This window comes from Rhodococcus sovatensis (assembly GCF_037327425.1).
Classification (GTDB): Bacteria; Actinomycetota; Actinomycetes; order Mycobacteriales; family Mycobacteriaceae; genus Rhodococcoides; species Rhodococcoides sovatense.
In genome coordinates this window covers 459544-574886 of sequence record NZ_CP147846.1, presented here as the reverse complement: position 1 = coordinate 574886, position 115343 = coordinate 459544, and the positions used below count along the sequence as shown (strand labels likewise).

The following is a 115343-nucleotide window of genomic DNA, read 5'->3' as shown; positions in this document are numbered from 1 at the left end:
GGCGCTGATCGTCCTCGTTCGCCTCTCGGTGTTGACGGGGTGGATCGTCGCCGCGTTCTTCGTCGCGGTATTTCCCGGCAACATCGCTCAATTTCTGACTCACACAGACGCATTCGGACTGGACACCGATGTGAGCCGGGGCATCCGACTCCTATTCCAGCCGCTGTTGATCGCATGGGCACTGTGGTGCACGGACGCCTGGCGAACGTGGCGCTCCCGATCGAGCGCGGTGTAGCGTTTCCCTCATGACGTCGTGGCAGGAAACCGAGTCCGTCGATCTGATGCTCGACGACCTCGAGACCTGGGCCATCGTCGGCCTGTCCGGCAATCCGGATCGAACGGCGTACGAGATCGCAGCCCTGTTGCAGAAACGCGGCAAGCGCATCGTTCCTATTCACCCGAGTGCGCCGACCGTGCTCGGGGAACAGGGCTACGCGACCCTTGCCGACGTTCCGTTCCCCATAGATGTCGTCGATGTGTTCCGAAAATCGGACTCGGCCGGGCAGTTCGCTGACGAGGCAGTTGCCGTCGGCGCGAAGGCGGTCTGGTTCCAGTTGGGTGTGATCGACGAGGCAGCGTTCGAGCGAACTATCGCCGCAGGCGTACCCATGGTGATGGACACCTGCCCGGCCATCGAGTGGCGTCGACGCTAGTTCTGTCGGACCCGCTTGCCACGCGCCTCGACAGTGCGGTCAGTATGGAGTGAACAGAACTCATTACTTGGACCAAGCAACGAGGTAGTGCCATGAGCGACGCAGCCCCGATCGGCGATGGAATCTTCCAGATTCCGGTTCCCATCACCGACAACCCGCTGGGTCACACGCTCGTCTACGCCATGGAGTCCCCCGGCGGACTCGTTCTCGTCGATGCCGGATGGGACGACGAGAACGCGTGGAACGGCCTGACCACTGGATTGGAAGCGATCGGACATTCGATTTCCGACGTCGAGGGCGTGGTTCTGACGCACTTCCATCCTGACCACGTCGGGCTGTGTGGTCGTGTTCGCGAAGCGTCCGGAGCATGGATCGCCATGCATGAGGCCGATTACGCCCAGTTCGAGGGAATGACCGCGCCGAGAGACGAGCAGTGGCTCGAATGGCAGCAGGTGAACATGAGGGCCGCAGGGGCGCCCGAGGACGACATCGAGGCCTTGAATCATGTCGACCTCCGCGCACCCACAGGTCCCGACTCCGCGCCCGACCGAGTTCTCGTCGACGGCGAGAGCGTCGCGCTGACCGGCCGCGCACTGCGCGTGGTGTACACACCGGGACATACCCCAGGACATGTGTGCTTCCATCTGCCCGACTCGGACATCATGTTCACCGGAGACCACGTCCTGCAGAAGACGACACCACACGTCGGCAACTTCGTCTATCCCCTGGAAGAACGTGATGCGCTGGCGGAGTTCATGGACTCGCTACGTCGCGTGCAGTCCATGAACGTCACGCGTGGGCTCGGCGCCCACGGACTCCCGATCGACGACGTGGCCGGCCGCGCCGGAGAGCTCGTCGAACATCACGGCGAACGGCTCGATCATCTGTACGACGCCTTCGGTGAGGACCAGATCACCGTCTGGCAGGTTGCAGCGCGGATGAAGTGGTACAAGCCGTGGGCAGCGATTTCTCCGATGGGGAAGACGATGGCACTGTCCGAGGCGGCTGCGCACCTCCGGCATCTAGAGCGTGTCTCCCAAATTTGAGAGGTGCTGTCAGCGATGATATTTCGATGACGCGCGTGGGAGTGATCAGTGACGAGTTCTGGGAGATCGTCGAGCCAGTGATACCCACCGACGTGGGAAAACGTGGGCGGCGGTTCGCCGAGCACCGGCGAATTCTGGAGGGCATCGCATACCGATTCCGTACCGGGTGTCCGTGGCGAGATCTGCCGGAGGACTTCGGTCCGTGGCAGACGGTGTGGAAACGCCACCACCGATGGTCCTTCGATGGCACCTACGACGAGATGCTTGCCGCGGTGGCCGAGGTGTTCGGTCTCGACCCGGAAGAACTCGACGGCGATATCGGGGCGGTGCTCTCGATCGACTCGACCAGCGTCCGGGCGCATCAGCATGCGGCCGGTGCGCGAGCCGACACTCTCACAGGGGGCCTTGTCGAATTACAAGAAATCCGTCGACGAACCCGCTGACCACGCGTTGGGTCGATCTCGCGGAGGATTCACCACGAAGATCCATGCACTGACCGACCTGACGTGCTCGCCGGTGACGATGCTGCTGACCGGTGGGCAAGCCGGGGACAATCCACAGTTGGTGCCGTTGCTCGATGCCCACCGAGCTGCCGGTGGGGACCAGGACTACCGATTGCTCGCCGACAAGGCGTACACCCATCCCAGTACCCGCACCGAACTGCGTCGCCGCAAGATCAAACACACCATTCCCGAGCGCAGCGACCAGAAGCAGCGACGGGCCGACAAGGGGTCCGCCGGTGGTCGTCCACCGGGTTTCGATCCGACGATGTACAAGCACCGCAACACCGTCGAGCGTGGCTTCGGGCGGCTCAAACAGTGGCGTGGTGTGGCCACTCGATATGACAAGTACGCCATGACATTCCTCGGGGGCGTTGTCCTGTGCGCGGCAGTTCTGCACTCCCGCAACCACAACCACCGCCCGGCGATGAAAACGAAAACGGACCCAATTTAAGAGACACGCTCTAGGCACGGCGGCGTCCGGACCGGCGACCCTGTTCAGGACATGCGGAGAATCAAAGGATGGGTGCATGGCCAACACGGACAATGCGCTCAGCAAGGACAGTCCCACCACAAAGCAGACGATCGTCGGCGTCGATGGCTCGGTACCCTCGGAGGTCGCGGTCAGATGGGCTGCTGCCGACGCTGCCCTGCACGGAACACCACTGACGCTCCTCTACGCAGGAGTGGTGTCCGGCGGAACACTATCGAGCACACCACGTCTCAGCGGAGGCGCATCGAGTGCACACGCCCGATCCGCCATGGCGACCGCGCAGACCGTCGCCCAGTCCGTGGCCGGGGACTCCCTGTCTGTCCAGACTGTTCTAGTGTCGAATCCGCCCGCCGAGGCGCTCATCGATGGCGGATCGAATGCTCGGCTTATCGTGCTCGGTACACGCGGCCTGGGAGGAATTGCGCGCGCGGTTCTCGGCTCGGTCAGTAGTGCGGTAGCGGCGAGGGCCGTGTGTCCGGTTGCGATCGTTCCAGAGCATTTCGACACCACCCAGGTCGGTACCGATTCCGCACCCGTAGTCGTCGGGCTCGACCATTCGCCGCACGATGATTCGGTTCTCGCTGTCGCTTTCGAACAGGCGTCACGTCGCCATGTGGGCCTGCGCATGGTCCACGCCTTCACGGCCCTGAATCCAGGCACGTCTTTCGGCGACTTCGTGCAGTGGGGGCCTCATTTGGATCCTGCCGGCGCTGCAAGACTCTGGTTGAACCACGTAGCCGCAGCGTGGCGGAAAGAGTATCCGGCGGTATCGGTTTCAACGTCTGCAATCGAGGACTATCCATCGCGAACTCTTCTCGAAATGGCTGCCGATGCTCAGTTGATCGTCGTCGGGTCACGCAGCCGCGGTGCAATTTCGCCGCTGTTCATGGGGTCGACCAGTCGCGCAATCCTTCATCGTGCCGAAATCCCGACGATCATCGTTCCGGCGAACGATGATCACCTCCGGTGAATGGACAGTACATTCGATATCGGTCGTCGCGGAGTCTGTTTGGGGCCCCCGCCGGCCGGTGGGGTGCCGATCCGTACCAGGATTTGCGGAACACCACTGTCGGGTGCCAGTGATTCGACCAGCGCCCGGCTGCCGGACTGTTCTGTCAAGTGAGTCAAGGGGCACGTCGCGAGTCCCCGTGCTGCGGATTCGAGCAGTAGCGGCGACAGGGCTCGACCCGCCCTCAACCAGTCGACACGGTGATCGCCCACGGTACTGAGCAGAACCACGCTGGATTCGTCGATCGTATCGACCGACCGTTCGTGAAGTCCGACTCCCCGCGGTTCCGGAAATTGGCGCCCCAGCTGAACGTTCGACGACTCGGACCGATCTGCCAACGCACTGGACGGTATTCCTCCCGATGCAACCACATGTCCCGCCCACCAGCGGATCTCGGCCTGGTAGGTTGCGTCGTACTTTCGGATTCCTGCACTCAGTCTGGATGCTGTGGCCAGGGTTTCACGTGCATCAAGTGAAAGGACCGTGAGCGTGACGCCATGACTGTCCGCAGCTCGTTGCATGTTCGGCGTCAGGACACTGCCATCTGTAACCGACCCGAATGGCCGGCGATCGGACCGCCTGCGGTTGATCGCGGTCAAGAGGTCGAACTCGTGTGACTGCGGATGCGCACCGTGGACGAAGCGAACACGCGCGAGGTGATCGGGAGTGCCGGGGTAGGGCAGTTCTCCCACCTCGGTGGACCATCGAAATGTCGCCGCCGCTGTGCTGAGATGATCCAGGGCGGCCCCGCAACTGATCACCATCTGGCGCCCCAAGGGATCGATAGAGTCCAGCAGACGCGTTCGGTCCGTGTACAAGTTCAGATAGCCGTCCGAGTACACCCACTTCCAGGGCTGACTGTTGTGAACCGACGGCGCTCGGCACGCAAGCTCTACAAGCATCTCCACTACCGCCGACTCTGGCTGAACGTTCATTGTCACTCCTCGACGTTTCCACTGCGAAAGCAATGCTGACGCCAGTGTTGTCGCCGACCTCCGTCGACGACAGGGCCCTACGTCCTATAAAACACGAGCACTTCGGCAACGGTGTCCAGGCGGAAAACGACCGTATGCTGACAGCACGAGCGTTATGAAGGAGTCGCGGTGATCACTGTATTTCTGGTCGACGACCACGAGATCGTCCGTCGAGGTCTGATCGATCTCATCGAGTCCGACCCCGAACTGTCCGTAGTCGGAGAGGCAGGCACGGTCAGCAATGCGCTCGCTCGCATACCTGCATTGCGCCCCGATGTCGCGGTCCTGGACGTGCAACTACCTGATGGAAACGGCGTCGAACTGTGCCGTGAGTTGATGTCGCGCATGCCGGAGCTGCGTTGCCTGATACTGACCTCGTTCACCGAAGACCAAGCAATGCTCGACGCCATTCTCGCCGGCGCGATGGGCTATATCGTCAAGGACATCAAGGGTATGGACTTGACTCAAGCGATCAAAGACGTCGGGCTGGGCCGATCCCTGCTCGACAATCGCGCGGCCGCGGCGCTCATGCGGAAGCTGCGGTCCGACGACGACAAGGCCGTCACCGGACCGCTCGCATCGCTGACCGAGCAAGAGCGCAAGCTCCTTGCGCTTCTCGGAGAAGGGTTGACCAACCGGCAGATCGCCGAGCGCATGTTCCTCGCCGAGAAGACGGTGAAGAACTATGTTTCTCGTCTGTTGGCGAAACTCGGCATGGAGCGTCGAACGCAAGCCGCTGTCTACGCTTCCAAACTGGAAGGATGATCGGGTTCCGTCGCACCCTCCCAATACACCGCGCATACTGTCGGTGTGGTCGGAAATCAATTTGATAGCGGCAAGACCTTCACCGGCGAGTTGAGCGGCACACTATCCCAACTGCGCCTCCGAGAGCTGTTGTCGGAGGTCCAGGAGCGGCTTGGCAAAATCGTAGATGCGCGCGAGCAAATCGACGGTCTACTTCACTCCATGTTGGTGATCTCCGAGGGGTTGGACCTCGAGGAAACTCTGCGGTCTATCGTCGTCTCCGCCGTCGAACTCGTCGACGCTCGCTACGGCGCTTTGGGTGTACGCGGACACAACCAAGAACTGAGTTCGTTCATATTTCACGGGATCGATGACACAACCGCCGATGAAATCGGGCCACTACCTACCGGGGGTGGTGTGCTGGGGCTGTTGATCGACGAACCGCGAGCGATCCGTCTCGACAAGCTCTCCGATCATCCGTCATCGATCGGGTTTCCACCTGGACACCCGCCGATGCATTCCTTCCTCGGTGTTCCAGTTCGTGTTCGCGACGCGGTATTCGGAAATCTGTATCTCACCGAGAAGAACAACGGTGAGTCGTTCACCGAGGAAGACGAGGCGGTGATGCAAGCGCTCGCATCCGCTGCCGGTGTCGCAATCGAGAACGCTCGCCTCTACAGCCGGGCGCGTACGCAACAATCCTGGCTGGAGGCCACCCGCGACATCGCAACCGACCTGTTGAGCGGAACCGACACCGAGCAGGTTCTTAATAAAGTCGCCGAGAAGGCCTTACGACTTACTTCTGCCGATCTCGCGTTCATCGCCACCCCGTGCGACGCCGACGCTCGGGCAGAAGACGTCACGGAACTGGTCGTGAAGGTTGTATCCGGGGAACCTGTCGACAGTCCGCGCACTGTGATGGGTAACGTTCTGCCGGTATTCGGATCGACGTCGGGAACCTCGTTTCGGAGCCGGACACCGATCAGGGCCGAGCATCTCGAATTCAATGCCACCGAAGGTTCGGAACTCGAGTACGGCCCTGCGCTCATCTCTCCACTCCGCGCTTCGGATCGAGTCACGGGAGTTCTGGTCGTTCTCCGCCGGATCGACGGCGAGCCCTTCGACGACACCCAACTCGAACTCGTGTCATCGTTCGCCGACCAGGCCGCCGTGACCATGCAAATGGCCCATTCCGCACGCAGACTTCGCGAATTGGATGTGCTTGCCGATCGTGACAGGATTGCACGAGATCTGCACGACCGAGTCATCCAACGAATCTTCGCGGCAGGGCTGTCTCTGCAAAGCACACTTCAGCGCGCAACGGCTCCGGAAATCAAGACGCGGCTCGCAACCACGATCGACGACCTTCAGGACACTGTCCAGGATATCCGCAGCGCAATATTCGACCTGCACTCTCGCGATACCACCACCGACAGTCTACGACGGAGGATCGACAACATCGTCGACGAGATGACCCAGAACTCCGGATTGCGAACGACGTTGCGGGTCACCGGTCCCCTGTCCGTGGTGGATCCGCCACTCGCCGAGCACGCACTGGCGGTGGTGCGCGAAGGAATCAGCAACTGCGTGCGCCACGCTCACGCCACCACCGTCACCCTCGCAATCACCATCGTGGACGATCTCACAGTCGTGATTTCCGACGACGGTGTCGGAATACCCGCCGAAATATCGGCCAGCGGACTCGAGAACTTACGATCGAGAGCTCGAGAGTGTGGCAGGTCCCCGATAGTCGGGCCACCGTGTTCTAGAGCCACGGTGTGATTGATTTCAGTCGATCTCGCAACCCTCGACCGGTTGGTGGTTGTGGGTGCATTGGGCAGCGTACTCGGACGGCGTGAGGTAGCCGAGTGATGAGTGCCGGTGTCGATGGTTGTGGTCGTCTTTGAAGTCCTCGATCACCACCCTCGCTTCGAGAAGGCTCGTCCAGTGATTGCGGTTCAGGCACTCCTTCCGTAGTCGGTTGTTGAACGATTCGATGTGTCCGTTGTTCCACGGCGTCCCCGGCGGGATGTAGGAGATACCGACACGGTCGCGACAGAACTGTTGCAGCACATGCGAAATGAACTCCGGACCGTTGTCCATTCTCAGGACCATCGGCGGTCCGTCCCACAGCGCGAACGTCTTGTCGAGCTCGTCGGTCAGTCGTTGCGCGGTGATCGAGCGCTCCACGATGTTCAACAGGGACTGCCGGGTGTGTTCGTCGATCATCGACGCGATCTTGATCGCTTTCCCATCCACCGTGGAGTCGAACTGAAAATCCATAGCCCACACCACTTTCGGCGCATCGGCTTCGATCTGCGGGCAGGAGCTGATGCCGGCGCGTTTGCGGGGATGATAGATCCGAACCTGCAGACCCTCCTCCTTCCAGAGCCGGTGCACCTTCTTCTTGTTCACCGACATGCCCTGGTCGTGCCTCAGATGCGCCCAGGCGCGACGGAAGCCGTGCAGTGGATGCGAGCCTGCGTATGTCCGCAGCGACGCCCTCAGGGCCGCGTCGGGATCCGCGGGTGTGTCGGCGATCGGTGTTCGTGCGTAGGTGGAGCGGGCAAGCCCAACAGCTTTGCACGCCAGACGTTTCGACAGACTCATGGTGTTGACGAGCATGTCGACGGCGCGGCGCTTGGCGGCTGGGCTCAGAATTTTCCCTTCGCTACCTCCCGCAGTGCGTCCTTCTCCAGCTCGGCCTCGGCGAGCAGGCGTTTGAGCTTGCCGTTCTGCTCGCGCAGCTCCTTGAGTTCCTTCGCGGCATCGGTGTCCATCCCGCCGTACTGACGCCGCCAGTTGTACAACGTCGCCGCCGACACCTCGAGCTCCGCCGCGATCTCCTCTTGCGTCTTGCCTGCAGCGGTCAGCTCATCGGCACGGCGCAGTTTGCGCACGATGTCCTCGGCAGAGTTGCGCTTCCGTCCAGCCATGTTCTCCATCGTCCTATCCGCCCACTTCAGGGGCAACAAGACTCTAAAACGAGATGGCCCCGTTCACCGGGGACACGCCAAGTGTGGCGGACACATGACTATCGAATCCGCCACCGAAGCGGGGGGAACTGTTCTGACGTGGTCTGCACCTCTTACCTGACGGGCATCGACTAGCTTTCGACGGCGGTCACCGGCAACTCATTCCTGAACTGAGTATCTGGAGGCGTGCATATGAATTCGACGTCGACGAGCAGCTTGCGTCCGGCCCAGATCGTGACCAGCCCGATCGACCAGAAGGCCAGCTGTAGCCAACTGAACTCACGTAAAAGGACGGACTGGAGAGAAACACACGATATCGACAGAACACCGGCGAGAAGAACGCTGGATCCTGCTTTTCGATTCGGATGCAATACCCGGTAGGCCGCAACCGACATCGCAGTACCCACCACCATCGCTAGCACGAAGGCTGCCAGGACAGGTATGCCGAGGCCCGCGGATCGACCGAGGCCGGCAAGACCCACGGCCAAGCCGATCGAGCTTGCATATGCCCAAATGGCGGCTGCCGCGCAGAACGAGCCGAGCCACGGACGTCTACACGTCGGGGAGTCTGTCGGGCGTGTTGCGTGGCCGCTCTTCACAGTGCTCGACTCCCATCTCGGTTCCGAGGAACAGAACTCCCCCGTCCATTTACAAGGTCATCGAGACCGGTTCGTGGACCACCTGTTCCAAGTCCTTCGAGCAGCACTCGAGCAGTCGATGCGCGAGATCCGACAACGCTCGCGCGGTGGCAAGCTCGTCGCCGATCTCGGGGACGTTCGGGTCCACGGGACTCTTTCGAGCATGCCCCACACCCGTCAAACAAGTGTCATCCCGCGTCCGAAGTCGTGCCACCGCGCGGGTCTTGTTGTCGTGCTCATCGATGGTCACCTCGACCGACCAGTGGTGTTGTTCCATTGCCTCGTCCTTTCGTGTGCGAACCTCAACTTCGAACGCAGCATTCCTAGATAGGTCTACCGCAGGTTCTCGTTCCGTCACAGAGCATTTCGACCTCGGCGCCCGGGACCTTTGCGCCACGTCCGTGAGTCGGGGACCTTCGGCTCTACCTCGAATGCCGATACCCGGTGTTGACTCGAGGCAGCTACAGAATTTGACTCTCCATCTCCCGAATCGACGCGAGGTATTCCTATGACGACGTCAACGGCTGACACCGCACCTGATGAAACACCTGGCGTCGGCGGACATATCACGACGATCAGCGTCGGACTCGACCGGAGTCCGCACTCGTGGGGAGCACTCGAGTGGGCCACGGACATCGCACATCGAACCGGTGCAAAGATTCGAATCGTTCACGCTGTTCCGCGGCACCGATTGGAAGACATGCAGTCCGGACATCCTCGATCTCGCGTGATCGGCAAACGGTTGTTGAGATCTGCGATGCGCTCCGTGCACAAGAAGGACTCAGCTCTGACAGTCGACACGGTACTGACAGACGATCCGATCACGTCGTACTTGACCACGCTGACCCGCACCGCTGACCTGGCCGTTATCGGAAGTCGGACGTCCGGGCCGGTCAGAGATACGCTGTTCGGGCACCACGCGACGCGAATCGTCGCGAAGTCGAGTTGTCCGGTCGTGGTCTGGCGTGGGCAGTCGGAAACTCGCAGTGATGCTGGACCCGTCGTGCTGGGTATCGACGATTCCGATTCTTCCTCTCGCGCAATCACGCTCGCCTTCTACCTTGCCGATATTCTCGCAACCCCGTTGACGGCAATGCACACGGACGCGCCCGGCCACGGCAGCGTTGTACGCAGTGGGGCCGCACTCGAAGATGATCGTCTCGATTGGTTGCGCGCACGCACGGCGACGGCCGCACAACAGCACCCGTCAGTCGATGTGCACCTGCATTGCCTCGGTTCGACACCCGAACAAGAGCTCCGGCGGGCATCCGCGACGGCCCAACTCGTTGTGATCGGAAGTCACGGTTGCGGTTTGATCAGGGGAACCCTGTGTAGATCCACGGTGCAACAACTGATCCACTCTGCCGGTGGACCACTTCTCATCGTTCCCTGACGCTGATTGACATCGACACCCACCAGCCTCGAATTCACAAACGCCTCAATGCACAATGCCTCAATGCACAACGAGCACGGGGCACTCGGCGTGGTGGACGAGATTCTGGCTCACCGAACCCAACACCGCCCCGGACAACCGGCCGCGGCCACGACTGCCGACCACCAACACCTGGGCCGTCCCCGACAGCGCACGCAGTTCCCGCGCCGCAGACGCGCCGACCGACAAGGCCTGAACGTCGACGGACGGATAGCGTGAACGGTATTCATCGACCATGGACTGCAGCCACTTTCGTTCTGCTTCGCGCAGATGTTTCCAGTCCACTGACGTCGCGTAGTGCAACTCGTCGGCCTCGCTGACTGCGCCGACATGCACTGCAATCAACTCCACTCCCAGAATGTTCGCGAGGTCGAATGCCGCCGCCAGCGCGCGTTTCGAGGAGTCCGAGCCGTCCACCCCCACCACGACGGGCCTCTGTTCGTTCCGCTCAGTGTCTCTCCGGGCCCGCCACACCAGCGTCGGACAAGTCGCCGACTTCACTACGGTCGTCGTGGAACGACCGAAGATGATGTCGCGTACGGGTCCCGACTCCTCCGCACCGAGGATGAGCATCGACGAGTCGGCCGAAACAGAGGCCGCCATTTCCGATGCGGGCAATTCGACGATCCTGCTGTCGACCTCGATGCCGGGTTCGATGTCGCGCACGGACCGGACTACGTCCTGCAGTCGCTGCTCTGCGTCGTGCCGTAGCCGGGAGGGATAGTCGTTCGTTTCTATCGACGCCGCCATCGCGGCACTCCACTGAGGGTCCGGCAGCGGATAAATCAGCCGCAGGCTCGAGTGGGCGAGACGGGCAAGTCTCGCCGCCCACTCGACCAGGCCTGTATCGGCCGGTGAACAGTCGACGATGACCGCGAAACTTCCGTCGATGGCAAATGGTGCGGGCAAGTGTGTCATCAGGAGTCTTTCGTCAGCATCAGTCGATCTGGAGTGTCGTGCAGGAATTCGAAGATGGCATGTAGCCCGATTCGAAGGCGGTCCGCTCTGTCACTGGATCCTCCGCCACCGGAGTGAGGTCGGTGTGACCTCGACGAGTCTGCACGAAGGGCTGCCATGGAACTGCGGCTCCGGTAGATGGCCGAGAACCGTCGGCGGCACTTCGCCGTTCACTGGACGAGCAACACCGTGGACGACGATGCTCGCGCCTCGGCCGGACCGTGCCCCCACGTCGTCGATCTCGATGACGATCGACGTGTCGACGGCAGTCCGGGCAAGCAGAGACCTACCCCGTACGTAGAAGTACATCCGGTTTTCGTCGAGGACGTAGCGCACATAGTCGATCGTGGGACCGGAGTGATCGACGCCGATCACCCGTGCAATGACAGCATTGCGAAGCAGACGCTCCATCTCGGCCTCCCCAGACGGTTCGTCTTGCTCGGCGCAGTCGACCACGAAGCAGCCCAGATCGCGCCGACGATCAACGGTGGTCACGACGGCTTCTCTTACCATTCAGCCGAGCGTGAATGTCGATGATCCGTACCCACGAAACAGACGTCATGGTCTGTGCTGCGGTCATCGAACCTCCACTGTTCGGGCCCTCGAAAATTGGTGCTCGACCCATTGCACCTCTCCCGAGTTCTCGTGGATAGAGAAGTTCGTCCTCACCGGACCGGGACCAATGACCGTCTGACATCTACGTGGTCGCCGATTCGGCACCGCAAATAAGACCGTCGAGATGATGTAGCCCCGCTACACGGCGGCCCAGGCCGTGCTCGACACTCGTGCCGAGACTCCAGCCGTCGAGACCTACGCCGGCTCTCGCATGACACCGACGTGGCGGACAGTTCCGGACACGCCAGGAAGCTCTTGCGGGGCGGACCAGGTGTTGAGTCCGTCCCTGCTATCGGAGTAGAAGTACTTGCCTTCGGTGTAGGCGTCGTAGTAGATCCGCCAGCCACCATCCGGCAACTCGACAACAGCCGGGCCTTCGCGCAGCGTGCCCCAATCGCCGGGCGGAACGAACGAGTACGGTCCGAGCAGCGTCGGAGCGACCGCATGCTCGATGATTTTCTTGGTCTCGTTCTTGGTGAACGCGTGATAGGTCGCTCCGACCTTGACCACTGTGGTGTCGATTCGGTCGGCGCCGATCCCTGCGAGCGGAACAGGCATGCTCCACCTGGTGAGACCCGGGTCGAGCGCCGTCATCAGGTACGGGACGAATCCACCACCCGTCGACATCGACAGAATGACGTTGACGCTGTTGCCATCCACGAACCACTCGGGCGCCCACGCTTTGGTTGTGAACGGCGAGAGTGTCGGTCCGTCCTGGAACCCGGCCGAACCCGAGAACAGCGGGTTCACAGGGCCCTTCCCATCTCCGGTGCCGGGCATCAAGAAGCAGCAGAACGGAACCGGCAAGGACTCCATCGGCGTCCAATTCACGAGGTCCCTGCTGCGCGCGAAGCCGATCTCTGCCCCGCCGCCGGTTGTATAGGTGATGTAGTAGTCACCGTCTGTGTGCCGGAAGATACTCGGGTCACGCACAAGGCCAGAGGGAGGCTGATACGCCGACAGTTGGACGGCGTCGAAATTCGTTGCGTCCGCGGACTGGTAGACGTCCATGTTGCGATCGCTGTCGTTGCTGAACGCCACCATTGTGTATGTCCACGCCGGATCGGCGCCGCTACTCCCTGGTGCAGCGAACAACAAAGTCGCGACAGCGAGTATCACCATCGAGATCGAGGAAAGGCGGGACCGGTTCGTCAGCGTCACCGGAGCAGTATCCAGGAACCAGACGCACCACGCACAACTTTGTTCACAAGTCCGACGCAAATCGTTACCGACTACAGGTCGACATACGTCGCCGGAACCCGCATGGATGGTCTGGGCTACTTGTAGAACCCGTCTCGCAAACTGATTCCATGCTCGACCCAGACCTTGAGTGCCACGAGCATTCCAGTCCACCCTTGACAGTTCCCGAAGGCGTTGGTCGCCCCTGCAGGAGTAGCCGTCCATGACGACTCCGTGATCGTCACCAAAGTGCGAGCTCCATCGTCGATGGATTCGAATTCGAACGTCGTCGTGGTCATCCCGTCCTCGGACGCTGCTGCTTCGCCGTCCCAACGGATGACAAGACGATTCGGCGGCTGAGCGTCGACGACGTGCACCGGGAAAGCTCCTGGGAAATCGTCGAAATCCCAGGTCACCTCGCTGCCCGTTTCGAGCCGACCGCGTGCACCACCTGTAGTGAAGTACTCGGAGAGCTGCTGCGGATCGGCGACGGCTTCGTAGACATCGGCAATGGGTCGTGCGATTCGACCCGACACGGTGAACGAGAGTTCCTTCAATTCGTCATTCATGTTGTATTTTTACAACATGAATGAGGGTGAGCGCAATAGTGACGACGATGACGACCGGGTCTTCAAGGCTCTTGCGTCACCGATTCGGCGGCGCATGCTCGACCTACTCAGGGAGGCTCCGCGAACGACCGGCGAACTGTGCGCACAGCTTTCGGAGATCGATAGAACCACGGTGTTGCAGCACCTGCGGGTGCTCGAAGGCGCAGAGCTCGTGACGGGGCGGAAAGTCGGTCGCGAACGTCACCTGTCCCTCGCACCGCTACCCATCAAGCGCATCTCGGACCGGTGGATCGGGCAGTACGCGCGAGCTGCAGTCGACATGCTCGATCGGCTGGACAGCGGGGAGTAAGCGGCTACCATCCGAACACTCGGCCACCACCGCTTGAAAGGTCCATCCATACGCTCCAAACGGATGGATGGACCTTTCAAGCGGTCTGGGGCGAGCGGTAATCACACGATTCGGGCGAGGCGCCGACGACGGAGAATCGGTAGTTTTGATCGCTACCCACCGATTGCCGAAAGAGGACCCATGGCGCAGCTGACCGGCGTGAAAGTAGCGAACACCGCTCGCGGACCGATCGAGTACGCAATCCGTGGCACGGGCACGCCGGTACTGGTGCTACACGGATCGCCCGGAGGAATCGATGCGGCCGAAGCGATGTCTCGCTTCTTACCGACCGATCGATTCCAGGCCATCTTGCTCTCGCGCCCCGGGTATCTCGGCACCGAACTCGGCGACCGCCTCACCCCTGACGACCAGGCTGATCTATACGCTGCTTTGCTGGACGAACTCGGCATCGACAAGGTCGGCGTCCTGGCGTGGTCGGGGGGAGGTCCGTCGGCATACAGGTTCGTTGCAGTGCATCCGGACAGAGCGAGCGCGTTGGTTGCCATCGCGTGCCTGAGTGAGCAGTGGGTGAATCCGACGCCCGACTTGTCGTCGCGGCTCTTCCAAACCACCCGAATCGGAGACTGGCTGATGAAGAAGCTCGTCGCGCATCAGCCGTTGCAGGTGATCCAGGGTGCAGTGTCCGATGAAAGCTCGCTGAGCGGCGACGAATTCGACGAGCACGTGAAGTACATCGACTCCGACGAGACGAAGAAGCAATTCGTGCTCGATATGGCGCTGACCGCCTCGCAGGCCGGTAGTCGCAAGGCGGGATGGGACAACGACCTGGTCCAGTTCGCCAAGAGCGCCGACCCGGGTTGGGACGCGATCAGCATCCCAACCCTGCTGGTGCAGGGCAGCGCCGATTCGGACGTACTTCCGGAGAACAGCGCAAAAGCGCACTCGGGCATCGCCGGTTCCGAGCTGCTCACGTTGGATCGGGGTACACATTTCGCGTTCTACACCCATCCGGAGTCCGATCGAGCACAGGCGAAGGCGATCGAATACCTAGGGCGTGTCGACTGATAGAGGCATGTTCTGGTTGTCCTTCATCGTCGACACTCGAGTAGCCGAAATATCAAAGGATGGTGCCGATGTCGTGAGCAATGATGTTGTCCATCGCGCGTTCGGCGACTGCGGCGATGGTCATCGATGGGTTGCATGCCGCAGCGTTGCCGGGCATCAACGCTCCATCGAGCACGTACAGCCCACGTTGGCCATGTACACGACCGTCGAGATCGCAGACCGGCCCCATGTTCGCACCGCCCAGCGGATGCCAAGTGGAGGGAACAGCGCATTCGTATCGGTGAGAACGCTTCCCGGTCCGGCGATCCGTCGAACCGTCGGATCGATCGAACCGTTTTGAATGACCGAATCGCCATCTACCGGCCATCGCAGCATGGCCTCCTCGCGCGCGGAATCGTAGCGAAAGTGCCCGCGTCCGTTGCTGACTCCGTAGCCCACGAGCATGGTGCTGCGTGCATCGAACGACACGGGAGGTAGCGACGCTTGGATGACTGTGTGCGCGGAACGCGGGTCGTCCCAGTTCAGGCTGCCGAACACGACAGGACCACCTTGCGGCGCACCGAACTCTTGCTCGAAACTCGTCCACACGTAGATGCGGTCGGCGTTGGTTCCCCAGCCTTGCCCCACATCCTCGGGTAGATCGGGAATAGTCCCGTTGGCGGCTGCGCGCACCAGCATTTTGGTGGTGTTCAAACTCCCTGCTGCCATGATGAGTGCGTTCGCGGTCAGTATCTTGTTCTCCAGAATCGTTCCGTCGGAATCGATTCTGTCGACCGATACGACCCAGCGACCGTCGGCGGCACGTTCGATATCGGTGACGTTGTGCTGGGCCGCCACCGTCACCAGGCCCGTCGCCTCTGCGGCCGCAATGTAAGTGACGTCGACGGAATACTTGCCGCCGTTGTTGACCCCCATGGCACCGTCGCCGTTGGTGTACGACGGTTTCATCACACCTCGGGTCTCGTCCAAGGCGAAGTTCCAGTCGATCGGCATCGGAATCTTCGATACCGGTAGTCCCGCACGCCGTACGTTGTCCGCGAACACCCGTGCGGCGCGATACGTGGGCGTGTCGACCAAGGCGTCGGGCGCTTGCTGCAGCTGCAGCATTCGAGCGACCCGCGGGTAGTGAACCCGATTCATCGTCGTCCAGTCGAGCCCGGACGGAAAGTGCTCCTCGAACACCGACCGAGTCGGTTGAAGGGACATTCCTTGATACACCAGGGACCCGCCACCCACACCTGCCGCGCACAGCGCAGTCATGTTCTCGCCCGCAACAGCCTCGATCAATCCGACGTACGGCTCGAACGGAACAGGCCGACCGAAAAGGTTGGGGCTCGATGAATGCCACAGGAGTCGTTTATCGGGTGCTGTTGCGCGCGGAAATGTCTCGGAATTCGGCCCTGTCGGCCAGCGCTTCCCGCGCTCCAGAACTAGAACAGGAACGCCGGCCTCAGCACAACGCAACGCTGCGACGCCTCCGCCGAACCCCGACCCGATGACAATCACACGATGGTCCTCGCGGGTAAGCGGGATCGGTGCACGGCGTCCGCCCGGTTGCGCATTCGCAACACCTGCGACGGAGACCGTCACACCAGCAGCAGCGGCTGCGGATAGAAAAGTTCGGCGGTTGATAGTTGACACGTTCCCCCCACGTTTCCAAGCCTGGCAAGCACGGAGACGTGAATCACTCCCCCAGGGGCAAAACTAGACACTAGCCAGAACAAGTGTCAACTTATGGCATCCAAGGTCACGAACCGAACGGTAGAACAGGCACCAACCAGCGGCCGAGATATCGGCGGAGATCTTCGTCTGCGTGGATCGACGGGTCATCGAACAGCACGACCGACAGGGCCGCCCGTACGACGATGTCGGTAACGTCGTCGAGTTCCGTCGCAGTCACGTTCGGATCACGCTCGACAAGCGCATCCAGGAAGCGCCGCACGACGGGCCTGGCGCGTCCCATCATTCCCGGATCGAACAGAGGGTTCCCCTCCCGCAAGTACAGCAACGATTGCAGAACCGGGTCCCCATGAAGCACGTCGCGACCGGCGACTATCAATTCGACGACGAACTCGGACGACGTTTCTGCCTTGCCTGCGCGCGTTTCGATACCGCCGACCAAGTCGACGAGTACACCCGTCATCGCTTCGGAAACAAGGTCTTCGCGTGTTCGAAATATTGTGTAGACGGTCTGTCTGGAGACGCCCGCCGCACGTGCTGCCGCCGCAATCGTGACGGCTTCGAAGCCCGACTCGGCGATCAGCCCCAGCGTGGCATCGATGATCTTCCGTCGCGAGCGCATGGTCGATTGTCCCCCACGGGCGGTGGACGCTGAAATGTGGATTCCGCTAGGTTGCCCACACACCCGATGCGCGCATCGCATCCTCGGCCGGGTGCGGTACGCGCATCGAACTGCACGTTACTGGACCGACTTCTGCTTTCCACCGGTGACGAAACCATCGGACCGGAACGCCTCGAGCCGGACGACGGGTTCTGCCGCTTCACCTTTCTGGTCGTGGACGACGCGGTATTCCGCGCTCAGCTGTCGCAGGCTGGCGATGGAGAGTTGCTTCACGTGTTCGGCGGTCTCGGGGTCGGGCTGCTGCTGAGGCCGAAGTTCCACGACGAGGGTGAGCGTCTGGCGTTGCTCCCCGTCGACCTCGCATCGGGCTATGAACCGCCCGGTGAGCCGCGTGGCCAGTGAGATGTGTTCGACAGCCGGCCGGAAGTAGTCCGGGTAGATGTTGACCGCGTTGTAGATCGCGGCGACATCCGTGCGCCCATGGACCAGCAGGTACGACCCGTTCGGATCGATTCCATCTGCGAGCGCTGCATATCCGGCGTGCGTGAGTAGCTCACGGATATCGTTGCCGGTGAGGGTTTCTCCGCGATCGTTGACGCGGTAGCGCACCAGCGGCAGCACTCCCCCGACGGTGAAAAGGAGGTAACCGTCGGAGTCGACTTCGATGTAGGTGAACTCCGGCTCGTACTTCACGAACGCAGGTTGCTGCACGAGTTCCCCTGCAGCATAGTCGCTCCCGAACATCGCTGTGTTGAGCGCCTTGTCACCCGCGGCGCTCGCACGGACGGCGATCGTGGCTGCTGTTTCGTATCCCACGAATCCGACGTCGGTTGCCCCGTACACCACCCGAACGCGGTCGCCCTTCGGATCGTCGAGCATGCCGTGGACGAGCGAACGCCATGCTTCGCTGACTGGTTCGCCGCCGACGATGACTACCACGTTGTGTCGCCGGAGAAGGTCGCCGTAGGTGTCGAGGAGGTCCCGCGCGATCGGCGGATAGGCGAAGATGACGATTTGTTCGTAGCCGTCACCTGCCTCGGAAATCACGTCGGCGATGGCCTCGGGATCCATGCCCGGCGTCGCGATCGACAGGCGATGACCACGCCTGCGAAGCTCGAGCAGCATGGCGTACATGAACGCACCGCCGACGTAGGGCCCTAGAGGAAACGTCACGAGTGCGAGGGTCGATCGGTGTTCGGTATCGGCGCACTCTCGCAGAACATCTCCGAACATCGCTGCGCCGTGGTCCGTACTGCGCTGACCGCGCGACCAGAACGTCGGCTTGCCAGAAGAACCGGCACTGCTCGCGATCGTTTCGACATCTTCCGGACGTCCGGACTGCAGATCCGACAGGATGTTGATCCGCCGATAGGTGTCCTTCGACGTGGGCGGTAGTTGAGCCAGGTCGGTCATCGTAGCGATCGAATCGATCTCGATGCCATGTTCACGGAGCAGACGGCGGTACGCGGGCACCTCGAGGGCGATGGCCCGAACGAGTTGCAACGCTGCGTGTACGGGTGCGTGTGGATCGGCCGTGTTCATGCCGGAACCACCTTTCGATCGTGCCCGCCGCCGTGTAGGCGGTGGACGGGACTCACGGATGGGGACCCGTTCATCCGATCGCGGACCGCCGATGTTCGATTGTTCGAGAAACTCAGAACACTCGGTGAACACCGCCGAACGCGTTCCGACCTACCGGGGGGGTGCATCAGTCCCGGGCATGCCGGGCATCGTCTTCTTCCTGAAGCGCAGCGGCGTACGCCTCCTGCCGTGCAGTGAGATCGAAGGGCTTCTCGCCGATAGCCCCTGCCTGGGCATCGATCGCAGCACACAGATCCGGTCCGGGTGGCTCCCAGCTCGACCCGGACTTCAGGCGATAGAAACCGGAACGGGAGATTCCGAACAGCGTTTGTCCGAGGTAGGCATCGTTCTTACTGTCGGCACGCCGCCGGATCGCGTGATAGGCGGCATCGGTGACTCGTTCGAAGTCTCGACGACGGTCCTCCAGATCTTGTCGCGCGCGAATTCGGCGTAGGTCGTTCTCGGTGACGGGAGGTAACCCGGTAGTTGCGGGAGGCACTCCAGGTCCCGGCCCGGTCGGTGCCGGCTGCGGTGCGCTGTCCAGATGGGTGAGTATCTCGTGGAAGGTGCCGGTGCCGATGACGCGAGGAATGACGTTGAGTTGGTGTCCGAATTCTCGTGCGCGGTCGGCGAACAATGCCGAATCGAGCAATCCGCGGATCAGTTGCGCCGACGTCTGCGGCGGTGCGATGCGGACGAGGTGTGCCAGCTTCTCGTAGTGCCGGTCGTCGGCGCGGCGAAGTATCGCAGTGACTGCGCCTTTGAGTTTGTTGGACGCTTTGACACGGAGATTCTTGTCGAGCGGTGCGAGCGATCCGCACGTAACACCGAGGTGGTCTATCGCGTCGTCGATCTGCCCGGTCTCAGCTTCGATGCGTAGGAATCGAGCAAGGTGCCGAACGCCGGCGACGTCGGTCTCGTAGGTCCCGGTAAGTCGCGGCGCGAATGTCAGCACGTGGACTGTCGGCCACTGGTCGGTGAACGACGTCGGTTCGTGCGCAATGGTTTCGAGGAGGGCGTTCCTGGCTGCCTCGACGATCACCGGTTGTGATCGTCGGTCCGGGTGGGGCGCGATCGCCGGCCCGGGGGCGATGCTCGTCGTGACGAACCGTGAAAACAATGTGATCGCCGATGCGGTCGATCCCCCTTGGCGTGCGCTGATGCCAATGGTGGTCAGCAGGTTCGCTCGACCTTCCGGATTGCTCGACTGATCGAACCATGAGATGAGTTGTTCGATGGTGGGTTTGATGATGTCGCGTTGCATGAGCAAGCGGAGCATGTCGGCGCCTGCTTGCTGGCCGCTGTCCTTGCCTGTGATCAGGTGTTCGGTCCAGCGCGACAGCAGAGAGGAATGCGCCCGCAGACACGTGTGGTTGCCGGCGTGAAGGAGAAGATCTTTGACCGTGCCGGGGCGGCCCACACGGTGGGCGATTGTCAACGCTGCAGGGACGAGCCGATCCGGTTGTTCGTGGGCCCGATCGAGGGCGTGGTCCAGAAAGATGTTCGCGGCCTGGCGGTCGAGTTTCACACCGACATCGATACGAGAGAGGGCGTCGGCTGCACTGGCTGCGGTGGGTTCCTCCCAGACGATCGCGGCCGGAGCGAGTGCGACCAGATAGTTGCCGGTGGTGAACAAGCGGTCATCGTGGCCGTAGGTGCGGATCGAGGCGGAGAGGACATCGCGAACGACGTCCACGGGAATGACCGGATCCATCAAAACCTGTCGCGTGACGGCCGCCCACAACCCGGCGCCTGGAGTGAAGTTCTGATGCTCTGCGGGCAGGTTGCCGTCGAGTCGCGCCGACATAAGGGCGATCAGCGAGGTTCGGGCTGGGGAATGCCGGACGAGGATTTCGGACAGGCAGCCCCGAGCGAGTTGTCGCGGTGCCGCGCCCCCGGACAATGAGAACAATCTGGCGAGCGTCGCGTCGATAGCCCGCCGGTGGGAATCTTGAAGGCGACGAAGAACAAGGCCGACTGCGATCAAGCGCGCGCCGACGATCGGATCGCGATCTCCGCCCTCGTGTTCGAGCCGCGTACACAGCTCGTCCACCCAGGCGAGCCAGGCCCGTTCCCAATCCGGCGTGAGGTGTCCGCGATAGACGTCAGCAGCGACGACGGCTGCGAGAGCATCCCGGACGACTTCTGCGTCGCTGTCTCCGGATCGGTTCTGCACGACCACGATCATGTCTTCGAGAAGACCGATGAACTCTTTGTCTCGCAACGAGTCCCATGAATCGGCAACCATGTACAGATAGCGTGCGACGGTGTGCTTGCCCCGACGTGTCGACTTCTTCTCGGCTTGCTTCGAAGGGTCGGTGAGTCCGTCGATCACCGCGATGACTGCGTCGCGGACGAGATCCGGCGCTACCGGGGCCAGACTCCGAAGAAGGGCGCGGGGTTCACTACTCGAACGAAGGTAGGACTGCTGCGTCCCGGCGAGTTCGGCGTACATTGCGGTGCGGCGGACCAAGGAAGCGATCGCGTCCGAACCGCGTCCCACAAGGTATGCGGCCGTGGTGGCGATGGCGGTGCGCAGCTCGGCCCGCTGAACCCACAGTTGATCCAGATGCTCGGCGACCAGCGCAGTGTGACTGTGGACACGAGGCAAGGTCCGCAGGAACCGGCGGAGCTGATCGTCGGTGACGGCTACGACGACGTCGGCGGTGAGTTCGAGAACGTCGGGGTGATGCGCCCAGACGGTCATGGAGATCGAGATCAGGTGCGGGTGTCCCGTGTCGATGAGGGCCCGACAACACGTGTGCACGGCGGGTCGTGCGATCAGGTCCGCCCAGAGAATGATCAGGGTTTGTTCGACCACAGCGCCGAGAAACAGATCATCAGGCGTCTCGCCCAGTCGCGAGATCAACCGGGGCAGTTCGCTGTCGGCGCCCCGAGCGGCGAGCCCCTTGGCGGCAGCGAACTCGAAGAATGTTTGATGGAGAAACCGAACGCGATCGTCGGTGACGATGAGGACACCGCGCCGAGCCAAGGTCCGAACGTGTCTGTGCAGTTCGGCCTCGTCGAGCGGGTGCGCATTCGATACCGCGGCCTGAGCCGCGCGCCGAACGAGCACGTCGACGGGTGGTTCGGGAGTTCCCAGAGCCAGCATGGCGATAGCCAGGAAACCTGCAGTCCCGGACAGATCATCGGCGGCGTCAGGGGGAACGTCCGGTCCGGAGCGTTGATCGGTGACGATCCGACTCGACCAGAACAAGTTGTACAGGCCGGTGACGTCGAGTTCGAGGTGCGGGAACTGCGGTGCGGCCAAGGAGAACAGGAGTCGCAGCAACAACGGGCTGGTGCACACGTCGTCGACGAGAGTGCCGCGGGCACGCGCGGACTGGATCGCCGCGACCGGATGCGCAGGAACCACCGAGCCGTCGGTAGAGAACTCGGCGATCAAAGCCTCGATCGCAGTGGGAAGTTCGGAATCCGAGGAATACGGGCCGAGGGTGCCCCTGAAACCCAGGTTCGATGGAAGGCTCTGTCCCTCCAATGGTCTCGTGGTCAGAACTACCGGAACTCCCCTCCTTGCGAGCGTCTTGACCAGGTCGATTATGTCGTAGCGCGCAGACGGACTGTGCAGCAGCAGATCTGCGGTGTCGAGGAGCAGTATTGCGCCGGCTCGAGCAGTGACTGCCGACATGATGTCCTCGGTCGAGGTGATGCGCGTGCCGTCATCGGCGCGCTGTAGCCATGTTGCCGAGACGAGCAGCGGATACCGATCGTGCTGTCGGAGTGCTCGGTGCAGCGACCACAACAGGGTCGACTTTCCGTGCCCGGCTTCACCGACGACGATCTGTGGCTCGGATCCGTCGCGGAGGGTACGGTGCAGCAGGGCTTCTTCGATATCGCGGCGCACGTACCAGTCCTCGGTGCCACTGCCGTCGACCCCGCGGACGCCGATATCGAGCCCGCGGACGCCGATATCGTCGAGTAGATGCTGCGACAGACGATTCAATCGATCCCAGTGCACAGAACCAGCAGCGGGGTCGGTCATCCAACCGCACCGCGGATGTGGCTGCGGTATCGCTGCAGCGTCATTGTTCCCGCGTCGCGACACCGGGCATCAACACACGCAGTACCCCGTCGACGACATCGACAGCTGTCTCGGTCGGCCGCGTCAAGCACCGGAAGAGCACATTGTTGGTGAGCAAGGCGGCAACCTCGGCCACCGGCGCCTCGTCGCCGAAGACCCCGGTTTCGCGTCCACGTTCGAGAATCGGGACGACCGCAGACGGTAGATACAAATTCTCCAGGACAGTGGTGACCGTGCTCGGTTGCTGGAACTGTTCGAAACTCAGGGCCAACAGCATTCCCGAGCTCATTGCCCTGTTCTCGATCACGAATTCCCCCAGCGCAATCAGTGTGCGCTGCAACGCGATAGCAGACTCTACCCCCAGACGTTCATCGGCTCGGCGCAAACGGAGAACCCGATCGAACTCCGGCTTCAACGCTGCAACGATGATGTCGACTTTGCTCGGAAACAGACGGCGGAGATCATCGACTCGGATGCGCGCCGCCGCGGCGATGTCGGCCAGGGTGACCAGGAAGTACCCGTTGTCGACGAACAACGACTGCGTCGCTGCGATGACGTCAGCCTCCAGATCGCGACTGAGAGTGTCAGGGACCGCGTTCGGTTCGACCGGTTCGGGTGCAGCGGCGTTCCGGTCCGAGTGCAGTGGGTCGATCGCCCACCGCAGGATCGATTCTGTCGCGGCAGCGACATCTCTGGCAGAGACCGAACCTGGGGTCAGCATTTCACGAAGTGCCAGTCCGTCGAGAAGAGCGCTGAGAACCGTGGACAGGGCGGTGAGCGACAGGGGTTGCCGCACCGACCCTCCCTGGGACTGGATCATCTGACCCACCACGGTCCGAAAGTCTGCGTCGAGGCGTTCGAATTCCGGAGTGACTGCTTTGCGGGCCCCGTCGTGGTCAGCGGCAAGCAATACTGCGACGAGGCGACGCCTCATCAACCCGGAAGTCAAATCTTCGAACAAACTAGACAGTGGACTGGCCGCGTCTCGCGATCCGGTCTGTGGGTAGGCGGCTGCATCGAGTCCCGTGTCGACGGTGAGGTTGTCCAGCAGGTCTGCGACGAACGCTTCCTTGCCACCCGAACCGCCCCCGCGGGAATTACCGGGGTAGGCGTTGTGGAAGGTCTGGTGCGACAGACCGGCATCGTCGACGACCGCAGAGATGGACAGGGATCGCGCGAGATCGGTCATATCGACTTCGCCGAGAAGCCGTAAACCAGCCCGAAGGAACTGCTCGCGGGGGGTCGGCTTGAAGTTCAACGACAACCGCCTCTATGGGACTTGAACGAACCGAATTGGACGCCGAACTATACCAACCGAACAGGTCTTCCGGCATACTGTAGTTCAAACTAAAGGTCACTGTTGGACATACTCGATTTTCGATCTCTACCTCGAAATTGTTTGTGTTGCAGTGCCTTCGCCGCCGTGTTCAAATTGCGCAAGTTCAACAAACCGCGAATCAGGCTGTGCACAACGGTCACGGACGGCAGTTCTGGGTCGACACGCCTGCCGGAGCGGCGGTTGCGACAACGCCGCACTGGAACGCGTGTATATCTCGAGGAGACACAGATGGTGCTGACCACTCATCGACCCCACGTACAGTCGAGAGTCTTGCCGCCCGCCAGTGCACCCACCCCGCGGCCCCCGGCCGGCCCCCGGCCACGTTCCGCTGTCGCGCCAGCGCGTACTCCAGGAACACCGACAGGAGCAGCGCCCGTGGGTATTCCTGCCCCGACCTACGCCAAGCCCGGATTGACCGAGCGTGAAATCACCGTCCTCGAGGTGTGGTTGGACTGTGACTCCAAGACCGACGTCGCGGCCCGTCTCCATATTGCGCTGGGAACGGTCAACACTCACCTGACGCGGATCCGCGGCAAATACACCCGCGTCGGCCGGCCGGCGCCAACCAAAGCGGCCCTCGTGGCCCGGGCCCTGCAGGACGGCATCGTCACCCTCGACGACCTCTGACCGTGGCTGGCTGCAAGATTTAGGAACGGTGGTCGTACCCCGCCATCCACCCGCACGCGGGCAACGGGTTCATCACCGCGAGAAACGCCACGAGAGGCGCGGTCCACGAAGTTGTCGCACCGTGGAGTGCAGGCACGTTCACCCAACAGCGGTGAGCTGTCGTTCCAGCCAGTCCGCGGTCAGCTGATCCCTGTCGACGGGGTTTCCGTTGGCGATGATGGCGCGGACCTGTCTGATGTCCTTGGGAAATCCGATCCCGATGGCTCCCACGAGCATGTCGCCGCGCACTGCACATGCAGTGAACCGCCGATCCTCGATGGAACCGCGGACCAGGACGTAGTCGTCGTCCGCAGTGGTCCACCCTGCGAACTGCAGGTTGACCCCATGCTGATTGGACCAACCCCACGGCACATCGAGATCGCCGACCTCCGCGCCGAGAATCGAGCGTGCAGCCCTCGTCGCCTGGTCGACAGCGCCGTTCCAGTGCTCGCTTCGGTAGGTGCCGCCGAGTAGGCGATTGGGAACCTCGGCGACGTCACCGGCTGCATAGACGTTCGGCGCCGACGTCCTCATGTTCGCGTCCACCAAGACCCCGGAACGGGTGGCGAGACCGAATTCAACGGCTAGCTCGGTATTGGGCACCGACCCGACCGCCAACAGAACCGTTCCCGCAGACCAGGCACGACCGTCCTGTGCCGTGACAAGGGCGGTGCCGTCGTCTCGCCTCTCGATTTGGGAAACGGCAACATCGGTATGAATGGTGATTCCGTTGTCAGCGTGCATATCGACGTACATGCGCGAGATCGATTCAGGGGCAATCCTATTCAGTGGCGCTTTCGCGGCTTCCAGAACAGTGACCTCGGCGCCGAGGGTGCGAGCGGTCGCGGCGGCTTCACACCCGATCAGCCCGCCGCCGATCACCAGCAGCGAACCGGTGCGCGCGAAGTCCTCGCGCAGCGGTTCCACGTCCGCGGCCGTGCGGAGAGTGAAGACCGAACCGGAGCCGAGATCGTCGAGTTGCCGCGCGCGGGAACCTGTCGCGAGAAGCAAGGCGTCGTAGGAGATCGGATCGCCGTCGTCGACGATGACCGAGTCTTCGGAGATCGACAGTGCGGTGACACCGTGGTAAACGTCCACACCGACGACAGGCTCCCCAAGCAGTACTTGCTCCACCGACTTGGTCCCTGCCAAGAGCTCCTTGGACACTGCCGGTCGGCGATAGGTTGCCGATCGGTCGCTACCGATCATCGAAATGGATCCGGCGAATCCCTCGGCCCGCAGAACTTTGGCCGCTGTGTACCCGGCCGCACCATCGCCGACGATCACAATGGAGCGTGGCATCGAAGCACGCAGGTCGCGCTCGCGCCACGGCTCGACCAACGCCTGCATCTTGGATTCGACATCCGATGTCGTCATCACCACTCCCTCCGCATGTCAAATCACTACGAGGTGGACAATACACAGGATTTGTAAGAAATATAGACAAAATGCGTGATTTGTAATGCAACAAGGTCTCGGGACGGGGATGGACCGACGCTGACGGAGTACCGCGCGGGTGTGTAGAGGAAGATCGCCGGTGGGTGCGAGTGGCCGACCAGGCTCATTCTGTTCCCGGCGTCGGGCAGGAAGTGTCGTGTTCGGGCATGGCCCCGTCGACGAGGTAGTCGGTGATGACCTGATATGCACAGGGGTTGACGCCGAGGGTGTAGACACCGTGTCTGCTGCCGTCGACGGTCAGCAGGCGCGCTCGCTCTCCGAATTTGTCGTTCAGCAATTCACCTCCGCGCAGCGGGGTGACTGGGTCACGCTGGTGCTGTGCGATGAGAATGTTTGTCGGGCCGTCGTCGTCGATCTCTACCGACGCTGCTGCTTGAACGATCTCCAACCCTGGGCAGCCGTGTCGTACGAGGCCGGATTGTAGAGCGTGACGAACGTTGACAATCGGAACGCGCGCCCGTCGACGCCGTCGACCGGTGTGTCGTCGAGGCTCTCAGCGAGGGTGAAGTAGCTTTCGCGAACCTGTTGCTCGGTTTCACCGAGTCCGTATTCCTCGTGGTGCTCGGCGGCCCATCGCGCGAAATCCGGAAATGTCTCTTCCATTCCACGTGCATATCTGCGCAGTCCGTCGCGATCGAGGTGGGTGTCGCCGATGTTGCTGTCGAGCACGATTCGATCGGTGGTATCGGGGAACATCGATGCGTAGGCGGCACCGAGTGCGCTGCCGTAGGAATAACCGAGGAAGCTGGCGGTGTCCTCACCGAGCGCTGCCCGGATGCGATCGAGGTCGCGGGCGATGTTGGCTGTGCTCACCTGGCCCAACCGGCCGTCCTGATCTTGTGCCGCGCACCGTTCGGCGACTTCCTGCGCTGTTTTGACCTGCTCGTCGAATGCCGAGCCGTCGTATGCGTACGGCGGGACTGCGCCGTAGTAATGCAGATCGTCGGTGAAGCCGCAGCTGATGGGCGCCGAATGTCCGACTCCGCGGACATCCATGCCGATCAGGTCGTAGCTGTCGAGGACGGCCTGCGGGATTCCTCGATCGACGAGGAAGTTGGGTTGGTCGAGCCCGGTCCCTCCCGGGCCGCCAGGGTTGAGGAGCAGCACTCCGCGCCGCTGCTCCGGATTCAGTGAGGGGAGTCGGGAGATCGTGATGTCGATCTGGGTCCCGTCGGGGTCGTTGTAGTCCAATGGCACGGGCACGGCCGCGCAGAGTAGTTGGGGTGGGCCGTCTTCGGGCTTCTCCACGCCGTCGGGGCAGGCAGCCCAGAGCAGGTTCGCCGCGACATCCGGTTGCAGTGCAACGGAACCGGTCTGCTGGTTCGTGGACGCCGATGGTGGTGAGCAGCCGGCCAGAATCAGGGCTGTCGCGGCTATCGCGACGGTCGTCGCTGCGGCTTGGCGGTTCATTCGCGTCCGCCGAGGTGTTCGGCGAGGAAGCGTTCGACTTCCTTGTAGAAGGTGATGTTGTTCTCGGGGTTGACGAATCCGTGTCCTTCGTCGTCGAAGACGAGGTAATCGACGTCAACGCCCCGCGATCGGAGTGTGTCGACGACGTTGTCGGATTCGGCTCGGGTGACGCGTGCGTCGTTGGCTCCCTGTGCAATCAGCAAGGGCGCCCTGACTGCGTCGAGCCTGGAGATCGGTGAGCGTGCGAGCATGTCGGCTTCCTGCTCAGGGACGCTAGGGTCGCCGACGTAGCGATACCAGTTGTTGACAAGGCCGGCTCGAACGAATGCGGGTTGTGTTCGCATGAAGTTCGCAAGGTCGGAGATCCCGACGGCGTCGATCGCTGCCGCGAAGACGTCGGGCGTGAAGGTGGCACCGACGAGCGCCGAATACCCACCGTAGGAACCGCCCATGATGGCGACGCGTTCGCGGTCCGCGTATCCCTGTGCGACCGACCAGTCCACGGCGTCGATCAGGTCGTCGTGCATCTTGCCGGCGAACTCGCCTACCGCGGCGTTGGTGTGGGCTTTCCCGTAGCCTGTCGATCCGCGGAAGTTCACCTGCAGCACCGCGTAACCCCGGTTCGCGAGCATCTGGACGATCGAGCTGAAGGTCCACGAGTCTCGGTACCACGGGCCGCCGTGCACCAACAGCACCATCGGCAACCGTTCTGGTTCGACACCCAGCGGCAGCGTCAAATAGGACGGCAGGTCCAGTCCGTCACGTGCGGAGATCGTTACCGGTGTCATCGGCGCCATCGCGCCGGGGTCCAGGTGCGGGAACGGCCGAAACAGCTGCCGGCTCGCTCCGGTGGTGTGGTCGTAGACGTAGGTGACGGACGGGTCGCGGTCGTGCACGAAACTGACGGTCCACCTCTCACCGCTCTTGTCGGAAGTCAGCTCGCCGATGTCACCGTCCGAGAGCTGTTCGAGGTTCTTCACGACCTCGGCGAAGTGCGGGTCCACCGCGTGGATCACCTGCCGTTCACCTAGATACCGAACTCCGAGCAGTTCGCCGGTTGCACTGTCACAGATCAACGGCGACGACGTCTGTGCGACGGCACGCCGCGCGGCGTCGAGCTCGAGCGTCGGGTGGGAGTCGACGAGGGACTCCTCGCCGGTGGCCAGGTCGACGCGCACCAGGTACGTCAGGTCGCGTCCGCGGGTCGATCCCATCCACAGCCCGGTTCCATCCGGCGTGATCTGGGTCGGGTTGATTCCCATCGGATAGTCGGTGCCGGCGAACGACTTGATCAATCTCGCGGGACCCGACTCCCCCAATCGGGAGATATCGAGGTTGCCCTCGGAAGTCAGTGCAAAGACCAACATCTCACCGTCCGCGGCTCGCATCAGGTTCTGACCGTTACCCGGGCTCCGTCCGATCATGGAGAGGTCACGCGTCGTCACGTCCAACTCGTACAAGTCGAACTCGGCGGCGCTTCTCGCGTTCAGCAGTACGGTGTAGACGCCCGGGCGGCCGCTTACGGACTCGAGCCCGATCGCCCGAGCCCCAGGAAACGGTGTCAGATCGACGGCGGTTGATTCGGGGTCGTCGAGGTCGACGCGATAGACGTGATGGTTCTCGTCACCACCCGAGTCCTGCAGATACAGCATCCAACGGGGGTCGTCGGTCCACAGGAAGTCCATGACGCTGCGGGTCTCGTCGGCGGTGACACATCGGGCATCGGTGTCGGTGGAGAGGTCCGGTGCGATGTCCTGCGTCCATACGTTGAGGCGGTTCTTCCACGGCGCGAGGAAGGCGATCTTGGTGCCATCCGGCGAGATCGCGGCGCCGGTTCGGACGGGTGGGCCGAAGAAGTCTTCGATCGAGATCAGTTCGGGTGCAGTCATTGCAGGTCCTTTCAGAGGGTGCAGCGGGTTTCTGCTGGTGGTGATGTCAGGTCTAGGAGGTAGTCGGCGACGATGCCGTTGACACAGGGGTTTGTGCCCCCGAACGCGACGGTGTGCCGTTCGCCATCGACGGTCAACAGCGATCCACCGAGGGTGTTCGCGAGACTGACGCCGCCTTCGTACGGTGTGGACGGGTCACCGGTGATGGAGATGGTCAGAGTGTCGGGCAGACCCTCGATGTCGGTCGCGTACGGGAGATCGAGAGTCGGCTGTGCGGGCCAGAATTCGCAGGGATCTCGAGCGCCGTCGGGTCCGAGGCCCGCGTCGGTGAACGGTGCTATCTCCTGGATCCTGCGCTTGAGCTCGACTTCCTGCTCCGGAGTGTTGCGGTTTTCATCCATGCAATTGATGGCGTACAGCGCCTCGGGGAAGTTCGGATAGGTGCCGTCGGCGTCGCGCCCACCGAAGACATCGAGGATCTTCAGCATCGTGTCGGCCTGTCCGGCCTGAACTTCCGCGATCCCGGCTGTGATGACCGGCCATACCGTCGAGTCGTAGAGGCCCGCGGTCACCGCCCCGTAGGCAGCGTCGAAGTCCAATACTCTGCCGTCCGCGGTGACGATGGGGTCGTCGATGAGGGGTCTGACGATGTCCTGGAAGTTCTCCACAGCTTCGCCAGGGTCGGTCCCGAGCGGGCAGTCGGGCGTCACCGCGCAGGCCGTCGCCATCTCGTCGAACGATCGTTGAAAGCCGGTGAACTGATCGATTCTTCGGTCGAAGGTGCGCTGCCGTGGATCGATGGCCCCGTCGAGAACCATAGCCCGCACGTTCTCTGGGAACATCTCGGCGTACACCGCCCCGAGTCGGGTTCCGTAGCTCTGGCCGAGGTAGCTCAGCTTGTCATCGCCGAGCACTGCGCGAAGCACGTCCAAGTCTCGTGCAGCATCACGGGTTCCGACGTGCGCGAGTACGTCGCGGCCACCCGACCGATCTGCGCATTGTTCGACCAATCGACGAGAACCGTCCTCGGACAACGTTCTCGACCCGGCGACCACCGTCGTGTAGGTGTCTCCTGCTTCGTTCTGCTGGTCTGTGAAGCAATCGATCGCAGGTGTGGACGCACCGACCCCGCGAGGGTCGAACCCGACAAGATCGAATCTTTCGGTGAGCGAACTGTCCGCGAGTGTCGTGGCTCCCGCTGCGGCCATGCTCATTCCCGGGCCACCGGGTCCCCCGGGGTTCATCAGCAGAGAGCCGATCCTGTCCCCTGTGGCCGGCACTTTCAAGAGCGCGATGTGCGCCGTCCGGCCGGAGGGGTCGTCGTAGTTCAGTGGGACCTCCACCCGGGCGCATCGGAACGCCGGGTCGCTCGCGAACGCGTCTTCGTCGGCTGACGTCGTGCCGTACCCCTCGCACGGCTCGAAAGCCACCTCCTGCTTGTAGAAGCTCTGTAGGTCGGGCTGTGGTTCGGGCTGGGTCTGCGGCTGACTGCACCCACCGAGCACCAGGAGCGAAATCGACACCGAGGCGGCGATCGCTACTGGTCTGGACGTGTATCTGGGCATTGTCGATCAACTCCGATCAGTTGGATGTCTTCAGGTTCCGCGAGATTCGACGCATCACGGGCAATCGATTTCAGCTGACGAACTGCTTGTTGGAGCGGCGAAATGCCCACACGGTCACGAGGACAGCGAGCGCGAACATCGGAGTGCCCATCGCGATCTTCGCGAAAGCAAGCCAGCCCGTAGCGTCGGCGTCGTACAGCCAGTCCTGCACGATGTAGCGCGCCGCGAACAACACCGTGAACGCCAGAGTCGCCAGATCATGGGCACGGAGCACCGACGGGTCAGCCCGCCAGTCGTACTTGTTGCGGTGCAGCACGTTCCAGAGCAGCCCAGTAAGGGGTCGTCGCACGAGCAGCGACACGAACACGGCCAACGCGCATACCAGGCTGGTCCAGATACCGATGAGGAAGTAGCCTCCGGCACTACCGGTCCATGCCGCGACACCACCGGCCGCGATGACCCCGACGAGGCCGCCGCTGGCCTGCGCGATCGGCTCACCACGCTTGACTCTGAAAGCGGTGAGCACGAGGGCGACAACGACGGCCACGCCGATGGCAGCGGGCAGTGCAGCGAGCGCGTTGCCGATCACGAACGCGACCACCGGTATCGCGGTGTAGATCATCCCGCTCGTACCGCCCATATTGTTCAGCAGCACCTGCGTAGCGTCGATGTCCTTCGCATCTTCCTGTACCGACGTCGTCATCACGTCCTCCTCGGTTGGTCCTCCGCTGGGTTGCTTTCTCACAACTGCCAGAGTCGTCGAGGTGGACGTCCGAAAACAGTGCATACGAACACCGGTTGCTGTTACACCGTCACCGATCGGCCATGACAAATGTCATTATGCCGCCACAGCTTTCGCTTCAGGCGTCGTCGACCGACCTCAGTAGCATCTCACCGATTCTCCGGTGCACCTCATCCGTATCATCTTCTGTTGCAACAACACTGAGGAAGAGCGAAGCACCGGCCGCCAGTGCGATCAGTGCGCGCGCATCGAGCTCGGCGTCTGCTGGGTCTCGAGATGTCCCTGCCGAGAACAGTTCGGCCGGCGGGCCACTGAAGCTCTGCCACAGTTGACTCCGTAGGCCTTCGTTGCGAATGAACGTGTTGAGCAACCCCGGAACGGCCGCGCGAACCTCGGGCATTGCGAAGATCTCGCGACTTCCCGACGCAACCCATCGCACCCACCCATCCGTATCGGCGCCCTCGAAGGGGCCGAGATCAGGGGTGGCACCGAGAATTGCGTGGAGCACCAGTTCAGCTTTCGAGGACCATCGACGGTCGATCGTGCTGCGGCCTACTCCCGCACGCGCGGCAATCCCGCGCACGCTCAGGTCGTCCCAACCGAGCTCGACCAGTAGCTCTCGAGTGGCACCGAGCACCCTGTCGTCGATGGTGGCGTCTCGGGGTCGACCCGGCTTCGCTGCGTCGGCGTCGTCAGGTTTCGTCGATTCAGTCACTCGGTCCGCCCGCTCCCCCTATTATGAGGCCACTGGCATCGAAATACTCGGCACGGGAGACAGTGCATGGTCGAACACGACACACCCGCGGCACTGTCACGCCGCCGTTTCTTCGGTGCGGCAGCGGTCGTCGCGGTGTCCGCGACGGCGCCGTCCGCGTGGACTCCGGTAGCGGCTGCGCCAGGTGGCGACGCCTCGCTCCAGGTTCCACCCGACTTCCCTCCCGGCATCGATCTCTACCAACAGAGCTACGAGAACTGGTCCAAAGAAATCCATTTCGACAGGGTCTGGACATGCGCACCGCGCGACGAACGACAGGTGGTGAACCTGGCCAACTGGGCTGCGGGGCACGGATACACCCTACGTGCACGCGGCTCGATGCACGGCTGGAGTCCGCTGACCGTCGTACCCGGTCACCCCGTCGACAGAGTGATCCTCGTGGATACCACCAGATATCTGACCGGTGTAAGCGTCGACCTCACTGGAACTCCGGCCACCGTCACCGCGCAGGGCGGCGCAAGCCTGATGGCCATTCTGACCGCCCTGGAAGCTGTCGGACTCGGCTGGGCAAGCATCCCCGCCATCGGCGACATCACCATCGGCGGTGCTCTCGCCATCGACGCACACGGCGCCACCGCCCCGGCCAACGGCCAGCGCCCGTCACCGGGACTGAGCTTCGGCTCTGTGAGCAATCTCGTCACCGCGCTCACTGCCATCGTCTGGGACGAGTCCTCCGGCGAATACACCGCTCGAACCTTCGCGCGCTCCGACCCTGGCATCCTTCCACTTCTCACCCACCTCGGACGAACGTTCATCACCTCCGTGACGCTTCAGGCCGGCGCCGATCGGCATGTGCGATGTCAGAGCATCCTCGATATCGGGTGGCAAGAACTATTCGCGCCCTCAGCTGCCGCGGGCCGGACCTTCGAGAAGTTCCTCGCCGCGTCGGGAAGCGTCGAAGCGACCTGGTTCCCGTTCACCGACTCACCATGGGAAAAGGTGTGGACCGACGAACCGGAGCGCCCTATCGACTCGAGGGGAGGTCACCGGGCCCTACAACTACGCCTTCTCCGACATGCTTCCCGAGCCACTCACGGACGGACTCGGTTCCGTTGCACCGTATCTCGGGGCGTCGACTCCGGCCTTCTCCGCATCGCAGCTGGGTGCCGTCACGGCCGGGCTCGCGCTCACCGGTACCGCCGACATCTGGGGCACGTCGAAGAACGTCCGGTTCTATCTGCGCGCAGACACGCTGCGTGTCACCGCGGGCGGTGGTGTCGTGCTCGCCCGCCGCTCCGACGTTGCCGCGGTCATCAACGACATGACGAACTGGCTCTTCGAACGCCTTCAGCACTACAGCTCGCTTGGCCGGTATCCGGTCAACGGTCCGTTCGAGGTAAGACTGTGCGGTCTGGACGACGTCATCGATGTCGACAGCGCCGGGCCGCCGTCCATATCTGCACTGTCCCCCGCGATCGAGCACCCGGAATGGGACACAGCGATCTGGATGAACGTCGTCTCCATCCCTGGCACACCAGGAATGCACACATTCTTTCGAGAAATGGAACAGTGGATGCACCAACACTATTCAGGGTCACGCTGGACGATACGGCCGGAGTATTCCAAGGGCTGGGCTTTCACGGACGAACGCTCTCATGCCGACGTGCAATTTCTCACCGATACCCTCCCCTCCCGGTACAGCGAGTGGGACACTGCATCCGAAGCACTCGACGCCTACGATCCACACAGGATCTTCCGAAACCCGTTCCTCGACAGAGTGATGCCATGAAGATCTTCGAACCCGCAGCCATCGGCCCGATCACCCTGCGCAATCGCGTCGTCAAGGCGGCAACATTCGAGGGCCGGACACCGAACGCTCTCGTCACCGAGGAGCTGATCGACTTCCACCGAGCCTTCGCCGCTGGCGGAGTCGGCATGACCACCGTTGCCTACTGCGCATCCTCACCCGAGGGCAGAACCGATCGCCACCAGATGTGGATGCGTGAGGAAGCAGTGCTGGGACTGGTCCGTCTGACCGACGGTGTGCACTCCGAAGGTGCCGCAATTTCAGCCCAAATCGGGCATGCGGGGCCCGTCGCGAACTCGAAATCCAACCGTGCCACCGCGCTGGCACCAACGTGGCAGATCAGCCCGTTGAGCCTCCGTTTGACGAGATCTGCCACGAAGTCCGACATCGATCGCATCGTCGCCGATCATGCGAAGGCTGCCCGCATCGCTGTCACAGCAGGGTTCGATGCCGTCGAATTGCATTTCGGCCACAACTATTTCGTCAGTGCATTTCTCAGCCCGGCCCTGAACCGGCGATCCGACCAATTCGGCGGAAGCCTCGACAATCGTGCTCGCGTCGCGCGCGCTGTGGCGTCGGCCGTCCGAGCGGAGGTCGGCGCCGAGATCGCGGTGACGGCGAAGCTCAACATGGACGACGGTGTACCCGGCGGGTTCTGGCTCGACGAGAGCCTAACGGTCGCGCAGTGGCTCGAGGCCGACGGTTCGCTCGATGCACTCGAACTCACCGCGGGCAGTTCGCTGAAGAATCCGATGTACCTTTTCCGTGGGGACGCGCCGCTACGCGATTTCGCAGCGTCGTACCCGCAGCCGCAACGTGCCGGAATTCGTCTGGTCGGCAGCAAGTTTCTGCGCAGCTACCCGTACCGCGAGGCGTATCTCCTCGATCAGGCTCGACAGTTCCGCAGCGTCGTGAAACTTCCTCTCATACTGCTGGGCGGCATCTCTACACGGGCAACGATGGACCTGGCTATGGCCGAGGGCTTCGAATTCGTCGCCATGGCACGCGCACTCCTTCGCGAACCCGATCTGATCAACCGCATGGAGAACGACGAGAGCTCCACGTCCCTATGCATTCACTGCAACCGGTGCATGCCGACGATCTACAGCGGCACACGGTGCGTGCTCGCCCACGAAGGAGACCGAAGATGAATCGGTTGAGTGGACGAGTTGCGCTCGTCAGCGGCGCTGCGCGCGGTATGGGACTGAGCCACTGCCGCGCCATGGTCGCCGAGGGCGCGCAGGTAGTGCTGGGCGACATTCTCGACGACGAAGGACGCGCTGCTGCCGAGTCTCTCGGCGACGCCGCACTGTACGTCCACCTCGATGTGACGTCCCCGGAGAGCTGGGAACAGGCGGTACGGCTGACAAACGAAACATTCGGTCCTCCAACGGTACTCGTCAACAACGCCGGAATAGTCAACGGTAACCTCATCACAGCGTTCGACCCCGAGGAGTGGCGCCGGATCGTGGACATCAACTTGACCGGGACGTTTCTCGGTATCCGTGCGTGCGCCCAGACGATGATCGACGCCGGCGGCGGCTCCATCGTCAACATCTCCTCGGTCGAAGGGTTCAGGGGAAGCCCCGGTCTCCACGGTTACACCGCCACGAAGTTCGCCGTGCGTGGGCTCACCAAATCGGTCGCCCTGGAACTCGCTCCGCACAAGATCCGCGTCAACTCGGTCCACCCCGGATTCGTCAAGACCCCTATGACCGACGGCATCCCCGAGGACTTCCTGCAGATCCCGTTGGGCCGCGGAGCCGACGCGTCCGAGGTCGGTGCGATGGTCGTCTTCCTCGCCAGCAATGAATCCTCGTACTCCACCGGCTCCGAGTTCATCGTCGACGGCGGCCTGATGGCGGGGGTACCGCACCGGACGTTCGATTAGATCGGAACCAGCCTCCGAAACCTGCAGTAGGCTGCAGCGAAACTATCGCGCGCGAGCGCTCGGGAGTGACAGAATTCCCTCTGCTCTACCGAGGTGCGTGTTCAGACGGGCTGATCAACCGAGTCTTCGCAACTCCGTCACGAAAACAAGTAGGGTCGGAAGTACGCAGTCGGCGAAGCGCTGACGGCGACACTGCAGAACCCCACTGACCTGCTCCATCCAACGGTCAAGAAGGTCGAGTTATCCCGTGAGCAGTACCCCTATCCACGACGAATTGCAGAACATCCTGGGCATCGAAACCCGCGGTGTGGATCGCACTGTCGAACCGTTCACCGAAACAGCACCCGAGGCTGCGCCCAGGCACCCCCGTCCTCGGCACCAACGAGCCTGACGACATGGCAACCGCACAGGAGAAGCAGGATTCGGCGTTCGCCGCGTACCGGATGGCCAAGGACCACGAGTACGCGCTCGCCGGTGAGCGGGGACAGTCCGACCCCGATATCCCGTTGGTCGTCGAGGACGAGGACGTCGAGTTTCACAGTGCGATCGAAGCGGAAGTATCGGCGCAGCGAGCTCTGAGCGCTGCGCTCAGGGCAGTCGACGACTGACGTTCACCGGACACCGGCGTCCGGCTGTCAGCTGATCTTCCAATACCTGTCGCGCAGCGACGGAGAATCCTAGCCGCCCAAATAGGAACCCAACCGATGTAGGGTTCCCTAACAAGTGCAGCTGAGCGTATTCGGAGCAGGAGTTCGTCGTGAGAAGAAGCACCGCCCTGGGGGGCATACTCGAACCGGTCCAGAGCCGCATACGTATAGCCATGGCGATGCAGATCATCGCGTCTGCAGCAACGATCGTTCCGTACGTCGCCATCGTCGAACTCGGCAAGATCCTGTTGAGCGGCGACGCCGACACTTTCGGTGTCGTACTGCCGGTGGTGTGGATCGTGGTCGCCGGCCTGGGTGCACGCGCAGCATTCGGCAGTGGCGCTCTGCTGGTCACCCACTACGCCGACGTCTCGATGCAGGCGATTCTGCGACGGAAGATCGTCACCACCCTAGGCACACTCCCGCTGGGCTGGTTCGGCAGGAACACGTCGGGGTCGGTGCGCAAGAAGGCGCAGAACGACATCGCGGACCTACACTATCTCGTCGCACATCAGGCCGTCGAAACCGTAGGCGCCGTCGCGACTCCCGTGTTCGGTATCGGCTACATCTCCTACCTCGACTGGCGCCTCGCACTACTCGCCGTGGCGACCCTACCGATCTACATCGCCGCGTATGCGTCCATGACCAAGGACATGGACGTGAAGATGACCGAGATGAACAAGGGCATCGAAGCCATCAGTTCGACGATCGTCGAGTTCGTCGCAGGCATCTCCGTCGTCAAGGCGTTTGGTCAAGCAGGCAAGGCACACAGCCGATACCGTTCGGCAGCAATTTCTTTCGGCGATGCATACGGAGGCTGGGTCGGGCCGATGCTGCGAACCGACGCCCTGTCCTCCATCTCGCTCAGCGCACCCATAGTGCTTCTGGTCAACCTGCTCGGCGGCGTGTGGTTCGTGTTCGCGGGCTGGGTCACCCCTCTCGACGTCATCGCCGCGGCCCTCATTGCCATGGCGCTCCCGGTTGCGATCATGGCCGTCAGCTTCGGCATGCAGGCCAGACGCGAGGCGAGCGCGGCGGCGGGCCGACTCGTCGAACTATTCGAAACTCCGGCGCTTCTCGAACCCAGCAACCCCAAGAGTCCGGACGGCAGCGATGTTCGCTTCGACAAGGTCAGCTTCTCGTACGACGGCACCACTGAAGTCCTGAGAGACGTCAGTTTTGCGATGCCATCCGGGTCGGTGACGGCGTTGGTCGGCGCCTCCGGGTCAGGCAAATCGACTCTTGCGACGTTGGTCCTCCGCTTCCACGACGTCACGGGTGGCGCCGTGACGATCGGAGGTGTCGACGTTCGCACCATCGCAACAGCAGAGCTGTACCGCTACGTCGGGTTCGTGCTGCAGGACGTGCAACTGCTGAACGAATCCGTTCTCGACAACATTCGGCTCGGCCGGCCCGATGCCGACCTCGCCACCGCGCGCGACGCTGCGAAAGCGGCACAGATCGACGAGCGGATACTCGCTCTGCCGCGCGGCTACGATTCAGTGATCGGCGATGACGCGCTGCTCTCCGGTGGAGAGGCACAAAGGGTTTCGATCGCCCGAGCGATCCTCGCCGACACACCGATCCTCGTACTGGACGAAGCCACCGCCTTCGCGGACCCCGAGTCCGAGGCGGAGATCCAGCGAGCTCTGTCGACACTTGCTCGTGGTCGCACCATCCTCGTCATCGCGCACCGCCTCGAGTCGATTATGGACGCCGACCGAATACTCGTCCTCGACGGAGGCGAGATCGTCGAACAGGGAACGCACGACGATCTGGTCGCCGCGGCCGGACACTATGCACGCATGTGGACCGCCCACCAGAGAGCCGTCATCACAGACGCACGAGAGGCAGCAGCACGTTGATCCGCGACCTCATTCGCATACTCGGACCACAGCACCGCGGACCGGTTCGAGCATTCCTCTTCTGGGCCATTGCGTATGGCGTGCTGCAGGGCATCGCCGTGTCCTTCCTGGTTCCCGTTACGCGAGCGCTGTTCGAGGGCGACTACCCCTCGGCACTTCGATGGCTCGCCGCCATGGCTGTCGCCGCACTGGCGTGCTCGACTGCGCATTACGTGCAGGCGATGAAAGGATTCGGCGTCGCTCTGACCGCACTGCGGACGATGCATCTACGGATCGGCGACCATCTCGTCACGCTGCCCCTCGGCTGGTTCGGGCCCGAAACCGTCGCGTCGACGTCGCAGATGGCGAGCAAGGGAACCCTGTCGGTCGGCGGGGCAGCGGCACACCTACTTACCCCGGTCATCACCGGAATCGCTTCGCCCGCAACGATAGTTGTTGCAGTGCTGTTCTTCGACTGGCGGTTAGGTATCGCACTGCTCCTTGCAGTTCCGGTAATCGCGGCGACGTCGAGATTCGCAGCAGTCATGATCTCGAAAGGCGACGACCTCGCGCATGAGGCAGCACTCGTCGCCACCAACAGAGTACTCGAGTACGCACGGTATCAGCCCGTCCTGCGCGCATTCGGACGCACGAGCGGCACCTACACCCCACTCGACGACGCCATCGAGAACCAGCAGATCGTCGGCCGTAAAGGCATGGCATACAGCGTCTTCGGCATGGTCGTGTCCGGTCTTGCCATCCAACTGTGCTTCTCGGTGCTGATTTCTCTCGGCGCATATCTCGCGGTCGGAGGAAATCTCGACGCCGTGACGCTGATCGCCCTGCTAGGTCTGATCGCTCGGTTCGTTCAGCCGATCAGCGAGGTCGGAGAGTTCGCCGGCGCACTTCGTATGGCCCGAAACGAAATCAGACGGATGAGTGCAGTTCTGGACCTGGCTCCTCTTCCCGACCCCGAGGAACCGGCAGACCTTCTCGAACCCGGCAGGATCGAGTTCGAGGACGTGCACTTCGGCTACACCGACGCACTCGTGCTCGACGGGGTGTCCTTCGACGTCCCTGCACGTTCGATGACAGCCCTCGTCGGCCCCTCGGGGTCCGGCAAGACCACTGTCACCAGGCTCATCGCGCGGTTCTGGGATATCGGCAGCGGTTCGGTGAAGGTCGGTGGAACCGATGTGCGCGAGCACACAACCGAGCAACTCATGGACCAGATCGCGATGGTCTTCCAGGACGTCTACCTGTTCGACGACACCCTCAGGGCCAACATCCTGGTCGGACGCGAGGACGCGAGCGACCGACACCTGGCCGAGGCGTCGCGCTTGGCGGGCGTCGACGAGATCGTCGCGCGGCTTCCCGCTGGTTGGGATACGCGCGTCGGTGAGGGCGGCACTGCATTGTCCGGCGGGGAGCGACAGCGAATCTCCATCGCGAGGGCGCTGATCAAGGGCTCACCGATCGTGCTTCTCGACGAGGCCACGGCCGCGCTCGACCCGGAGAACGAACAGTTCGTCCAGCAGTCGATCGGACACCTGGCCCAGACCAGTACGGTCATCGTCATAGCGCACAAGCTGTCCACTGTGACCGCGGCCGACCAGATCCTCGTCCTCGGATCCGACGGGACTATCGCGGAACGAGGAACTCATGATTCGCTTCTCGAACAGGGCGGCCGCTACCGAGACTTCTGGAACAGCCGCAAGAACGCCGGAGGATGGAAACTCGTCGGCAACCGCTGACATACTGCGGATCCGTCCTGGGTTGGATGGGTTCAGAACCGCTTTTCATCGCACGACGCCGTTCCGCAGTAACCGATTACGGCACTCACCAGGCTATCGATGAATTCTCGATCGCATGGTTGCCGGGAGAGTAGATGACGGAAATGTATCGGGGCTATCAGTAGTTCGATCGCGGCACGGGCATCGACATCGGCAGCTATCTCGGAGCGTTCGGACGCGCGGTCGATGATCACCGCGACAGACTTGAAACGCTCTTGCCAGAACGTGTTACGCGACTCGGCGATCTCGGGTGTGTCTGCGATCGAGGCGAAAACTCGGAGCAGACCCTGCCCGATAGCAGATTTCAGGTACACGTCGAGTGCGGTGGCGAACGCGACCAGGTCGTCACGAAGAGCGCCCGTGTCGGGTACCGCCAAGGTGCGCCCGCTACCGGTGAGCAGTACATCGAGAACCAAATTCTCCCGCGTTACCCACCGTCGGTAGATCGTGCTGTCACGCACTCCGGACCGACGGCTGATGTCAGGAATGCTCACCTTCTCGACACCGACTTCCAAGACGGCCTCGAGCACAGCCCTGTGGACAGCCTCCGTCACCTTTGCGGCGCGGCCACCCGGCCGACGACGTTTTCCTGCAACCACTTCCGTCTCCTTCACATCCCAAGGCTAAAGCAGAGCTTCTTGCTTTTAGTGATCGAGCGCCCTACGGTGCGTTAAAGCAGATTCATCTGCGCCAAGGGACGGGGAGCACACACGATGGCAACGTTGATCGAATGGGGACAGCGAGCTGCGGTCAGCGCGAGGGCATTGACTCGTACCACCGAACGGGGCGCACACAGCCGTGGTGTCGCGCCGTTTCTACCCCGTCTGTTCGTGGACCGTTTCACCCACCTCGGAGGTATACCCGACGCCGAATTTCGAGCTCAGTTGGCGCAATGTCGCTCCTTCGAGGACCACACGTGGGCTCCGTACTGGTCGACCTTCGCCACTGAACAACTCGAACGCGCCGACGCAGCCTTGTCACGGCTGGGCGCACCCACGAGCCCTCGACTGTTCGACGCCCGAGACGACACGATCCTGGCCGAGCTGGGTGCAGCACTGGCCCCAGCGGCACCGATCCTCGCCGATCGCGGAACGGTTGCCGACCCCCGGGCAACGGCACAATTCATCGCCGAGCATCCCGAGGCGTCCGACGCAGCGGTCGCGATCGACGGTTTGATCAAGGCGTTGGTCTACTACTTCGTTGCCGCTTGGCCAGGCTGGACGCCGCAACGCAACGACGCCTATCGCCGGTCGACTCGATTGTCGGAATCGCTGCTGCTGGCTCTCGCACCGACAATGGGATACGTCGTCGAGGTGGTCGACATCGCCCTACCCGGCACCTCCGACCGAGTACACGGCATTCTCGCGCTACCGCTGGAATCTAAGCCCATTCCGACTGTTCTGGTCACGAACGGTCTGGAGGGCACGATCGCCGAAACGCTACTACCTCTCTTGGCACAACGGGATTCAGGCCTAGGCACTTTCGTCATGGAGATGCCCGGAACGTACTCGTACGACGATCCCATGACAGCGGCGTCCGAAGAAGTGTACTCCGCGGTGGTCGACTTCCTCTCAGCCGACGAACGCATCGACGCCGACCGGATCGGCATGATGGGCTTCAGCTTCGGCGGTTACTGGTCTGCGCGCATGGCCGCATCGGATTCACGATTGAAAGTCGCGGTGTGCAATGGACCGCTCACTCATCGCAGTTTCGGCGTGCTCATCTCGATCGGGATGCCCGAGGATGGTCTCGACAATGATCCGGACACTCGGCGCAACCGGGATTGCGGACCTGGCGCGCAAGACATCGACACTGTCGTTGCGACATCGCTACCGCAACATCGAGATTCCGCTGCTGGTGATCAACGGGGCCGAAGACACGTTGGCCAGCACCCGCGACTCGATCGAACTCGCCGTCGGCGCACCGAACGCCCAACTGGTGCTGTACGCCGACGACGACCACTGCGCGATGGGCAACGCCGAACACTGGTCTGCACTGTCGACCCGCTTCCTCCGCGAACACCTACTCGGTCCGTCACACGAGCACTGACGCGAAAGACGCCAGCACCGCCGAAGCACGGACACGGTTGTGCCTCGAGGGCAACGAACACGTCGGTTTCTGATCCCGGTGAGTGCTCCGGTACAGAAAGGCACATCTTCGCCGGACCGAGAGTCAGCTCTTGGAGGCGACCAGGTCTAGTGCGATATCGGTGATCAAGTCTTCCTGCCCACCGACGAGTCCACGTTCACCGACTGCGAGCAGAATCGCTCGGGTGTCGAGTCCGTACTGTTTCGCAGCGGTCTCGGCGTGGCGGAGAAAGCTCGAGTACACCCCCGCGTACCCCAGGGTCAGTGTCTCGCGATCGACCTGAACCGGCCGGTCCTGCAACGGTCGGACGATGTCATCGGCCGCGTCCTGCAGACCGAACAGATCGCAATTGTGCTTCCACCCGTGCAAGTCCGCGACGGCAACGAACGGCTCGATCGGGCAATTGCCCGCTCCGGCACCGTGCCCGGCGAGAGATGCGTCGACTCGGGTAACGCCTTCTTCGACGGCAACAACCGAATTCGCCACCGACAACGACAGATTCTGGTGGGCGTGGATACCGATCTGAGTCTGCGTGTCGAGGACATCCCGATACGCGCGCACCCGGTCCCGGACGCCGTTCATCGTCAACCGGCCGCCCGAATCGGTGACGTACACGCACTGCGCGCCATATGATTCCATCAATTTTGCTTGCTCGGCCAGCTGTGCCGGCTCGGCCAGGTGGGACATCATCAAGAATCCGGAGACATGCAGGATCTGTTCGCGGTGACCGAGCAGACTGTGCATCTGGCGGTGCGCGACGGTCACGACGCGGTGTACGTGGAGAAGATTCACGGCCACTCCTCACTTCCTCTGCCCTCGCAGATCGGCGGCCGGTTGCCGCTGACCTGCACCGCGGTCGGGAAGGCGCTGCTGGCGCCCGAAGACCCCGCGGTGCAGGAAGAGATCCTTTCCCGACCACTGCGTCGATACACCCCGAGATCGATCACCGACCCGAAGGTCCTGGCCCGCGAACTGGACTCGATTCGCCGTACCGGCATCGCCATCGAGCGAGAGGAATCTGCGTTGGGTGGGTGCTGTCTCGCTTCGCCCGTCCTGCTTGCCGGTGAACCCATTGCGGCACTGTCGGTATCGGTGCCGACGGAACGGTTCGCACCCGAATTACTCGCCCCTGCTGTCCGCACAGCGGCACTGGCTTTGGGACGGGTGCTCGCACGCGCTTCTACCGGGCAACCTGAAGGATGACCCGCGGTCGGTTGCCCGGCTCGCGATCGGGGAGCAGGGCACAGTAATGGCACTCGAGGCTGCCTTCGAGTCGAAGTATCCCGACATCGATCTCGAATTCACATGAGGCAGTGACGTCGAACTGCTCACCAGCGCAGCAGTATTCGCACTGGGCCTCGCGATGCATCTCAGCGGAAAGCTCGACGCGACCCATCTGGAGCTGGTCGACATTCCTCCGGGGCCGCTGCTCGATAGAGAGGCCCTGATACGCAATACCTGGCTGGACCGCAGTTGATTCTTCAAAGTCACAACTTCAACGTCGCCGCATTGCCTCCGTGGTATCCGTTTCCGACTTAGTGGTGCGAGCCGTTAATTCGTCGGGGGTAGTTGCCAGGCGGTCGGGACGGCGAGGTAGAGCCCGCATGCGGTGTCGAGTGCATCTTCGGGGCTGCCGGTGAAGTCGCCGGTAGGCAGCATCGAATCTTCGTACTTGCCGTTGGACGCGAGGTGGATCGCGAAGCCCCATCTGCTGGCTGAGCCGTTGTATCGCAGCCGCATCAGGCCCAGTACCGACTCGTCAGGTAGGACACCGTCGACATAGGCGAACGCTCCACGAAACCGGACATCGACCCGCGCGAGTTGCGGCCACCTCGTACGGGCGTGGCCGCTGAGCTTGAGGCGCAACGAGCTTTTCGTCGATTCCGGTGGTGTCGGCACACATCCGATCGTGCCCGACCCTTGTGGACCACCCAACATTTCGCGGATCGTCGGCGTGCCGCGGCCCGAAACAGGTGTGACTCGAGTGTCCTCTCGAGGCATGAGTGACAAAGCCGCTCGACCCTCGGCCCGCCCCATCATCCTGTCCACCGCCGACCGTCAGGTTCTCGAACGCCGGGTGCGGTCTGGGTCGACACCGCAGAAGATGGTGCTGCGGTCTCTGATCGTGCTCCTCGCCGCCGACGAACACACCAACTCTGCCATCGCCAGCGAACTCGACATCCATATCGACACGGTCCGCAAGTGGCGCACCCGGTTCCACCGCCACGGCATCGACGCCCTCGCCGACGCGCCACGGTCGGGCCGGCCACCGATCTACAACGCCACCGACATCGCCGCCGTGAAAGCGTGGGCGTGCCAGATCCCGGCCCATCACGACATCCCGATCGCCCGGTGGTCCACCCCCGAACTCGCCGCCCAGCTTGCTCGCGACGGCATGACCGTCTCGGTCTCGACGGTGCGCCGATGGCTCGCCGAGGATGCGCTCAAACCGTGGCAGTACCGTTCCTGGATCGCTGTCCGCGACCCGAACTTCGAGGTGAAAGCATCTGTCGTTCTCGACTTGTACGCGCGCCGCTACGCCGGACAAGCATTGGGCAGCAACGACTTCGTGATCTCGGCCGATGAAAAGCCGTCGATCCAAGCCCGCGACCGATGCCACCCCACCACCGCCGCCGCCCCAGGCCGCCCGATGCGGGTCAGTCACGATTACCACCGTCGTGGCGCGCTCACCTACCTCGCCGCCTACGACGTCCACGCTGCGCAGGTCTTCGGACGCTGCGAGGCCAGTACCGGCATCACCGAGTTCACCGCACTCGTCGATCAGGTCATGACGCGCGAACCGTACGCCTCCGCCGACCGGGTTTTCTGGGTCGTCGACAACGGATCCTCGCACCGCGGACAAGCATCGATCGACCGCCTCACCGACCGGTACCCGAACGCGGTCATGGTGCACACCCCAGTACATGCATCGTGGCTCAACCAAGTCGAGATCTACTTCTCCATTGTCCAACGGAAAGTACTCACACCCAACGACTTCCCCGATCTCGCTGCCGTCGAGAACAGGTTGCACGCATTCGCCGAACGGTACAACCGCACCGCGGAACCGTTCGCATGGAGATACACCCGCCGCGAACTGAACCGACAACTCGAACAAATCGACGAATCAGCCGCTGCGGCGTGACCCCCGACGAACTAACGGCTCAGACCACTTAGTGGTGCGAGCCGTTAATTCGTCGGGGGTAGTTGCCAGGCGGTCGGGTCGGCGAGGTAGAGCCCGCATGCGGTGTCGAGTGCATCTTCGGGGCTGCCGGTGAAGTCGCCGGTAGGCAGCATCGAATCTTCGTACTTGCCGTTGGACGCGAGGTGGATCGCGAAGCCCCATCTGCTGGCTGAGCCGTTGTATCGCAGCCGCATCAGGCCCAGTACCGACTCGTCAGGTAGGACACCGTCGACATAGGCGAACGCTCCACGAAACCGGACATCGACCCGCGCGAGTTGCGGCCACCTCGTACGGGCGTGGCCGCTGAGCTTGAGGCGCAACGAGCTTTTCGTCGATTCCGGTGGTGTCGGCACACATCCGATCGTGCCCGACCCTTGTGGACCACCCAACATTTCGCGGATCGTCGGCGTGCCGCGGCCCGAAACAGGTGTGACTCGAGTGTCCTCTCGAGGCATGAGTGACAAAGCCGCTCGACCCTCGGCCCGCCCCATCATCCTGTCCACCGCCGACCGTCAGGTTCTCGAACGCCGGGTGCGGTCTGGGTCGACACCGCAGAAGATGGTGCTGCGGTCTCTGATCGTGCTCCTCGCCGCCGACGAACACACCAACTCTGCCATCGCCAGCGAACTCGACATCCATATCGACACGGTCCGCAAGTGGCGCACCCGGTTCCACCGCCACGGCATCGACGCCCTCGCCGACGCGCCACGGTCGGGCCGGCCACCGATCTACAACGCCACCGACATCGCCGCCGTGAAAGCGTGGGCGTGCCAGATCCCGGCCCATCACGACATCCCGATCGCCCGGTGGTCCACCCCCGAACTCGCCGCCCAGCTTGCTCGCGACGGCATGACCGTCTCGGTCTCGACGGTGCGCCGATGGCTCGCCGAGGATGCGCTCAAACCGTGGCAGTACCGTTCCTGGATCGCTGTCCGCGACCCGAACTTCGAGGTGAAAGCATCTGTCGTTCTCGACTTGTACGCGCGCCGCTACGCCGGACAAGCATTGGGCAGCAACGACTTCGTGATCTCGGCCGATGAAAAGCCGTCGATCCAAGCCCGCGACCGATGCCACCCCACCACCGCCGCCGCCCCAGGCCGCCCGATGCGGGTCAGTCACGATTACCACCGTCGTGGCGCGCTCACCTACCTCGCCGCCTACGACGTCCACGCTGCGCAGGTCTTCGGACGCTGCGAGGCCAGTACCGGCATCACCGAGTTCACCGCACTCGTCGATCAGGTCATGACGCGCGAACCGTACGCCTCCGCCGACCGGGTTTTCTGGGTCGTCGACAACGGATCCTCGCACCGCGGACAAGCATCGATCGACCGCCTCACCGACCGGTACCCGAACGCGGTCATGGTGCACACCCCAGTACATGCATCGTGGCTCAACCAAGTCGAGATCTACTTCTCCATTGTCCAACGGAAAGTACTCACACCCAACGACTTCCCCGATCTCGCTGCCGTCGAGAACAGGTTGCACGCATTCGCCGAACGGTACAACCGCACCGCGGAACCGTTCGCATGGAGATACACCCGCCGCGAACTGAACCGACAACTCGAACAAATCGACGAATCAGCCGCTGCGGCGTGACCCCCGACGAACTAACGGCTCAGACCACTTAGCCAGGGAGATAGACAACGCGCAGCCTCTCCATCGCCCCCTCAGACCACTTGCTTTATTTGCACTAGATATGCAATATTTGCGAAAGTGCCGGGGTTCTCCGCGCTCACTCTCGAGGAGGTTCGATGATCACAGTAACCAGCGCCGCAGGCGGAGTAGGCCGTCTGCTCGTTCGACAACTGGCTGCACGGGATGTGCCCGTCCGTGCTGTCGTGAAGAACGATCGTCAAGCCGCGACGACCCGTCAGGATGGGGCGACCGAGGTCGTCGTAGGCGATCTACGGTCGCCTGGGACGCTCGATACCGCACTGACAGGTGCCGACGTTCTCTATCACGCAGCTCCGACACAGATCATCGACGAAAGACCCATCATCGAACATCTGATCGCATCCGGTCCCGCAAACGGTCTGCAGCACATCGTGTTTCACTCCGTCATCCATCCGCACCTGCATCAGCTCACCCATCATCACCAGAAGGACATCGCCGAAGGCCTGTTACGCGACAGCGGAATCCCCACGACGGTGCTCAGGCCGTCTCACTACATGCAGAACTACCTGGAGGTGTGGGAATTTCTGCAGGCGGGGGTCATGCCGTATCCGGTGTCACCGGACAGCGTCATGGGTGTCGTCGATCTCGCCGACGTCGCTGAGGCTGCGGCGAAGATCTTGATCGACCCATCGCCGCACACCGGTCGCACCTACGACCTTTCGACGGTGGAACTCACACGGCACGAGATGGCACAGATCTGGTCACGCGTGTTGGGCCATCCGGTGACCGCCATCCGCATCCCACCATCGTCCCTCACCAACTCACTCGACGTGCTCCCTGCACTCGCCTCGGTCGTCGGGCATGCCGTGCGATCGACGAAGCTGCGCGCGGCCGGGCATCTCGTTCGCGGTGCGCAGGCTGCCTCGAACCCTCGTGACATGAAGAACTGGCCGGCGGACGCTCGTCAGGCATACCGCACGATGATGACCCACTACGACGGACACGGCCTACCGGCGGGAGACCTGACTACTCTTCCTGCTCTACTCGGACATGCACCCACCACATACGAGGATTTCGCACGCCGCTCCAGCGCAGAGTTCGGGCGCAAGTCGATCGACTCGGGCCGATGAACCGCCGAACTTCTCGGTACCGGCCCGGTCGCTCGCTGGTCACGGGTGCGAGTTCAGGCATCGGTGCCGAGTTCGCGAGAGCGCTGGCCGCCCGAGGATCCGATCTCGTACTCGTCGCACGACGCGAAGAACGCCTCACGACACTGGCAGACGAACTCGAATCGACCTACGGTGTGCGCTGCAGAACAGTGCCCTTGGACCTGTCCGAGGCAGCAAGCGGCCGCCGGCTACGCGACATCGTCCCCGAACACATCGACCTCGTCGTCAACAACGCCGGATTCGCCGTACAAGAACCGTTTTCCGACGGTGACGCCGACGACTTCGAGCGGCTCGTCGCCGTCGACATCCGTGCTGTCGTGGACATCTGCTCGGCATTTCTCCCCGACATGATCGGCCGCAGGAACGGCATCATCGTCAACGTCGCCAGCACGACCGCGTTCCAACCAGTCCCGACACTCGCGGTGTACGCAGCCGCCAAAGCATTCGTCCTGAGCTTCAGCCAATCGCTGTGGTACGAATCCGCACCGCACGGGGTCAGAGTGTTCGCACTGAACCCCGGCCCCACACACACCGAATTCTTCGACGTCATCGGCGACTCTGCCACAGCCACCGGCACCTACCAGACGCCGACCGACGTTGTCGCCACCGCGATGCGCGCACTCGATGCCAGAAGAACTCGGCCACACGTGATCTCGGGGCGCCGCAACACAGCCCAAGCGGCACTGGCGGGTGTCGTCCCCGCACGAGTCCTACTGCCTGCCCTCGCACGCATGCTCCACTGAACTCCGGCGGACCGACCAAGTATCCGCTTCTCCAGAGAATGTACTGTCACGACCATGGCCAGGGTCTCCCGATTCACGCTCACCGATCGCCGAGAGGCAGTGGCCCGAGCATTCGGGGGCTCCGAAAGCCCGACAGCCGTCGCGACGTCCTTGGGCATTCACCCCACCACGCTGTACCGCTGGGCGGGCTCGTCGACCGCAGACGAGCCCGGGCCCACGCCGACACGACTCGTCGAGGCCACACAGGAACTACTTTGGCACGCCGATTACACGGATATCACGATCGAAAGTGTGGCCGCCCGATGTGGTCTCGCACCCAGAACCGCATTCCACCACTTTCCTGGCAAACGAGAACTGTTCCAGGCCGCAGTCGACGACGCCGCCACCGTCCTGATCGAGCGCATCCACCAGAAGTCAGTAGTCGCCACCTGGCCGGACACCCCCCTCGAGCAACTACAGACCTTCCTCCACATCGCCGCCGAGAGCATCTACGACACCCCCCGAACCCACGTGCTGTTCCGCAACCTCGGGGTCCCGAAGTCCGAAGGCACGGCTGAACATTGGCACGACAACTTCGTGGACGCAATCACCGAATTGCTCCGCTCCGCTGCGGAGGCCGGACAGATAGACAACACCACAGACATGGCCGCGGCAGCCCGGCTACTCACCGGAGCCATGCGCGGCATCCACACTGCAGTATTCGACGGAACCGATCCCGACACCGCGCTCGAACTCGTCGACAGAGTGCACCTATTGATCCCGTCCCCGAATACCTCGAAATCATTGGCTTCGTAAATACACTACGGGCCAATGATTCTGCGGCACCGATGAATCGGATAGGCTGCGGCTTACGATCTCAACGGTGCCACAACGTGGTTCGGGTCGGTTGAGCGATGATCATCATCATCCTGTGCATTCTTTCGACCCTAGACGACGGATGAGCATCGGCTACCGTACCGACTCAGAACGACGCTGACTTCTTTCCGATACTTACCAGGTAGCTCTCGCACGCGGTCCATCTGCTCCAGTCGGCGCGTCATTCCTATCTCAAACGCTGCTCGCGCAGTTCCTCGCGGCGTTCACGCTCGGCGTCCTATTCTTCCTGCACCTTCATGTGAACATCCGCAGCCAGTTCGAGCTCCCGCAGCCGAAGCCAGTGATAGCGATCGGTAACGCGGAGCTCGATCATCTGGCAATCGCCACAGATCCTGCATGAACTGCGCATCGCGCAGTTTCTCAAACTAGAGTCTCCGGACTTGCTGGAGCTACTCACTAGAAGGCCGAGCAGACTCTGTGAACCTCGATCTCATGGAATCCCTTCGAGAGCAGATCGATAGCCCATCGTGTGGATAAGTACCTACAGTTCGCCCTCAGCACCTGGACAGACCGGCGGACAGGGTGATGACACCCGGAAGATAGGACAGGCTATCTTTATTTTATCGGCCAATCGACGCACCAGGACACACATGACGCCCCACACCACCTTCCGGACACTTGCAGTACTGACCGCGGCCGCCGCGGTGTCGCTCGCTATGGCGGGCTGCGGTTCATCGCAGCCAACCGACGGCGCGTCCGCAACCCCAGCACCCACCGCCGGCGCGTTCCCTGTGAATGTTCAGCACATGTACGGCGATACCACCCTCGACGAGATGCCCGAACGGGTTGCGACCTGGGGCGCCAGCGTGACGGACGCGGTCTTGGCACTCGGCGTCATTCCAGTGGCGATGCCGTCGAGTACCTACGGCGGCGGAGAAGACTTGATGTACCCATGGATCGCGGACGCGATCGATGAATTGGGCGGCAAGCCACCAGCCCTCATGGACGACGTGTTGGGCCCGTTGCCCGTGGAAAAACTGCTCGCGACCGACCCGGATGTCTTGCTTGCCCCGCACTCCGGCCTCACCGAGGCCGAGTACGACGCGGTCACCGCGGCTGGCATCCCGGTCATCGCGCCACCCGACGAACTGTGGTCCACGCCGTGGCGCGACGTTATCGCCATCACCGGTGACGTCCTCGGTCGCGCAGACGAGGCGCAGACCTTGGTCGATAAACTCGACCGGCAGGTCGCGGACGTAGGTCAGAAGCACCCGCAGTTCGAAGACAAAACCATCGCGTACGTATCCGAGGCCCAAGACGTCTACTACCTCTTGTTGCCCTCCGATCCCCGTGTCGAACTACTCGAGAACCTCGGATTCACTTCGGATCCATCGGTGACCGAACTGGCCGCCGGTGGTTCGACGTTTTCGACGACCGTTTCGTCTGAGAACATCTCAGGCATCGAAGCCGACGTCGTCTTCACCCAGGTCGATACCGACCAAGCGTTACAAGAGTTCCTCGACTCTCCGGTGTCCCGGCAAATCCCCGCCGTCGCCGGCGGTGCCGTGGCCGGCTTCGTCGGCCAGGAAGCTGGCGCGGCCATAGGACCGACCGCATTGTCGATTCCGTTCTTCCTACCTACCCTGGTCGACGGACTCAATCAGGCCGTTCAGACCTCGGGTCGCTGAATACTCGAACACCGACCCGGTCATGACGGGGAACATATTGGGCTGCAGGTGCTCTGCGAACTGTGTCGTGGAAGGATCGCGGTCGGCGAACAGTGCCCAATGACAGCGGTACCGGGCTAAGTTGCTACGACAAGGCGATCTCACACAACCAGTATTCGTCGGCCAGGTGTCCACGTCGTAGACTCGCCGCAGTTCGGTCACCAGTTCGGTCACCAGGGCGGGCAGTCGTCGGGAAGCGCGAGCCGAGACACGTGCGCCGCCCGGTGCAGTAAGTTAGCCTGCCCTCATGGCTCTTCTTCGTGCTGCTGTCCTCGCAACCGCGACCGCCGCTGCATTGACGGCCGGGTGCTCGGCCGCCGAACCTCCTGCGGACCAGGTTCCCGCCGTATCCGGAGCTTTCCCGGTCGCTGTGTCCGGGGCGTTGGGCGACGGCGAGGTTGCCGCGAAGCCGGAACGAATTGTTGCATTGACCTGGACCGATGCGGATATCGTCGAAACGTTGGGCGTGACACCAATTTCTGTACAGAAATCGACGGCACCGTCGGGCTATCAACCGTGGTACGAGGACGCGATCAATGGTGACCTTCCACCCCTACTGCAGTCGACCGACGGCGCAGTGCCCGTCGAGCAGATAGCCGCCCTACGGCCAGACCTCATCGTTGCCACGAAAGCCTTCAATCTCGACCGCACTTACGACCAACTCTCCCAACTCGCGCCCGTCGTCCACTTCGCCGACACACCGTCGACCGAGACGTGGCAAAGTGCGACCACCGCAGTGGCATCGGCTATGGGTGTGCCGGAAAAAGGCGCGCAGGTCATCGCGGACACCGAGACACGCATCGACGATGCCGCGCGGCGACACAGCGACCTCGACGGCAAGACCTTAACTTTCTTCGTCGGCCCCAGCGAATCCTCGGTGTACGTCGTCAACTCTTCCGAAGACGCCGGAGCCAGCTTCTTGGGGCAGCTGGGTATGACACCGACCGACTTCGCGATAAACCAACCCGTGAGCACGATTCCCGGTCGAGCGGAGATCAGCTACGAACTGCTTTCCGAAACCGACGCCGACGTGATCGTTGCTACGGGACTACCGGGCTCGATCGAAGCGCTGGCAGAGCGCCCCGCAGTGGCCGAGCTACCCGCACTCAGGCGAGGCGCGTTCGTTTCACTCACCCCCACGCAAGCACAGTCGATGGCTTTTCCGTCGCCCCTGAGCCTCGATTGGGCACTGACCGAGATCGTCCCCCAGCTGAACGCAGCGGCGCAGAAGTAGCCAGAAGGCGCACTTGCGAGGTTGTCGAGTCCGTACACGTCGACGCTCGTCGCAGATGCACCCCCAGAGGGCAGTTCTGACACCCTCGTACTCCGAGCTCGCGCGGAGACGACCTGTCAACACGAAAACCGCCCCTGAGCTGCGCAAATTCGTATATGCGACAATGGGAAACGCACTGTTAGACAGTAGGATTATGGATCCAGCTGGACTCCAGTGCGCTCCACATTTGTTTGCTCACAACAGCAGGTATCCACCGAAGATGCGTCCGTTCGACTTCAGCCCCGAACTTGCGCGGATTCGCGGTCGATCTCGTCGCGCGCCCACGACATAGTGCATAGCAACGGCGCGCTCTACGAAGACCCGGGAGCGAGTTGATCTGTTGGTGATAAATCAGTGCAATTCGGGGTACGGATTACTGCGGAGCCAACCAACAGATCGCCCCTGAGGAGTCACGTGGACCAATCACACACGCCGTTGCTGGACGCAATCGCCGCCTACCACCGTGACGGACGCTACGGGTTCACCCCGCCCGCCCACCGGCAGGGCGTCGGCATCGACCCGCGCGTGACCGCGATCCTGGGCGCGGACAGCTTCCGTGCCGACCTCCTGGCATCGGGTGGATTGGACTGTCGCTTGCCAGGTTGATGGGACCACCTGATTGCCAGAGGGTAGGGACCACCGTGGCGCGTTATTGAGGATGCGTGTTGTCGGTGTTTTCGTCAACTGTTCCGGGGCGGGTGCGTTGGCGGTAGGACGGTCCTTCGATGATGAGGGTGTGCGCAGCGGAGGTCAGTCGGTCGATGGCTGACTGGGCGAGGAGGGTGTCGGCGGTCATGGTCAGCCACTCTGATGGCTCGCGGTTCGAGGTGACGATCGTGGTTTTCTTCCGGTGGCGCTCGACGATCAGTTCGTAGAAGTCGCTGGTCTCGGTGGCGTCGAGTGGTCGCAGCGCGAAGTCGTCGATGATCAGGACTTCGATTGCGGTCAGTCGCCGGATTTCGGCGTCGACGGTGTTGTCGAGTCGCGCTGCTCGTAGCCTGGTGAACAGTTTGTCCGATCGAGCGAACAGCACACTGTGTCGTCTTCGGATTGCCATGTGTCCCAATGCTGTTGCCAGATGAGTTTTGCCGACCCCGACCGGCCCGAGGATGATCGCGGACTGGTGGGCATCGAGAAAGCGCAGTGACGTCAGATCGCCGAGCAGTGTCCGGTCGTACCGGAGATCGTCGAGTGCGTTCCAGGAATCGAAGGCCATCGCCGGATCGAGCCCCGCCTTGGTCGCCCGTAGCATCGCCGAACGGGAGTCGCGGCGATTCACTTCGTCGGCAAGGAGTACTTCGAGGAATCCGATGTGACTGAGCTTGTGTTGGCGGGCCAGAGCAGCGCGTTCGGGCAAGGTGTCGGCGAGCGCGCCGAGTTTGAGGGCTTTGAGTAGTCGGACGAGGTCGGTGCCGACCGGTTCGGTCGTGCCTGCGGTGCGAGTGGTGGTCATGGGCGTCCCTCCGAAGGTGCGGTGCTGCCGTCTACGACGGACAGTGAAGTGGTTGCAGTAGAACGAAATTCGGTTGGATCGCGGGAGAACCGCGTTGATGATTGTCCGACTGCTTTCGGTAGATCCGGCGTGGTGGATTCGGTGGCGCGCTCGAGCATCGAGGCGATCTTGGTGACGGAGACGACATCGAGATCGAGCGAAAGCGCGCAGGCCTGTTCCACCCGTTCGGCTCCGTAGCGGCGGACCAGTCCTTGAAGTCGGTAGACACTGCGGATCCTCGTCCACGGCAGTGGGTCATCGAGTATTCGTTCGGCGTAGATGCCGATGTTCGGCCCGTGTGAGGTGCATTTCGCGATGAGTGAGGCGACATCGCGCAAGGCGTAGTCGGTTTTGTGTTCGGGGAGATCGTCGCGGTCGGTACTGCGGCCACCTGGAGGCTGACGGGGGTGAATCTTGACCAGGGTGCCGCGGTGATAGAACTTCACCAGTTCGGTGTCCGCGCGCACCGACAAGGTCGATCCGATCCACTGCTGCGGCAGCGAATACAACGCGCGTGCGACTTCGGCGTGGAAATCGCGGTGGACCTTGACGTCCTTGAAGATCGGCACGTCGTAGACCGCCGGAACCGGCAGCAATACCGGCAGTTCAAAGTCCTCGAACACTTCCAGCGGCCGTGCACAGGTCGTGCCGTGAATGCGCATGCCCGCGGTGCTGGCGCACCAGCGGACCACCGCCTCCTGCGCTTGCGCGAGGCTGGTGAATCGTTCACCGGCCCAGAAGTTACCGCGCACGTATTGCACGGTGCGTTCGACCCTCGGTTTGTCCTTCGGCGACCGGACCCGCGCTGGATCGGTAATGAACCCGACATGATTGCTGTAGTCGAGCCAGCCATCGGTGAATCGCGGAGTGATCGGGTCCGCCTCGTTGACAACGGGTTTGAGGTTGTCCGGGATCAGGACCGCGAAGACTCCGCCGAAGAACTTCCACGCTGCTTCGCAGCCGGCGATCACCGCCACCAACGTCTGCGAGTACGTCAACCACACGAACATGTGCCGGCTGTAGACCGCGGTGAAAATCAGGGCGTGGACCTTGCGAGCGCGACCGTCCTCGGGGTCTGTGAGCATCCCCAGGTAGCCGAAGTCGACCTGGCATTCGATCCCCGGGTCACCGTCGACGACGCGGACCGTCAGGTTCTTGCGGCCGAAACCGCACCGCTCGGTGGCGAAGCGGTGCAACGTCCGATACGGCACCACGCAGCCCTTACGGGCAAGCAGCACTTCGATTTTGGTGATAGTGAGCGGCTTCTGTTCACCATCGCCTGCCACCCACTTGGTGATCTGCTCTTCATGGGGCACGAGCTGCTCCCATGCCGCGCCGTGACCGTGCGGTCGGTCGGGACGGACAGCATCGACGACCGCGGCGATGAGATCATCGTTCACCGCAGCGGCAGTGTCGGTTCTCTTGAGGCCACCTCCTTGGGCTGCCTCGACGTACCGACGGACGGTCTTACGGTCCACCCCGGCATGCTCGGCGATCTTGCGTGAACCGGGAGCCGGCAATGCTGGCGTCCCGAGCCACAACCGCAGTACTTCTCTGATTTCGTTCACACTGATCTCCCGAAAAGCCATGCTCACCGACCTCCGTGACGTGCTTGGTGCTGTCACAGACGATCGAACGAGCAAACGACGAGACCACCGGCAAGGCGCGCCGGTGGTCCCATAACTGGCAATCCAGGTGGTCCCATCACCCTGGCAAAATCAGGTCAAGCTGGTCCCATGCTCATGGCAGACGACATGGACGACCGACGGTCCACCAACAACTACCTCACTGACGCCGAGGACCTGATGGCCGACGCCGTGGGCGCTCGCTCCGCGTTCTTCTCCACGTGCGGCAGCAGTTTGTCCGTGAAGGCAGCCATGATGGCCGTCGCCGGAAACCACGACGGTGGACTCCTCGTCGCTCGCGACAGTCACAAGGCGATCACTGCCGGCCTCGTGTTCAGCGGAGTGCGGCCACGGTGGATAACCCCGAGGTGGGATGCTCGACACCACATCTCGCATCCACCGTCACCCGAGCAGATTCGCAGAGCCTGGGAGAACAATCCCGACGCAGCAGGCGCACTCATCGTCAGCCCCACGCCCTACGGAACCTGCGCCGACATTTCCGCGATTGCCGACATCTGCCACGAACGCGGTAAGCCACTCATCGTCGACGAAGCATGGGGAGCTCACCTGCCCTTCCACCCCGACCTACCGACGTGGGCGATGGACGCCGGGGCTGACATCTGCGTCGTCAGTGTTCACAAGATGGGTGCCGGATTCGAGCAGGGTTCGGTTTATCACTTACAAGGAGACCTTGTCGACGATCGCCACGTCGCTCTGTGCGCCGACCTGTTGATGACCACCAGCCCGAACGTCCTGATTTATGCCGCGATGGACGGGTGGCGACGGCAGATGGTCGAACATGGACACGAGTTGCTCGGCGACGCCCTCGATCTCGCCCGAGACACCCGAGCGTACATCGACTCGATCGACGGTTTAGCTGTTCTCGAGGAAGAGCTTCTGGGGGCGGAGGCATCGACCGATCTCGACCGCTTGCAGGTACTCATCGACGTATCCGCCACAGGCGCGAGCGGATACCAATGCGCCGATTGGCTCCGGGAGCACCACCGACTCGACGTTGGCATGAGCGATCACCGACGAATTCTGGCAACGCTCTCCATCGCCGACACCGCTCGATCCACGGAACTGCTCACATCGGCTTTGGAACAGTTGAGCAGAGCTACAGCCTCTTTCGATGCTCCGACGCCGATCGAGCTGCCGGATCCGAATGAGATCGCGCTCGACTCGGTGATGCTGCCACGCGATGCGTTCTTCGCAGAAGCGGAACTGGTTGATCCTGCCGAGGCACCAGGACGCATAGCGGCGGAACAACTCACGCCGTATCCACCGGGAATCCCAGCGGTCGTACCCGGCGAGAGACTGACCGAAGGAGTCGTCGACTACCTGACATCGGGTATCGCCGGCGGTATGAACATCCCCGACGCCACAGACCGCACCTTGAAGAAGTTTCGCGTCACGACCGAGGGAAGGAAGCAACGATGACCGCGTTTGGCAGGCCCCATGTCCTGATCGTCTCTCGCTGACAAATCGGAGGCGACGTCCGATCGAGGAGTCGTCACTCAACGAGGTCATCAGCGCAATTCCGTTGCCACGCAACTCGTTCATCATCGGCTCTCGCCAGCGTCCGTGTTCACTGACCGCCTCCTGCAGTAGACGTTGCGCCTGCCATCGCCGCTTGGCCCTGTTTGCCCAACGCCGCTCGGTCCCCTCATGAGATAGACGACCTTACGGCGTCGGCATACCGCCGTCGACGTGAATGGTCGCGCCTAGAGCGTGTCTCCCAAATTTGAGAGGTGCTGTCAGCGATGATATTTCGATGACGCGCGTGGGAGTGATCAGTGACGAGTTCTGGGAGATCGTCGAGCCAGTGATACCCACCGACGTGGGAAAACGTGGGCGGCGGTTCGCCGAGCACCGGCGAATTCTGGAGGGCATCGCATACCGATTCCGTACCGGGTGTCCGTGGCGAGATCTGCCGGAGGACTTCGGTCCGTGGCAGACGGTGTGGAAACGCCACCACCGATGGTCCTTCGATGGCACCTACGACGAGATGCTTGCCGCGGTGGCCGAGGTGTTCGGTCTCGACCCGGAAGAACTCGACGGCGATATCGGGGCGGTGCTCTCGATCGACTCGACCAGCGTCCGGGCGCATCAGCATGCGGCCGGTGCGCGAGCCGACACTCTCACAGGGGGCCTTGTCGAATTACAAGAAATCCGTCGACGAACCCGCTGACCACGCGTTGGGTCGATCTCGCGGAGGATTCACCACGAAGATCCATGCACTGACCGACCTGACGTGCTCGCCGGTGACGATGCTGCTGACCGGTGGGCAAGCCGGGGACAATCCACAGTTGGTGCCGTTGCTCGATGCCCACCGAGCTGCCGGTGGGGACCAGGACTACCGATTGCTCGCCGACAAGGCGTACACCCATCCCAGTACCCGCACCGAACTGCGTCGCCGCAAGATCAAACACACCATTCCCGAGCAGCGACCAGAAGCAGCGACGGGCCGACAAGGGGTCCGCCGGTGGTCGTCCACCGGGTTTCGATCCGACGATGTACAAGCACCGCAACACCGTCGAGCGTGGCTTCGGGCGGCTCAAACAGTGGCGTGGTGTGGCCACTCGATATGACAAGTACGCCATGACATTCCTCGGGGGCGTTGTCCTGTGCGCGGCAGTTCTGCACTCCCGCAACCACAACCACCGCCCGGCGATGAAAACGAAAACGGACCCAATTTAAGAGACACGCTCTAGTACGTAGCTCGACTCCGGCGACGCCAGAAAAACGTACGCGGGCGCCAATTCGGTCGGCTGCCCAGCTCGTCCGATCGGGGTGCTCTTCCCGAACTCGGGCAGCGCCTCGGTTGGTTGACCCTTACTGGGCTGCAGCGGTGTCCAAATAGGCCCCGGCGCCACGGCGTTGACCCGAATTCCCTTCTCAGCAACTTGCTGTGCAAGCCCCTTGGTGAAGTTGTTGATCGCAGCTTTGGTCGACGCATAGTCCAACAGAGTCGGCGACGGCATGTACGCCACTACGGACGTTGTGTTGATAATCGTGCCGCCGGCGGGAAGGTGGGCGAGCGCTGCCCTCGACGTCCGAAACATTGCCAGGATGTTCGTCTGGTAAGTCTGTTCGATTTGGTCGTCCGACAGTTCTTCCAACGTCGACACATCGACTTGCTTTCCTGCATTGTTGACCAGGATGTCGAGGCCACCGAGCTGCTTCGCTGCATCGTCGACGACGCGGACACAGAAGTCGGGGTCTTTGAGATCACCTGGTATACCGACGACTTTTCGGCCTGTACCGTCGAGGATCCGCAGGACATCGCGAGCATCTTTTTCTTCGTCCGGCAAGTACGTAATCGCAACATCTGCGCCCTCTCGTGCGAAAGCAATGGCGACTGCCGCACCGATTCCCGAGTCTCCACCGCTGACAAGCGCCTTACGCCCGATCAGACGGCCGGTGCCTGTGTACGAGAACTCTCCGATATCCGCCTTGGGTGTCATCTCGGTTCCTAGACCGGGCTCTTTCTGGGTCTGTTCCGGTGGTTCGATGGCGGGGTATCGGGACACCGGGTTCTGTAGCTGCAGTTGATCGGTGCGTGTCTGGTCGGTGTCGTCGGACGCCATTGCCGCTCCTTCGTCGATGGTAGATGTTCTATCGAGTGAGCTACCCGCGCATCGGAAACTTAAGCACGCCCGCGAAAACTGAACGTAGGCTATGGACATGACCAACTCTGCATACGAGAAATGGGAGAAGGGGCTGTCGCCCCGCCGATACGTGGGCTTACCAGTGACAGCTGTTCGTATCGACCAAACGAACAGCGGTGCCGTCGCGGCATGGCTTACGGACAACGGCATAACCGCGGCCCACGACAACGGAGCCGTGTCGTTCGGGCACGTCGTCGGCGACCCTGGCGATTGGGTGGTGCTCTCCGCTGCTGCGAAACGCGCACGGATCATGGACGACGCGTCCTTCGTGGATATTTTCGACGCCGGTACGCCTCCGTTGGCGGGCGCGTAAGACGAAAGGGTCCGCCGCCTCAGCTGACAACAGGTTCTCGTCAGCGACGATCGACTTCGGCGATAGTGATTGATTCGCGAGACAGCGGGTAGAGCTTGGAACAAGCCCCTGCTCGAGCGAAAGGACACGTCATGAGCCAGCAATCGGTCCACACGCACCAAACAGACACATCACCGAACGACAGAGTCGACGATCTGTCTACCGTTCAACTGATCGAACGACTGACCGACCAAGTCGGCACGCTCGTACGAACTGAGGTGGATGCGGGCCTGGCAGAGGTCAAAAACAAGGGCTCACGTCTCGGCGTCGGGATCGGGATCTCCAGTGCCGGCGCGCTTCTACTGTTCTTCGGTACGGCCACACTCATTGCCACCGCGGTGCTGGGCCTTGCCACAGTCCTGGATCCGTGGCTGGCCGCACTGATCGTGGCAGTCGCCGTTCTAGTGGTCGGCGGCGTGTTGGCCGCCCTAGGAGCGTCTCGGGCCAAGAACGCGCTGCCGCCTGTCCCTGAGAACACGGCGGCAAGCGTGGAGAAGGATATCGAGGCCGTGAAGAAGGGAATGCAATGAATGAGAACCATGCATCATCCGAGTCGACATCTGCCGAGCAACAGCGAGCCGAGATAGCGGACACTGTATCGACTTTGGCGGCGAAAGCGGATATTCCAGCTCGGGTCAGCAATGAAGCGGTGTTTCAGACCACGAGAGCGACCAACGCCGCGCAGCAACACCCGAGCGCTGTCGCAGGCATCGTAGGGGCGGTGGTCGCGGGGATCGTGGTGACTGTAGTACTACGCCGCAAGCACGCAAAGAAGGTGTGGCGATGAGTGCGGTATCGAAAGCGTTCTACAAGCCGCTCTCGCTCGCGACGAGCGTCCTCGGCGGCGTACTGGCAGGAATGGTGTTCAAGCAAGTTTGGAAGTACCTCGGGGACAACGACGTCGAGGCGCCCCAGCCCAAGGACCTGTCGCGTTCTGTCCAGGAAGTGTTGATCGCTGCCGCGATTCATGGCGCAGTGTTCGGCATCGTCAAAGCTGCGGTGGACCGCGCCGGCGCGTCCGGCTACCGGGCCATCACACACGAGAATCCGCAGTAGCCATACCTTTTACAACTTCTGCACCACGAAAGCGATCTGCCATGCCACCCACACCACGCCCAGATCAGTCGTCCCCCGCGCCGAACGGTCCGACAGGAGTCCAGGACACTGCCGCGCAAGACGGAAGCTTCCTGACGACTGCACAGGGGCTGCGTCTGCCCGACACCCACCATTCGTTAAAGGCCGGTGACCGCGGCCCCACCCTGCTCGAAGACTTTCACCTGCGCGAGAAGATCACACATTTCGACCACGAGCGCATCCCCGAGCGCGTGGTCCATGCACGTGGCGCGGCTGCTCACGGTACGTTCGAGTCGTACGGGTCCGCTGGAACGGTCACCAAAGCACGATTCTTGGCCCAGAAGGGTCGCAAAACGGACGTTTTCGTACGTTTTTCGACAGTTCTCGGTTCGCGCGGATCGGCCGACACCGTTCGAGACACTCGCGGTTTTGCCGTGAAGTTCTATACCGACGAGGGCACGTTCGATCTCGTCGGCAACAACATTCCCGTGTTTTTCATCCAGGACGGCATCAAATTCCCGGATATCATTCACGCCGGAAAGCCCCAACCGGATATCGAACTACCGCAGGCACAGTCGGCACATGATTCGTTCTGGGACTTCGTCTCTCTGCATACCGAGGCAACACACCACGTGATGTGGAACATGAGTGATCGGGGTATTCCCCGCTCGTACCGCACCATGGAGGGCTTCGGCGTCCATACCTTCCGGCTGGTGAATGCGGACGGCGAGACCAGGCTTGTCAAGTTTCACTGGAAACCCGTCGCCGGCGTGCATTCGCTTGTCTGGGAGGAAGCCCAAATCGCCGCTGGTGTCGACCCCGACTTCCACCGACGGGACATGTCCGACGGCATCAAAGCGGGTGCCCCGCTCGAATACGAATTCGGTATTCAAGTCATGCCCGACGACGGCACCGAGACGTACGAAGGAATCGATCTTCTCGATCCCACGAAAATCGTCCCGGAGGAACTCGTCCCGGTGCAACCGATCGGCAAGCTCACTCTCGATGCGAATCCGACGAACTACTTCGCAGAGACCGAGCAGGTCGCCTTCCATACCGGGCATCTCGTTCCCGGTATCGAGGTCACCAACGACCCTCTCATGCAAGCACGTCTGTTCTCGTACCTGGACACTCAGATCACCCGGCTCGGCGGGCCGAATTTTGCGCAGCTGCCGATCAATCGCCCACACGCACCGGTGAACGACATGTTGCGTGATGGCATGCATCAAACAGCTGTGCATACAGGTGTCGCCCCGTATCGGGACAACTCACTCGACGAGGGCGAACCGGTAGATGCCGACAACGATGATCACGGGTACGTCCAGACCGAGCGTCTGATCGAGGGCCGGGCGGTGCGGGCAAACCCAGTGTCCTTCGACGACCATTTCACGCAGCCGACCATGTTCTATCGCAGCCTCAGCGGCGTGGAACAGGAGCATCTCGTCGAGGCGTTCACCTTCGAGCTCGGCAAGGTGTACGAGCAGAACATCAAGGAACGTGAGCTCGCCGTCCTGGCGAACGTCGACGCCGACCTGTGTGAGCGCGTGGCCGAGGGACTCGGATTGCCAGCTCCTGCAGGAGTTCCGGCCGAAAATGTGATGCTCTCACCGTCATTGTCCCAGGTAATCGATACACCGGGGCCGATCGCGGGCCGCAAGATCGGTGTCGTCGCCGACTCGGGATCCGATCTCTCGGGTATCGACAAGCTGCGAAAAGCCGCGGCAGCCCGCGGAGCAACGGTGCATGTGATTGCTGCGACAGGCGGATTCTTGGGCAAGGGCGCTCGTCGGCAAATTGTCGAACGCTCGTTCTTGACGGTGCGATCGATCGAATTCGACGCCATCGTCGTCGCCGGTGGTACGACACCGTCGACCGACATCAAGTTGATCTTGATGCTGCAGGAGGCATTTCGCCATTGCAAGGCGTTCGGCGCCTGGGGAGACGGCACAGTGTTGCTCGAAGCCGCCGGTATCGACGAGTCGGCGCCAGGCGTCGTCATCGGTGCGACTGCGGTGAAGGCATTCAACGACGAGTTCCTCGATGCCGTCGGTGTGCACCGCGCGTGGGACCGCGCGTCAGCGGTGATGGGGTCTGTGGTGCCGCCGTCCACCGATGCGCGGGTACCAGCCAAGAAGCGCAGTCCTCGGGTTCGCAAATAGCGCTCGGACCTTTCGCCTGCTTTGGGATCGGCCGGCATCGAGCAACGCGTCGACAATCGGCACGTTCTGCCGAAAGGCCGCGGCGGCTGTCGGTGCGAGCGCGCAGCGGCGGGTTTTCGCCGAACGGTACGCCCGTTCGCGGCCAATACTCGTCTAGCACTGCCCGTACGCACCGGGTGCATGGATCCCGCCGGAAGCCGGCGCCGACGTTGCCGGTGGCGCCTACGATCGCTATACGCAGGTGTCGCTCACACGCCGTTGGGCGGCGCAGAACTGAACTCGTCGTACCTGAGTACCGCGGCGACGCCGTCGTCGGGGTCGAATCTCTCGTCCGTCCGAACGATCGCGGCCCCGATGCGCACAGCGGCCACAAGCATTGCCTCGTCCGCAGGTTGAACCAATGCCTCCTCGGCCCCGTACTCCGACAGAGTGTCTGCATCGGGTGCCAGCAGACCCTTGGCCGTTGCAACCGTTCGTCCTTGCAGATCGCCCACAATCAGTGTGTCGACGTTGCCCGACCGTAGCGCCCGCGTCACACTCTGCACACCCTGAGCTGCACGGCCGGTGCCATCTTCCTGCCGAAAGCGTGCGACGGCGTCGTCCAGTTCCGCGAGCCGTCGACGGGCGAATTCTTCGTCGATTTGGCTGCGCAACTGATCGGGTTCGTTTTTCGCCGACCGGGTGACACCGTCGATGTCGGCCGACAGTTCCAATACCCGATCGGTCAGGTGTTCGCGCAACTGGGCGCGAGCTTGCGCGTCACCGGCGAGAAATACGACGGCGGCTTCTTCGGCGAGACTGTCGATTCGACCGGCCGCAGCGCGAAGGTTCTTCTTCGCAGCTTCTTCGGCCCTGGGTTGGGGGTCTCCGTAGCCTGAATTCTCCGCTCCCGACGCCTTGTGGACCGGGTACCCGCCACCGTCCACCGACGTATGTGTCGTGTGGGCGTCGGGTCGATGCACGCTGACATCGGCACCCTCGTGATCGACGACGGCTACCACATAGGGAACCTGCTCGAAACCGTGCTCCACCAACGGAACCAGATATGGCAGGGCCGATAGCCGCACTTCGGTCTTGACTGCCGGCCGTACCAGTTGCTCGTCCAGCATCACCCCGTTGTGTCCGACGATGACGGCGCGGCCACTCGACCCGGCCGGGGGCGGCGATGCCGTCAGCGCATCTTCGACGGCGTTCTTCAACGCGTCGTCGGCGCCCTGAAAGTTCAATGCCTCCAGAACGGCCCGCACCGTCAGCTCGGACACAGCCGTGGCATCGGCGGTGTTGTGCGAATCGTCGTAGTACACCGTCGCGAACGGACCGGGCTCGTCTACGAGGGTACGAAACCGATCTGTGTCCATGAGCACTCACTCCTTCTTCGTCTGATGTATTCCAACGGGTGCCCGCCGCGCCGCCGCGTGAAACTCACGAGTGATTGCCAATAGCAACAAGTCGCGGACACGACGCTCAATTGTTTTTTCTCCTAGCCACAAAGCCTGGCTATAAATACGTTCCCCACAGTGCATCGGTCGCCGCTATGGGTTCACCTTGCGAAGCTTTCGCTTCTTCGAAAACTGAACCGGGTGTGTCCACGTACTCGACGTCTACATGCTCGGCTTGCACCAGACTGTGCAGAGCCGTCATCGAAGGGCGGCAAACGATGACGGTCCGGTACTGTCGGTGCGCCAACCGACTGGCGGCGTCGGCAATCGCGGACATGACGTCACCGTCGACGGCGGTGGCGGCGACCAAATCGATCACTATCGGCCGGTATGCGGCCACTGTGCCGGTGAGACATTCGGTAAAGAGTCGAGCGTTGCCTCTGGCACATACTGCGCCCTGCACTGTGATCACGATGGGTCCGCCCGGGGATTCGTCCACCGCCATCGAAAAAGAGTCTCGGATCGACCGCAGGCTCATAGCAAGCACCTCCAGAGTCGTACGACCGCAGGGGGTTCAGAAAATGGCTGCGGTCGACACCGCTGGCTTCTTCTCCACCAACCGTTTCGAATACTACTGCTGTCCGGCGTGTGCGACGGTGATCCCGGTCCAGTTTTCGTGACAGCACCTGTATAAGATGGACCGCACTCGGTCGAGGCGCGGCCGCTGTTCAGCGCTGCCTACCTTGCTGGTAGCACTGTTCGTCACGTCAATCGAAGCTGCAGTGCAGATTTCGAGACGCGCGCACTCTGCTCGAGAAGAAGTCGACGGTCTCCACACCGCGATGAAGAACCGCGCGGATATCGAGCAGGCCAAAGGGATCATCATGGCGCTCCGCGGCATGAACGCCGACGACGCGTTCGCGGTACTGTCCGAACAGTCGCAGAACCGAAATATCAAGGTCAGCGAGATCGCCGCTGCGATCGTGGACTCGGTCGCGCAGCCTGGGCACAGTGACTGCTCATCTCAGGACATCAAGCGACGGAGCAACTGCCGGTCGGACGAGTAACCGATCACGGCGGCTGCGCGTCTACGACGGCGATTGGGTCGCCGTACTCGCGTTTCGGACGATCGCGAGCTAGACCGCATACCGGCGTGCCTCCGGCATCGGGGCCGTGGGATGCGATCGGTCGTGATGTCCACGCACCGTCGCGTCGTACGACCGAGTCATATCGTCCGCAATTCGATCCCATGAGTATCTCGACTGCACACGATCCGCCGCCGAGACTCCGAGGGCGAATAGTTGAAGTTCGTCGGCGACGAGCAATTCGATCGCCCGCACGAACTCTCGTCGGTTGGGCGGGTCGATCAGTCTCCCGGTGACCTCGTCGACGACTAAATCATGCATCCAACCGACTCCGTAGGCCACAACCGGTACACCACAGGCCATTGCTTCCATGGTTGCGATGCCGGACGGCTCGGAGGAGGACGTGCACACGAACAGATCCGCCGAGCGGAGCAGCGCAGGCCGATCGCTACGCAGAATCGGGCCGGTGAACACGACTCTCCTCGTCACCTTCCGCGAAGCGGCAACTTTGCGGAGACGGCGCATATCGGGGGCAGTACCGAGGACCACAAGCTCGACGTCGGACATCTTTTCGAGAATCTCGATCATCATCTGGACACCCGGCTCCGAACTGTCGACGACAATCCGCCGCCGCTGCGATTTCTTCGCCTCGGCCGCGCCAGATGGGGCGAACATGGACGGGTCGAAACCAGTCGGCACGATCGAGATCTTCGAGCGTGCAACACCCAATCGGGTCAGGTGTTCGCATTCCTCGGACGACGAGGCAACCAATCGATCTGCTGACCGCGCAATTTTGCGCTCCAAAGACGCGCGAGGAACACCCGACGTCCCGCCCTGGGCAAGTTCGTGCAGAGACACGACTGCGGGCGAGTCCACTTCGCGAGCTGCCAGAACGCTGGCCAGCGCCGGCACCCATGAATGCGCGTGGATCACGTCGGGCCGGTCCAGCGCCCAATGATCGCGCAGAACAGAGCCGAACGTTCCGATGCAGGGCAGTATTCGCTCATCCGGCAACGGCTTCGCCGGACCTGCATCGACTTTGATAATTCGGTAGCCGTCACCGCCGATCAACTCACTGTCGTCGACTGGGTTCTGTCTGCGCGTATAGACGTCGACCTTGGCCCCTCGCCGCACGAGGGAGTTCGCGAGACTGGCAATGTGGGGGCCTTCGGCGTCCGTCGTTTCGTCGTGTGTACGGACGCACTCGGACACAAGGGCTACATGCATGTCGTCCTCCTTGCTGAACGCACGGCCCGGATCGGGCACACACCCACCGACGCGAGCCACCAAGCCCTGCGCAGGTGTAGAGGGAATGCCGACCCGGTCCTGGAGTCGACGTGCTTGTCGCACTGTGCCCGCTGTTGGGCCTGCCGTGCGCCTGAAGACTCACTTCTGTCCCCGCGCCCCGGCTGGTGCGATACTCCCCACCATAGAGCCTCCGGCGTTGCGGCGAAACCCGTACGCCATAAGACCCGACGGGCATCACCACGCCAAAGTCGGTGTTTATACGCCGACTTCGCGGGAAACCGATTTTCTGCCCAGCACGAAACCCCGTCTGCTTCCCTATGCGCAGGAGTAATCATGTTCCGAACTTACGACGCCCAACGCGAGGTGACCGCAGGCGCCGGCGCTCACTGCGACTTCAACCGTGAGCACCGGGGCGAAAGCCCGACCCAAACACTCGACCGCAATTGGATCTGTCTACTCCAAGAATTACGAGTCGTTCAGACAGGCGTACAGCTACTCACCGGATTTCTTTTGATCCTTCCCTTCCAAGACACGTTCGATCGACTTCCCGTATACGCTCGCGCGACGTACGTGTCGACCCTCGCCGCAGCCGTCGCTGCGACCGTTCTCCTCGTGGCCCCGGTTGCAATGCATCGGTTGCTGTTTCGACGCAAGGCCTTGGCCCAACTGGTCGCCGCAGCGCACCGTTCCACAGGCGCAGGATTGACATTCTTGGGCCTTGCGCTGACGGGTGTCGTCGTACTGATCTCCGAGGTCGTGATGAGCGGCTACGCCGCACTTGTCGGCGGCGTGGTGGCACTGACCGCATTCGTCATGTTGTGGGCAATCATCCCGTTCCGAATGCGTCCTGAAGAGAAGAACCCGCCCGAAGCACTTATCGGACAAAACTGACTTCGAGCAAACTGTCAACCGGTAAAAAAGGACCGCGTCCGGTTATTCGGCAGAGGTTCACACCGGGTAACGGAATTCGCAGAGTATTACCGGTCTGCTCGATCGTTCGAGGTTCAAAATGTCAAACGGATTGCAGCGGAGAGTGTTTGAACCGCGAAAACAGGGCTACACTGACCGCACGCGGTTGAAGAGCAGCCCGTGGTCAAGAACCAGCGACTGCGAGTTCGGCTTACGCCACTTTCGCACCCAATGGGTGCTCGCGGCATTCAGCACCTCCAGTCGACTGACAACGGAGGTGAATGGCATGGTTTTTCTACTATCGGTCCACAGTGGGCCCGAGTCGATCCGCTCGTCGTTCTGCGGACCCAACCACCTCGAAGACGGCACATTTGCCATGTCGGTCGACGAACCCATCGGCGGGCCGGTTGTCATTCGAGTTGCCGGTGATATCGACAAGTCGACCGTGGCGGTGTTCGCGGAATGCGTGACTGAAGCTATCGTGTGCGGCCGGTCTCTCGTAGTCGACCTTCTGGACGTCGAATACGTTGACGCCACTGGAACATCCGTACTCACCGCTGCCGCCACGCGTCTCGCCTCACATCGGTGCCGGGCGATAATTGCATGTACCGACGGCTTGCGTGAGCATTTGGAAAGTTCGTGGGGCCGGTGCGGCGTCGAATGTCACGACTCTGTTGCCTCCGCCATCCACGCTGCCATGAGGCCACGAGAACACCCCATTGACACAGCATCCAACGACGCCGCCGTCACCGCATGAGGGGGACAGATGGGCAACATCAGGGAGCTCTCGATCTCGGAGATCGACATTGCATTGTGCGAAGCTCGAGAGCTGCGGCGCAGCTCATTGAGAGAGGGCGCCTCGCCGGACACCATCATGGCTATCGAGAAAGCCGTTACGAGACTGACCAACGAACTGCGGCGTCGCGGGCTGTAAGGGAGACACCATGGCCGATATGACAACACTGGTTGCCGCCACACGAAAGAAGAGCATGACACCACGCGTTCTACCAACGGTCGGAGTCGAAGAAGAGTTCTTTCTGCTCGACGCCACGACGTTGAGGCCAATACCGGCCAACGAATCCGTCATCGCACACGCCAAGAACATCGGCCTCGACGTGGTAACCGAGCTGACCACTCTACAGGTGGAGACCAATTCTCCTCGTGTGCAGAGGATCCGAGACCTGCGTGAACACGTCGTGAATACTCGCACGACGCTGGCCGCCGTCGCCCTGTCGCACGACGCCCACCTGCTCGCCGCAGGAATGTCACCGATCGCTCGTGGTGAACCGGGCCCTCTGCCGATCGCAGACAGCCCCCGATACGCCCAGATGCTCCGCGCATACGGTTCGCTAGCCAACAGTGACGCTACTTGTGGATGCCACGTTCACGTCGAAGTACCCGACAAGAACACCGCTGTCCGGATATCGAACTTCGTCAGGCCGTGGCTTCCCACACTGTTGGCGCTGACCTCCAACAGTGCGGTGAGCGACGGCGTCGATACCGGCCATGCCAGCTGGCGGTCCACAGTGTGGGGCAGGTGGCCGACGGCAGGGCCGCCCCCGTATCTGCACTCTGTCGATCACTACGACGACATCACCGCCTCGATGGTCGAGACCGGCATGATTTTGGACGAGGCCGGCTTGTACTGGGACCTGCGCCCTAGTAATCACCAACCCACCATCGAGTTCCGAGTCGGCGATGTGCCCGCCGTCGCTGACGAGACCGCCCTGCTTGCGGCACTCGCACGTGGACTCGTTTTGACCTCACAGTGGGCGCACGAGCGCGGCGCTCCGCCACCTCGCCCCGCAGACCACATTCTTGCATCGGCGTACCACTGCGCGCGCGTGCACGGTCTCGACGGAGTGGGTGTCGACGTCCAACTCGGCACGTGCGTACCTGCGTCCACCTTGTTACGTCAGCTCGTCGAGTATGTGCGACCTGCTCTGGTGTATGCAGGCGATGCGCGGTACGTCGAGACCGCGTTGGAACGGCTCGATCATCTCGGTAACGGCGCGAGACGCCAGCGGAATGTCATGGCATCGAGCGGAAACGCAATCGATGTTGCGATACACGCTGCCAGGTCCACGACGACGGACTGGAGCGCGTCGCTTGCACACGCGGTGAGCTGACACGACGAGGAGGGCCTCATGCCTGGATTGACCGTTGCTGTTACCGGTGCAACCGGAAACCTCGGTACCAGTGTCTTACAAGCACTTTCGCGTGACGAACGTGTGGAGTCGATAGTCGGAGTATCTCGTCGTACGCCGTCCTGGCGCGCGCCGAAAACGACATTCGTGGCCGCTGACATCGCCGATGACGATCTCGTTCCGATCTTCTCCACCGCCGATGTAGTGATCCATCTGGCGTGGCGGTTTCAACCAACCCGCGATCCAGTCTCGACGTGGAACACCAACGTGATCGGAGCGTTGGCAGTCCTCCAGGCCGTGCACCGAGCCGGAGTGCGCAAACTCGTCACAGCGTCGTCGGTCGGCGCATACTCGCCAGGACCGAAGTCGTTTCCCGGCGTCGACGAGGACTGGCCTACGAACGGATGGCCCGGCTCCGCCTACACACGCGAAAAGGCCTACCTGGAACAAGCACTCGATGCGTTCGAGTGTGGCCGGCCCGATATCTCCGTCGTACGCATGCGCCCCGCATTCTTGTTCAAGCGGTCGGCCGCGGACGAGCAACGCCGACTGTTCGGTGGCCCCTTGGTTCCACGGCAGTTGCTCCGAAGGTGGTTGATTCCGGTACTCCCCGATCTGCCTGGACTTACCATGCAGGCGGTTCACTCGCTCGACGTGGGGCGAGCGTTCGCCGAAGCGGCCGTTCGAGACGTCCATGGCGCCTTCAACATCGCCGCCGAACCAATTCTGACCCCTGACATACTGGCCGACTTTCTGAGTGCTCGATTGATCAGCCTGCCCACAACCGTCGTCCGTTCTGTGCTGGCCGCACTATGGCGGCTGCACCTCGTACCGACCAGCCCAGGGTTGTTCGATGCCGTCCTTCGCATACCTGTCATGGATTCCGAGCGCGCGAGAACCGAGTTGGATTGGCACCCGGAGTTTTCGGCGACCGAGGCGCTAGCCGAGTTCTTCGAAGGAAACCGGTCCAGCAGCAGTGTCGACACTCCCCCGCTGGCCGGCAACGATGTACGACTCTGACGAGAGGGCTTCCATGAGACCGACGCCACCCGCAGAACTTGTCGGCGGCGCCTATCTGCCTCGCTCCGCTTCGAGAGTGCGCGCGCTGACGCGTCTCTTGCTTATCACCACTGCAATTCTGACGGGCTTTGCCATTCTGGGAGCCGTGGTGGCGACGCCCTTGCTCGGTCTGGTCTGTGGCCTCATGACTCTCGGGCTCATCGGACTCGGGTGGGTGATGGTGTGATCGGGTTTTGCAGATGGCGATCGCTACCGAGGAGGTTTCGTTCGGTTACCCCGCGGTAAGCACATCTCACACCTCGACGGCAGCTAAGGAGTAAGGCAATGGGCACGTGCGAAACATGCGGCAACGAATACCACAACACCTTCACCATCACCCGCGGTGACCGTTCGGCGACATTCGACAGTTTCGAGTGCGCAGTCCAATCGATGGCACCGCTGTGTAATCACTGCGGCTGCCGCATTTTAGGACATGGTGTCGAGTCGAATGGCCGCACTTTCTGTTGCGGTCACTGTGCACGCGTCATCGCGAACGGGAGCACTCCCTCTTCGACCTACAACAACTAGCAGCCATGTCCAGTGAACAACTCATTCTGGTCGTCGGTTGGTCCAGCTTCGTGCACGGAGAGTCGACTGCCGGAGACGTTTTGGCCACCGAAGCCGTACGTCGCCATCTGTGCGAGAACGCGCTCTTCCACGATGTAGCGTGGAGTCCGGTCATGGCTTCGGCGATTCCGCCGGCAACATTTCCGAACGTCATCTCCCGCAATGTCATCTACGACGAAGTCGTGCCGGCGTCGTACACCCACGTCATCTTCGTTTGCGGCCCAGTCCACGGTGACCAAATCGCGGAAATGCATCGTGTATTCGCTCATTGTCGGCGAATTGCCCTCGGCGTCAGTGTCATCGACCCGCTCGCGCCAGAGGTCCGCGATTTCCATACCGTCATTGCGCGCGATCAGATCTCGAGCGTGCCATCGATCGATGTGTCTGCCACCGTGCCAACGGAGGATCTCCCGCTCGTCGGTGTCATGTTGACATCGGGACAGAACGAGTACGGGCACCGGCGGCGCCACGAGAGCGTCATCTCGACGTTGGATCAATGGCTTACAGGACGCGACGAATATGCCTTCGTCGAACTCGACACGCGGTTGGATCCGCGCGGTTGGCGCTCGACGTCGTCTGCCGACCAAGTCGAAACCCTGATACGAAAATGCGCAGCGGTTATCACCATGCGTATGCACGGGTTGGTGCTTGCGTTGAAGAATGCAGTTCCAGTTGTGGGCATCGATCCTGTGTCCGGCGGAGGAAAGCTGACCGATCAAGCGACCGCATGGTCGTGGCCCGCTGTGATCGCGTGCACCGAGGTGTCTGACGGCGCACTGGACCGAAATATCCAGTGGGCTTTGTCCGAGCGAGGAAGATGGCACGCTCTCGAGGCTTCGTTGTTGGCCGGGCCGCCGTCGGACCAGTTTCTACGACTCGATGCTGCGCTACAAATCTCGCCATGATCAAGGAGAACCAATGTACGGAAGTAAACGCCTGGCAGTAGTGACCGGAGCGTCGAGTGGAATCGGGGCGGAGCTGACGAACCTGTTCGTGCACGACGGGTATGACGTCATCGCGGTCGCCGAGGGCATCGAACCACACTGCTATGCAGACTATCCTGATGGTCTTGCCGGAACGATCACCGCAGTACAGGCCGATTTGCGGACCACCGAAGGCGTCGACACGGTCGTCGCGGCTGTCGACAACGACGGTCGTGCGCTGTCTGCGGCAGCGTTGAACGCCGGAATCGGCTGCGGTGGGACGTTCGCCGAGACGGATCTTGCCGACATAATGTCCGTTATCGATCTCAACATTCGTGGCACGGTGCGGCTCGCCTCGTTCGTGGTACGCCACATGCTCGCACGAGGTAGCGGTCGGATTCTCATCACGAGTTCGGTGGCGTCGATGATGCCCGGTCCCAACCACGTCGTCTACAACGCCACCAAATCTTTCCTGCAGAGTTTCGCCGAGGGTCTTGCGTCCGAGGCATCCGACGGTGGTGTCACGGTGACAGCGCTGATGCCTGGGCCGACCGACACCCAATTCTTCCGACGTGCCGGTCTCGAGAACACCATCATGGGCCGACTCGACAAAGACGAACCCGCGGCCGTTGCCCGAGCGGGCTACGACGCGATGAACAACGGCAAACGAAAGGTGGTCGCCGCATCTGTGCTGTCCAAGGCGATGGCGGCGGTGAGCACGGTGACACCCGATTCGGTCAAGGCAAGGGCTCACCGAATACTGGCCGAACCAAGCGACGATTAATCGTTTGTTCCGGAATTTTACGGGGATAGCAACAGTGCACGGTAACGATGACGATCTCGAAAGGACTGTTCATGACAATCAACCCAATCGAGCTACAGAAGCACTTGTCCGGCGCCGAATATCCCGCTTCCAAAGACCAACTCGTCGAGCTGGCAGAAAGAAACGGTGCCGACGACGACACACTGTCTGCGCTGCGCAAGATGAACGGTGACAATTTCGACGGCCCTGACGATGTCAGCGCTGCTGCCAGCGACCGAGGTTGAGGAGAACGCATGTCGGCAAGACCCACGACCCAACGCACTCCCGTCCAACTGGCCACTCTGGCCGTCGGACTCGTATTCTTACTGGTGGGAATCCTTGGATTCATCCCCGGCATCACGACCCACTACGACATGTTGACGTTTGCCGGACACCATTCAGGCGCGCAGCTTCTCGGCGTGTTCGCAGTGTCCATATTGCACAATATTGTGCATCTTCTGTTCGGTGTCGCAGGCGTTGCGCTCGCACGAACCGCAACATCGGCAAAGGCCTATCTCGTCGGCGGCGGAATCGTGTATTTCGTCCTTTTCCTATATGGCCTGTTCGTCGATCACGACAGCGGAGCCAACTTCGTTCCCGTCAATCAAGCGGACAACTGGCTACACCTCGGACTCGCCGTTGGCATGGTTGGGCTGGGCCTTCTCACATCGCGAGCACCAACGCGTACCCGAACGCCGTAGTCGGCCTCTCATAAACCAAGGAGAAGCAATGAAAGCTGTTGTATGGCATGACGTCGGCGATATCCGCTTGGACGAGGTGAGCGAACCGCGCATCGAAGCGCCGACAGATGCGATCATCACGGTGACGACGTCGGCAATCTGCGGAACCGACCTCCATCTCGTACGGGGAACCATGCCGGGGATGCTTCCCGGCACCATCGTCGGGCATGAAGCGGTCGGTGTCGTCGAAGAAGTCGGTTCCGCAGTACGGGGTTTCGTTGCCGGCGACCGAGTAGTGGTCGGATCGACCGTCGCGTGCGGTACGTGCTCGTACTGCCGTGCGGGTTACTTCGCCCAGTGCGACACTGCGAACCCAAACGGACCGCAGGCAGGCACATGTTTCTTCGGGGGGCCAGAATCGACAGGTCCTGTCAACGGGCTGCAGGCCGAACGCGCGAGGATTCCCTTTGCCGCGACAACCATAGTGAAAGTCCCGGACGCAGTTACCGACGAACAGGCAATCATGGTGTCGGATGTATTGCCGACAGGATATTTCGGTGCTGTCCTCGCTCGCGTCCGTGAAGGAAATACCGTACTCGTGCTGGGTGCGGGCGCAGTGGGTCAGTGCGCTGTCGCCTCGGCGAAACTTCAGGGCGCGTCGAGGGTCATCGTGGTCGACGGCATCGATTCTCGCCTCGAGACAGCACAAACGCAGAATGCGGAACCCATCAACTTCAACAAGGAGGACCCGGTTGCCGCCGTACTGGAGTTGACCGGTGGGATCGGCGCCGATCGCGTCATCGACGCGGTGGGGATAGATGCACAACGTCCCGAATCGGGTCCCGCGGTGAAGGCGCTGCCTGTCGACACGTCGTCCTTCGATGCCGAGCAGCACAAGGCGGCTCCGGACGGCAACACCGACTCGGGCCAGTGGCTTGCAGGTGACGCGCCGTCCCTTTCCGCCAGATGGGCGGTGCGCGCCAGCGCCAAGGCCGGAACCATCGGAATCATCGGGGTGTATTCGCCCACGTTCGATTCTTTTCCCATCGGCGAAATGATGAACCGGAATATCACTGTCCAGGCGGGGAACTGCAATCATCGACGGTACATACCCGGACTGTTGGCGAAGGTCGCCCGAGGCGACCTGGATCCCACCAGGTTCATCTCGCAGCACACCGAGCCAACCGCGATGATCGACGCCTACAAGACCTTCGACCGCCGTGAAGACGGTTGGCTGAAGACAACGGTGCCGATGTGAATTCGTACTCGGCCGCACGTTTGTTCGGAGAATTCCGGGGTAGGGCCTGCATATGGCGCTTTCCTCATCGGAGCAAACCCCCAATGAACGGCATGAACAGGTTTCATCTCCTCTTCACGCCCGACGCATCACAGGCGCAAGAGCGATCACGACGGCAGTGAAGCTGGGCTTTCCACCAGTGGCAGCCGGTGTCATCGCTCGGCGCCGCGTCGCGATGAAAATCCTCGAAAAATTCGACGCCGACTCGATCGCACTGAAGACCGTCACGAAGTTGCGTGCCGAATTCGGCAGCGGGCCTGTCGAACTGGACATACCGGGGCGCACGGTCGTGGTCGTACTCGACCCGGACGACGCGTCGAACATCCTCGATGACACGCCCGCGCGATTTACGGCCGCCAACCGCGAGAAACGCTCTGCTCTCGCCCCGTTTCAACCTCGCGGGCTGCTGATCTCGAATGACAGGGCGCGTAGATCTCGTCGCCCCGTCAACGAGGCTGCGCTCGAAACCCCCGAGACACTGCACAGTATGGCTAGGCCGTTCGCTACCGCGATCGACGAAGAAATGTCGTCATTCGTCGTCGAAAGCCGCCGAAATCCGGAGTTCGACGCGGGCCAGTTCACCAGTGTGTGGTGGTGCGCGGTTCGTCGAATTACTCTCGGCGACGCAGCACGTGACGATTCGAGTCTCACCGACGCGCTATGGACTTTGCGTACCGCCGGAAACTGGTCGTACTTCTTTCCCAATCGCCACCGTCTACGCGACCGGTTCTTCGACGGGCTGTACAACTATGCCGAGAACGTCGAGGAAAACTCGCTCCTCGCAGCCCTCGACTCCCGCGCCCGCGGAGCAGCAACCGATCCCGTTGGTCAGATACCGCATTGGCTCTTCGCTTTCGACGCTGCCGGAATCGCAACGATTCGCGCATTCGCGCTGTTGGTCACACACCCGGAACAGATGGCCGAAGCGCGGCGGGAAATCGACGGTGCCGACCCCAAGTCGCCTCATCCTTTGCCCTTCCTACGCAGTTGCGTGCTCGAATCGCTGAGGCTGTGGCCCACGACCCCGACGATTCTGCGCGACTCTGTCGTCGATACCTATTGGGGCGATGACCGAATGAAAATTCGGTCGGGTTCTGCTTTCTTGATCTACACACCCGCGTTCCACCGCGACACCCACACTCTGGACTATGCCGACTCGTTCTTGCCCAGTGTCTGGCTCGATGGACGCGCAGAGTCGCAACGAGGGTTCTTGCCGTTCAGTTCCGGTCCGGCCGGATGTCCTGGCCGGAACATTGCACTGTTCGCGGCCAGCACCGCACTTGCCCAGTTGGTTGCGGGCTTCGGCAACTATCGGCTGACCTCCACACCACAGCTGACACCGTCGTATCCCATGCCGGCAACGTTCGACCACTTCGGACTGAATTTCTCGTCCTGATACTCGATTGGAGACCATCCATGGCAATCGCAACCGTCAATCCTGCCGACAACACGACGTTGAAGGAATTCGATGGGTTCACCGATGAGCATGTCGACGATTGCATCTCGTCGGCGCACACTGCGTACGACAACTGGCGGAGTATGAACGTAGGCGAACGGGCGAAATTCCTGGCGCGCGCAGGTGAGCTCATGATCGAGCGAACCGACAAATTCGCCTCACTCATGACGACCGAGATGGGAAAGCTGATCGGAGAGGCCAAAGGTGAAGTAGCGCTGGCGGCCTCGATCTTGAAGTACTACGCCGACAACGGCGAGAAGATGATCGCCGACGAGACCATCTCTGTCGACGAGGGGTCCGCGATCGTGCGCACCACGTCGATCGGCGCCTTGCTCGGCGTTATGCCGTGGAACTTTCCGCTGTATCAGGTGGTCCGGTTCGTCGGCCCCAACCTTTTACTCGGTAACACCGTGCTGATAAAGCACGCCAGCATCTGTCCGCAATCGGCACAAGCTCTGGAAGACCTCTTCCGTGACGCAGGCGCGCCGGTTGGCGTCTACACCAATCTGTTCGTGTCGGGCACGAAGATCTCCCGGATCATCGACAACCCCCAGATTCGTGGCGTCTCGCTCACGGGCAGTGAAGGCGCAGGTGCCAGCGTCGGTGAACAAGCGGGCAAGAGATTGAAGAAGTCGGTACTCGAGCTGGGTGGCAGCGACCCCTTCATAGTTCTCGATGACGGTGACGACTTCGATCGCCTCATCGAAGCGGCGGTCACCGGTCGCATGGCGAACACCGGACAGAGCTGCGTGGCGTCGAAGCGATTCTTCGTAGGAACCGCGACCTACGACCGGTTCGTCACCGAGCTATCGGAGGCGCTGGCGAAACTGCAACCCGGCGATCCGGCCGATGAGAATACGACGCTCGGCCCGCTGTCCTCCGAACAGGCCGCCCAGGATCTCGATGAACTCGTCAAGGATGCAGTGGACAAGGGCGCGACCGCAGTAACCGGCGGTAGCCGAATCGATCGACCGGGCGCGTACATCGAGGCGACGGTGCTGACCGGAGTGACCGGCAAGATGCGGGCGTTCAGCGAGGAGTTGTTCGGTCCAGTAGCCGTGGTCTACGCAGTGGACAGCGTCGACGAGGCAGTCGAGCTATCGAATGCATCGCCATACGGCCTCGGTGCAACCGTGTACTCCCGTGACAACAACGCGGCGGAAGCTGTGGCAGATCGACTCGATACAGGTGGCAGGTCCCCGATAGTCGGGCCACCGTGTTCTAGAGCCACGGTGTGATTGATTTCAGTCGATCTCGCAACCCTCGACCGGTTGGTGGTTGTGGGTGCATTGGGCAGCGTACTCGGACGGCGTGAGGTAGCCGAGTGATGAGTGCCGGTGTCGATGGTTGTGGTCGTCTTTGAAGTCCTCGATCACCACCCTCGCTTCGAGAAGGCTCGTCCAGTGATTGCGGTTCAGGCACTCCTTCCGTAGTCGGTTGTTGAACGATTCGATGTGTCCGTTGTTCCACGGCGTCCCCGGCGGGATGTAGGAGATACCGACACGGTCGCGACAGAACTGTTGCAGCACATGCGAAATGAACTCCGGACCGTTGTCCATTCTCAGGACCATCGGCGGTCCGTCCCACAGCGCGAACGTCTTGTCGAGCTCGTCGGTCAGTCGTTGCGCGGTGATCGAGCGCTCCACGATGTTCAACAGGGACTGCCGGGTGTGTTCGTCGATCATCGACGCGATCTTGATCGCTTTCCCATCCACCGTGGAGTCGAACTGAAAATCCATAGCCCACACCACTTTCGGCGCATCGGCTTCGATCTGCGGGCAGGAGCTGATGCCGGCGCGTTTGCGGGGATGATAGATCCGAACCTGCAGACCCTCCTCCTTCCAGAGCCGGTGCACCTTCTTCTTGTTCACCGACATGCCCTGGTCGTGCCTCAGATGCGCCCAGGCGCGACGGAAGCCGTGCAGTGGATGCGAGCCTGCGTATGTCCGCAGCGACGCCCTCAGGGCCGCGTCGGGATCCGCGGGTGTGTCGGCGATCGGTGTTCGTGCGTAGGTGGAGCGGGCAAGCCCAACAGCTTTGCACGCCAGACGTTTCGACAGACTCATGGTGTTGACGAGCATGTCGACGGCGCGGCGCTTGGCGGCTGGGCTCAGAATTTTCCCTTCGCTACCTCCCGCAGTGCGTCCTTCTCCAGCTCGGCCTCGGCGAGCAGGCGTTTGAGCTTGCCGTTCTGCTCGCGCAGCTCCTTGAGTTCCTTCGCGGCATCGGTGTCCATCCCGCCGTACTGACGCCGCCAGTTGTACAACGTCGCCGCCGACACCTCGAGCTCCGCCGCGATCTCCTCTTGCGTCTTGCCTGCAGCGGTCAGCTCATCGGCACGGCGCAGTTTGCGCACGATGTCCTCGGCAGAGTTGCGCTTCCGTCCAGCCATGTTCTCCATCGTCCTATCCGCCCACTTCAGGGGCAACAAGACTCTAAAACGAGATGGCCCCGTTCACCGGGGACACGCCACAGGCATGGTGTGGATCAATCATCCGACCGCCACGTCCCCGGAATTGCCGTTCGGCGGCGTCAAGAATTCCGGATACGGCCGAGAATTATCGCACTACGGAATTGACGAGTTCGCCAACCACAAGCTGATACGCACAGTGCCAAGTGACTCTCAGATCTCCGGTGCTGGAGGCTGATTCGCTATCCGAAGTACATCGCAGATTTCTCTCGCCGAATTGAGGACTCATGTTGTCGATGGTCTACCGCGGTCCGTACAAAGTGCGCGCCGAACACAAAACCGAACCAAAGATCGAACACCCCAATGACGCCATCATCAAAGTCACCTTGGCCGCGATCTGCGGCTCTGACCTGCACCTATACCACGGTATGATGCCCGACACTCGCGTGGGAACGACATTCGGACACGAGTTCATCGGCGTCGTCGATCAGGTGGGCCCCTCGGTCGAAAACCTCGTCCCAGGTGACCGCGTCATGGTGCCGTTCAACATCTATTGCGGTTCCTGCTACTTTTGCGCACGCGGACTGTTCTCCAACTGCCATAACGTCAACCCGAACGCCACCGCTGTCGGAGGTATCTACGGGTATTCGCACACGACCGGTGGATACGACGGCGGACAAGCACAGTACGTCCGGGTACCGTTCGCCGACGTCGGGCCGAGCATCATTCCCAATTGGATGGACGACGAGGATGCACTGCTGCTCACCGACGCTCTCGCCACCGGATACTTCGGTGCACAACTCGGCTCGATCCGCGAGGGTGACACCGTATTGGTGTTCGGTGCCGGCCCGGTCGGCCTCTACGCAGCGGCGAGTTCGTGGCTCATGGGTGCCGGACGTGTTGTCGTGATCGACCATCTCGAATACCGCCTCGCGAAAGCACGCTCGTTCGCTCACGCTGAAACAGTCAACTTCGCCGAACACGACGACATCGTCGTAACCATGAAGAAGACCACCGACTACCTCGGCGCCGATGTCGCCATCGATGCCGTCGGCGCCGAAGCGGACGGCAACTTTCTCCAACACGTGACGGCAGCGAAACTCAAACTTCAGGGCGGGTCGCCCATTGCGCTGAACTGGGCCATCGATTCGGTCCGCAAAGGCGGAACTGTTTCCGTGATGGGCGCATTCGGCCCGATGTTCTCCGCCGTCAAATTCGGCGACGCCATGAACAAAGGTCTGACGCTGCGCATGAATCAGTGCCCGGTCAAGAGACAGTGGCCCCGGTTGTTCGATCACATCCGCAACGGATATCTCAAACCCAATGACATTGTGACGCATAGGATCCCACTGGAACACGTCGACGAGGCCTATCACATCTTCTCCGGCAAACTCGACGACTGCATCAAACCGATCCTCGTCCCGAACGCGCACTAGGAGCACCGATGCCGTATTCGGCCGACAAACCCACCCGCGTCCGATCGAGCGAGGAGCTTCGAGCCGCCATTCCTGGCTGGGGCGCCGATCTCGACCCTGCTGATAGGCCCGCGTATCCCCGTGAGCATTTCGACCCCGACAGCACAGGGGCGCACTGGCATCTGCCCGAGCAGCAACCGGGTTGGCAAGAACGCGAACGGAGTATCGAACACGCGCGCATGACGCCAGTCTTCGGCACATCCGCTCCCCTGCACGGGCTATCGGGCTCGATACGCAGAGTGGCGTACCGATACAGCGAAGGGCGCGCTGCCCATTGGCTGCTACTGCTCGCCGGCGACCGGGTCGACGCGGCAACCGCGCATCTGCGCTCGTTCACCACCACCCGGCCCGACAACCCTCTCACCCAGACAGGGATCGCCAGCGAGGTACGCCGCCGTGGTTTGCTCTCGCGCAAAGGAAGCCAACGCGTCGACGTCAACCACCAGTGGATCGACCCCATCCTCGTCGCCGGCCCGTGGATCGCGGCGGCCACCGCCGCAGCAGCGGTCGTACGTTCGGTGATTCGTCGATGAACGGCACGTTCACTTTCATCGGCAACGCCACCGCGCTCATCTCGTTCGGCGACATCACCATCCTCACCGACCCGAACTTTCTCCACGCCGGCCAATACGCATACCTCGGACACGGCTTGGTCTCCAAACGTGTGCGTGAGCCGGCGATGGACATCAACGAGCTTCCTCGGGTCGACGCGATACTTCTTTCGCACATGCATGGTGACCATTGGGACCGCCGAACGCAGGCGCATCTCGATCCCGCGACACCGATCATCACCACAGCGCACGCGGCTCGTCGCCTTCAGCGCCGCGGATTCGCTGCGGCAGAGCAACTCTCGACGTGGAATTCGACAGCTCTCCAGCGCGGCGATACCCGCGCGCAGGTCACCGCTATGCCCGGACGCCACGGCCCGACATGGGCACAGAACCTTCATCTGGTTCCTCCCGTGATGGGCTCGATGATCGAATTCGAACACGACCCTGGGGACGAACCAGTTGCCCAGCTACGGGTCTATATCTCGGGCGACACGCTCTACGTCGATGACCTCGCCGCCATCCCGGCGCGATACCCACGCATCGACACCGGCATCTTCCATCTCGGCGGAACCACACTACCGTTCGGACAATCACCCATACGGGGGCTAATGGTGACCATGGACGCAGCCCAAGGAGTGCAGGCCATCAAGCTGATCGATGCAGCCGAATCGATTCCCATCCACTACGACGACTACGGCGTGTTTGCCTCTACTCTGGCGGATTTCGACGATGAGGTACGAGCACGCGGGTTCACCGAGCGCGTCCGGTACGTGGCCCGCGGCGAAACCGTCACCCTTGGCAGGAAGTGACTGCACCCCGATTGCTCCTGCGGTGATCCCGCAGCATCGTGTACCGGACCTTTTCGGTGAAGGTTACCGGTCGCCGGGTCCGCCGGAGCCGCCACCACCGCACCACCGTGGCGCGTTCCCGCCGCCGCGCGGTTCTCATTGCCGCTCGGATCCGACCGGACTACCATTACTGATGCTGGTGCTGGTGCTGGTGCTGCAGTACGGCGCCGCGGTCGCGAGGTGGGGTCCGTCGATCATCCGACGGTACAGATGCAGGTAGGCATCGAGCATGGTCTGCGACGAGCACGCCTCCACTGCGTGGGCTCGAACAGCCCGGCGGTCCAGTCTCGTGGTGGGCGGTATCGCCGCCGCCAGAGCATCGACATCGTCCGCCGGAACCAGTGTGCCGCTGCAGGAATCGACGATCTCCGGTATCCCACCGCGAGCGAATGCAACCACCGGAGTACCGCACGCCAACGCCTCGGCGACGACGAGTCCGTACGGCTCATCCCACGTAGGCGTCGTCAATGCCGCCGCAGCACCTCCGACCAGGGCCGCGAGATCGGACTGTTCGAGATGCCCGGCGTAGGTGGTGCCAGCATCGAGCCGCGGCTCGATCAGCCGGGCGAAGTAATCAGGGTCCGATATCGGGCCTGCCAGAACGAGCCGATATCCGGCGCGCTGCGCAGCATCGATGGCCAGATGCGGGCCCTTCTCCGGAGTGAGACGGCCCGACCACACCACATAGTCCCCTCCCGGCCCGACCGGCCAGCGCGTGATGTCTACACCGTTCGGCACGACCTCGACTTGCTGCGGAACGATTCCGTCCCACATCGATGCGGTGTGCGCGCTGACCGCAGCGAACTTGGTTCCGCGCCCTCCGCTGGCTGCGATCGCCGACTCCAGCCACGGTGTGGGCGGTGTGTGCAGCGTAGTCAGAAACGGCGTCGACAGCGTCGGCGCCATCGCGATGGGCAGGTAGTGCAGGCTGTGATTGTGGATCACGTCGTAGCGGTGATCGGACGCCAACTGCAGCATCAAACTCTGATACGCATGGTGATCGGCCATGAAGCCATCGGAGGGCATCGAGAAATCGGCGCGGGCGCGGCTACTGAGCTGGAGGTACTCCACGTCCAAACGGCCACTGTGTAATGCAGGATCGGACCCCGGGCCCGCGAACAACGTGGTGTCGTGCCCGGCATCGGCCAATGCCTGTGCGAGATGCCATGTGTGCGCCTCCAAACCTCCAGCGAATGGTTGCGCTATGGGAAAGCGGTTCGAGGCAATCAGCGCTATCCGCAACCGTTCTCGAATCAAAGCCCCGGCCCGATGCCTAGGCCGAGCTCTCGGTCGCCCTGCCCGCTCGTCCGATCTGTCGTCTCGACTCGGGTGCGGCTCACACTCGCGATGAGAAAGTGCACGCTGAACATCTCCATTCGTCGCTTTCGCGCGCGCATCCGGGCATTGAGACAGCAACGAAGGATGCACCGGCGCGGGTGCGAATAGGGTCCACCCGCGGACTCGAGGTGAGTGAACCTGACACGCCAGACGCTGGCACGTTGTCAGGGTGTTTTCGATACTACCCCACCGACTGGGCCGGAATGTCGATCCAGGCAGTCACGGGTTTGGGTGGAACTGCTTCGGGGATATCTCCACATATGACGACCACCGACGCCGTTCCAGCAGCCTGTGCCGATACGAGATCAGGCCGGACGATGACCACCATCGACTTCCATCCCACCGTGTTCGCGGACATCGACGTGTATCGACCTCAGGACGATTCGTGGCTGCTGTGCCGTGCGATCGACGAGTCCGGCGTGGTTCCGGGCGCACGCATATTGGACATGTGCACCGGCACCGGCATCATCGCGATACACGCCGCCCAACTCGGCGCTCGCCGTGTCGATGCGTTCGACATCGCTCCAGCCGCTGTGGCGTGCGCCCGCGACAACGCCGAATCTACCGGTACAACAGTGCAAGTCCGCTCCGGGTCCTTCGACGAAGCCCGCGTCCATGGACCGTACGACGTCGTACTGTGTAATCCGCCCTACGTCCCATCGGATTCGCTTCCCTCCGGCCTCGGAATGACGCGGGCCTGGGACGCAGGCCCGGAGGGACGGCATGTGTTGGACGTGCTGTGTGCAACCGCACCGGTACTACTCGATGACGGCGGAACGCTGCTGTTGGTGCAGTCCGAATTCGCCGACCCCGCCAAGACGCTGCGCATGTTGTGCGATAACGGTTTCGACGCCGCAGAAGTTCTCGAACACACTATTGGGTACGGGCCGGTAATGACCTCGCGAGCGGCGTGGCTCGAAGAAACCTGCAAAGCGAACAAGGGCCAACGAACAGAACGACTGGTGGTCATTCGTGCCGACAAGCGGTGATGATAGGCGGAAGCCCGACCGCAACCCGAATGGCTACGGGCGGTTCGGTTGGCGGCGTACCGCAACAGCCGCTGGGCGATCGGCCGAGCACCCGGCTACGTGAGTGCCCGTAGTTCTCGATAGGACACACAGCGTGGGTCGAAAGTGCGATTCTCATTCGTGTTTTACGCGGTAAAGGTGGGGTATCGCGACTCAGGTGACTGCCAACTCCGACTCGCCTGCACCCGTCGATGCCGACCCGGACGATCCTCGTAAGCCCGAGTCCCCGACCGAACTGACGAAGCCGTCGTGGATATTCGTCGCCAAGAAAACGGCGCGCGAATTTTCTCGCGACCAATGCACCGACCTCGCGGCGGCGTTGACTTATTACGCAGTGCTGTCGTTGTTTCCGGCAATCCTTGCCATCATGTCTCTGCTCGGAGTTTTCGGGCAGGGACAGGCGACCGTGGACGGCGTCCTTCAGGTCGTCGGCGATCTCGGCCCGTCCTCCGCCGTCGATACTCTGCGTGGCCCGATCGAGCAATTGGTTCAGGCACCCACCGCCGGATTCGCACTGGTCATCGGTATCGCGGGTGCGCTGTGGTCTGCATCGGGATACGTCGGCGCGTTCGGCCGGGCCATGAATCGCATGTACGAGGTCGAGGAGGGGCGTCCGATTTGGAAGTTGCGACCGGTAATGCTGCTGGTGACACTGATCGCCTTGACCCTGATAGCGCTTGCTGCCGTCATGCTGGCGATAAGCGGGCCTGTCGCGTCGGCGATCGGCGACGTCATCGGTCTCGGCGACACCGCATTGACGGTGTGGAACATTGCCAGGTGGCCCCTCGTGCTCGCCGTCGTGGTCATTGCCGTCGCAATTCTTTACTACGCGACACCCAACGTGCAGCAGCCGAAATTCAAGTGGATCAGCGCGGGAGCCGCCGTCGGCATCATCGTCTGGATTCTCGCGACCGTCGCGTTCGGGTTCTACGTTGCGAATTTCTCGAGCTACAACAAGACCTATGGATCTCTGGCAGGCGCCATCGTCTTCCTGCTATGGCTGTGGATCACCAACCTGGCGTTGCTGTTCGGCGCGGAACTCGATTCCGAATTGGAACGCGGACGTCAACTCCAAGCGGGCCTCATCGCCGAGGAACGACTTCAGTTGCCCCCACGTGATACTCGTGTGTCGGACAAGAACGAGAAGAAAGACACCGACGCCATCGACGAGGGACGACGTCTGCGAGAGAGCCATCAACAGCGCGATCAACAGGGGTTACGGTGAACGAACTGCCACCACGTCATGTCGACCGTATAGCCGAGCCATGGGGTACTCGGACGCCCTATGGGCCAGGCACTCCGTGGCCGGCTCGGGTCGACTCATACCTCGCCGACGGCCTCGACGAGCAGGATGTCGACCGATGGGTGCAGTCGGCGTCGGTTCTGCACTCGAACGGTGACGCCCTCGATATCGCCGTCAAGGACGACGTGATCGTCGGGGTGCGCGGAAGGGCAAACGACCGTGTCAACCGCGGCCGACTGGGGCCGAAAGATCTGTACGGTTGGCAGGCCAACAACAGCGGTGATCGGTTGACCGCGCCAATGATTCGAGTGAACGGTGAACTGGTCGAAACCGACTGGGACACCGCGATGAACCGCATTGTCGCTCGCAGTCGCGAGCTACTCGCCGATAGCGGACCGGACGCACTCGGCTTTTACACCAGTGGGCAATTGTTTCTCGAGGAGTACTACACGCTTGGCGTGATTGCCCACGGCGCCATAGGCACCAACAATGTCGACGGAAACACCCGGCTGTGTACCGCTACCGCAGCGCAAGCACTGAAAGAGTCCTTCGCCTCAGACGGACAACCCGGCTCGTACAGCGATGTCGATCACGCTGACGTCATTGCTCTGTACGGTCATAACGTTGCAGAAACCCAGACCGTTCTGTGGTCACGCATCCTTGACCGCCTAGCAGGCGAGAACCCACCACAACTGTTGTGTATCGACCCGCGGCCAACCCATGTCGCCCGGCAGGCCGCAGTCCATCTGGCGCCCATGCCCGGTACGAACGTCGCGCTAATGAACGGCATTCTTCACGAGATCATTTCCAATGGGTGGGTCGCCCAGGACTACATCGACCGACACAGCGTCGGCTTCGACGACCTTGTCTCACATACGCGGGCCTACAGCCCCGAACGCGTTGCCGAAATCTGCGGCGTCGACGCCGACGACATCCGTCGCGCTGCCTACCTCGTCGGGACGGCCGAGAAACTGCTGTCGACTGTGTTGCAAGGTTTCTATCAATCCCACCAGGCGACCGCGGCGGCAGTGCAGGTGAACAACATCCACATCCTGCGCGGCATGCTGGGGCGACCAGGATGCGGCGTGCTGCAGATGAACGGGCAGCCGTCCGCTCAAAACACGCGTGAATGTGGCGCCGACGGGGACCTGGCAGGTTTTCGCAACTGGGCGAACGACGCGCACATCGCCGAACTGGCCGGCCTGTGGAACATCGACGTAGAGAAGATGCCACAGGGTTCTCCTCCTACTCATGCGATGAAGATATTCGACAGCGCCGAACAAGGGTCGATCCGCATGCTGTGGGTCAGTGCGACGAATCCCGCCGTCTCCATGCCCGAGCTGTCTCGTATCCGCAATATCTTGGCGCAAGAGCGGCTGTTCCTCGTCGTACAAGACATTTTTCTCACCGAAACGGCATCCATGGCCGACGTGATATTGCCTGCCGCAGCGTGGGGTGAGAAAACGGGTACTTTCACCAATGCGGACCGCACAGTGCACATTTCCGACAAGGCAGTGGAGCCACCGGGCGAAGCACGACCCGATCTCGATATTTTCCTCGACTACGCGCGGCGGATGAACTTCGAAGACAGGGACGGCCAGGCTCTGCCACCGTGGCATGATGCGGAGTCCGCCTTCGAAGGTTGGAAGCGAGCCAGTGCCGGTCGTCCATGCGACTACACCGGCATGAGCTACGACTCGCTACGAACCCGCGGCGGAATCCAATGGCCCTGTTCGACAGACAATCCCGACGGGACGGAACGGTTGTACTCCGACGGGTCATTTTGGAGCGACCCTGACTATTGCGAGAGCTACGGCAAGGATCTTGTTACCGGTGACCCTGTCGAACCGAGCGAGTACCGGGCGCTGAATCCCGATTCTCGCGCCGTTGTCAAAGCTGTTCACTATTTTCCACCGAACGAAACCCTCAGCGAGGCATTCCCTCTAGCGCTCATCACCGGACGGACCCTCTATCATTTCCACACCCGCACCAAGACTGGACGGGCTCCACAGCTACAGAGAGCTGCGCCCACTGTTTGGGTGGAGATATCGGAGATGGACGCAGCGAACCTCGGTGTCGAGGAGGGCGACGTCGTCGAAGTATCCTCTCCGCGCAGTTCCATTCACGCCCAGGCTCGAATTTCTGGTATTCGAGAGGGCGTTCTGTTCGTACCGTTCCACTACGGCTATTGGGACGCGAGCAGTGCCGAAACTCACGAGCGAGCCGCCAACGAGCTGACCCGGACAGAGTGGGACCCCGCATCGAAGCAACCGCAGTTCAAATATGCAGCGGCACAGGCGCGAAGGTTGCGGGCTGGTGGCGGTCCATCGAAGGCACCGACGACGACCGCCTCGGCTCCGAGTGCAAGCACCGTCGTCCCCACAGTCGGTGGGTTGGAGACCGTCGAGAGGACGGGCTCCTCGACCACGTCGTAAAACATGCGGGCCAGATGCGGTCAGCCCTTCAGCGGATCGTGGCCCCAATTCATCAACGAGTACCTCCACGGCGTATCGGCAACGTCGCCGGATGACCGTTGGGCGGAGTGTCGATGAACGTACGACACGACTTTTTCCATGTGCGAATAATCCTCCTCCGACAGATCGGCCTTCTTCGTCTCGAGAATGTGCACGATCTTTCGGCCACTCTCATGTCCGACGGATTCGTCGCTGTCCTTCTTCTGACCGACCGACTTCGAATCGTCCGACTTCAGGAATTTTTCGAGCTCGTTCGCGGTCATGTTGACCGCGTCCCTGAAATTTTTATATGTTGTTTCATAGTCCTTTGGCATGGCCAAAACTCTCTCTTTCAGTTCAGAGCTCGCACACCGGTTGCAGTCGGATGGGATGCCAAGCTGCCCATCCGACTTCAATTCGGTTCAAAGCCTTCAGGTTTCGTCGGGATCCAGGGCGTCCTTGATCTTGCCCATGACCCCCTTCTCGGTGCCGAGTGCGGCCGAGGCGGGACCGCCTTTGGCTCCGTCGTAGGTAGCGTAGAGCTTCGGATCCGGTGCGGGAGCCGACGCTTTGCCGCCCAACGGTTGTGGATCGGCGAGGAAACCCATCTGCCGCTTGCCATCGGGGGCAAGGCGGTTTGCCCAACCGCCTGTAGCAGAGAATTCTCCATCGGAGAGGTGCCACAGGTCGGTGGCGTGCTCCGACGCTTCTTCGTCGAGCAGCGCGTCCGGCGCGACGACGTCCTCCAGGCCATCCGCTTGCAGCTCTTCGATCGCAGCGAGCCATAGATTTTGATGGTGAGTGTCCCGGGCAAGATTGAACTTCAGCATCGCTTTGACGCCTGGGTCGTCAGTCATGTTGTACAACCGCGCCGTCTGCAGACGGCCCTGGGCTTCGGCGGCGACATTGGCTCGGAAGTCGGCGAGGAGGTTGCCGCTGGCGACAATGTATCGGCCGTTCCATGGCACCCCGTTCGAGTCCTGCGGCATCGCACCCCCACCGGCGACGATCGCCTGCTGCGGATCCATACCGCCCATGACCGCCGCAACGACTGGGTCTGCAGCAGCATTCTTGGTCGATTCGGTCGCCGGTGCGCCCTCGAGCAGACGCGCGACCATCGTGGCAAGCATCTCGACGTGCCCGATCTCCTCGGTGGCGATGTCCATGATCAGGTCTTTGTACTTACCTTCCATACACAGTTCCACCCTTGGAACAGATATTGCATGGTCACCGTCATCTCGCCGTAGGCACCGCCGATAAGCTCTTGAAGCTTGTGGGCATACACCGGATCCGGCTTCTCCGGCTTGGCATCGAATTGCAGGTAGTCGGTATGACGGAACATCTGGATCTCCTTCGAAATTGCGAGACAACTGTTTTCTGCGGCGGACTATGCGTTGGTACCCGGCCGATTTCGATGCAAACGGCTGACGAAAGAACAAATCTGTCCACGCCCAGTTACGCGAAGCTTCATTTGGCTCGTTGTCGGCGTCATCGGCGAATCGCCAAACCGGATGTGCAGATCTGGGCATTGGTCAGTGCGCGCTCGACATCGGTGCAGCTATCGATTGCGCGCAGAAGTGCTGCTACGGCGGTCGCTACCGCGACGTGCTCCTCACCGACGAAGGGCCCGTCGACAACAGTCAGCCGACCGGACGACAGACTCGCGAGGTATCGACGAGCCAACGCGTCCCCCACTCGAGCCAACGCTCGTACGTCCTGGACCAAGAGACCGAGAGCCACGTAATCGAGCGCTGGGTCGTCCGGGGCGTCGCGTCTGAGTAAACAGTCAGCAGCGGTGTGCAGGTTCGCTTTCGAGTCGGAGAGTAGCGGTCCGACCTGCGGGCGCGCGGACCCCCCGTACTCGTGCGGTGGGCGCCGAAAGACACTCATCGCGGGCTCAGCTCGAGATCCAGATGCGCCGGCGGGCTACCGCCGTCATGCGCGTGACCATGACCGTGCTCAGACCGAGCACAGCGTATTCGGTTTTCGGTCGACGTTCCAAGATTTCAACGACCCTGCGGTAGAACATTCGTCCGTTCGTCTCGAAACTCGCTGCAATCTCTGCTTCGGGCCCTCCACCGGAATTGACCCAGCGAAGTGCAAACTCGATCACCGCGCGTTCCTCGCCGGCGACGAGAAGGTCATCGTCCTCGGTTCGTCGATTACCGGCATCGTACGTAGTCGTAGTCATGGCTTGTCCTCGTGTGCAATCCGGAGAGCTCCTACCGAACGGTGGATGACCGCAAATTTCGGAGATAAACAGCGGGGTGCGTCAAGCCGCACCGCGGAAAAAATTTTGCGGCGACCAGTTTATTCACACTTGGCATGGGCACTCGACTGCAATGTTCGAGTCGAACTTGTACACGCCGGAACAGCACAAGGTGCTCGACATTGTGATGTGGCACGTGCACGGGTCGTGGGCCACCTCCTTCGTTGCCGGGCAACATCGCTATTCGATTCCCGCTGTCCCCGAAAGGGGAGAGTGGGGACGTGGGTTGTGTGGGCGATCATGGCCGGCCGCGCGTGAAGTACCTTTCGACCGACTGTGCGAGCGCGAGATCGACGTGGTGATACTCCAGCGTCCGCGGGAACTCGAGCTTTTTCGCGCCTGGACCGGACGTGAACCTGGAGTGGATGTTCCGGCCGTTTACGTCGAACACAACACGCCGAGGCCGAGCGCCGCAGATACGCGTCATCCAATGGCAGACCGCGATGACATACCCATCGTCCACGTCACCGAGTTCAACCAACTGATGTGGGACAACGGGCGAGCGCCGACCTACCTCGTGCGGCACGGCATCCCAGATCCCGGGTACCGGTACACGGGGCGATCGGCACGCACCGCAACCATGATCAACGAACCGGTCCGACGCGGAAGAATTACCGGAACAGACCTGCTCGCGCCCTTGTCGAGGAAAGTACCGATCGACGTGTACGGCATGGGGACAGAATGCTTAGGCTCAGCCCTCGGCTCGACCCGCGTACACGGCTGCGGTGACCTACGCAGCGACGACGTGCTCGATGCCGTGGCCGCGCATCGTGTCTACGTTCACACGCCGCGATGGACATCGCTGGGACTGTCCTTGCTCGAAGCCATGCACATGGGAATGCCGGTGGTAGCGCTCGCGGTCACGGAGGCGCCGACCACTGTGCCTCCCGATGCCGGCGTGCTGTCCAACGATGTCGACGTACTGGCCGACGCAATAGAACGATTCACAGCAGATCCGGACGCAGCAGTGGCAGCCGGTATCAGGTCACGTGCCACCGCAGCCGAGCGCCACGGACTGCATCGGTTCTTGCAGGACTGGGACAACGTCCTGGCCGAGGTGATTCGGTGACCGAACAGCAACGGAAGGATCTTCGATGAAAATCGCACTCGTCTCGGAACACGCAAGCCCCCTCGCTGCGCTCGGTGGCGTCGATGCCGGGGGACAGAACGTGCACGTGGCCGAGCTTGCCCGTTCGTTGGCCGCTCTCGGCCACAGCATCACCGTCTACACCCGCCGCGATGACGCCGACGGGCCCGATACGGTGACTACCGAGGCAGGCTACCGCGTCACTCGTGTCGCCGCTGGGCCGGCGGAGCCGATACCCAAAGACGATCTGTTGCCCTACATGGACGAATTCCGAGAAGTTCTCGCTCAGGTGTGGCGCGAGGACCGCCCAGATGTAGTGCATGCCCATTTCTGGATGTCCGGGTTGGCCTCTCGGTCGGCAGCCAGAGCAGTGGGGCTGCCCTACGTCATCACTTTTCATGCTTTGGGCGAAGTCAAGAGGCGACACCAGGGATCCGCCGACACGAGCCCCCCGGATCGGATCGAGATCGAACGCGACTTGGCCTGCGGCGCTGCGCGTGTGGTGGCAACATGCTCGGACGAAGCATTCGAACTGACTCGGATGGGCGTAGAGCCTTCGCGAATCTCGGTTGTTCCATGCGGAGTCGACCTCGACACCTTCACGGCGAGCGGCCCGGCCTTCGCGCGATCAACCGAAGGTAGGTGTCGAGTTGTGACAGTCGGACGTATGGTGCGGCGGAAGGGCTTTGCGACGGTCATCGAGGCATTGCCGGATATGCCGGACGTCGAACTGGTACTGGTCGGCGGGCCCCAAGCGGGCAACTTCGATTCCGACCCCGAAGTCGAGCGACTGAGCAGTACGGCTCGACGGCTCGGTGTCCGGGACCGTGTGCGCATGATCGGTCAGGTTTCGCGAGCCGACATGCCCGCGCTGTTGAGGTCGGCCGACGTCGTCGTGTGCGCCCCTTGGTACGAGCCGTTCGGCATCGTGCCGCTCGAGGCGATGGCGTGCGGAATACCCGTAGTCGCTTCGGCGGTCGGTGGCCTCCTGGACACCGTCGTCGACGGCCGCACGGGAGCACTTGTACCGCCACGGGATTCAAGCAAAATAGCGAGTGCCGTGAACCGAATTTCGCGTGACGATCAGCTACGAAAAACCTACAGCATCAATGCACTCGAACGGTCGCTCAGGTACTCCTGGGACCGGATCGCCAAGGACACGGTCCGAGCCTACTCGCGCATCGATCGCACCGCGACGGACTCCAGCGTCGCAGGGACCCGCTGACTGCCGCTTTCCGATCGGCGATCGACTCAGCGGTCAACCGACGTACCGTCTCGCCTTCGACGTCGACTGAGGCGCTTCGAGCAGTACCAGTCCTTCCTCCACGTGAGGTGGGACCACCTGCCGATGACGGAGAACCCACGGTGCTGACCGAGCGGCTTCGACGACAGCGGACACTGTCTTCATGTCGCGGGGCGCGGAAGCGAGGACAGCGTGGGAGCGACGCACTGCACTTCGCACAGGTCTGCGTAGCCACAGTGTCCACAGCGTATTTCGAATTCCGAGCTGTCTGCGACGGGTCGCCTGCCTGCTCACCGACGGCTCATGGTGAATGACCATGGATTCTTCCCACACCATCCACCATCCGGCTGAGGCGAGGTCCAGTGCGAGAAGTTCCTCCTCTCCACCGAGCCACATCTTCTCGCAGAACCCGCCGACCTGGCGGAATGCTGCGACCCGAAACATCGACAGGCCCGCCATCACACCGAGGAGTGCAGGTCCCGGTAGCCACGTCGGCCGCGCGATCGGTGAGTCACGAAATTCGGGCGTGATGGGGTCTTCGACCAAGGACGGAGCGACCATGCACTTTCCGGTCACTGATCCGATGGACGGATAGTCCGACAATACTGTGGCTCCGATCGTCAGAGCACCCGGTTGCCAACGGGTGTCGTCATCGCAGAACGCGACGTACTCGGTATTCACGAGCTCCATCGCGCGATTACGTCCGATCGCCCCAAGGTTTGCGTCGAATTCCAGAAGCGTCACCGACGGAAACGTCATCCGAACCATGTCGGCCGTTCCGTCACCGGACCCGTTGTCAGCAACGATGATCGGCGCGGCGTCGGGTAGCTGGGTCATGTGTGTCAGCGTCCGACGCAATTCGTCGCAACGATTGTGAGTGATGATCACAACGGTCACGTCGTTGTCGCCTGCCGGCGGGCGTTGTGATGGAGATGTCACGACAGTGCTCCCTGCAGTAGTCGAAGCTTTCGTTCGATATCACGCGGAATGGTCTGCCTGGCTCGTACAGCCGCCGGCAGTAGTTTGACCGCACCGTAAAGTGCCGCGCGCGCCACGGGATCGGTCACCGCGCAGCGAACGAGTCTGATGCTCTCACTGCCGACGCGCGACAGCGGCCGTCTTATCCAGTTGGTGAGCAGCCGATTTCGCATCGCGGCGACGCGCCGCTGATACGGCGACGACCGCGAAAGCGACGGGTGATGGTGGCTTACGATGTCTCGGACGTAGCACAATTCCCATCCGTGCGCGGCGAGGTCGATCGCCAAAGATTCTTCCTCCCCGGCAAACCCGATCAACGGCGAGAACCCGCCGACTTGATCGAAAGCGGACTTCCGAACGATCGAACCACACGCCAGAAACCCGAGCACCGACGGCCCCGGAGCACCAGGCGCACGGCCCAACGGGCTACTTTCCATCATTGCGTTGACCGGATCTTCCCGCTCGTCGTGGCCTACGAGCGTGCGTGCCGCGATCAAGCCCACACGTGGATACTCCGAGAACACGTGCGCAGCGCGTTGCAGAGCGTTGTTCGCCCACCAAGAATCGTCGTCGCTGAAGGCCACGAAGGGAGTCGTCGCGGCCGCCACACCCACGTTCCTCGACGCGCCGCCTCCGTTCCGGTCCAGTCTGATCGACGTCAGCCCGCCGTACTCACGCGCCATGCGGTCCACGACGACGGCAGTGTTGTCCGTCGAGGCATTGTCCACCACGACGACCGGCGGACGAGGCTCGAGTGCGACCAAATGAGTAAGCGTGGTCAGCAATTCTTCTGCTCGATCACGCGTAACGATGACAACGGTGGTGGCGTCGGACATTGATGAGCACTACCCGGCAAGCTTCCCGACAATCACAATTTCACAAACTTTGTTCACTGCGTTTACACCCGCATTTCGCGGGAATCTCTCGCCGGTGACCACATCACACATTCACAGAGCGCTCGTACTAGGCGGTTCAGGATTCATCGGATCGCATTTGTGCGAGTCGTTACTCGACTCCGGTACCTCGGTGATCTGCGTCGACAACTTTTCGACCGGCAACGCCGTGAACATTCAGTCGCTGCTGGAGGTAAAGGGCTTCCAACTTGTCGAGCACGACATCACGGAGCCGCTGCCGGACATCGGCATGGTCGACGCGATTTTTCACTTGGCATCGCCTGCGTCACCTGCCGACTATCACCGGCTTCCGATCGAAACACTCCGCGCGGGCTCGATCGGTACCGAACGTGCATTGGAGATCGCGTCGGCGAACAACGCCCGGTTCGTGTTGGCCTCGACGAGCGAGGTCTACGGCGACCCGCAGGTTCACCCTCAGCACGAAACGTACTTCGGCAATGTCAATCCGGTAGGCCCGCGCAGCGTTTACGACGAAGCCAAACGTTACGCCGAGGCTCTCACGTCGGCGTATCGCCGCAGCCGCTCGGTAAATACCGCAATCGCACGAATATTCAATACATACGGACCCCGTATGCGCGCCGAGGACGGCCGCATGATCCCTACTTTCATCGCCCAGAGTCTCGCAGGCGACAAGCTGACGGTGACAGGGACCGGTCAACAGACTCGGTCGATCTGCTTCGTCTCCGATACCGTCGCCGGCCTGATTGCACTGGCGCGTTCGAATGAGCCCGGACCGATCAACATCGGTAATCCGGTGGAGGCATCCGTTGCCGAATGGGCCGTTCGCGTAGCCGCAATCGCCGGATCCACTGCCGAGCTCGACTTCATCGACGCGGTGGAGGACGATCCTCGTCGGCGATGCCCTGACATATCGAGGGCACGTCTACGCCTCGGGTGGGAACCGCTCATCGGAATCGACGCGGGCCTACGGCGCACTGTCGACTGGTTCACACACCCGACCTCACCAGCGCCAACAAGTGTCGGATAACGGATTTCCCGTACATGTTTTTTCCAGAATTTGCCGGGTAGACCGCACCAGTCGGGTAGTCGCCCGGGCCGTTCGAGATCGGAGGCATCATGCGTGTTCTCGGCATCAACGCCGTCTTTCATGACTCGGCCGCAGCGCTCGTCGTCGATGGACACACAGTCGCAGCCGCAGAGGAAGAGCGATTCAGCAGGCGAAAGCACGCCAAGCGGCCGGTGCCGTTCTCGTCGTGGGAACTACCCGAAGAGGCAATAGCGTGGTGTCTGCGCCAAGGCGACCTGGATATCTCCGAAATCGATGCGGTCGCGTACTCCTACGATCCTGACTACGTCGATCCGGAATCGGCGGGCCTGGACGAGAACTGGGAATACCTACGCACCACATATGCGCGACGAGCGCCGTACTTCCTTCGCGCAGCATTTTCGTCCTACGATCCCGCGAACTTTCGATACGTACGCCACCACATCGCGCATGCCGCCTCAGCAGGACTCGCGAGTCCCGGGGGCGACGGAGCTGTGCTGGTGCTGGACGGACGTGGTGAGCGAGGATCCATGCTCGCAGGCGAGTACCGACACGGCAAGCTCGATATCCTTGCCATGCAGGAGCTTCCACATTCACTCGGCTTCCTCTACGAGGAGCTGACCGAGCATCTCGGTTTCGCGCGGTCGAGTGACGAATACAAGGTCATGGCCATAGCGTCGTACGGCACTCCCCGCTATCTCGACGAGCTGCGAAAATTTGTTCGCACGACCGGCGACGGCGGGTTCCGCACCGATCGGTTCGACTGGAACAGGTTCGCACCCAGGCGAGCTCGCGGTGAAGGCTTCGAGCAAGAACATGCAGATCTGGCGTGCAGCGTGCAGGCAGTTCTGGAAGAGGTGCTACTCGAACTGTGCACATGGCTGGCCAACAAGACCGCCGCCCGCCACCTCACGCTCGCGGGCGGCACTGCACTCAATTGTGTCGCCAACACCCGGGTTCATTCCGACGGGCCGTTCGAGAGCTTATGGATACAACCCGCGTCCGGCGACTCGGGCACGGCGTTGGGTGCAGCACTGACCCTCGCTGCAGAAGCGGGCGACGAGATCATGCCGATGACCGGCGCCGCGCTGGGTCGATCGTGGTCCGACGACGACATCGAGGCCATCCTGCGCACTGCGCGCGTGCGATACACCAAGCCTGCAGACATCGGCACCGAGGCAGCCCGCATACTGGCCGAGAACGGGGTTATCGGCTGGTTTCAGGGCCGATCCGAGTTCGGTCCACGCGCACTGGGCAACCGGTCTCTGCTCGCGCATCCCGGTCACAAGTCGAACGTGGAGCGTCTCAACGACATCAAAGGCCGTGAACAGTTTCGCCCGGTCGCCCCCATGGTGCTCGAATCCCGCGCCTCGGAGATTTTTGCTCGAGGACCCATACCCAGTCCCTACATGCTGTTCGTGCACGATGTCGACCCGCAGTGGCGCGAGCGCCTCGGGGCAGTCACCCACGTCGACGGAACGGCCCGGATACAAACCATCGATCCGAAACGCGATGCACTGATGGCCTCTGTGTTGACCGAGTTCGACCGCCTCACCGGCACGCCGGTCGTCGTCAACACCAGCTTGAACACTGCCGGGCGGCCCATGGTCGACAGTCCACACGACGCACTCGAGCTGTTCGGTTCCGCACCCGTCGATGCCCTGGCAATCGGCTCGTTCCTGGTTTCACGCACATGAGCACCACATCGGAGAAGCGCCCCGTTCACCATGCCGCCGTGGATTACTCCGTCGTCGTTCCCACCATCGGCCGAGACAACCTCGGCCCCCTCGTGCTGTCGATCGTCGATTCGATCGGCCCCTCGCCCGTCGCAATAGTCGTGGTGGACGATCGGCGGGCGCCCGACACCCCGCTGAAGCTACCCCCGTCACGTGCGCCGATCGTCGTCGTACACAGCGGCGGCCGCGGACCTGCAGCAGCGCGAAATGCCGGTTGGCGCGTCTGCGAGTCGGAGTGGGTCGCGTTCATCGACGACGACGTCCGCCTACCAGCGGATTGGGCTGCGCGGCTGGCCCGCGACTTGGGTGGGCTTCCGCCGACCGTTGCGGCATCCCAGAGCCGCATCCGTGTTCCGGTGGACTCCTCTCGCCGTCTCACCGACGACGAACGCCGCACTGCCTCTCTCTCCCATGCGCAGTGGATCACCGCCGACATGGCATATCGGCGTGATGTTCTGCTCCGCGTCGGGGGATTCGACGAGCGGTTCCCCCGCGCCTATCGGGAGGACTCCGATCTCGCCGCACGAGTAATCGACTCTGGCTTCTCGATCGTGCACGGTGCACGTGTGACCGACCATCCGCCTGCCGCTGGATCATTCTTTGCGAGTGTGAGAGCTCAACGGGGGAACCGCGACAACGCGCTCATGCGACACAAGTTCGGCCCCGGCTGGCGCCGGCTCGTCGGCGAAGGGCCCGGCAGGCTGGCACAACACCTCTTCGCGACGGGAGCCGCGCTGACGACTGCTCTGGCATTCGCTACCGGACATCGGCGTACCGCTGCCGCGGCAGCTTTTCTGTGGCTTGGCTCGACCGTAGAGTTCGCCATCCGTCGTATCGTTCCCGGGCCGCGCACTCGGCGCGAAGTATCCTCCATGCTCGTCACCAGTACTCTCATTCCTCCTGTGGCCGTGGCGCACCGAGTCTGCGGAGAGATCGCAATTCGGCGATCTGCGCCGACGGAGATCGCTGCAGTCCTGTTCGATCGCGACGACACACTCATCGTCGACGTTCCCTATTTGGGTGACCCCGATGCAGTCGTTCCGATCGAGGGAGCACGGGAAGTGCTCGATTCCCTTCGTGCGCAGGGTATACGGGTAGGCGTGGTAAGCAATCAGTCCGGAGTTGCGAAGAAGTTGATCGATCTCGATCAACTGAAAGCCGTGAACGCTCGCGTCTGCGAACTGCTCGGGCCCTTCGACACGTTCCAGTTCTGTGTACACGACGCCGCCGACTCCTGCCGCTGCCGCAAACCCCTGCCCGGCATGATCTTGGATGCTGCAGCAGAACTCGGCGTCGCGCCTTCCCAGTGCCTCATGATCGGCGACGTAGGTGCGGACGTCGATGCGGCTGTATCGGCCGGCGCGCGCGCGGTTTTGGTGCCGACGGCCAGGACGCTGCCGGAGGAGGTAACCAATGCCCGCCGAGTGGCAGACGTCGCCTACTCACTCGTCGAAGCAGTCGACGTTGCCTGGGGACGGGTCCGATGAGCGCCAAGACCGCTCCGAAGGGCGGCAAGGTGCTGGTTGCACGACTGGACAGCATGGGCGACGTATTGCTCACAGGCCCCGCGATACGTGCGGTCGCCCGGTCATCTGCTTCTGTCACCGCGCTTGTCGGCCCGCGTGGCGTCGCCGCCGCCGAATTGTTGCCCGGCGTCGACAGAGTTCGCGTTCTCGACGCACCGTGGGTGAGTTTGTCCCCCGAGGCGCTCGATCCCGAGTCCGTGCGCCAATTCATCGACGATGTCAAAGGCGAGCAGTTCGATGCGGCACTGATATTCACGTCTTTTCACCAATCTCCACTGCCTCTTGCCTTGTTACTGCGCATGGCCGGAGTCCACTGGATCGGAGCCATCAGTGTCGATTACCCTGGCTCTCTCCTCGACGTGAGGCACACCGTCCCCGAGGACTTACCGGAGTCGGAGCGCGCTTTGTCCCTCGCCGAGGCCGCAGGCTTCACGCGTGACGATGCAGGATCGACTCTTGCAGTTCGCCATCCGTTGCCCACAGTGGATGCGATAGGCCTCGACCCCTTCGTCGTGTATCACCCCGGTGCTGCTGTGTCAGCCAGGATGCCGACAGCAGAACACAGCCGTGCCATCGTCGAATCTCTGGTGGCAGAGGAATTTACGGTGATAGTGACAGGCGGTGCGGACGAGCGTGCTTTGGCAGAGTACGTCGCCGACGGACGCGCTACGAATCTTGCCGGAACGTTGTCGTTGGCAGAACTCGCGTCGTTGTACGCCCGCGCGCAGGCCGTTGTTGTTCCCAACACCGGCCCGGCACACTTGGCAGCGGCCGTCGGCGTACCGACCGTCTCGCTGTTCGCGCCCGTCGTCCCAGCGGCGCGTTGGGCACCATATGGCACGCCCATGATCCTTCTGGGTGAACAGGACTCACCGTGCAGGGACACCCGAGCACGAGAATGCCCACTTCCCGGCCATCCCTGCCTGTCTTCGATCTCGCCATACGATGTCGTCGACGCCGTTCGAAGGCTGACTCGGCGCGGGTGTGAACCTTACGCGCGGTCGGAGATTCCGATTGCCACGACGATGGCGGGAGGACCAGCATGAGCGAGACGGTGAGAAGAACAGACGTCGACGATCATTTCGCGGCGCTGCGGACGGCCGCGGACAACGCACAGATTCATGCGGTGACGTTGGACCGGTGGGGCCGTCACCTCGCGGACGTATTCGATCGAGGCGGCCGATTGCTCGCATGCGGAAACGGTGGCAGCGCCGCCGAGGCGCAACATCTGACAGGGGAACTGGTCGGACGCTTCCGCCACGATCGGCACCCTCTGTCCGCCATCGCATTACATGCCGACACCTCGGCCGGTACTGCGATAGTCAACGACTACGGCGAAGAAGAGATGTTCGCCCGCCAGGTTCGAGCCCACGGACGTGCCGGAGACGTCCTGGTACTGCTGTCCACCAGCGGAACCAGTCGGAATGTTCTGGCGGCAGCCAAGGCTGCGCAAGAAATAGGAGTGGTGAGCTGGAGCTTGACCGGCCCGGCACCCAATCCGCTTGCGGAAACCTCTGATTCGGCGATTGCAGTCGAGGCACCAACGACCGCTACCGTTCAAGAGATACATCTAGCACTGGTACACGGACTGTGCATCTCACTCGACCGAGCTCTCGGAGTGCGGCTGTGACCCGGCCGCTGCTCGTCGTCGTCGGCGATGCACTGCTCGACGTGGACATCGACGGAACCGCGACTCGGCTCAGTCCTGAGGCGCCCGTACCTGTGGTGGACATAGCTCGTCAGTGGCAACGTCCAGGAGGCGCTGGGCTGGCTGCTCTCCTGGCGGCGCGCAGCGGCCATCCCACGGTGCTGATCACCGCATTGGGACACGACGATCCCGGAATCCGGCTGCGAGCTCTACTCGATGCCCACGTCGACGTCATCGACCTGCCATACCAGGGCGAGACCGCCTGTAAAACAAGGGTTCAAGCGTCAGGCCATCCTGTAGTGCGCCTAGATTCAGGGGGTGGGCACTTCGTCGACGGACCGCTGCCGTCGCGGGCGATCGAGGCAATCGACTCTGCAGGATCGATTTTGGTGTCGGACTACGGCCGCGGAGTAGCGGGATCAAAGGCGGTACGAACCGCCCTGTCCGCACGACGGCCGGATGTACCGCTGGTGTGGGATCCGCACCCCCGCGGCTCCGCTCCGATAGCCGGTACGACCGTCGTGACCCCCAACTCGGACGAAGCTGATCGCGAGGTCGGCAACGTAGTGCGTCCAGACGATCGCGGTGACGAATTGTGCACCAGGTGGGGCGCATTGGCTGCGGCCATCACTGTCGGCGTGCGCGGCGCGGTGCTCACCACAGCAGCGGGCGCCACGACCCACGTTGCTCCTGAATACTCCGGGACCGTCTCGCCGACTGGCGACACCTGCGGCGCAGGCGACTGTTTCGCAGCCGCCGCATCCGTAGCACTGCTCGAAGGCACGGACGTAGCCACTGCCATTCGACGAGCCGTCGATGCTGCGTCTTCCTTCGTTGCCGACGGCGGAGCAGTAGCCATCTCGACGTGCGAGGGCCCTGTCGTGTCGAACAGTCGCCCCGCACAGCCAGAGGTCACCCGCGACGGTTTCGAGTTGGCCGAGCATATCCGACGGACCGGCGGCCGAATCGTCGCGACCGGCGGGTGTTTCGATCTTCTCCATCGCGGGCACGTCAGCTTGCTTCGTCAAGCGCGGCTGCTCGGTGATGTCCTGATCGTGTGTCTCAATTCCGACGACTCGGTGGCTCGCGCGAAAGGCCCGAGCAGACCGCTGATCACCCAAGCAGACCGCGCCCGCGTTCTGTCGGAACTCAGTTCGGTCGATGCCGTAGTGATCTTCGACGAGGACACTCCCGAACAAGTACTCGCACGCCTTCGTCCCGACGTGTGGGTCAAGGGAGGCGACTACACCGACCGACCGATTCCGGAGTCGGACGTCGTGTCCTCAGGCGGCGGCAAGACCGTCGTTCTTCCCACCTTGCAGGGATATTCGACCACCGGCATCGTGGATGGCATCAACGCCACCCGAATGTCGATCCTGTAACTGCCCGAGATTGGAGCCAAGCAAATGACGTCCAACGACACGACCGACCTCGGAACCGTACTCGTCACCGGGGGTGCGTCAGGACTCGGTGCCGCAGCCGTGACTGCGATTGCCCGCGCCGGCGGCACGCCGCTGGTACTCGACCTTGCACGGCCGGCGACCGACGTACCGTTCTTACAAGTCGACCTCGCCGACTCGGTGGCGACCGAGGTTGCGGTGGAGCAGATCGTGTCGGAGAACGGCGGCACCTTGAACGGCGTGTTCACCGCTGCAGGCATCGACTCGTGCGGCCCACTCGACGGTGTGTCGAGAAAGGACTGGGAGCGCGTGGTCTTCGTAAACCTGCTCGGAACCGCTGCCGTGGTGCGAGCTGCTTTGCCGTATCTCAAGCAATCGCACGGCCGTATCGTCACCGTGGCTTCCACGTTGGGGATCAAAGCTGTCGGCGACGCGACTGCCTATTGTGCATCCAAGTTCGGAGTCGTCGGGTTCACCCGAGCACTGGCCGCGGAGACAGCCGGAGAACTAGGGGTGACCCTGTTGATTCCCGGGGGTATGCACTCCGCATTCTTCGACGCGCGAACAGAGCAGTACAAACCACCCGTCGATGCCAAGCTCAATCAGCCCGAGGATGTCGCGCAGACAGTGGTTTTCGCACTGTCGCAACCCTCGGGATGTGAAGTGCGCGAACTCGTGGTCGCTGCATCCACCGAGTCGTCCTGGCCCTGAGTGCCATGCAGCACGTTCTCGCGCTCCGCGCGTTGGGCCTCGGTGACTTCCTCACCGCAGTCCCCGCTCTACGCGGCCTTCGCGCCCATTTCCCCGATTCACATCTCACCCTGGCTACGACCTCATGGCTCGAGCCGTTGGTCCGATTGACCGGCGTCGCGGACGAGACACTACCCACCGGGGGGCTGACGGGAATCGATCCTGCGGTCCGTCCGGATGTGGCAATAAATCTGCACGGATGTGGCCCACACAGCATCGACGTACTGGTACAAACTGGATGCAAAACTTTACTGACACATGCGCATCCCGACAGGCCCGACATTCCCGGCTGCCCGTGGATCAACGACATGCACGAGACGGCACGCTGGTGCCGACTACTGGAATTTCACGGTATCGCCACCGATCCCGCCGACTTTCGGCTTCCGTGTCCGCGGACCCCTTCTTCGTCGCCGGGCGCGGTGGTCATACACCCGGGCGCAGCATCTCGGGCTCGCCAATGGCCTCCCGAACGGTACGCAGCGGTCGCTCGATCACTGCGCGAGTGTGGCCACACTGTGATCGTGACGGGCACCGAGGCCGAGTCGTCGCTCGTCAGCGCGGTTGTCGACGGAGCAGGTCTTCCTCACACCGCTGGGATGGCGGGCACGCTGACCCTTCTCGAACTCTGCTCCCTCGTCGCGGAGTCGTCGCTCGTCATTTGCGGAGACACCGGTGTCGCACATCTGGCGTCCGCATTCGAAGCACCGTCCATCGTGTTGTTCGGCCCCACGCCCCCTTCTCAGTGGGGCCCGCCTACAGGAGGTCCGCATCGAGTGTTGTGGTACGGAACCACCGGTGATCCGCATGGTGCGGAGCCGGATCCAGGGCTGCTGAGGATCGCGGTCGACGACGTAGTGAGCGCCGTAGCCCGACGCGGGGTGATCGTGTGAGCGAAGTGATCGGAGTTATCGGCGCTGGCTACGTCGGAGCGGCCACCGCTGCAGGATTCGCGCACCTCGGTTACTCGGTCGCGGTGGTGGATACCGACGCCGCCAAGGTGGACGGAATACTCTGCGGTAGATCAGGATTGACCGAACCCGGGCTCGACGACCTGATCGAGGCTGCGCACGAGAACTCGACAATCACGGCATCGACGAGTTACTCCGTGCTGACCGACGCGACGATCGTGTTCGTCTGTGTGCCGACGCCGATGCGGTCGGACGGTGCTGCGGACTTGACGTTCATCGACACTGCGCTCAGTGGAGTAGAGCCGTACCTCGAGCCCGACGACGTGGTGGTGCTCAAATCGACGGTACCGGTAGGCACGGGAGACGCGGTTGCCGAAAGACTCGGATCAGCCGGTGTTCACGTCGTCAACAATCCCGAGTTTCTTCGTGAAGGGCACACGGTCGAGGACTTCCTGGCACCCGACAGAGTGGTAGTCGGAGGTGATCCTGCGGCTATCAAGCGAGTCACAGCGCTCTATCGCTCACTGCATTCCCCCATTGTCGAGGTCGATCGCGCCAGCGCCGAACTGGCCAAGTACGCGTGCAATTCGTTTCTTGCGCTGAAGTTGTCGTTCGTCGACGAGTTGGCCACCCTCGCGGAACGCGTCGGCGCCGACATCACAGAGGTGACCGACGTCATGGCGCATGACGACAGGATCGGATCCCACTTCCTCAGCCCGGGGCCCGGCTGGGGCGGTTCGTGCTTCCCGAAAGACACCCGTGCTCTTATCAGCACTGCGACTTCGGTAGAACGACCGATGCGAACGCTGGCTGCGGCAGTAGACGCAAACGAGGCTCAGACACAGCGAATAGCGGCGCTCATCGCCGACCGACTCGACGAGCCCGACGCTGCCGTCACGCTTCTAGGTCTGACGTTCAAAGCCGGCACCGCCGATCTCCGTGAATCGCCGGCACTCGACATCGCACTGACGTTGTCCAAGCAGGGCGTGCGTGTGTTCGCGCACGACCCGACCATCACGAGCGCCGAGTCGCTCGTCGCTCGGATGCCCTTGGAGAATCCGGCCGATCCGAGTCAGCCGACACTGCCGGTGATACTGGCCGATCCGTACGCTCTCGATGTCGACACACGGGTCATTGCGATTGTCACTGAATGGAACGACTATCGTTCGCTGCAGTGGTCACTGGTCGCGGCCCGATGCCCTCATGCCGTGGTCATCGACACCAGGGGTATTGTCGATGCTGCGCTCGTGCGTAGCGCCGGCCTTCAACTGTACCGCATCGGAATTGCCGAGGACTGGCTATAGCGGACAGGCCCCGGCTGGACTCTATTCGTCAATGACCGGGTGGCGACCAGTGAACCACCTTCATCACAGTCAATTCGTCGAGAAGCTCCGGGCCGAAACCGAACCCGCTACCACTGGCCCGACGCGGTTGCGAAGCGCCACCCGGGGCGCCACCGAAGACTGCGTTTATTTTGACCGTACCGACGGGCAATGCGCGCCACGCTTCTTGCGCGTGCTCCATGTCGGTCGTCAATACCGTTGCAGCGAGCCCGTATTCGTCGTCGGAAGCTTCGGAAATTGCCGTGGCGAAATCGGGGACCACCTGTACGGGTGCGACGGGCCCGAAAGTTTCCTCGCGCATTACAGACATAGCGCGAGTGCAGTCGGCCAACACCGTCGGCGGGTAGAAGGTGCCCGGACCATCGCCGATGACACCACCCGACAGAACACGCGCACCGCCCTGTATCGCATCGGAAACCTGACGGTGAACAGCGTCTCGCGCCCGCTCGTCGACGACCGGTCCGATCTGCGTGGCCCATTTTCCCGCTTCCTCGGTAAGACTTGTCAAGAATTCGTCGGCGACGGATTTCACGACGTAGATACGTTCGACGGACACACAAATTTGACCTGCGTTGGCGAACGCGCCGAGCGCGGCCTGCTGTGCAGCCCAACGTACGTCGACACCGTCGTCCACCACGAGGGCATCGTTGCCGCCATTCTCGAGCAGAGCCTTGGCGCCACGAGACGCGCACGCCTGCGCTATGGCCAGGCCGGCAGATGTACTACCGACGTGCGCGACCACGTCGACTTCCGTCGACTCCGCAAGCCGACTACCTACCGAAGCGTCGCCGTCGAGTATCTCGAGTACACCGGCCGGTAGATTCTGCGCGAGCAGCTCAGCAAACGCGCGCCCCGTGCGCGGGCAGCGTTCACTCGGCTTGTGCACAACCGTGTTACCGGCCACAAGAGCTGCTCCGAGCAGCCCGGCGGCAACTGCGACGGGGTCGTTCCACGGCGTGATGACCGCAACGACTCCGCGCGGTTCGGGAACCATCAGGTCCGTCGAGGACCACGCACCGTGCAGGCTCCGTCCCCGGTGCAGTGGCCCGAGCTCGGCGTACTGAATAAGTGTGTTGATCGCCGCGTCGACGCCGCCCAGTGCGTCATCGCGCAATTTGCCGGTCTCACGTTCATTCAACTCGGCAAGTTGGTGCGCAGCATCGCGGACAGCGTCGGCGCCTGCACGTAACGCGGCAGCGCGCTCGGCCGCAGACGTACGAGACCACCCCGTTGCTGACGCGCGTACGCGCGAGAGAGCTCTACTGCATTCGGCAGTGTCGGCAACCGGCACTCGCGTGACGGTATCGCCCGTTCGAGGATCAACGATCTGAAGTTGCGAAGTATGCACGAGCAATGTGTTACCCGGACAAAAATGGATAACACATTGGATTGTCAGTCGGTATCTCCGGCTTCGGCCACAACAGCGATTGGTTCCCCTCCCAACACGCGCAACGAGACCTCCGTGACGGACGAACCGGTACGGAAAGAAATGCCGTGCAACATATCCGTAGCTACGTCGACGGTGAGACCGTGTCGTTCGGCTACGACACCCGCCGCTTGTTCGACGGACGCCACCGATTCGGTTCGCGCGCGAACCTCCGTCGACAAACGCGCTCGTGTGGGCTCATCCGCCGCGAGCGAGAGTGCAACTCCGACGAGATCCCCGAGCACTTGAATACCCATGGTGTCTCGTTCGACGTTCTCGTTGATCCATGGGAGGGACGTACCGACAACGACGGCACCGACGGCTTCCGCACCCTGCCTGATCGGGAACGCTCGGATTCCGGAAATGCCATGTGCAGCAGCATCGAAGCCAACTCCTCCCATCGGCTCGATGGATTCCCGGCGTCGTCGACGACCACAACGGCGTTGTGCCGAATGCTCGCTGCAGCCGGTTCGAGAAACACCCGATCTGGTAGGTGCTCCCCATGCGCAGTCGCTGTAACGCCGGGTGTCCGGGAGCCCCCGACGATCGAACCGAGCAGGACGATTGCGGCGCAGGAACCTGATGCCACAGCGCTAGCCTGGGCGGCAGCGGCCCTGCAGATGGCATCGAGACTGTCCGCTTCCACGACCATTCGGCTCACAACAGCCAAGCGGGTCGAGGTCGGCGCGAGAGCGCTTTCGGTCATTGCATCCTCCTGGCCGTCGTGCCGAAATGGTGGAAAAAGATCGGTTTCATCTACTCATGCACCATTCTCGTCGTTGTCTGCGCTGTCGTTGCCACTGTCTGCGCTGGTACCGGTGGGCCGAAAGACCAACCGGCGGGCGACGACGTCGTCGGCTACGTCGCTGAGCGTTCGATGGTCCGAATACGCGCGTGAGCGCATCGTCGCCATGGCGTCGTCGATCGATATGTTCAGTTGTACTGACACCACGCCCGCCGCATGATTGACCTGGGGGCGTGAGAGATCCGAGTTCCAGATTCGGCCGTCATCCTCACGGCCCGGAGGGCTGCCGTCGATGACTGCGTAGTCCGCCAACAGCAGACGCGCAATGGTGTCGGCTCCCCGAACAGCGGCGGCGTGCTCGTCCGTGCTAAGGTCGCTGGCTGATTCTCGATACAACTCGAGAGAGCCGAACACGGTAGACCCACCGTTCAGAGGGAAGGCGAACACGCCGGTCGCGCCTATGGCCATCGCGTCCTCGGTGAAACCGAGCCACTTCTCGTGATACTGCTCCAACTTGAGATCGGGGCACAACACCGGGGTCCCGCTGTTGAAAGCGTCGAGACACGGACCGACGCCTGCGGTGAACTGGATGTCGTCGAGGTACTGCGCCAGAGCATTACTCACAAAGACCAGCTCACGCGCGCCGCCTGTTGACATCACTGCGATGGCCGCACCGTCGACACGCGCGCCCGAGGTCACCGCCAGAGCTGTACGGGCGAGGAAAAGCTGCGGCGACGTCCCGACCGCGCTGACGGCCGAGTCGTCACCCTGCCGTTCTCGATCGTCGCCGGACGCTGCGGGGGTCATCGTTATGCTTTCCTTCTGTCGCGATCGGTTCGCCTATGTCACCCGCGGGTTACGCGGACGAACCGGATATCGCTCCACGATATCGGCTGCATCACGCGGAACGCGACCACACGCCCATGAGCGGCCACTAGGCGTAGGCTCAGCAAGTAGTGGGGCGCGCAGTGGTCCAGAATTCGGCCATCCATCTGCGGCAGCACGGCGTTTGTATAGCAACAGTCGGTCGAACTCGACCCTCGACCGATCCGCCCAGCTCCTTCGAACACGATGTTGGGCGGGCTCACGATGGTCGAACACGAGAAGACTCCATCCCTGAGGTCTATCGATCCGGTGCTGGCAGCCCTGATCGACGACCGCCTCACCCTGACGATTCACGATGCTGACCACCTGATCGAACTGATGAGCCGCGCCGCCGATCTGGCCGTGGAATACATCTCGGGCGCCGACCATGCCGGTATCACCGTCGTCTTCCAGGGCAGCGATCCGCTCACGATCGCACCCACCGACGAGCGCGTCAAAGAGTTCGACGCTAGCCAGTACCGAATCGACGCCGGCCCGTGTCTGCGTGCCACCCGCACGGATCGCACCGTCGACATCGATATGGCCGAGATGACCCGGCTGTGGCCGGAGCTAGCGGCCGTCTCGAGGCTCTGTGGAATCTCACGGGTCCTGGCCGCGCCGGTCCACCGACATCGGCAGTCGGTGGGTTCGTTGAACATGTACACCGACGAGCGGACCACTGCGGTCATCTCAGCGGTGTCGCCGGTCCTGGCCATACTGCTCGAGCATCTCGATCGGGGAATGGACGACTACAGCGACAGTCTGGCTGCCCTCGAGCGCGTCAACGCTCTGCGCACAGCACTGGAGAACCGTGTCGTGATCGAGAACGCACTGGGAACCATCACCGAGTTGGCCGGGTGCACGCGCGACGAGGCGTCCGATCTCTTGAGCCGTAAGGCTCGGCAGGAGAACACGACGTTGCGCGTAGCGGCCGATCGAACCATCGCGGATCGTTCTCTTTGATGCGTTGACTTCGATTCGAACGACGCCTCACGGGTATCGCTGGAGAAATCCAACTCATAGGAGGTGTGTCGGTGAGCAACGACGTCGAGAAGCGGTGGAACGACCCGCAGGAAATGCGCCGAGCAACCATCTACGCCGGTTCCGTCATTATCGTCGCCGCCGTCGCCGCTACGGTCGCGGTGGTGCTGGGAAGCAGTCAGGCCGACGCATGTCGTGACGCAGCGTTCCGGATCTGCAAAGACCCAGAACGGTTGCTCATCGCGATAGCTCCCCCGACCATTTTGCTGCTCGGAGGCATCGGTGCGTTCGTCAACACCTATCGTGTGTGGAAGGCAGGCGGCGTTTGGCCGATCTGGCAGGGCGCAGGGTGGTTACTGTTCGCGCTGATGCTCGTCTACTTCACCATGTCCGGCAGCGTGCTCGCCAGCTGATCAGTGGTTGCGTAACACGTCGATCAGGTCGTCCTTATTCAACTTCGAATAGCCCTCGACACCGAGCTCCTTTGCCCGGTCGGTGAGCTCATCGACAGTCCAGTCCTCGTACGACGGCGACTTTCCGCCCTTCTTCCCACGTTCTTCCGCCCCTCGTTTGCGACAGCGTTGGAGAGCGCGCAGCCTTCTCCTTCGAGTTGCCCTCCTCGCGTAGTTTCTCGTACAGGTCTTGATCTTTGAGTTGCGGCTGGTCGCCTACTTCTTCGTCGGCATCGTCTTTCCTTTGTCCAGGTCGGTGGCCGCTACCCAATCGGCATTGGGGACAAACCAGGGACCAGGTGATGGGCACGGCGCTACGTCCTTGCGCACCGCACAGGCGACGTTGCACCCCGACCTAGATGGGAAGTCGAGTACAATAGTTTCCGGTCGAGTCGGTGCCGCACATGGACAAGACGTGTGCCCGCTCGATAGGGATCGTCTTTGAAAGCGAGCGCCTCGACATGACAGACTCCGTTGCCTCGAGCACCACATCCACCGGCGACGTTTCCGACCTGGTCAGTGGTTACGCCGATGCGTTGGACACATTCAAAACCATGCTGCTCAAGGGCCGCGAACTGGCGCTGATTCTTCAAACGGTGTGTTCAGAGGTCAAGTCGACGGTGCCCGGTGCGGACATGGTGGGAATTACCGTCCTGGACCAGGACGGTCAGCACCCGTCGACCATGGCGTCGACCGACCCCCGGGCCAACGACGTCGACGCAGACCAATATCGCGCCGACCAGGGTCCGTGTCTCGAAGCGGCGAGAACTCGCCAGATGGTACGTGTCCGCGTCAGCGAAGCCGAAGTGCGGTGGCCGCGGTTCGCGTCGAACGTCTCCGACCTCGGTGTCGAGTCCTATCTGTCAGCGCCGCTCACGCTCGACGACGAGCACCTCGGAGCCATGAACATCTATGGCTACGAAGACCATGCATTCGACGACATCGACGAAGCCCTCGTCCGCTTGTTCGTCACCGCGGTCGAATCAGCCGTGTGGATATCACGGCGCGCCGCCTCTGCGCAACAGGAAGCGGACGGCTTGACGACCGCGATGAAGACCCGAGCAGGCATCGAACAGGCCAAGGGCATCATCATGGCGCTTCGCGGCTGCAGTTCCGAGGAGGCGTTCGATATCCTGGCTACGCAATCTCAGAACCGGAACGTCAGGGTATCGGAGATAGCCAAATCCCTGATCGAGTCCATGCCAGAGCACACGCAGCCCCGACGTCCCCAGGAGTAGCCTTCGACGTTCGAAGGGCATCGACAATGTCGGGCAATAGTGTGCAAAATCGACCCGCCACCGATATGGTCGAGGCAGCGCGGTGAAGCCCTGGCCCGCCAGTCGACCCACGACCAATTCTTCCTTCCGCTGAGCGGAGTGCTGTCGTGCACCGTCGACGCTGACTATTCCGACACCGGTAAGGATCAGTGACTATTGGCGATGAAAGATCAAGGCATGCTCAGACTGGACACGAATACCAGAATTCACGGTCCCGCAGTCGTTCTCACGGTTACCGGCGAGGTCGACCTCGCTACCGCATCGATACTGGCGAAAGACCTCGACACCGCGATGCGGAGTTCCCCTGCCGCTGTCGTAGTGGATTTGTCGGGCGTCGATTTTCTGGCGTCGGTCGGCATGAGCGTGTTGATTGCAACACGCGACAAGGCCCAAGGCGCAACCACATTGGCTGTAGTTGCAGTCGGACCGTTCACCCGCAGACCGATGGAACTCGTTGGACTCGACGCAGTAATCCCCATCTACTCCGACCTCGAGGCCGCACTCGCGTCGATCGACACAGCACGAGAGGACGTCACCCACCTGACGGACCTGATCCGACCGGGCATCGACGAGCCCGATAGACAAGAAGGCATCGCCTGAGAATTCTCGGTAAAGAACCGAAGATCCCCCTCTACCGAGACTCGGTGCAGGGGGATCTTCGGGTTGTGTCAGGACAGATCGAAGCGATCGTTGTTCGCGACCTTGACCCATGCTGCGATGAAATCGTCTACGAACTTCTTGCCGTTATCGGCCTGTGCATAGACCTCGGAGATCGCCCGCAGCTGCGAGTGCGATCCGAAGGTCAGGTCGATTGCACTTGCCGTCCACCGCTGTTCGCCGGTGGCCCTGGTCTTTCCGACGTAGGAACCGTCGTCGGACTTGGTCCATTCGGTGTCGGAATCGAGCAGGTTGACGAAGAAGTCGTTGGTCAACACACCCGGACGGTCGGTGAACACACCGTGCTTGCTGCCACCGTGGTTGGCACCGAGTGCGCGGAGCCCACCGACCAGTACTGCAGCCTCCGGCGCCGTTACGTCGAGCATGTACGCCCGATCGAGCCACAGAACCTCTTCCGGTGTCTCCTCGCCACTCTTGTAGAAGTTGCGGAAACCATCGGCGCGAGGCTCGAGGTAACTGAACGATTCGACGTCGGTGTTCTCCTGCGTCGCATCGGTCCGACCGGGGGCGAACGGAACGGTGACATCGTGCCCGGCGTCCTTCGCAGCCTTCTCGATCGCTGCTGCTCCGGCCAACACGATGAGGTCCGCGAGCGAAACCTGGTGTCCGTCTGCGCCGTTGAAATCGTGCTGGATTTGCTCGAGCTTCGGCAGCACCTCGGCGAGGACGGCAGGCTCGGATGCCTCCCAGTCCTTCTGCGGCTCCAATCGGATGCGCGCACCGTTGGCGCCACCGCGGAAGTCGGTCTTGCGGAACGTACTCGCCGACGACCATGCGACTGAAATCAGCTGCTGGACCGTCAATCCGGAGTCGAGAATCTTCGACTTCAGCGACGCGATGTCGGCGTCGTCGATCGGTGCGGCTGTGTGAGCCGGAACAGGATCCTGCCACAGCTGCTCCTCGGGAACCCACGGTCCGAGGTACCGCGAGATGGGACCGAGGTCGCGGTGGAGAAGCTTGTACCAGGCCTTCGCAAATGCGTCGGAAAGCTCCTCGGGGTGATCGAGCCAGCGCCGGGTGATCTCGGCGTAGATCGGATCCTCACGCAACGAGATGTCGGTGACGAGCATGGTAGGTGCACGGCCCGGACCGCCGAAGGGGTCAGGGATCTCGCCTGCACCCGCACCGTCCTTGGCAACGAACTGCCAAGCGCCGGCTGGACTCTTCTGCAGCTCCCACTCGTAGCCGTACAGGTTTTCCAGGTAGCCGTTGCCCCACACCGTAGGGGTCTTGGTCCAGACGACCTCGAGCCCGCTGGTGACCTGGTCCTCGGCCTTGCCGCTGCCGTATCCGTTCTTCCAGCCGAGACCCTGCTGCTCGATCGGCGCGCCCTCGGGCTCTGGACCGATCTTGTCCGCGGGCCTGGCACCGTGCGTCTTACCGAAGCTGTGGCCACCGACGATGAGGGCTGCGGTCTCCTCGTCGTTCATAGCCATGCGGCCGAAGGTTTCGCGGATGTCGTGTGCGGCCTTGACGGGATCCGGCTCGCCTTCCGGGCCCTCAGGGTTGACATAGATCAGGCCCATCGTGGTAGCGCCGAGCGGCTTGGCGAGCTCGCGTTCGCCCGTGTAGCGCTTGTCGGTGCCGAGCCAGCTGTCCTCAGGACCGTAGAAGACCTCCTCGGGCTCCCAGATGTCCTCGCGACCGAACGCGAATCCGAACGTTTGGAATCCCATGGAATCGAGCGCGACATTGCCTGCAAAGACCAGCAGGTCGGCCCACGAAATCTTGTTGCCATGCTTCTGCTTGACCGGCCACAAGAGACGTCGCGCCTTGTCGAGGTTGGCGTTGTCGGGCCAGCTGTTGAGCGGTGCGAAACGCTGCGCGCCCTGCCCGCCGCCGCCACGACCGTCGAACACGCGGTAGGTGCCTGCAGCATGCCAGCTCAGACGGATGAACAGACCACCATAGTTGCCGTAATCGGCGGGCCACCAATCCTTGGAATCGGTGAGCACTGCAGCGACGTCGGCTTTGAGCTCCTCGACGTTCAACTTGGCGAATTCTGCTTTGTAGTCGAACTTCTCGCCCAGCGGCGTCGACTTGGAGGTGTGCGCGTGCAGAATCGACAGGTCGATCTGGTTGGGCCACCAATCCTTGTTGGTCAGCGGTGCGCCGCTCTTGGGCTTCGGCGACTCGATGACCGGGTTTTCGCTCTCGCTGGTGCTGGCGGTCTCGGTGTCGGAGTGTGGTGGGCGGGCGTCGGAGGTCACGCGTGTTCCTTTCCGGTGGACTGAATTGGGCTGTGATCACGTGCTGTGACCAAATTCTTGGATGCACACTCAGGGCACGAACCCCAGTAGATGACCTCGGCCTCGTCGACCACGAAACCGTGATTGTGCGAGGGCGACAGACATGGGGCTTCCCCGACAGCGCAGTCGGCGTCGGCGATGAGACCGCAACTACGACAGACGATGTGGTGGTGATTGTCTCCCACACGCATCTCGTAGCGAGCAGCATGGCCTGCAGGCTGGATACGACGCACCAGGCCGACCGACGTCAAGGCGTCGAGCACGTCGTAGACGGCCTGACGTGACACAGCGGGCAGAACGGTGCGCGCGAAAGTGTAGATGGAGTCCGTGTGCGCATGCGGGTGGAGGTGGACAGCGTCCATCACCACGATGCGTGGCTGCGTGACGCGCAGGCCGGCGGCACGCAACCGCTGAGCATTGTCCGGTGCGATTGCCATGACTCAAACCCTAGACACAACCGTCGCGAAAAGCAGCCCCTTTCTGGAACCAATCAAAATCTGCGGGTGATCACCCGATCCTGCAGCCGCCCGCCAACGCGCATGACTAGCTGAGCGCAGCCATCACCGCCTTGCCCTCGGGAGTGAGACGCGTGTTCGGCTCTCGTACTGCGGCGGGAATCTACGCGCTCGCCGCTACGGCCGCAGGCGGGGCGTTGGCATGTGAGACCGAGATCAACGCAATGCTGGGCGCACAGTCCGACCCAGCTCAGGCCGACGTACGCGCTGATCTAGGTGTGTTATCGACCGCGGCCTCGAGATAGTCGCCGAGTTGCTCGCGCAGATTCGCGTCGAGGGTGCGGCCTAGGGTGTCAACTGGCAGCCGAACGCGGTTTCGGTCTACTCGATGCGAAAGGTTTCGACAGGATCCGGACCGTCACAGACAGGAGACCGATCATGGCCGCAACAACGAGGGCACACGACCCGATCACCCCCGGCGGAATACTGCTGACCGAATTCCTGGAGCCGCTGGGCATCACTCAGTACCGCCTCGCCCAAGCCACCGGACTCCCCCAAACCCGAATCAGCCAAATTGTCCGCGGCAAACGCGCGATCACCACCGGCACAGCCCTACGCCTGTCCAAAGCCCTCGGCG

General features: G+C 62.2%; 110 protein-coding genes and 9 pseudogenes (2 of these 119 only partly in view). 74 read left to right on the top strand and 45 right to left on the bottom strand.

The window, feature by feature from the left end; genetic code table 11:
- The 5 genes and pseudogenes from WDS16_RS02715 to WDS16_RS02695 all read left to right on the top strand — a co-directional run.
- Positions 1-235 carry the 3' portion of a hypothetical protein gene (locus WDS16_RS02715; RefSeq protein ID WP_338890296.1) on the top strand. Its footprint begins 167 nt before the window's first position, so the window shows 235 of its 402 coding nt (coding positions 168-402); its start codon lies off the left edge, out of view; the stop codon is at positions 233-235.
- A gap of 10 nt (positions 236-245) precedes the next feature.
- Entirely contained in the window at positions 246-653 is a 408-nt protein-coding gene (locus tag WDS16_RS02710; RefSeq protein WP_338890294.1) for a CoA-binding protein, read from the top strand.
- 92 nt (positions 654-745) lie between these two features.
- Positions 746-1699 carry an MBL fold metallo-hydrolase gene (locus WDS16_RS02705; protein ID WP_338890292.1) on the top strand — a complete coding sequence of 318 codons (954 nt, stop codon included), beginning with the start codon at positions 746-748 and terminating at the stop codon, positions 1697-1699.
- A 26-nt stretch (positions 1700-1725) separates the two neighbouring features.
- A pseudogene (locus tag WDS16_RS02700) lies at positions 1726-2653 on the top strand (IS5 family transposase).
- A gap of 76 nt (positions 2654-2729) precedes the next feature.
- Entirely contained in the window at positions 2730-3662 is a 933-nt protein-coding gene (locus WDS16_RS02695) for a universal stress protein (RefSeq protein WP_338890290.1), read from the top strand.
- Here WDS16_RS02695 and WDS16_RS02690 read toward each other — a convergent pair.
- Complete coding sequence (locus WDS16_RS02690; protein WP_338890288.1) at positions 3650-4636, bottom strand: Acg family FMN-binding oxidoreductase; 987 nt, start codon at positions 4634-4636, stop codon at positions 3650-3652. The genes WDS16_RS02695 and WDS16_RS02690 overlap by 13 nt on opposite strands.
- A 168-nt stretch (positions 4637-4804) precedes the next feature.
- Here WDS16_RS02690 and WDS16_RS02685 point away from each other — a divergent pair, with 168 nt between their 5' ends.
- Positions 4805-5440 (top strand): response regulator transcription factor, encoded by a 636-nt coding sequence (locus WDS16_RS02685; RefSeq protein ID WP_338890287.1) that lies wholly within the window; start codon positions 4805-4807, stop codon positions 5438-5440.
- Positions 5441-5641: 201 nt separating this feature from the next.
- Entirely contained in the window at positions 5642-7201 is a 1560-nt protein-coding gene (locus WDS16_RS02680) for a GAF domain-containing sensor histidine kinase (protein WP_338890286.1), read from the top strand.
- Between the two features lie 6 nt (positions 7202-7207).
- Here WDS16_RS02680 and WDS16_RS02675 read toward each other — a convergent pair.
- The 3 genes from WDS16_RS02675 to WDS16_RS02665 form a co-directional block, all read right to left on the bottom strand.
- A protein-coding gene (locus WDS16_RS02675; RefSeq protein ID WP_422395690.1) for an IS3 family transposase occupies positions 7208-8355 on the bottom strand; the annotation gives its coding sequence in 2 pieces (ribosomal slippage) (positions 7208-8088 and positions 8088-8355; 1149 coding nt in all).
- A gap of 170 nt (positions 8356-8525) precedes the next feature.
- Entirely contained in the window at positions 8526-8882 is a 357-nt protein-coding gene (locus WDS16_RS02670) for a hypothetical protein (protein ID WP_338890285.1), read from the bottom strand.
- Between the two features lie 160 nt (positions 8883-9042).
- Positions 9043-9309: a DUF1876 domain-containing protein gene (locus tag WDS16_RS02665; protein ID WP_338890284.1), complete on the bottom strand. Its 267-nt coding sequence runs from the start codon at positions 9307-9309 to the stop codon at positions 9043-9045.
- A 231-nt stretch (positions 9310-9540) separates the two neighbouring features.
- Between WDS16_RS02665 and WDS16_RS02660 the strand changes: the two genes are divergently transcribed.
- A complete protein-coding gene (locus WDS16_RS02660) occupies positions 9541-10425 on the top strand; it encodes a universal stress protein (RefSeq protein ID WP_338890283.1) in 885 nt (294 codons plus the stop codon).
- A gap of 60 nt (positions 10426-10485) precedes the next feature.
- On the opposite strand, the gene WDS16_RS02655 is transcribed toward WDS16_RS02660, so the two are convergent.
- From WDS16_RS02655 to WDS16_RS02640, 4 genes are all read right to left on the bottom strand, one after another.
- Positions 10486-11382, bottom strand: coding sequence for a universal stress protein (locus WDS16_RS02655; protein ID WP_338890281.1), 897 nt, complete (start codon positions 11380-11382; stop codon positions 10486-10488).
- Positions 11383-11472: 90 nt separating this feature from the next.
- Positions 11473-11916 (bottom strand): pyridoxamine 5'-phosphate oxidase family protein, encoded by a 444-nt coding sequence (locus WDS16_RS02650; RefSeq protein ID WP_338890279.1) that lies wholly within the window; start codon positions 11914-11916, stop codon positions 11473-11475.
- 315 nt (positions 11917-12231) lie between these two features.
- Positions 12232-13158 carry a glycoside hydrolase family 43 protein gene (locus WDS16_RS02645; RefSeq protein ID WP_338893230.1) on the bottom strand — a complete coding sequence of 309 codons (927 nt, stop codon included), beginning with the start codon at positions 13156-13158 and terminating at the stop codon, positions 12232-12234.
- Positions 13159-13313: 155 nt separating this feature from the next.
- Entirely contained in the window at positions 13314-13784 is a 471-nt protein-coding gene (locus WDS16_RS02640; RefSeq protein ID WP_338890278.1) for an SRPBCC domain-containing protein, read from the bottom strand.
- Between the two features lie 16 nt (positions 13785-13800).
- Between WDS16_RS02640 and WDS16_RS02635 the strand changes: the two genes are divergently transcribed.
- The gene (locus WDS16_RS02635; RefSeq protein WP_422395748.1) at positions 13801-14133 is read left to right on the top strand and encodes an ArsR/SmtB family transcription factor; all 333 of its coding nucleotides are present in this window, start codon (positions 13801-13803) and stop codon (positions 14131-14133) included.
- Between the two features lie 180 nt (positions 14134-14313).
- Complete coding sequence (locus tag WDS16_RS02630; RefSeq protein WP_338890273.1) at positions 14314-15198, top strand: alpha/beta hydrolase; 885 nt, start codon at positions 14314-14316, stop codon at positions 15196-15198.
- Positions 15199-15250: 52 nt separating this feature from the next.
- Here WDS16_RS02630 and WDS16_RS02625 read toward each other — a convergent pair.
- From WDS16_RS02625 to WDS16_RS02605, 5 genes and pseudogenes are all read right to left on the bottom strand, one after another.
- A pseudogene (locus WDS16_RS02625) lies at positions 15251-16839 on the bottom strand (GMC oxidoreductase).
- 106 nt (positions 16840-16945) lie between these two features.
- Positions 16946-17500, bottom strand: a complete 555-nt coding sequence (locus tag WDS16_RS02620) for a TetR/AcrR family transcriptional regulator (protein ID WP_338890272.1) — start codon at positions 17498-17500, stop codon at positions 16946-16948.
- Between the two features lie 117 nt (positions 17501-17617).
- Entirely contained in the window at positions 17618-19042 is a 1425-nt protein-coding gene (locus tag WDS16_RS02615; RefSeq protein WP_338890270.1) for a hypothetical protein, read from the bottom strand.
- A gap of 166 nt (positions 19043-19208) precedes the next feature.
- Positions 19209-23084, bottom strand: a complete 3876-nt coding sequence (locus tag WDS16_RS02610) for a hypothetical protein (protein ID WP_338890269.1) — start codon at positions 23082-23084, stop codon at positions 19209-19211.
- Between the two features lie 40 nt (positions 23085-23124).
- On the bottom strand, positions 23125-24381 hold the full coding sequence (locus WDS16_RS02605) for a hypothetical protein (RefSeq protein WP_338890268.1): 1257 nt from the start codon (positions 24379-24381) through the stop codon (positions 23125-23127).
- Positions 24382-24837: 456 nt separating this feature from the next.
- Here WDS16_RS02605 and WDS16_RS02600 point away from each other — a divergent pair, with 456 nt between their 5' ends.
- Positions 24838-25089 (top strand): LuxR C-terminal-related transcriptional regulator, encoded by a 252-nt coding sequence (locus tag WDS16_RS02600; protein ID WP_422395747.1) that lies wholly within the window; start codon positions 24838-24840, stop codon positions 25087-25089.
- A gap of 138 nt (positions 25090-25227) precedes the next feature.
- Here the strand turns inward: WDS16_RS02600 and WDS16_RS02595 are convergent, their stop codons facing one another.
- The 8 genes from WDS16_RS02595 to WDS16_RS02560 form a co-directional block, all read right to left on the bottom strand.
- A complete protein-coding gene (locus tag WDS16_RS02595; protein ID WP_338890266.1) occupies positions 25228-26505 on the bottom strand; it encodes an NAD(P)/FAD-dependent oxidoreductase in 1278 nt (425 codons plus the stop codon).
- Positions 26506-26689: 184 nt separating this feature from the next.
- Positions 26690-26974, bottom strand: a complete 285-nt coding sequence (locus tag WDS16_RS02590; RefSeq protein WP_338890264.1) for an alpha/beta hydrolase — start codon at positions 26972-26974, stop codon at positions 26690-26692.
- The gene (locus WDS16_RS02585) at positions 26944-27996 is read right to left on the bottom strand and encodes an alpha/beta fold hydrolase (RefSeq protein ID WP_338890263.1); all 1053 of its coding nucleotides are present in this window, start codon (positions 27994-27996) and stop codon (positions 26944-26946) included. Before WDS16_RS02585 ends, WDS16_RS02590 begins: the two co-directional genes overlap by 31 nt.
- A complete protein-coding gene (locus WDS16_RS02580) occupies positions 27993-29885 on the bottom strand; it encodes a S9 family peptidase (protein WP_338890261.1) in 1893 nt (630 codons plus the stop codon). Before WDS16_RS02580 ends, WDS16_RS02585 begins: the two co-directional genes overlap by 4 nt.
- 11 nt (positions 29886-29896) lie before the next feature.
- Positions 29897-31450, bottom strand: a complete 1554-nt coding sequence (locus WDS16_RS02575) for an alpha/beta hydrolase (protein ID WP_338890259.1) — start codon at positions 31448-31450, stop codon at positions 29897-29899.
- A gap of 70 nt (positions 31451-31520) precedes the next feature.
- Positions 31521-32153, bottom strand: a complete 633-nt coding sequence (locus tag WDS16_RS02570; RefSeq protein WP_338890257.1) for a DUF3159 domain-containing protein — start codon at positions 32151-32153, stop codon at positions 31521-31523.
- 157 nt (positions 32154-32310) lie between these two features.
- Positions 32311-32907 (bottom strand): helix-turn-helix domain-containing protein, encoded by a 597-nt coding sequence (locus WDS16_RS02565; protein ID WP_338890255.1) that lies wholly within the window; start codon positions 32905-32907, stop codon positions 32311-32313.
- A 96-nt stretch (positions 32908-33003) separates the two neighbouring features.
- Positions 33004-33183: a hypothetical protein gene (locus WDS16_RS02560; protein WP_338893645.1), complete on the bottom strand. Its 180-nt coding sequence runs from the start codon at positions 33181-33183 to the stop codon at positions 33004-33006.
- On the opposite strand from WDS16_RS02560, the pseudogene WDS16_RS02555 reads away from it, so the two are divergent.
- From WDS16_RS02555 to WDS16_RS02525, 7 genes and pseudogenes are all read left to right on the top strand, one after another.
- Positions 33136-34696: pseudogene (locus tag WDS16_RS02555) on the top strand (cholesterol oxidase substrate-binding domain-containing protein). The gene WDS16_RS02560 and the pseudogene WDS16_RS02555 overlap by 48 nt on opposite strands.
- Positions 34693-35865 (top strand): NADH:flavin oxidoreductase, encoded by a 1173-nt coding sequence (locus tag WDS16_RS02550; RefSeq protein ID WP_338890253.1) that lies wholly within the window; start codon positions 34693-34695, stop codon positions 35863-35865. Before WDS16_RS02555 ends, WDS16_RS02550 begins: the two are co-directional and overlap by 4 nt.
- On the top strand, positions 35862-36605 hold the full coding sequence (locus tag WDS16_RS02545; RefSeq protein ID WP_338890251.1) for a glucose 1-dehydrogenase: 744 nt from the start codon (positions 35862-35864) through the stop codon (positions 36603-36605). Before WDS16_RS02550 ends, WDS16_RS02545 begins: the two co-directional genes overlap by 4 nt.
- A gap of 247 nt (positions 36606-36852) precedes the next feature.
- Positions 36853-36996, top strand: coding sequence for a hypothetical protein (locus tag WDS16_RS02540; RefSeq protein ID WP_338890250.1), 144 nt, complete (start codon positions 36853-36855; stop codon positions 36994-36996).
- Positions 36997-37000: 4 nt separating this feature from the next.
- Entirely contained in the window at positions 37001-37213 is a 213-nt protein-coding gene (locus tag WDS16_RS02535; protein WP_338890249.1) for a hypothetical protein, read from the top strand.
- Between the two features lie 149 nt (positions 37214-37362).
- Positions 37363-39117 (top strand): ABC transporter ATP-binding protein, encoded by a 1755-nt coding sequence (locus tag WDS16_RS02530; protein WP_338890247.1) that lies wholly within the window; start codon positions 37363-37365, stop codon positions 39115-39117.
- A complete protein-coding gene (locus WDS16_RS02525; protein WP_338890245.1) occupies positions 39114-40850 on the top strand; it encodes an ABC transporter ATP-binding protein in 1737 nt (578 codons plus the stop codon). Before WDS16_RS02530 ends, WDS16_RS02525 begins: the two co-directional genes overlap by 4 nt.
- Positions 40851-40882: 32 nt before the next feature.
- Here the strand turns inward: WDS16_RS02525 and WDS16_RS02520 are convergent, their stop codons facing one another.
- Positions 40883-41503 (bottom strand): TetR-like C-terminal domain-containing protein, encoded by a 621-nt coding sequence (locus tag WDS16_RS02520; protein ID WP_338890243.1) that lies wholly within the window; start codon positions 41501-41503, stop codon positions 40883-40885.
- Positions 41504-41602: 99 nt separating this feature from the next.
- Between WDS16_RS02520 and WDS16_RS02515 the strand changes: the two genes are divergently transcribed.
- Positions 41603-43102: an alpha/beta hydrolase family protein gene (locus WDS16_RS02515; protein ID WP_338890241.1), complete on the top strand. Its 1500-nt coding sequence runs from the start codon at positions 41603-41605 to the stop codon at positions 43100-43102.
- Here WDS16_RS02515 and dmpG read toward each other — a convergent pair.
- Positions 43062-43769 (bottom strand): annotated as a pseudogene (dmpG, locus tag WDS16_RS02510) (4-hydroxy-2-oxovalerate aldolase); the annotation flags it as partial. The gene WDS16_RS02515 and the pseudogene dmpG sit on opposite strands and share 41 nt — an antisense overlap.
- Here dmpG and WDS16_RS02505 point away from each other — a divergent pair.
- Entirely contained in the window at positions 43683-44180 is a 498-nt protein-coding gene (locus WDS16_RS02505; protein WP_422395746.1) for an IclR family transcriptional regulator, read from the top strand. The pseudogene dmpG and the gene WDS16_RS02505 sit on opposite strands and share 87 nt — an antisense overlap.
- A gap of 348 nt (positions 44181-44528) precedes the next feature.
- Here the strand turns inward: WDS16_RS02505 and WDS16_RS02500 are convergent, their stop codons facing one another.
- Positions 44529-44876 carry a hypothetical protein gene (locus WDS16_RS02500; protein ID WP_338890237.1) on the bottom strand — a complete coding sequence of 116 codons (348 nt, stop codon included), beginning with the start codon at positions 44874-44876 and terminating at the stop codon, positions 44529-44531.
- 100 nt (positions 44877-44976) lie between these two features.
- Here WDS16_RS02500 and WDS16_RS02495 point away from each other — a divergent pair, with 100 nt between their 5' ends.
- Entirely contained in the window at positions 44977-46119 is a 1143-nt protein-coding gene (locus tag WDS16_RS02495; RefSeq protein WP_338890234.1) for an IS630 family transposase, read from the top strand.
- Positions 46120-46163: 44 nt separating this feature from the next.
- Here WDS16_RS02495 and WDS16_RS02490 read toward each other — a convergent pair whose 3' ends face one another.
- The gene (locus tag WDS16_RS02490; RefSeq protein WP_338890235.1) at positions 46164-46511 is read right to left on the bottom strand and encodes a hypothetical protein; all 348 of its coding nucleotides are present in this window, start codon (positions 46509-46511) and stop codon (positions 46164-46166) included.
- Between the two features lie 100 nt (positions 46512-46611).
- Between WDS16_RS02490 and WDS16_RS02485 the strand changes: the two genes are divergently transcribed.
- From WDS16_RS02485 to WDS16_RS02455, 7 genes and pseudogenes are all read left to right on the top strand, one after another.
- Positions 46612-47754: an IS630 family transposase gene (locus WDS16_RS02485; protein ID WP_338890234.1), complete on the top strand. Its 1143-nt coding sequence runs from the start codon at positions 46612-46614 to the stop codon at positions 47752-47754.
- A 155-nt stretch (positions 47755-47909) separates the two neighbouring features.
- A complete protein-coding gene (locus WDS16_RS02480; protein ID WP_338890232.1) occupies positions 47910-48902 on the top strand; it encodes an SDR family oxidoreductase in 993 nt (330 codons plus the stop codon).
- The gene (locus WDS16_RS02475) at positions 48899-49684 is read left to right on the top strand and encodes an SDR family oxidoreductase (protein ID WP_338890231.1); all 786 of its coding nucleotides are present in this window, start codon (positions 48899-48901) and stop codon (positions 49682-49684) included. Before WDS16_RS02480 ends, WDS16_RS02475 begins: the two co-directional genes overlap by 4 nt.
- 54 nt (positions 49685-49738) lie before the next feature.
- A complete protein-coding gene (locus tag WDS16_RS02470) occupies positions 49739-50479 on the top strand; it encodes a TetR family transcriptional regulator (protein WP_338890229.1) in 741 nt (246 codons plus the stop codon).
- Positions 50480-51150: 671 nt separating this feature from the next.
- Entirely contained in the window at positions 51151-52188 is a 1038-nt protein-coding gene (locus WDS16_RS02465; RefSeq protein ID WP_338890227.1) for an ABC transporter substrate-binding protein, read from the top strand.
- A gap of 286 nt (positions 52189-52474) precedes the next feature.
- Positions 52475-53461 (top strand): ABC transporter substrate-binding protein, encoded by a 987-nt coding sequence (locus WDS16_RS02460; RefSeq protein WP_338890225.1) that lies wholly within the window; start codon positions 52475-52477, stop codon positions 53459-53461.
- Positions 53462-53914: 453 nt separating this feature from the next.
- Positions 53915-54094: pseudogene (locus WDS16_RS02455) on the top strand (ornithine decarboxylase); the annotation flags it as partial.
- Positions 54095-54149: 55 nt separating this feature from the next.
- Here the strand turns inward: WDS16_RS02455 and istB are convergent.
- Together istB and istA are read right to left on the bottom strand one after the other, a co-directional pair.
- Complete coding sequence (istB, locus tag WDS16_RS02450) at positions 54150-54953, bottom strand: IS21-like element helper ATPase IstB (protein WP_338887200.1); 804 nt, start codon at positions 54951-54953, stop codon at positions 54150-54152.
- The gene (istA, locus tag WDS16_RS02445; RefSeq protein ID WP_338887198.1) at positions 54950-56581 is read right to left on the bottom strand and encodes an IS21 family transposase; all 1632 of its coding nucleotides are present in this window, start codon (positions 56579-56581) and stop codon (positions 54950-54952) included. Before istA ends, istB begins: the two co-directional genes overlap by 4 nt.
- A gap of 147 nt (positions 56582-56728) precedes the next feature.
- Here istA and WDS16_RS02440 point away from each other — a divergent pair, with 147 nt between their 5' ends.
- Positions 56729-58057 carry an ornithine decarboxylase gene (locus tag WDS16_RS02440; protein ID WP_338890223.1) on the top strand — a complete coding sequence of 443 codons (1329 nt, stop codon included), beginning with the start codon at positions 56729-56731 and terminating at the stop codon, positions 58055-58057.
- A 334-nt stretch (positions 58058-58391) separates the two neighbouring features.
- Positions 58392-59317 (top strand): annotated as a pseudogene (locus WDS16_RS02435) (IS5 family transposase).
- On the opposite strand, the gene WDS16_RS02430 reads toward WDS16_RS02435, so the two are convergent.
- Positions 59314-60207, bottom strand: coding sequence for an SDR family oxidoreductase (locus WDS16_RS02430; protein WP_338890221.1), 894 nt, complete (start codon positions 60205-60207; stop codon positions 59314-59316). The pseudogene WDS16_RS02435 and the gene WDS16_RS02430 sit on opposite strands and share 4 nt — an antisense overlap.
- Before the next feature lie 97 nt (positions 60208-60304).
- On the opposite strand from WDS16_RS02430, the gene WDS16_RS02425 reads away from it, so the two are divergent.
- The 5 genes from WDS16_RS02425 to WDS16_RS02405 all read left to right on the top strand — a co-directional run bounded on the left by WDS16_RS02425 (position 60305) and on the right by WDS16_RS02405 (position 63873).
- The gene (locus WDS16_RS02425) at positions 60305-60601 is read left to right on the top strand and encodes a hypothetical protein (RefSeq protein WP_338890220.1); all 297 of its coding nucleotides are present in this window, start codon (positions 60305-60307) and stop codon (positions 60599-60601) included.
- A gap of 131 nt (positions 60602-60732) precedes the next feature.
- On the top strand, positions 60733-61170 hold the full coding sequence (locus WDS16_RS02420) for a phage holin family protein (protein ID WP_338890218.1): 438 nt from the start codon (positions 60733-60735) through the stop codon (positions 61168-61170).
- Positions 61167-61427: a hypothetical protein gene (locus WDS16_RS02415; RefSeq protein ID WP_338890217.1), complete on the top strand. Its 261-nt coding sequence runs from the start codon at positions 61167-61169 to the stop codon at positions 61425-61427. Before WDS16_RS02420 ends, WDS16_RS02415 begins: the two co-directional genes overlap by 4 nt.
- Positions 61424-61696 carry a DUF4235 domain-containing protein gene (locus tag WDS16_RS02410; protein WP_338890216.1) on the top strand — a complete coding sequence of 91 codons (273 nt, stop codon included), beginning with the start codon at positions 61424-61426 and terminating at the stop codon, positions 61694-61696. The genes WDS16_RS02415 and WDS16_RS02410 overlap by 4 nt, the downstream gene beginning before the upstream one ends.
- A 41-nt stretch (positions 61697-61737) precedes the next feature.
- The gene (locus tag WDS16_RS02405) at positions 61738-63873 is read left to right on the top strand and encodes a catalase (protein WP_338890215.1); all 2136 of its coding nucleotides are present in this window, start codon (positions 61738-61740) and stop codon (positions 63871-63873) included.
- Between the two features lie 248 nt (positions 63874-64121).
- Here the strand turns inward: WDS16_RS02405 and WDS16_RS02400 are convergent, their stop codons facing one another.
- Positions 64122-65231: a hypothetical protein gene (locus tag WDS16_RS02400; protein ID WP_338890214.1), complete on the bottom strand. Its 1110-nt coding sequence runs from the start codon at positions 65229-65231 to the stop codon at positions 64122-64124.
- A 139-nt stretch (positions 65232-65370) separates the two neighbouring features.
- Positions 65371-65790: an STAS domain-containing protein gene (locus tag WDS16_RS02395; protein ID WP_338890212.1), complete on the bottom strand. Its 420-nt coding sequence runs from the start codon at positions 65788-65790 to the stop codon at positions 65371-65373.
- A 244-nt stretch (positions 65791-66034) separates the two neighbouring features.
- On the opposite strand from WDS16_RS02395, the gene WDS16_RS02390 reads away from it, so the two are divergent.
- Positions 66035-66319, top strand: a complete 285-nt coding sequence (locus tag WDS16_RS02390) for an ANTAR domain-containing protein (RefSeq protein ID WP_338890211.1) — start codon at positions 66035-66037, stop codon at positions 66317-66319.
- Positions 66320-66388: 69 nt separating this feature from the next.
- Here WDS16_RS02390 and WDS16_RS02385 read toward each other — a convergent pair whose 3' ends face one another.
- Complete coding sequence (locus WDS16_RS02385; RefSeq protein ID WP_338890209.1) at positions 66389-67564, bottom strand: glycosyltransferase; 1176 nt, start codon at positions 67562-67564, stop codon at positions 66389-66391.
- A 354-nt stretch (positions 67565-67918) separates the two neighbouring features.
- Here WDS16_RS02385 and WDS16_RS02380 point away from each other — a divergent pair, with 354 nt between their 5' ends.
- From WDS16_RS02380 to WDS16_RS02315, 14 genes are all read left to right on the top strand, one after another.
- Positions 67919-68476 carry a DUF6328 family protein gene (locus tag WDS16_RS02380; RefSeq protein WP_338890207.1) on the top strand — a complete coding sequence of 186 codons (558 nt, stop codon included), beginning with the start codon at positions 67919-67921 and terminating at the stop codon, positions 68474-68476.
- Positions 68477-68780: 304 nt separating this feature from the next.
- The gene (locus tag WDS16_RS02375; protein ID WP_338890205.1) at positions 68781-69251 is read left to right on the top strand and encodes an STAS domain-containing protein; all 471 of its coding nucleotides are present in this window, start codon (positions 68781-68783) and stop codon (positions 69249-69251) included.
- Between the two features lie 9 nt (positions 69252-69260).
- A complete protein-coding gene (locus tag WDS16_RS02370; protein ID WP_338890203.1) occupies positions 69261-69428 on the top strand; it encodes a hypothetical protein in 168 nt (55 codons plus the stop codon).
- 10 nt (positions 69429-69438) lie between these two features.
- The gene (locus tag WDS16_RS02365) at positions 69439-70623 is read left to right on the top strand and encodes a glutamate--cysteine ligase (RefSeq protein ID WP_338890201.1); all 1185 of its coding nucleotides are present in this window, start codon (positions 69439-69441) and stop codon (positions 70621-70623) included.
- 18 nt (positions 70624-70641) lie between these two features.
- Positions 70642-71661: an NAD-dependent epimerase/dehydratase family protein gene (locus tag WDS16_RS02360; protein ID WP_338890200.1), complete on the top strand. Its 1020-nt coding sequence runs from the start codon at positions 70642-70644 to the stop codon at positions 71659-71661.
- 13 nt (positions 71662-71674) lie between these two features.
- Positions 71675-71887, top strand: a complete 213-nt coding sequence (locus WDS16_RS02355) for a hypothetical protein (protein ID WP_338890199.1) — start codon at positions 71675-71677, stop codon at positions 71885-71887.
- Between the two features lie 98 nt (positions 71888-71985).
- Positions 71986-72228: a hypothetical protein gene (locus tag WDS16_RS02350; RefSeq protein WP_338890197.1), complete on the top strand. Its 243-nt coding sequence runs from the start codon at positions 71986-71988 to the stop codon at positions 72226-72228.
- A 5-nt stretch (positions 72229-72233) separates the two neighbouring features.
- Positions 72234-73172 carry a polysaccharide pyruvyl transferase family protein gene (locus WDS16_RS02345; protein ID WP_338890196.1) on the top strand — a complete coding sequence of 313 codons (939 nt, stop codon included), beginning with the start codon at positions 72234-72236 and terminating at the stop codon, positions 73170-73172.
- A gap of 13 nt (positions 73173-73185) precedes the next feature.
- Entirely contained in the window at positions 73186-73974 is a 789-nt protein-coding gene (locus tag WDS16_RS02340; protein ID WP_338890195.1) for an SDR family NAD(P)-dependent oxidoreductase, read from the top strand.
- Between the two features lie 71 nt (positions 73975-74045).
- Positions 74046-74237 carry a DUF2795 domain-containing protein gene (locus WDS16_RS02335; protein ID WP_338890193.1) on the top strand — a complete coding sequence of 64 codons (192 nt, stop codon included), beginning with the start codon at positions 74046-74048 and terminating at the stop codon, positions 74235-74237.
- Positions 74238-74246: 9 nt separating this feature from the next.
- Complete coding sequence (locus WDS16_RS02330; RefSeq protein ID WP_338890191.1) at positions 74247-74693, top strand: DUF4383 domain-containing protein; 447 nt, start codon at positions 74247-74249, stop codon at positions 74691-74693.
- A 28-nt stretch (positions 74694-74721) separates the two neighbouring features.
- Entirely contained in the window at positions 74722-75930 is a 1209-nt protein-coding gene (locus WDS16_RS02325) for an alcohol dehydrogenase catalytic domain-containing protein (protein WP_338890189.1), read from the top strand.
- Between the two features lie 157 nt (positions 75931-76087).
- Positions 76088-77365, top strand: a complete 1278-nt coding sequence (locus WDS16_RS02320; RefSeq protein WP_338890187.1) for a cytochrome P450 — start codon at positions 76088-76090, stop codon at positions 77363-77365.
- Positions 77366-77385: 20 nt separating this feature from the next.
- On the top strand, positions 77386-78663 hold the full coding sequence (locus WDS16_RS02315; RefSeq protein ID WP_338890185.1) for an aldehyde dehydrogenase family protein: 1278 nt from the start codon (positions 77386-77388) through the stop codon (positions 78661-78663).
- Positions 78664-78669: 6 nt separating this feature from the next.
- On the opposite strand, the gene WDS16_RS02310 is transcribed toward WDS16_RS02315, so the two are convergent.
- A protein-coding gene (locus WDS16_RS02310; protein WP_422395690.1) for an IS3 family transposase occupies positions 78670-79817 on the bottom strand; the annotation gives its coding sequence in 2 pieces (ribosomal slippage) (positions 78670-79550 and positions 79550-79817; 1149 coding nt in all).
- A 79-nt stretch (positions 79818-79896) separates the two neighbouring features.
- On the opposite strand from WDS16_RS02310, the pseudogene WDS16_RS02305 reads away from it, so the two are divergent.
- The 4 genes and pseudogenes from WDS16_RS02305 to WDS16_RS02290 all read left to right on the top strand — a co-directional run.
- Positions 79897-80073: pseudogene (locus tag WDS16_RS02305) on the top strand (aldehyde dehydrogenase family protein); the annotation flags it as partial.
- A gap of 49 nt (positions 80074-80122) precedes the next feature.
- Entirely contained in the window at positions 80123-81271 is a 1149-nt protein-coding gene (locus WDS16_RS02300) for a zinc-dependent alcohol dehydrogenase (RefSeq protein ID WP_338890183.1), read from the top strand.
- Between the two features lie 8 nt (positions 81272-81279).
- Positions 81280-81843, top strand: a complete 564-nt coding sequence (locus WDS16_RS02295; protein WP_338890181.1) for a hypothetical protein — start codon at positions 81280-81282, stop codon at positions 81841-81843.
- Positions 81840-82670, top strand: coding sequence for an MBL fold metallo-hydrolase (locus tag WDS16_RS02290; RefSeq protein ID WP_338890179.1), 831 nt, complete (start codon positions 81840-81842; stop codon positions 82668-82670). Before WDS16_RS02295 ends, WDS16_RS02290 begins: the two co-directional genes overlap by 4 nt.
- A gap of 135 nt (positions 82671-82805) precedes the next feature.
- Here the strand turns inward: WDS16_RS02290 and WDS16_RS02285 are convergent, their stop codons facing one another.
- The gene (locus tag WDS16_RS02285; RefSeq protein ID WP_338893229.1) at positions 82806-83963 is read right to left on the bottom strand and encodes a glycosyltransferase; all 1158 of its coding nucleotides are present in this window, start codon (positions 83961-83963) and stop codon (positions 82806-82808) included.
- Between the two features lie 344 nt (positions 83964-84307).
- Between WDS16_RS02285 and WDS16_RS02280 the strand changes: the two genes are divergently transcribed.
- The 3 genes from WDS16_RS02280 (at position 84308) to WDS16_RS02270 (ending at position 88753) form a co-directional block, all read left to right on the top strand.
- Positions 84308-85036 (top strand): HemK2/MTQ2 family protein methyltransferase, encoded by a 729-nt coding sequence (locus WDS16_RS02280; RefSeq protein WP_338890177.1) that lies wholly within the window; start codon positions 84308-84310, stop codon positions 85034-85036.
- Between the two features lie 196 nt (positions 85037-85232).
- On the top strand, positions 85233-86300 hold the full coding sequence (locus tag WDS16_RS02275) for a YihY/virulence factor BrkB family protein (protein ID WP_338890176.1): 1068 nt from the start codon (positions 85233-85235) through the stop codon (positions 86298-86300).
- The gene (locus tag WDS16_RS02270; RefSeq protein WP_338890175.1) at positions 86297-88753 is read left to right on the top strand and encodes a nitrate reductase; all 2457 of its coding nucleotides are present in this window, start codon (positions 86297-86299) and stop codon (positions 88751-88753) included. The genes WDS16_RS02275 and WDS16_RS02270 overlap by 4 nt, the downstream gene beginning before the upstream one ends.
- Before the next feature lie 20 nt (positions 88754-88773).
- Here WDS16_RS02270 and WDS16_RS02265 read toward each other — a convergent pair whose 3' ends face one another.
- From WDS16_RS02265 to WDS16_RS02250, 4 genes and pseudogenes are all read right to left on the bottom strand, one after another.
- Positions 88774-89106, bottom strand: coding sequence for a DUF3140 domain-containing protein (locus WDS16_RS02265; protein ID WP_338890173.1), 333 nt, complete (start codon positions 89104-89106; stop codon positions 88774-88776).
- A 96-nt stretch (positions 89107-89202) separates the two neighbouring features.
- Positions 89203-90113: pseudogene (locus WDS16_RS02260) on the bottom strand (manganese catalase family protein).
- Positions 90114-90259: 146 nt separating this feature from the next.
- Positions 90260-90661: a hypothetical protein gene (locus WDS16_RS02255; protein ID WP_338890172.1), complete on the bottom strand. Its 402-nt coding sequence runs from the start codon at positions 90659-90661 to the stop codon at positions 90260-90262.
- Between the two features lie 7 nt (positions 90662-90668).
- Positions 90669-90962, bottom strand: coding sequence for a hypothetical protein (locus WDS16_RS02250; protein ID WP_338890170.1), 294 nt, complete (start codon positions 90960-90962; stop codon positions 90669-90671).
- Positions 90963-91167: 205 nt separating this feature from the next.
- Between WDS16_RS02250 and WDS16_RS02245 the strand changes: the two genes are divergently transcribed.
- Entirely contained in the window at positions 91168-92109 is a 942-nt protein-coding gene (locus tag WDS16_RS02245; protein ID WP_338893228.1) for a glycosyltransferase, read from the top strand.
- Positions 92110-92134: 25 nt separating this feature from the next.
- Entirely contained in the window at positions 92135-93352 is a 1218-nt protein-coding gene (locus WDS16_RS02240; RefSeq protein WP_338890169.1) for a glycosyltransferase, read from the top strand.
- Positions 93353-93385: 33 nt separating this feature from the next.
- On the opposite strand, the gene WDS16_RS02235 is transcribed toward WDS16_RS02240, so the two are convergent.
- Entirely contained in the window at positions 93386-94309 is a 924-nt protein-coding gene (locus tag WDS16_RS02235; RefSeq protein ID WP_338890168.1) for a glycosyltransferase family 2 protein, read from the bottom strand.
- Positions 94306-95184, bottom strand: coding sequence for a glycosyltransferase family 2 protein (locus WDS16_RS02230; RefSeq protein ID WP_338890167.1), 879 nt, complete (start codon positions 95182-95184; stop codon positions 94306-94308). Before WDS16_RS02230 ends, WDS16_RS02235 begins: the two co-directional genes overlap by 4 nt.
- 94 nt (positions 95185-95278) lie before the next feature.
- Here WDS16_RS02230 and WDS16_RS02225 point away from each other — a divergent pair, with 94 nt between their 5' ends.
- The 9 genes from WDS16_RS02225 to WDS16_RS02185 all read left to right on the top strand — a co-directional run bounded on the left by WDS16_RS02225 (position 95279) and on the right by WDS16_RS02185 (position 105540).
- Positions 95279-96250 carry an NAD-dependent epimerase/dehydratase family protein gene (locus WDS16_RS02225; protein WP_338890166.1) on the top strand — a complete coding sequence of 324 codons (972 nt, stop codon included), beginning with the start codon at positions 95279-95281 and terminating at the stop codon, positions 96248-96250.
- A gap of 89 nt (positions 96251-96339) precedes the next feature.
- Positions 96340-97965 (top strand): carbamoyltransferase family protein, encoded by a 1626-nt coding sequence (locus WDS16_RS02220; RefSeq protein WP_338890164.1) that lies wholly within the window; start codon positions 96340-96342, stop codon positions 97963-97965.
- A complete protein-coding gene (locus WDS16_RS02215) occupies positions 97962-99491 on the top strand; it encodes an HAD-IIIA family hydrolase (protein WP_338890163.1) in 1530 nt (509 codons plus the stop codon). The genes WDS16_RS02220 and WDS16_RS02215 overlap by 4 nt, the downstream gene beginning before the upstream one ends.
- The gene (locus WDS16_RS02210) at positions 99488-100576 is read left to right on the top strand and encodes a glycosyltransferase family 9 protein (protein ID WP_338890162.1); all 1089 of its coding nucleotides are present in this window, start codon (positions 99488-99490) and stop codon (positions 100574-100576) included. Before WDS16_RS02215 ends, WDS16_RS02210 begins: the two co-directional genes overlap by 4 nt.
- Positions 100573-101160, top strand: a complete 588-nt coding sequence (locus WDS16_RS02205) for an SIS domain-containing protein (protein WP_338890160.1) — start codon at positions 100573-100575, stop codon at positions 101158-101160. Before WDS16_RS02210 ends, WDS16_RS02205 begins: the two co-directional genes overlap by 4 nt.
- On the top strand, positions 101157-102560 hold the full coding sequence (rfaE2, locus tag WDS16_RS02200) for a D-glycero-beta-D-manno-heptose 1-phosphate adenylyltransferase (RefSeq protein ID WP_338890159.1): 1404 nt from the start codon (positions 101157-101159) through the stop codon (positions 102558-102560). The genes WDS16_RS02205 and rfaE2 overlap by 4 nt, the downstream gene beginning before the upstream one ends.
- Before the next feature lie 24 nt (positions 102561-102584).
- Positions 102585-103289 (top strand): SDR family oxidoreductase, encoded by a 705-nt coding sequence (locus tag WDS16_RS02195; RefSeq protein WP_338890156.1) that lies wholly within the window; start codon positions 102585-102587, stop codon positions 103287-103289.
- Between the two features lie 5 nt (positions 103290-103294).
- Positions 103295-104218: a glycosyltransferase family 9 protein gene (locus WDS16_RS02190; protein WP_338890155.1), complete on the top strand. Its 924-nt coding sequence runs from the start codon at positions 103295-103297 to the stop codon at positions 104216-104218.
- Positions 104215-105540: a UDP-glucose/GDP-mannose dehydrogenase family protein gene (locus WDS16_RS02185; RefSeq protein ID WP_338890154.1), complete on the top strand. Its 1326-nt coding sequence runs from the start codon at positions 104215-104217 to the stop codon at positions 105538-105540. The genes WDS16_RS02190 and WDS16_RS02185 overlap by 4 nt, the downstream gene beginning before the upstream one ends.
- Before the next feature lie 28 nt (positions 105541-105568).
- On the opposite strand, the gene WDS16_RS02180 is transcribed toward WDS16_RS02185, so the two are convergent.
- The 3 genes from WDS16_RS02180 to WDS16_RS02170 form a co-directional block, all read right to left on the bottom strand.
- Entirely contained in the window at positions 105569-106927 is a 1359-nt protein-coding gene (locus WDS16_RS02180) for an aldehyde dehydrogenase family protein (RefSeq protein WP_422395745.1), read from the bottom strand.
- A gap of 44 nt (positions 106928-106971) precedes the next feature.
- Positions 106972-107406 carry an ANTAR domain-containing protein gene (locus WDS16_RS02175; protein ID WP_338890150.1) on the bottom strand — a complete coding sequence of 145 codons (435 nt, stop codon included), beginning with the start codon at positions 107404-107406 and terminating at the stop codon, positions 106972-106974.
- A gap of 359 nt (positions 107407-107765) precedes the next feature.
- The gene (locus WDS16_RS02170; protein WP_338890148.1) at positions 107766-108557 is read right to left on the bottom strand and encodes an ANTAR domain-containing protein; all 792 of its coding nucleotides are present in this window, start codon (positions 108555-108557) and stop codon (positions 107766-107768) included.
- 282 nt (positions 108558-108839) lie between these two features.
- Here WDS16_RS02170 and WDS16_RS02165 point away from each other — a divergent pair, with 282 nt between their 5' ends.
- Together WDS16_RS02165 and WDS16_RS02160 are read left to right on the top strand one after the other, a co-directional pair.
- A complete protein-coding gene (locus tag WDS16_RS02165) occupies positions 108840-109577 on the top strand; it encodes an ANTAR domain-containing protein (protein ID WP_338890146.1) in 738 nt (245 codons plus the stop codon).
- 71 nt (positions 109578-109648) lie between these two features.
- Entirely contained in the window at positions 109649-110008 is a 360-nt protein-coding gene (locus tag WDS16_RS02160; RefSeq protein ID WP_338890144.1) for a hypothetical protein, read from the top strand.
- On the opposite strand, the pseudogene WDS16_RS02155 reads toward WDS16_RS02160, so the two are convergent.
- Positions 110009-110234: pseudogene (locus WDS16_RS02155) on the bottom strand (DUF7218 family protein).
- Between the two features lie 274 nt (positions 110235-110508).
- Between WDS16_RS02155 and WDS16_RS02150 the strand changes: the two are divergent.
- The gene (locus tag WDS16_RS02150; RefSeq protein WP_338890142.1) at positions 110509-111285 is read left to right on the top strand and encodes a GAF and ANTAR domain-containing protein; all 777 of its coding nucleotides are present in this window, start codon (positions 110509-110511) and stop codon (positions 111283-111285) included.
- Positions 111286-111501: 216 nt separating this feature from the next.
- Positions 111502-111924 carry an STAS domain-containing protein gene (locus WDS16_RS02145; RefSeq protein ID WP_338890140.1) on the top strand — a complete coding sequence of 141 codons (423 nt, stop codon included), beginning with the start codon at positions 111502-111504 and terminating at the stop codon, positions 111922-111924.
- A 68-nt stretch (positions 111925-111992) separates the two neighbouring features.
- Here the strand turns inward: WDS16_RS02145 and katG are convergent, their stop codons facing one another.
- Positions 111993-114212 carry a catalase/peroxidase HPI gene (gene katG / locus WDS16_RS02140; RefSeq protein ID WP_338890139.1) on the bottom strand — a complete coding sequence of 740 codons (2220 nt, stop codon included), beginning with the start codon at positions 114210-114212 and terminating at the stop codon, positions 111993-111995.
- Positions 114209-114688 carry a Fur family transcriptional regulator gene (locus WDS16_RS02135; protein WP_338890137.1) on the bottom strand — a complete coding sequence of 160 codons (480 nt, stop codon included), beginning with the start codon at positions 114686-114688 and terminating at the stop codon, positions 114209-114211. Before WDS16_RS02135 ends, katG begins: the two co-directional genes overlap by 4 nt.
- Positions 114689-114840: 152 nt before the next feature.
- Here WDS16_RS02135 and WDS16_RS02130 point away from each other — a divergent pair, with 152 nt between their 5' ends.
- Together WDS16_RS02130 and WDS16_RS02125 are read left to right on the top strand one after the other, a co-directional pair.
- Positions 114841-115011 carry a hypothetical protein gene (locus tag WDS16_RS02130; protein ID WP_338890136.1) on the top strand — a complete coding sequence of 57 codons (171 nt, stop codon included), beginning with the start codon at positions 114841-114843 and terminating at the stop codon, positions 115009-115011.
- 133 nt (positions 115012-115144) lie between these two features.
- On the top strand, positions 115145-115343 hold the 5' portion of the coding sequence (locus WDS16_RS02125; RefSeq protein WP_338890134.1) for a HigA family addiction module antitoxin. The gene runs 107 nt beyond the window's last position; only the first 199 of its 306 coding nucleotides appear in the window; its start codon is at positions 115145-115147; its stop codon lies beyond the right edge, outside the window.

Bases quoted from the DNA above. Each gene is read 5' to 3' on its own strand.
- WDS16_RS02710 (WP_338890294.1), top strand. From the start codon at position 246: ATGACGTCGTGGCAGGAAACCGAGTCCGTCGATCTGATGCTCGACGAC.
- WDS16_RS02705 (WP_338890292.1), top strand. From the start codon at position 746: ATGAGCGACGCAGCCCCGATCGGCGATGGAATCTTCCAGATTCCGGTT.
- WDS16_RS02695 (WP_338890290.1), top strand. From the start codon at position 2,730: ATGGCCAACACGGACAATGCGCTCAGCAAGGACAGTCCCACCACAAAG.
- WDS16_RS02690 (WP_338890288.1), bottom strand. From the start codon at position 4,636: ATGAACGTTCAGCCAGAGTCGGCGGTAGTGGAGATGCTTGTAGAGCTT.
- WDS16_RS02680 (WP_338890286.1), top strand. From the start codon at position 5,642: ATGTTGGTGATCTCCGAGGGGTTGGACCTCGAGGAAACTCTGCGGTCT.
- WDS16_RS02665 (WP_338890284.1), bottom strand. From the start codon at position 9,309: ATGGAACAACACCACTGGTCGGTCGAGGTGACCATCGATGAGCACGAC.
- WDS16_RS02660 (WP_338890283.1), top strand. From the start codon at position 9,541: ATGACGACGTCAACGGCTGACACCGCACCTGATGAAACACCTGGCGTC.
- WDS16_RS02655 (WP_338890281.1), bottom strand. From the start codon at position 11,382: ATGACACACTTGCCCGCACCATTTGCCATCGACGGAAGTTTCGCGGTC.
- WDS16_RS02645 (WP_338893230.1), bottom strand. From the start codon at position 13,158: ATGGTGATACTCGCTGTCGCGACTTTGTTGTTCGCTGCACCAGGGAGT.
- WDS16_RS02640 (WP_338890278.1), bottom strand. From the start codon at position 13,784: ATGAATGACGAATTGAAGGAACTCTCGTTCACCGTGTCGGGTCGAATC.
- WDS16_RS02635 (WP_422395748.1), top strand. From the start codon at position 13,801: ATGAATGAGGGTGAGCGCAATAGTGACGACGATGACGACCGGGTCTTC.
- WDS16_RS02630 (WP_338890273.1), top strand. From the start codon at position 14,314: ATGGCGCAGCTGACCGGCGTGAAAGTAGCGAACACCGCTCGCGGACCG.
- WDS16_RS02620 (WP_338890272.1), bottom strand. From the start codon at position 17,500: ATGCGCTCGCGACGGAAGATCATCGATGCCACGCTGGGGCTGATCGCC.
- WDS16_RS02615 (WP_338890270.1), bottom strand. From the start codon at position 19,042: ATGAACACGGCCGATCCACACGCACCCGTACACGCAGCGTTGCAACTC.
- WDS16_RS02610 (WP_338890269.1), bottom strand. From the start codon at position 23,084: ATGACCGACCCCGCTGCTGGTTCTGTGCACTGGGATCGATTGAATCGT.
- WDS16_RS02595 (WP_338890266.1), bottom strand. From the start codon at position 26,505: ATGACGACATCGGATGTCGAATCCAAGATGCAGGCGTTGGTCGAGCCG.
- WDS16_RS02585 (WP_338890263.1), bottom strand. From the start codon at position 27,996: ATGAACCGCCAAGCCGCAGCGACGACCGTCGCGATAGCCGCGACAGCC.
- WDS16_RS02580 (WP_338890261.1), bottom strand. From the start codon at position 29,885: ATGACTGCACCCGAACTGATCTCGATCGAAGACTTCTTCGGCCCACCC.
- WDS16_RS02575 (WP_338890259.1), bottom strand. From the start codon at position 31,450: ATGCCCAGATACACGTCCAGACCAGTAGCGATCGCCGCCTCGGTGTCG.
- WDS16_RS02570 (WP_338890257.1), bottom strand. From the start codon at position 32,153: ATGACGACGTCGGTACAGGAAGATGCGAAGGACATCGACGCTACGCAG.
- WDS16_RS02560 (WP_338893645.1), bottom strand. From the start codon at position 33,183: ATGGATTTCTTTGGACCAGTTCTCGTAGCTCTGTTGGTAGAGATCGAT.
- WDS16_RS02550 (WP_338890253.1), top strand. From the start codon at position 34,693: ATGAAGATCTTCGAACCCGCAGCCATCGGCCCGATCACCCTGCGCAAT.
- WDS16_RS02545 (WP_338890251.1), top strand. From the start codon at position 35,862: ATGAATCGGTTGAGTGGACGAGTTGCGCTCGTCAGCGGCGCTGCGCGC.
- WDS16_RS02535 (WP_338890249.1), top strand. From the start codon at position 37,001: ATGGCAACCGCACAGGAGAAGCAGGATTCGGCGTTCGCCGCGTACCGG.
- WDS16_RS02515 (WP_338890241.1), top strand. From the start codon at position 41,603: ATGGCAACGTTGATCGAATGGGGACAGCGAGCTGCGGTCAGCGCGAGG.
- WDS16_RS02505 (WP_422395746.1), top strand. From the start codon at position 43,683: ATGCAGGATCTGTTCGCGGTGACCGAGCAGACTGTGCATCTGGCGGTG.
- WDS16_RS02495 (WP_338890234.1), top strand. From the start codon at position 44,977: ATGAGTGACAAAGCCGCTCGACCCTCGGCCCGCCCCATCATCCTGTCC.
- WDS16_RS02485 (WP_338890234.1), top strand. From the start codon at position 46,612: ATGAGTGACAAAGCCGCTCGACCCTCGGCCCGCCCCATCATCCTGTCC.
- WDS16_RS02480 (WP_338890232.1), top strand. From the start codon at position 47,910: ATGATCACAGTAACCAGCGCCGCAGGCGGAGTAGGCCGTCTGCTCGTT.
- WDS16_RS02475 (WP_338890231.1), top strand. From the start codon at position 48,899: ATGAACCGCCGAACTTCTCGGTACCGGCCCGGTCGCTCGCTGGTCACG.
- WDS16_RS02470 (WP_338890229.1), top strand. From the start codon at position 49,739: ATGGCCAGGGTCTCCCGATTCACGCTCACCGATCGCCGAGAGGCAGTG.
- WDS16_RS02465 (WP_338890227.1), top strand. From the start codon at position 51,151: ATGACGCCCCACACCACCTTCCGGACACTTGCAGTACTGACCGCGGCC.
- WDS16_RS02460 (WP_338890225.1), top strand. From the start codon at position 52,475: ATGGCTCTTCTTCGTGCTGCTGTCCTCGCAACCGCGACCGCCGCTGCA.
- istB (WP_338887200.1), bottom strand. From the start codon at position 54,953: ATGACCACCACTCGCACCGCAGGCACGACCGAACCGGTCGGCACCGAC.
- istA (WP_338887198.1), bottom strand. From the start codon at position 56,581: ATGGCTTTTCGGGAGATCAGTGTGAACGAAATCAGAGAAGTACTGCGG.
- WDS16_RS02440 (WP_338890223.1), top strand. From the start codon at position 56,729: ATGCTCATGGCAGACGACATGGACGACCGACGGTCCACCAACAACTAC.
- WDS16_RS02430 (WP_338890221.1), bottom strand. From the start codon at position 60,207: ATGGCGTCCGACGACACCGACCAGACACGCACCGATCAACTGCAGCTA.
- WDS16_RS02425 (WP_338890220.1), top strand. From the start codon at position 60,305: ATGACCAACTCTGCATACGAGAAATGGGAGAAGGGGCTGTCGCCCCGC.
- WDS16_RS02420 (WP_338890218.1), top strand. From the start codon at position 60,733: ATGAGCCAGCAATCGGTCCACACGCACCAAACAGACACATCACCGAAC.
- WDS16_RS02415 (WP_338890217.1), top strand. From the start codon at position 61,167: ATGAATGAGAACCATGCATCATCCGAGTCGACATCTGCCGAGCAACAG.
- WDS16_RS02410 (WP_338890216.1), top strand. From the start codon at position 61,424: ATGAGTGCGGTATCGAAAGCGTTCTACAAGCCGCTCTCGCTCGCGACG.
- WDS16_RS02405 (WP_338890215.1), top strand. From the start codon at position 61,738: ATGCCACCCACACCACGCCCAGATCAGTCGTCCCCCGCGCCGAACGGT.
- WDS16_RS02400 (WP_338890214.1), bottom strand. From the start codon at position 65,231: ATGGACACAGATCGGTTTCGTACCCTCGTAGACGAGCCCGGTCCGTTC.
- WDS16_RS02395 (WP_338890212.1), bottom strand. From the start codon at position 65,790: ATGAGCCTGCGGTCGATCCGAGACTCTTTTTCGATGGCGGTGGACGAA.
- WDS16_RS02385 (WP_338890209.1), bottom strand. From the start codon at position 67,564: ATGCATGTAGCCCTTGTGTCCGAGTGCGTCCGTACACACGACGAAACG.
- WDS16_RS02380 (WP_338890207.1), top strand. From the start codon at position 67,919: ATGTTCCGAACTTACGACGCCCAACGCGAGGTGACCGCAGGCGCCGGC.
- WDS16_RS02375 (WP_338890205.1), top strand. From the start codon at position 68,781: ATGGTTTTTCTACTATCGGTCCACAGTGGGCCCGAGTCGATCCGCTCG.
- WDS16_RS02370 (WP_338890203.1), top strand. From the start codon at position 69,261: ATGGGCAACATCAGGGAGCTCTCGATCTCGGAGATCGACATTGCATTG.
- WDS16_RS02365 (WP_338890201.1), top strand. From the start codon at position 69,439: ATGGCCGATATGACAACACTGGTTGCCGCCACACGAAAGAAGAGCATG.
- WDS16_RS02360 (WP_338890200.1), top strand. From the start codon at position 70,642: ATGCCTGGATTGACCGTTGCTGTTACCGGTGCAACCGGAAACCTCGGT.
- WDS16_RS02355 (WP_338890199.1), top strand. From the start codon at position 71,675: ATGAGACCGACGCCACCCGCAGAACTTGTCGGCGGCGCCTATCTGCCT.
- WDS16_RS02350 (WP_338890197.1), top strand. From the start codon at position 71,986: ATGGGCACGTGCGAAACATGCGGCAACGAATACCACAACACCTTCACC.
- WDS16_RS02345 (WP_338890196.1), top strand. From the start codon at position 72,234: ATGTCCAGTGAACAACTCATTCTGGTCGTCGGTTGGTCCAGCTTCGTG.
- WDS16_RS02340 (WP_338890195.1), top strand. From the start codon at position 73,186: ATGTACGGAAGTAAACGCCTGGCAGTAGTGACCGGAGCGTCGAGTGGA.
- WDS16_RS02335 (WP_338890193.1), top strand. From the start codon at position 74,046: ATGACAATCAACCCAATCGAGCTACAGAAGCACTTGTCCGGCGCCGAA.
- WDS16_RS02330 (WP_338890191.1), top strand. From the start codon at position 74,247: ATGTCGGCAAGACCCACGACCCAACGCACTCCCGTCCAACTGGCCACT.
- WDS16_RS02325 (WP_338890189.1), top strand. From the start codon at position 74,722: ATGAAAGCTGTTGTATGGCATGACGTCGGCGATATCCGCTTGGACGAG.
- WDS16_RS02315 (WP_338890185.1), top strand. From the start codon at position 77,386: ATGGCAATCGCAACCGTCAATCCTGCCGACAACACGACGTTGAAGGAA.
- WDS16_RS02300 (WP_338890183.1), top strand. From the start codon at position 80,123: ATGTTGTCGATGGTCTACCGCGGTCCGTACAAAGTGCGCGCCGAACAC.
- WDS16_RS02295 (WP_338890181.1), top strand. From the start codon at position 81,280: ATGCCGTATTCGGCCGACAAACCCACCCGCGTCCGATCGAGCGAGGAG.
- WDS16_RS02290 (WP_338890179.1), top strand. From the start codon at position 81,840: ATGAACGGCACGTTCACTTTCATCGGCAACGCCACCGCGCTCATCTCG.
- WDS16_RS02280 (WP_338890177.1), top strand. From the start codon at position 84,308: ATGACGACCACCGACGCCGTTCCAGCAGCCTGTGCCGATACGAGATCA.
- WDS16_RS02265 (WP_338890173.1), bottom strand. From the start codon at position 89,106: ATGCCAAAGGACTATGAAACAACATATAAAAATTTCAGGGACGCGGTC.
- WDS16_RS02255 (WP_338890172.1), bottom strand. From the start codon at position 90,661: ATGAGTGTCTTTCGGCGCCCACCGCACGAGTACGGGGGGTCCGCGCGC.
- WDS16_RS02250 (WP_338890170.1), bottom strand. From the start codon at position 90,962: ATGACTACGACTACGTACGATGCCGGTAATCGACGAACCGAGGACGAT.
- WDS16_RS02245 (WP_338893228.1), top strand. From the start codon at position 91,168: ATGTGGCACGTGCACGGGTCGTGGGCCACCTCCTTCGTTGCCGGGCAA.
- WDS16_RS02240 (WP_338890169.1), top strand. From the start codon at position 92,135: ATGAAAATCGCACTCGTCTCGGAACACGCAAGCCCCCTCGCTGCGCTC.
- WDS16_RS02230 (WP_338890167.1), bottom strand. From the start codon at position 95,184: ATGTCCGACGCCACCACCGTTGTCATCGTTACGCGTGATCGAGCAGAA.
- WDS16_RS02220 (WP_338890164.1), top strand. From the start codon at position 96,340: ATGCGTGTTCTCGGCATCAACGCCGTCTTTCATGACTCGGCCGCAGCG.
- WDS16_RS02215 (WP_338890163.1), top strand. From the start codon at position 97,962: ATGAGCACCACATCGGAGAAGCGCCCCGTTCACCATGCCGCCGTGGAT.
- WDS16_RS02210 (WP_338890162.1), top strand. From the start codon at position 99,488: ATGAGCGCCAAGACCGCTCCGAAGGGCGGCAAGGTGCTGGTTGCACGA.
- WDS16_RS02205 (WP_338890160.1), top strand. From the start codon at position 100,573: ATGAGCGAGACGGTGAGAAGAACAGACGTCGACGATCATTTCGCGGCG.
- WDS16_RS02195 (WP_338890156.1), top strand. From the start codon at position 102,585: ATGACGTCCAACGACACGACCGACCTCGGAACCGTACTCGTCACCGGG.
- WDS16_RS02190 (WP_338890155.1), top strand. From the start codon at position 103,295: ATGCAGCACGTTCTCGCGCTCCGCGCGTTGGGCCTCGGTGACTTCCTC.
- WDS16_RS02175 (WP_338890150.1), bottom strand. From the start codon at position 107,406: ATGGGAGGAGTTGGCTTCGATGCTGCTGCACATGGCATTTCCGGAATC.
- WDS16_RS02170 (WP_338890148.1), bottom strand. From the start codon at position 108,557: ATGACCCCCGCAGCGTCCGGCGACGATCGAGAACGGCAGGGTGACGAC.
- WDS16_RS02165 (WP_338890146.1), top strand. From the start codon at position 108,840: ATGGTCGAACACGAGAAGACTCCATCCCTGAGGTCTATCGATCCGGTG.
- WDS16_RS02150 (WP_338890142.1), top strand. From the start codon at position 110,509: ATGACAGACTCCGTTGCCTCGAGCACCACATCCACCGGCGACGTTTCC.
- WDS16_RS02145 (WP_338890140.1), top strand. From the start codon at position 111,502: ATGCTCAGACTGGACACGAATACCAGAATTCACGGTCCCGCAGTCGTT.
- WDS16_RS02135 (WP_338890137.1), bottom strand. From the start codon at position 114,688: ATGGCAATCGCACCGGACAATGCTCAGCGGTTGCGTGCCGCCGGCCTG.